At 73.6% G+C, this 86662-nt stretch carries 89 protein-coding genes and 4 tRNA genes; 59 read left to right on the plus strand and 34 right to left on the minus strand.

The window, feature by feature from the left end; translation table 11 throughout:
• Window positions 1–266: 266 nt before the first annotated feature.
• The 4 genes from VKV23_06320 to VKV23_06335 form a co-directional block, all read right to left on the minus strand.
• Complete coding sequence (locus VKV23_06320) at window positions 267–1667, minus strand: nicotinate phosphoribosyltransferase (protein ID HLI15650.1); 1401 nt, start codon at window positions 1665–1667, stop codon at window positions 267–269.
• A gap of 569 nt (window positions 1668–2236) precedes the next feature.
• The gene (locus VKV23_06325; GenBank protein ID HLI15651.1) at window positions 2237–2455 is read right to left on the minus strand and encodes a type II toxin-antitoxin system HicA family toxin; all 219 of its coding nucleotides are present in this window, start codon (window positions 2453–2455) and stop codon (window positions 2237–2239) included.
• Window positions 2452–2628 carry a type II toxin-antitoxin system HicB family antitoxin gene (locus tag VKV23_06330; protein ID HLI15652.1) on the minus strand — a complete coding sequence of 59 codons (177 nt, stop codon included), beginning with the start codon at window positions 2626–2628 and terminating at the stop codon, window positions 2452–2454. The genes VKV23_06325 and VKV23_06330 overlap by 4 nt, the downstream gene beginning before the upstream one ends.
• A gap of 96 nt (window positions 2629–2724) precedes the next feature.
• Window positions 2725–2800 (minus strand) — tRNA-Arg (locus VKV23_06335).
• 392 nt (window positions 2801–3192) lie between these two features.
• Here VKV23_06335 and VKV23_06340 point away from each other — a divergent pair.
• Together VKV23_06340 and VKV23_06345 are read left to right on the plus strand one after the other, a co-directional pair.
• Window positions 3193–3266 (plus strand) — tRNA-His (locus VKV23_06340).
• 60 nt (window positions 3267–3326) lie between these two features.
• Window positions 3327–3403, plus strand: a tRNA-Lys gene (locus VKV23_06345).
• A 684-nt stretch (window positions 3404–4087) separates the two neighbouring features.
• Here VKV23_06345 and VKV23_06350 read toward each other — a convergent pair.
• Complete coding sequence (locus tag VKV23_06350) at window positions 4088–4369, minus strand: DUF3039 domain-containing protein (GenBank protein ID HLI15653.1); 282 nt, start codon at window positions 4367–4369, stop codon at window positions 4088–4090.
• 81 nt (window positions 4370–4450) lie between these two features.
• Between VKV23_06350 and VKV23_06355 the strand changes: the two genes are divergently transcribed.
• Window positions 4451–4714: a hypothetical protein gene (locus VKV23_06355; GenBank protein ID HLI15654.1), complete on the plus strand. Its 264-nt coding sequence runs from the start codon at window positions 4451–4453 to the stop codon at window positions 4712–4714.
• Window positions 4715–4736: 22 nt separating this feature from the next.
• On the opposite strand, the gene VKV23_06360 is transcribed toward VKV23_06355, so the two are convergent.
• Window positions 4737–6581, minus strand: coding sequence for an ATP-dependent helicase (locus tag VKV23_06360; protein HLI15655.1), 1845 nt, complete (start codon window positions 6579–6581; stop codon window positions 4737–4739).
• Between the two features lie 67 nt (window positions 6582–6648).
• On the opposite strand from VKV23_06360, the gene VKV23_06365 reads away from it, so the two are divergent.
• The 7 genes from VKV23_06365 to VKV23_06395 all read left to right on the plus strand — a co-directional run bounded on the left by VKV23_06365 (window position 6649) and on the right by VKV23_06395 (window position 14336).
• Complete coding sequence (locus VKV23_06365) at window positions 6649–7416, plus strand: alpha/beta hydrolase (GenBank protein ID HLI15656.1); 768 nt, start codon at window positions 6649–6651, stop codon at window positions 7414–7416.
• The gene (locus VKV23_06370; GenBank protein ID HLI15657.1) at window positions 7413–9005 is read left to right on the plus strand and encodes a Mur ligase family protein; all 1593 of its coding nucleotides are present in this window, start codon (window positions 7413–7415) and stop codon (window positions 9003–9005) included. The genes VKV23_06365 and VKV23_06370 overlap by 4 nt, the downstream gene beginning before the upstream one ends.
• A 363-nt stretch (window positions 9006–9368) precedes the next feature.
• Entirely contained in the window at window positions 9369–10502 is a 1134-nt protein-coding gene (locus VKV23_06375) for a hypothetical protein (protein HLI15658.1), read from the plus strand.
• Between the two features lie 20 nt (window positions 10503–10522).
• Complete coding sequence (locus VKV23_06380) at window positions 10523–11167, plus strand: PH domain-containing protein (protein ID HLI15659.1); 645 nt, start codon at window positions 10523–10525, stop codon at window positions 11165–11167.
• Between the two features lie 9 nt (window positions 11168–11176).
• On the plus strand, window positions 11177–12460 hold the full coding sequence (rimO, locus tag VKV23_06385; GenBank protein ID HLI15660.1) for a 30S ribosomal protein S12 methylthiotransferase RimO: 1284 nt from the start codon (window positions 11177–11179) through the stop codon (window positions 12458–12460).
• Complete coding sequence (pgsA, locus tag VKV23_06390; protein HLI15661.1) at window positions 12457–13068, plus strand: CDP-diacylglycerol--glycerol-3-phosphate 3-phosphatidyltransferase; 612 nt, start codon at window positions 12457–12459, stop codon at window positions 13066–13068. The genes rimO and pgsA overlap by 4 nt, the downstream gene beginning before the upstream one ends.
• Window positions 13069–13076: 8 nt before the next feature.
• Window positions 13077–14336: a competence/damage-inducible protein A gene (locus tag VKV23_06395; GenBank protein ID HLI15662.1), complete on the plus strand. Its 1260-nt coding sequence runs from the start codon at window positions 13077–13079 to the stop codon at window positions 14334–14336.
• On the opposite strand, the gene VKV23_06400 is transcribed toward VKV23_06395, so the two are convergent.
• Together VKV23_06400 and VKV23_06405 are read right to left on the minus strand one after the other, a co-directional pair.
• Window positions 14311–14829 carry an O-acetyl-ADP-ribose deacetylase gene (locus tag VKV23_06400; protein HLI15663.1) on the minus strand — a complete coding sequence of 173 codons (519 nt, stop codon included), beginning with the start codon at window positions 14827–14829 and terminating at the stop codon, window positions 14311–14313. The two genes, VKV23_06395 and VKV23_06400, sit on opposite strands and share 26 nt — an antisense overlap.
• A gap of 71 nt (window positions 14830–14900) precedes the next feature.
• Window positions 14901–15212 (minus strand): hypothetical protein, encoded by a 312-nt coding sequence (locus VKV23_06405; protein ID HLI15664.1) that lies wholly within the window; start codon window positions 15210–15212, stop codon window positions 14901–14903.
• A gap of 210 nt (window positions 15213–15422) precedes the next feature.
• On the opposite strand from VKV23_06405, the gene recA reads away from it, so the two are divergent.
• Window positions 15423–16472: a recombinase RecA gene (recA, locus tag VKV23_06410; protein HLI15665.1), complete on the plus strand. Its 1050-nt coding sequence runs from the start codon at window positions 15423–15425 to the stop codon at window positions 16470–16472.
• Window positions 16473–16480: 8 nt separating this feature from the next.
• Here recA and VKV23_06415 read toward each other — a convergent pair whose 3' ends face one another.
• Complete coding sequence (locus VKV23_06415; GenBank protein HLI15666.1) at window positions 16481–17083, minus strand: DsbA family protein; 603 nt, start codon at window positions 17081–17083, stop codon at window positions 16481–16483.
• A gap of 49 nt (window positions 17084–17132) precedes the next feature.
• Between VKV23_06415 and VKV23_06420 the strand changes: the two genes are divergently transcribed.
• On the plus strand, window positions 17133–17720 hold the full coding sequence (locus VKV23_06420) for a GNAT family N-acetyltransferase (GenBank protein ID HLI15667.1): 588 nt from the start codon (window positions 17133–17135) through the stop codon (window positions 17718–17720).
• On the opposite strand, the gene VKV23_06425 is transcribed toward VKV23_06420, so the two are convergent.
• From VKV23_06425 to VKV23_06450, 6 genes are all read right to left on the minus strand, one after another.
• Window positions 17650–18672, minus strand: a complete 1023-nt coding sequence (locus VKV23_06425) for a LysR family transcriptional regulator (GenBank protein ID HLI15668.1) — start codon at window positions 18670–18672, stop codon at window positions 17650–17652. The two genes, VKV23_06420 and VKV23_06425, sit on opposite strands and share 71 nt — an antisense overlap.
• Before the next feature lie 211 nt (window positions 18673–18883).
• A complete protein-coding gene (locus tag VKV23_06430) occupies window positions 18884–19804 on the minus strand; it encodes a lysophospholipid acyltransferase family protein (GenBank protein ID HLI15669.1) in 921 nt (306 codons plus the stop codon).
• Window positions 19805–19806: 2 nt separating this feature from the next.
• A complete protein-coding gene (locus VKV23_06435; GenBank protein HLI15670.1) occupies window positions 19807–21396 on the minus strand; it encodes a lactate racemase domain-containing protein in 1590 nt (529 codons plus the stop codon).
• Window positions 21393–22658, minus strand: a complete 1266-nt coding sequence (locus tag VKV23_06440; GenBank protein ID HLI15671.1) for a zinc-binding dehydrogenase — start codon at window positions 22656–22658, stop codon at window positions 21393–21395. The genes VKV23_06435 and VKV23_06440 overlap by 4 nt, the downstream gene beginning before the upstream one ends.
• Window positions 22655–25039, minus strand: a complete 2385-nt coding sequence (locus VKV23_06445; protein HLI15672.1) for an HAD-IB family hydrolase — start codon at window positions 25037–25039, stop codon at window positions 22655–22657. The genes VKV23_06440 and VKV23_06445 overlap by 4 nt, the downstream gene beginning before the upstream one ends.
• 64 nt (window positions 25040–25103) lie before the next feature.
• Window positions 25104–25724, minus strand: a complete 621-nt coding sequence (locus tag VKV23_06450; protein ID HLI15673.1) for a hypothetical protein — start codon at window positions 25722–25724, stop codon at window positions 25104–25106.
• A 197-nt stretch (window positions 25725–25921) separates the two neighbouring features.
• Here VKV23_06450 and VKV23_06455 point away from each other — a divergent pair.
• Together VKV23_06455 and VKV23_06460 are read left to right on the plus strand one after the other, a co-directional pair.
• Window positions 25922–25995, plus strand: a tRNA-Val gene (locus VKV23_06455).
• A 51-nt stretch (window positions 25996–26046) separates the two neighbouring features.
• On the plus strand, window positions 26047–26352 hold the full coding sequence (locus VKV23_06460; GenBank protein ID HLI15674.1) for a muconolactone Delta-isomerase family protein: 306 nt from the start codon (window positions 26047–26049) through the stop codon (window positions 26350–26352).
• A 354-nt stretch (window positions 26353–26706) separates the two neighbouring features.
• Here VKV23_06460 and arfB read toward each other — a convergent pair whose 3' ends face one another.
• Complete coding sequence (arfB, locus tag VKV23_06465; GenBank protein ID HLI15675.1) at window positions 26707–27114, minus strand: alternative ribosome rescue aminoacyl-tRNA hydrolase ArfB; 408 nt, start codon at window positions 27112–27114, stop codon at window positions 26707–26709.
• A gap of 140 nt (window positions 27115–27254) precedes the next feature.
• Here arfB and VKV23_06470 point away from each other — a divergent pair, with 140 nt between their 5' ends.
• Window positions 27255–27896, plus strand: a complete 642-nt coding sequence (locus VKV23_06470; protein ID HLI15676.1) for a GtrA family protein — start codon at window positions 27255–27257, stop codon at window positions 27894–27896.
• 8 nt (window positions 27897–27904) lie between these two features.
• On the opposite strand, the gene VKV23_06475 is transcribed toward VKV23_06470, so the two are convergent.
• The 3 genes from VKV23_06475 to VKV23_06485 are packed head-to-tail and all read right to left on the minus strand — an operon-like array spanning window position 27905 to window position 29756.
• Window positions 27905–28552 (minus strand): zf-HC2 domain-containing protein, encoded by a 648-nt coding sequence (locus VKV23_06475; GenBank protein HLI15677.1) that lies wholly within the window; start codon window positions 28550–28552, stop codon window positions 27905–27907.
• 36 nt (window positions 28553–28588) lie between these two features.
• On the minus strand, window positions 28589–29176 hold the full coding sequence (locus VKV23_06480; GenBank protein ID HLI15678.1) for an RNA polymerase sigma factor: 588 nt from the start codon (window positions 29174–29176) through the stop codon (window positions 28589–28591).
• A 19-nt stretch (window positions 29177–29195) separates the two neighbouring features.
• On the minus strand, window positions 29196–29756 hold the full coding sequence (locus tag VKV23_06485; GenBank protein ID HLI15679.1) for a hypothetical protein: 561 nt from the start codon (window positions 29754–29756) through the stop codon (window positions 29196–29198).
• A gap of 107 nt (window positions 29757–29863) precedes the next feature.
• On the opposite strand from VKV23_06485, the gene VKV23_06490 reads away from it, so the two are divergent.
• The 17 genes from VKV23_06490 to serS all read left to right on the plus strand — a co-directional run bounded on the left by VKV23_06490 (window position 29864) and on the right by serS (window position 46519).
• Complete coding sequence (locus tag VKV23_06490; GenBank protein ID HLI15680.1) at window positions 29864–30328, plus strand: peroxiredoxin; 465 nt, start codon at window positions 29864–29866, stop codon at window positions 30326–30328.
• Between the two features lie 129 nt (window positions 30329–30457).
• The gene (cysS, locus tag VKV23_06495) at window positions 30458–31576 is read left to right on the plus strand and encodes a cysteine--tRNA ligase (protein HLI15681.1); all 1119 of its coding nucleotides are present in this window, start codon (window positions 30458–30460) and stop codon (window positions 31574–31576) included.
• Window positions 31577–31692: 116 nt separating this feature from the next.
• On the plus strand, window positions 31693–33675 hold the full coding sequence (thrS, locus tag VKV23_06500) for a threonine--tRNA ligase (GenBank protein ID HLI15682.1): 1983 nt from the start codon (window positions 31693–31695) through the stop codon (window positions 33673–33675).
• On the plus strand, window positions 33672–34190 hold the full coding sequence (locus VKV23_06505) for an HIT domain-containing protein (GenBank protein HLI15683.1): 519 nt from the start codon (window positions 33672–33674) through the stop codon (window positions 34188–34190). The genes thrS and VKV23_06505 overlap by 4 nt, the downstream gene beginning before the upstream one ends.
• Window positions 34178–34915, plus strand: coding sequence for a maleylpyruvate isomerase N-terminal domain-containing protein (locus VKV23_06510; GenBank protein HLI15684.1), 738 nt, complete (start codon window positions 34178–34180; stop codon window positions 34913–34915). Before VKV23_06505 ends, VKV23_06510 begins: the two co-directional genes overlap by 13 nt.
• A gap of 52 nt (window positions 34916–34967) precedes the next feature.
• Window positions 34968–35798, plus strand: a complete 831-nt coding sequence (locus VKV23_06515; protein HLI15685.1) for a CDP-alcohol phosphatidyltransferase family protein — start codon at window positions 34968–34970, stop codon at window positions 35796–35798.
• Between the two features lie 27 nt (window positions 35799–35825).
• Window positions 35826–36707, plus strand: a complete 882-nt coding sequence (locus VKV23_06520) for a phosphatidylinositol mannoside acyltransferase (protein HLI15686.1) — start codon at window positions 35826–35828, stop codon at window positions 36705–36707.
• An 8-nt stretch (window positions 36708–36715) separates the two neighbouring features.
• On the plus strand, window positions 36716–37795 hold the full coding sequence (locus VKV23_06525; GenBank protein ID HLI15687.1) for a glycosyltransferase family 4 protein: 1080 nt from the start codon (window positions 36716–36718) through the stop codon (window positions 37793–37795).
• 53 nt (window positions 37796–37848) lie between these two features.
• Window positions 37849–38682 (plus strand): M48 family metalloprotease, encoded by an 834-nt coding sequence (locus tag VKV23_06530; protein ID HLI15688.1) that lies wholly within the window; start codon window positions 37849–37851, stop codon window positions 38680–38682.
• 79 nt (window positions 38683–38761) lie between these two features.
• Window positions 38762–39511 carry a YebC/PmpR family DNA-binding transcriptional regulator gene (locus tag VKV23_06535; protein ID HLI15689.1) on the plus strand — a complete coding sequence of 250 codons (750 nt, stop codon included), beginning with the start codon at window positions 38762–38764 and terminating at the stop codon, window positions 39509–39511.
• Window positions 39512–39571: 60 nt separating this feature from the next.
• Window positions 39572–40063, plus strand: coding sequence for a crossover junction endodeoxyribonuclease RuvC (gene ruvC, locus VKV23_06540; protein HLI15690.1), 492 nt, complete (start codon window positions 39572–39574; stop codon window positions 40061–40063).
• Window positions 40060–40668: a Holliday junction branch migration protein RuvA gene (gene ruvA, locus VKV23_06545; protein ID HLI15691.1), complete on the plus strand. Its 609-nt coding sequence runs from the start codon at window positions 40060–40062 to the stop codon at window positions 40666–40668. Before ruvC ends, ruvA begins: the two co-directional genes overlap by 4 nt.
• Window positions 40665–41756, plus strand: coding sequence for a Holliday junction branch migration DNA helicase RuvB (gene ruvB / locus VKV23_06550; protein ID HLI15692.1), 1092 nt, complete (start codon window positions 40665–40667; stop codon window positions 41754–41756). Before ruvA ends, ruvB begins: the two co-directional genes overlap by 4 nt.
• A 76-nt stretch (window positions 41757–41832) precedes the next feature.
• Entirely contained in the window at window positions 41833–42303 is a 471-nt protein-coding gene (gene yajC / locus VKV23_06555) for a preprotein translocase subunit YajC (protein ID HLI15693.1), read from the plus strand.
• Window positions 42304–42357: 54 nt separating this feature from the next.
• Entirely contained in the window at window positions 42358–43815 is a 1458-nt protein-coding gene (secD, locus tag VKV23_06560) for a protein translocase subunit SecD (GenBank protein HLI15694.1), read from the plus strand.
• Window positions 43816–43913: 98 nt separating this feature from the next.
• Window positions 43914–45296 (plus strand): protein translocase subunit SecF, encoded by a 1383-nt coding sequence (secF, locus tag VKV23_06565; protein HLI15695.1) that lies wholly within the window; start codon window positions 43914–43916, stop codon window positions 45294–45296.
• Window positions 45296–46519 (plus strand): serine--tRNA ligase, encoded by a 1224-nt coding sequence (gene serS / locus VKV23_06570; GenBank protein HLI15696.1) that lies wholly within the window; start codon window positions 45296–45298, stop codon window positions 46517–46519. The genes secF and serS overlap by 1 nt, the downstream gene beginning before the upstream one ends.
• On the opposite strand, the gene thiD is transcribed toward serS, so the two are convergent.
• Genes thiD through thiO form a run of 4 tightly spaced genes read right to left on the minus strand, consistent with a single transcriptional unit; the run spans window position 46480 to window position 49476 of the window.
• Window positions 46480–47316: a bifunctional hydroxymethylpyrimidine kinase/phosphomethylpyrimidine kinase gene (gene thiD, locus VKV23_06575; protein ID HLI15697.1), complete on the minus strand. Its 837-nt coding sequence runs from the start codon at window positions 47314–47316 to the stop codon at window positions 46480–46482. The genes serS and thiD overlap by 40 nt on opposite strands.
• Window positions 47313–48131, minus strand: coding sequence for a thiazole synthase (locus VKV23_06580; GenBank protein ID HLI15698.1), 819 nt, complete (start codon window positions 48129–48131; stop codon window positions 47313–47315). Before VKV23_06580 ends, thiD begins: the two co-directional genes overlap by 4 nt.
• Entirely contained in the window at window positions 48128–48334 is a 207-nt protein-coding gene (gene thiS / locus VKV23_06585; protein HLI15699.1) for a sulfur carrier protein ThiS, read from the minus strand. Before thiS ends, VKV23_06580 begins: the two co-directional genes overlap by 4 nt.
• A complete protein-coding gene (thiO, locus tag VKV23_06590; GenBank protein HLI15700.1) occupies window positions 48334–49476 on the minus strand; it encodes a glycine oxidase ThiO in 1143 nt (380 codons plus the stop codon). Before thiO ends, thiS begins: the two co-directional genes overlap by 1 nt.
• A gap of 135 nt (window positions 49477–49611) precedes the next feature.
• Here thiO and gltB point away from each other — a divergent pair, with 135 nt between their 5' ends.
• The 4 genes from gltB to VKV23_06610 are packed head-to-tail and all read left to right on the plus strand — an operon-like array spanning window position 49612 to window position 56257.
• Entirely contained in the window at window positions 49612–54171 is a 4560-nt protein-coding gene (gltB, locus tag VKV23_06595; protein ID HLI15701.1) for a glutamate synthase large subunit, read from the plus strand.
• Window positions 54164–55669 (plus strand): glutamate synthase subunit beta, encoded by a 1506-nt coding sequence (locus tag VKV23_06600; GenBank protein ID HLI15702.1) that lies wholly within the window; start codon window positions 54164–54166, stop codon window positions 55667–55669. Before gltB ends, VKV23_06600 begins: the two co-directional genes overlap by 8 nt.
• A complete protein-coding gene (locus VKV23_06605) occupies window positions 55666–55863 on the plus strand; it encodes a hypothetical protein (GenBank protein HLI15703.1) in 198 nt (65 codons plus the stop codon). Before VKV23_06600 ends, VKV23_06605 begins: the two co-directional genes overlap by 4 nt.
• A gap of 43 nt (window positions 55864–55906) precedes the next feature.
• Window positions 55907–56257: a phosphomannose isomerase type II C-terminal cupin domain gene (locus tag VKV23_06610; GenBank protein ID HLI15704.1), complete on the plus strand. Its 351-nt coding sequence runs from the start codon at window positions 55907–55909 to the stop codon at window positions 56255–56257.
• Here VKV23_06610 and VKV23_06615 read toward each other — a convergent pair.
• The 7 genes from VKV23_06615 to VKV23_06645 all read right to left on the minus strand — a co-directional run bounded on the left by VKV23_06615 (window position 56242) and on the right by VKV23_06645 (window position 63882).
• Window positions 56242–57363 carry a TIGR00730 family Rossman fold protein gene (locus tag VKV23_06615; protein ID HLI15705.1) on the minus strand — a complete coding sequence of 374 codons (1122 nt, stop codon included), beginning with the start codon at window positions 57361–57363 and terminating at the stop codon, window positions 56242–56244. The two genes, VKV23_06610 and VKV23_06615, sit on opposite strands and share 16 nt — an antisense overlap.
• Entirely contained in the window at window positions 57360–58064 is a 705-nt protein-coding gene (locus VKV23_06620; GenBank protein HLI15706.1) for a 6-phosphogluconolactonase, read from the minus strand. Before VKV23_06620 ends, VKV23_06615 begins: the two co-directional genes overlap by 4 nt.
• Window positions 58061–59605: a glucose-6-phosphate dehydrogenase gene (gene zwf, locus VKV23_06625; GenBank protein ID HLI15707.1), complete on the minus strand. Its 1545-nt coding sequence runs from the start codon at window positions 59603–59605 to the stop codon at window positions 58061–58063. Before zwf ends, VKV23_06620 begins: the two co-directional genes overlap by 4 nt.
• Window positions 59602–60513 carry a decarboxylating 6-phosphogluconate dehydrogenase gene (gnd, locus tag VKV23_06630; GenBank protein HLI15708.1) on the minus strand — a complete coding sequence of 304 codons (912 nt, stop codon included), beginning with the start codon at window positions 60511–60513 and terminating at the stop codon, window positions 59602–59604. The genes zwf and gnd overlap by 4 nt, the downstream gene beginning before the upstream one ends.
• Window positions 60514–60528: 15 nt before the next feature.
• Entirely contained in the window at window positions 60529–61911 is a 1383-nt protein-coding gene (locus tag VKV23_06635) for a hypothetical protein (protein HLI15709.1), read from the minus strand.
• An 8-nt stretch (window positions 61912–61919) separates the two neighbouring features.
• Window positions 61920–63050, minus strand: a complete 1131-nt coding sequence (gene tal, locus VKV23_06640; protein ID HLI15710.1) for a transaldolase — start codon at window positions 63048–63050, stop codon at window positions 61920–61922.
• A 76-nt stretch (window positions 63051–63126) separates the two neighbouring features.
• Window positions 63127–63882 carry a fatty acid desaturase gene (locus tag VKV23_06645; GenBank protein HLI15711.1) on the minus strand — a complete coding sequence of 252 codons (756 nt, stop codon included), beginning with the start codon at window positions 63880–63882 and terminating at the stop codon, window positions 63127–63129.
• A gap of 123 nt (window positions 63883–64005) precedes the next feature.
• On the opposite strand from VKV23_06645, the gene VKV23_06650 reads away from it, so the two are divergent.
• The 4 genes from VKV23_06650 to VKV23_06665 are packed head-to-tail and all read left to right on the plus strand — an operon-like array spanning window position 64006 to window position 65777.
• Complete coding sequence (locus VKV23_06650; protein HLI15712.1) at window positions 64006–64344, plus strand: hypothetical protein; 339 nt, start codon at window positions 64006–64008, stop codon at window positions 64342–64344.
• 32 nt (window positions 64345–64376) lie between these two features.
• Window positions 64377–64622, plus strand: a complete 246-nt coding sequence (locus VKV23_06655; GenBank protein ID HLI15713.1) for a hypothetical protein — start codon at window positions 64377–64379, stop codon at window positions 64620–64622.
• A 4-nt stretch (window positions 64623–64626) separates the two neighbouring features.
• The gene (locus tag VKV23_06660) at window positions 64627–64896 is read left to right on the plus strand and encodes a hypothetical protein (protein HLI15714.1); all 270 of its coding nucleotides are present in this window, start codon (window positions 64627–64629) and stop codon (window positions 64894–64896) included.
• The gene (locus VKV23_06665) at window positions 64893–65777 is read left to right on the plus strand and encodes a tRNA (adenine-N1)-methyltransferase (protein HLI15715.1); all 885 of its coding nucleotides are present in this window, start codon (window positions 64893–64895) and stop codon (window positions 65775–65777) included. Before VKV23_06660 ends, VKV23_06665 begins: the two co-directional genes overlap by 4 nt.
• Here VKV23_06665 and VKV23_06670 read toward each other — a convergent pair.
• Window positions 65764–65997 (minus strand): ferredoxin, encoded by a 234-nt coding sequence (locus VKV23_06670; GenBank protein ID HLI15716.1) that lies wholly within the window; start codon window positions 65995–65997, stop codon window positions 65764–65766. The genes VKV23_06665 and VKV23_06670 overlap by 14 nt on opposite strands.
• 159 nt (window positions 65998–66156) lie before the next feature.
• On the opposite strand from VKV23_06670, the gene arc reads away from it, so the two are divergent.
• Genes arc through prcA form a run of 5 tightly spaced genes read left to right on the plus strand, consistent with a single transcriptional unit; the run spans window position 66157 to window position 71183 of the window.
• Window positions 66157–67899 carry a proteasome ATPase gene (gene arc / locus VKV23_06675; protein HLI15717.1) on the plus strand — a complete coding sequence of 581 codons (1743 nt, stop codon included), beginning with the start codon at window positions 66157–66159 and terminating at the stop codon, window positions 67897–67899.
• A 59-nt stretch (window positions 67900–67958) separates the two neighbouring features.
• Window positions 67959–69446, plus strand: a complete 1488-nt coding sequence (gene dop, locus VKV23_06680; protein HLI15718.1) for a depupylase/deamidase Dop — start codon at window positions 67959–67961, stop codon at window positions 69444–69446.
• A 9-nt stretch (window positions 69447–69455) separates the two neighbouring features.
• Entirely contained in the window at window positions 69456–69653 is a 198-nt protein-coding gene (locus VKV23_06685) for a ubiquitin-like protein Pup (GenBank protein HLI15719.1), read from the plus strand.
• Between the two features lie 37 nt (window positions 69654–69690).
• Window positions 69691–70509 (plus strand): proteasome subunit beta, encoded by an 819-nt coding sequence (gene prcB / locus VKV23_06690; protein ID HLI15720.1) that lies wholly within the window; start codon window positions 69691–69693, stop codon window positions 70507–70509.
• Window positions 70506–71183 carry a proteasome subunit alpha gene (gene prcA, locus VKV23_06695; GenBank protein HLI15721.1) on the plus strand — a complete coding sequence of 226 codons (678 nt, stop codon included), beginning with the start codon at window positions 70506–70508 and terminating at the stop codon, window positions 71181–71183. Before prcB ends, prcA begins: the two co-directional genes overlap by 4 nt.
• Here the strand turns inward: prcA and VKV23_06700 are convergent.
• Window positions 71161–71460, minus strand: coding sequence for a hypothetical protein (locus tag VKV23_06700; protein ID HLI15722.1), 300 nt, complete (start codon window positions 71458–71460; stop codon window positions 71161–71163). The two genes, prcA and VKV23_06700, sit on opposite strands and share 23 nt — an antisense overlap.
• 61 nt (window positions 71461–71521) lie before the next feature.
• Between VKV23_06700 and pafA the strand changes: the two genes are divergently transcribed.
• From pafA to lepB, 4 genes are all read left to right on the plus strand, one after another.
• On the plus strand, window positions 71522–72880 hold the full coding sequence (gene pafA / locus VKV23_06705; protein ID HLI15723.1) for a Pup--protein ligase: 1359 nt from the start codon (window positions 71522–71524) through the stop codon (window positions 72878–72880).
• 4 nt (window positions 72881–72884) lie between these two features.
• On the plus strand, window positions 72885–73808 hold the full coding sequence (locus VKV23_06710) for a WYL domain-containing protein (GenBank protein ID HLI15724.1): 924 nt from the start codon (window positions 72885–72887) through the stop codon (window positions 73806–73808).
• Window positions 73805–74746, plus strand: coding sequence for a WYL domain-containing protein (locus VKV23_06715; protein ID HLI15725.1), 942 nt, complete (start codon window positions 73805–73807; stop codon window positions 74744–74746). Before VKV23_06710 ends, VKV23_06715 begins: the two co-directional genes overlap by 4 nt.
• A gap of 186 nt (window positions 74747–74932) precedes the next feature.
• Window positions 74933–75427: a signal peptidase I gene (gene lepB / locus VKV23_06720; GenBank protein ID HLI15726.1), complete on the plus strand. Its 495-nt coding sequence runs from the start codon at window positions 74933–74935 to the stop codon at window positions 75425–75427.
• Here lepB and VKV23_06725 read toward each other — a convergent pair.
• Window positions 75424–76152 carry a glycerophosphodiester phosphodiesterase gene (locus VKV23_06725; GenBank protein HLI15727.1) on the minus strand — a complete coding sequence of 243 codons (729 nt, stop codon included), beginning with the start codon at window positions 76150–76152 and terminating at the stop codon, window positions 75424–75426. The two genes, lepB and VKV23_06725, sit on opposite strands and share 4 nt — an antisense overlap.
• Before the next feature lie 51 nt (window positions 76153–76203).
• Between VKV23_06725 and VKV23_06730 the strand changes: the two genes are divergently transcribed.
• The 10 genes from VKV23_06730 to VKV23_06775 all read left to right on the plus strand — a co-directional run bounded on the left by VKV23_06730 (window position 76204) and on the right by VKV23_06775 (window position 85421).
• On the plus strand, window positions 76204–76575 hold the full coding sequence (locus tag VKV23_06730) for a hypothetical protein (protein ID HLI15728.1): 372 nt from the start codon (window positions 76204–76206) through the stop codon (window positions 76573–76575).
• 173 nt (window positions 76576–76748) lie between these two features.
• Window positions 76749–77141, plus strand: coding sequence for a twin-arginine translocase TatA/TatE family subunit (locus VKV23_06735; GenBank protein HLI15729.1), 393 nt, complete (start codon window positions 76749–76751; stop codon window positions 77139–77141).
• An 88-nt stretch (window positions 77142–77229) separates the two neighbouring features.
• Window positions 77230–77949, plus strand: coding sequence for a twin-arginine translocase subunit TatC (gene tatC, locus VKV23_06740; protein HLI15730.1), 720 nt, complete (start codon window positions 77230–77232; stop codon window positions 77947–77949).
• Complete coding sequence (locus VKV23_06745) at window positions 77946–80582, plus strand: DEAD/DEAH box helicase (protein ID HLI15731.1); 2637 nt, start codon at window positions 77946–77948, stop codon at window positions 80580–80582. Before tatC ends, VKV23_06745 begins: the two co-directional genes overlap by 4 nt.
• 45 nt (window positions 80583–80627) lie before the next feature.
• A complete protein-coding gene (locus VKV23_06750) occupies window positions 80628–82286 on the plus strand; it encodes an FAD-dependent thymidylate synthase (protein HLI15732.1) in 1659 nt (552 codons plus the stop codon).
• A gap of 116 nt (window positions 82287–82402) precedes the next feature.
• On the plus strand, window positions 82403–83137 hold the full coding sequence (locus tag VKV23_06755) for a transglycosylase SLT domain-containing protein (protein ID HLI15733.1): 735 nt from the start codon (window positions 82403–82405) through the stop codon (window positions 83135–83137).
• A gap of 354 nt (window positions 83138–83491) precedes the next feature.
• Complete coding sequence (locus VKV23_06760; protein ID HLI15734.1) at window positions 83492–83974, plus strand: DUF4193 family protein; 483 nt, start codon at window positions 83492–83494, stop codon at window positions 83972–83974.
• A gap of 28 nt (window positions 83975–84002) precedes the next feature.
• The gene (locus VKV23_06765; protein HLI15735.1) at window positions 84003–84521 is read left to right on the plus strand and encodes a hypothetical protein; all 519 of its coding nucleotides are present in this window, start codon (window positions 84003–84005) and stop codon (window positions 84519–84521) included.
• Window positions 84522–84540: 19 nt separating this feature from the next.
• Complete coding sequence (locus VKV23_06770) at window positions 84541–85020, plus strand: GNAT family N-acetyltransferase (protein ID HLI15736.1); 480 nt, start codon at window positions 84541–84543, stop codon at window positions 85018–85020.
• 17 nt (window positions 85021–85037) lie between these two features.
• The gene (locus VKV23_06775; protein ID HLI15737.1) at window positions 85038–85421 is read left to right on the plus strand and encodes an NUDIX domain-containing protein; all 384 of its coding nucleotides are present in this window, start codon (window positions 85038–85040) and stop codon (window positions 85419–85421) included.
• Here VKV23_06775 and VKV23_06780 read toward each other — a convergent pair.
• Entirely contained in the window at window positions 85414–86115 is a 702-nt protein-coding gene (locus VKV23_06780) for a hypothetical protein (GenBank protein ID HLI15738.1), read from the minus strand. The two genes, VKV23_06775 and VKV23_06780, sit on opposite strands and share 8 nt — an antisense overlap.
• Between the last annotated feature and the right edge of the window lie 547 nt (window positions 86116–86662).

The following is an 86662-nucleotide window of genomic DNA, read 5'->3' on the forward strand; positions in this document are numbered from 1 at the left end:
CAACGCTACGCCACGAACCCAGGCAGATCAACGATTCCACCCCATGTCGTGTGTCTACAGCTTTCGGCGCCGCCCGCGCCGTTCGCCCAGCTCGGAGGGCCTATAGACCGGTCGACTTGCCTACGAGCTGCGGAACTCCGGATCGACGATCTTGGAACACCTCGCCGGCGGGTTGGCACGGTGAGGAGGAGGGAGCCACCAGCGCGGCGTGGTCTCGTGTAGTACGCCGGCGCGACCAGCCGGTCCGAGGTCACGAGGCTCGGCGCTCAGCTCGAGCGAGCCTCGCCGCCCTCAGCGCGCGCGATCGTCGGTTCGTGCGGCTCGTGCTCCGCGTCGAGCGTATGGACCAGCTCCTCGAGGCGGGTCGAGAGCGCCACGTGGTGCCGAGGTGGCTCGCGGAGGTCCTTGAGCTGTTCGGGGAGCTCGCGCCACTCGCGCTCGAAGTGAGACCGAGCCTGCGCGAGGTCATGCGCTCCCGCACCCACGCGGACGCCATCGTGCAGGACCGGAGCGAGCAGGGGTCGGACCCGGCCGGCCGGGGGAGGTTCGTCGGCAAGCGCGAGGGTGTCGCCGGACCAGTCCTCGGCGCGCCAGACCTGCTTCGGGCCGGGGTAGGTGACCTTGCCCGGTGACGTCTTGCGCACGGGCCTGCCGCGGAAGGCGACGAGCTTGTACGCGGTGTCCAGGACCGGAGCGTCGTCGGAGACGCCAAGCGCGGCGCCGACGCCGAAGCCGTCGATCGGGGCGTGAGCTTCGTGAACGAGCTCGTCGATCCGGTACTCGTCGAGTCCTCCGCTCGCGTAGATACGGACGCTGGCGAGACCCTCGTCATCGAGTCGTCGCCGTGCGTAACGGGCGAGCGTGGCCAGATCGCCTGAGTCGATCCGGATGCCTGCGACGTTGACTCCTCGCGCTCTGGCCTCAGCGGCCACGGCCACCGCTCGCTCTATGCCGAGCACCGGGTCGTAGGTGTCGACGAGGAGCACCGCCGCATCCGCGAGCGCTCGGACGAAGATGCGGAATGCCTCCATCTCGTCCGGATGCGCCTGCACGAACGAGTGCGCCATCGTGCCTGCGGCCTCGAGCCCGTAGCGGAGGGCACCGGCGACATTGCTGGTGGCGGGCAGGCCGACGAGCCTGCAGGACCGGGCGACGTGCATTCCGGCGTCGATGCCCTGAGTCCGGCGCAGGGCGAAGTCAGTAACGGCGCGGTCCCCAGCCGCGTGCCGAAGGCGGGCCGCCTTCGTGGCGAGGGTCGTCTGAAAGGTGATCTGGTTGAGCAGGAACGTCTCGGCGAGCTGGGCGGTGGCGATCGGCGCGTCGACCTCGAGAATCGGCTCCTGGGAGAAGACGATCGTTCCTTCCGGAACGGCGCGCACGGTTCCGTGGAAGCGCAGGTCGGCCAGCCAGTCGAGGAACTCGTCGCCAAAGATGCCGAGGCGGTCGATCGCCGCGAGCTCGGCCGGGCCGAAGTGGAGGTGCTCGAGCCAGTCGAGCGCGGCGTCGAGGCCAGCGGCGACGAGGTAGCCTCGGCTCGCAGGGAGGGCTCGTACGAAGAGGCTGAACGTCGCCGGTTCCCCGGCAATGCCCTCTCGCCGGTAGACGTCGGCCATCGTGAGCTCGTAGAGATCGACGAGCAGGGCCCGTGAGACCGCGTCGTCGGTCATGTCATCGGTGGGCGATCCCGCAGTGCATGGAGGCATCCTGCCGCGTCGCAGGGAGGGGGGCAAAGGAACGAGCGTGCCAGCTGTTGCGGCCGCTGCCTGGATGGGAGCGAGCCTCGATCCGCTCCGCAGCGGCCGGTGCCGGTACCGGGCGACACGGCTGCGCGGCTTCGCGCCGAGGCGGCGAGACGACTGTCTACCCGGGTCCCTCGAGTCTCACGTACGAGGATCGTCGAGCCTCGACTCCCATGTGCAGCCGCTGCGCTGCTGCAGGCTGGCCGACGCATCGTGGGTCGCCGCAACCCTCGAGGGCGCCACGCCGCACCACTCGGCTCGTGCGTGACTGCTGGCGCGGATGGCGTCCGCACCACACTGCGGCCAGGCCGGCCGCGCTGCGGAAGGAGGCACTGGGCGGCACCGCCGCGTCGGCTGTCGCGGGCAGCCGCGATCGCGGCCGCGGCGCCCCCGGCCTCCCAGAATACGAACTTCGGTCCGCTGGTGGAGGGGCCGGCCATCACCCTGGCCGGCCGGCACACCAAAGTGCGCCGTGAGGGCTTCGCCGAGTGAGGGCGTCAGAGGACGGCGAAGAACTCCGCTGGCGTGAGACCGGCCTGTCTGAGCACCGAGTGGAGGGTGCCGGTCGCACGCTCCCGATGCATCGGCACGATGACCGTTCGATCGCCGCCTCGGAGCTTGACGTGGCTGCCTCGCTGACTCACCTGCACGAAACCGGCCTTGGACAACGCCGCGATGACGTCGCCACCACCGACGACCGGCAGTGCCGGGCTCACGCGGACAGCTGGACCGTGGCGATGATCGGAGGTGCGACGACCTCGGGCATGGTCTCGTCCTCGATGTACAGCTCGAGCGCTTCCCGAAGATTGGCGAGAGCCTCGTCGACCGTGCGTCCCTGGCTGGCCACCTCGACCTCCAGGGCGCGCGCCGACGTACCACCCGTCTTCATGCGTGACCCCTGCCGTGAACTGCACGAGAACCACTCTACGGCGTAGTGGTTCGCGCCGTGGAAGGTCCGACCCGATGAAGACGCTGGTAGCGGATGTGGCGCCCCCGGCAGGATTCGAACCTGCGACCGACTGCTTAGAAGGCAGCTGCTCTCTCCGCTGAGCTACGGGGGCTGATGCAGCTACTCTGGCACGTTCTGCTCAAGGTTGGCAGCGGCCGGATCGCGCGCCGGGCTGCCTATCGCTGGTGGCTGACCAGGTCCGCGCAGCCTGCTGGGCGCAGCGTGTGACCTCGACCACTGATCGCGCGGTACGTTGCTCCGCCATCCGCAGGGCACGGCCGTATCGAGCGGCCACTCGTTCGGTCGACGCTCGGCAGCCGCCCCGTGCGCGCGAGGGTCTGCCGGGGGTCCCGAGTCCCTTCGGATCCTGCGCGTCGTGTGCCTGGCCTGGGGCTCCGGCCAGGGCGGTCTTGGCGCGCCGCGGCCTGTCGTGCGCGCTCGGGTGCGCCGCTCGCGCGGTGTGCCATGCTGGGAGCGCGTGAGGGGCTCGTGCCCTCCTGCGCGGTGGCCGTAGCTCAGCTGGTTAGAGCGCCAGGTTGTGGCCCTGGAGGTCGGGGGTTCAAGTCCCCTCGGTCACCCGAGCATCGCGCCGCTGGCCGATGACGGTGTCGGCGGCCAGACAGTAGGATGCCGCCCAAGCGCCTCTAGCTCAATTTGGCAGAGCAACGGACTCTTAATCCGCTGGTTCTGGGTTCGAGTCCCAGGGGGCGCACCACAACGACAGCGAACGCCGTCGCAACCCTGGCAGGAGCGGGGGCCGCTGGGCCGGTCGGCCCTGCCCTGGGGCGTGGGCTGTGGCCTGGTGCGCGGCCTCCGTCAGAGACGGGAGCGTCTCTCGAGCATCCGGAGGCCGGCGGACGACCCGTGGCAGACTCGAGCCCGGTCGGCCTTGGCGGCAACGCCGGGTGGCGGCGTGCGCGCGTGGCGGTGGTGGTCAAGCCTTCCGGATGGGACTCGCTCGGCCCAGCGCCGAAGCCGCCCGTCGCGTCACCGCTGCGTGGGGAGCAGGTGTGGCGAGCCTGGGTGGCACGCCACCGGAAGGACCTGCGAGTGCGCTTCGTCGAGTGGCACTCGCGCGTCTCGATCGGCGTCGGCCGGGTGGCCGGGACGATTCCCGTCCGCAGGCACCCGGGTGCGCAAGGACCACGTCGTGACCGTCGTGGTCGACGAGGAGGAGGAGATCGTGGCGCGAGGCGCGACGGGACCTGGCGCGCCGCCCGGAGGCGGGACGCCGCCGAGCGACAGGGCGCCCGCACGGGCAGCTGGTGGACCGACGCTCCCGTGAGCCCGCGTCGGCCAACGGAGGCGCGCCAATGGAGGCTCGAACGCCGAAGAGGCCTTCGGCGGCCCGCGCTGTTTCAGGGTTTGGCGCCGCTCGCCTCGACGGGCCGTCGGCCGGTCAGGTTGCAGGAACGCGCCAGCCGTAGCCTTCGGCGATCTCCCGGCAGGTCGGGCACAGGGGGTAGCGCTTCGGATCGTGCCTCGGCACCCAGACCTTGCCACAGAGCGCTCGGACGGCAGTGCCGTTCACGATGCCTTCCACGACCGTCGGGCCCGCCGGGATGAAGGCTCCCTCGTCCCGCTGGAAGCCCTCCAGGACGATGTGCGTCAGCCGCTCATGGTCCCCGTCGAGGTCCGGACTGGCCACTGACGAGAACGGCGTTGCCTGGACTTCCGTCACCGCACCTCCACCCGTTCGCATCGCCATTGTCGCGCGCGCGCCCGAGGTGACGTCGGCGCGCGCAGGCGCGAGACTGCGCCGGTGCTCTTCCTCGTCGTCGCCATCCTCGTGTCGGGGCTCGTGATCGGGGCGCTCGGACGGCTCGTCGTCCCTGGCCCGAACCCGATGGGCGTCGTCCAGACGATCCTCGTCGGCCTTGCCGGATCGCTCCTCGGCGGTCTCGTCGGCAGGCTCGTCTTTGGGCTGCGCTACCGCTACTCGTTCGGGCTCGCGCTCGTCCTGTCCGTGCTTGCCACGGCTCTCCTCGTCTACCTGCTCCAGCGACCGCGCAGGCGGGTCGGCTAGGCGAGCCGCATCGGGAGGTCTCCTACCGGTCGCCCGCCTCGCGAGGCGGCGCGCCGAGCGCCGCCCGGCTCGCGGCGAGCGCGCTGCGCACGACCTGTTCGGAGGGGTTCTCGCGGGCGAGCAGCTGCTCACGGGCCGCCTGCAGCTCCCGGAGCCAGGGCGAAGGCTCGCGCTCGAGGACACGCGATCCGACGGAGCGTGTCCGTGCCCAGGTGCACCGCAGCTCGTCCTCGGCACGGCTCAAGGCCACGTAGAGGAGGCGCCGCTCCTCGGCGACGGCGGTTGCGGTGGTCGCACGCGCGATCGGTACGAGGCCGGCCTCGAGCCCGGTCACGAACACGATCGGCCACTCGAGGCCCTTGGCGCGGTGGAAGGTGGTCACGTCGACGGCGTTCGTCGAGCTCGCGCTCGGCTCGGCGCGCAGCGTGCAGCGCAAGAAGGCCTGGAATCCGTCGGGGCCAGGGGTGGGGTCGAGGGCGAGGTAGTCGCTGGCCAGCCGGACGAGCAGGTCGAGGTCTGTCGCGCGCTCGCCGTCGGCGAGGTCGTAGCCGGTGACGGTGCCAGGTGCTTCGTCGGAGCGGGCAGCTGCGACGACGTCGTCGATCCATGCCGCCACGACCGCCGGTCCACCACTGTGGGGCAGCCAGCCCAAGGCTTCCACCACGGCCGGACGGCTCAGGAAGGCGGCGCCCGGGGCGCTACGCACCGGTATGCCGGCGGCCTGCAGGGCCTCGGCGAGCAGGACGAGCTGCGCATTGGTGCGTGCGAGGACCGCTACGTTGCGCCAGGTCTGGCCCGGCCCACACCGGCGGCGGATCGCTGTCGCGACGCTCGCGCCCTCGCTCGCGTCGGAGGGCAGGGCCGAGATCTCGGGCACGGGGCCGTCGGGCCGCAGGGCGGCCGTTGACGGCTCCCCCGCAGACGGCCCGCCACCGAGCACCGCACGTGCGAACGCGACGATCTGAGGGGTGGAGCGGTAGTTGGCCTCGAGACGGATCACGCGAGCAGCACGGAATCGCGTCGCGAACCCGGCCACTGCACTCGGATCCGCGCCGTTCCAGCCGTAGATGGACTGGCGCGGGTCGCCGACCGCGCACAGGTCCTGCCGTCCGCCGAGCCATGCCTCCAGCAGCGCGAGCTGGGCGGCGTTCGCGTCCTGCAGCTCGTCGACGAAGAAGTGCCGGAACTGCCAGCGCTGGAGCGCCGCCGCGTCCGCATCGCCGCCGATGAGCTCCGCGAGGCGAACGAGGAGGTCGTCGAAGTCGAGCAGGCGTCGCCGGCGCTTCTCCTGCTCGTAGCGGGCGAAGGTCTCGGCGACGACCTCGAGTGGTGCGAGGGGAGCGCGCTCGGCTGCTCTGGCGGCGGCGACGTACTCGTGGGGGCCGATCCGCCTGGCCTTCGACCACTCGATCTCGTGCGCGAGCGACGCCGTGAGTTCACGCGCCGCCGATGGCGGTCGAGATCGGTCGCGCCGAGGTGCGGGCCGGGTCGGGGCGAGCAGCTCGGCGAGGAGCTCGGTCCTGGAGGCGAGGACCCGTGGCGCAGCCTCGCCGCGCTCGAGCGCTCGCCGCCGGAGCTGGGCGAGCGCGACGGCGTGGAACGTCCCCGCGGTAATCGGCGCGCGCAGGCCCAGGCGAGCGAGTCGGTCCCGTAGCTCGGCGGCGGCCTTGCGCGTGAACGTGAGGGCGAGGACGTGCGCTGGCGCCGCATCGCCACGGGCGATACGCCAGGCGATCCGCCGGGTGAGCACGCGGGTCTTACCCGAACCGGCCCCAGCGAGCACGAGGAGAGGCGTGTCGGAGCAGGTGATCGCCTCCAGCTGGAGCGCGTCGCAGCCCGTGAGGAGGCGTGTCGACCACTCGTCCACGGTCGGAACCGTACTGCGCCGCCGTTTCCGGAGCTGATTCGGCGGGCGCGCGCGTTAGCGTCGGCGCGTGCTCAGCGCCTACGCCAAGGGCCGCGTCTTCGGCGAACGCCACGGCACGGGGACGCCCGGCGTCCTTGCCCTCCACGGCTGGGGTCGCTCGCACCGAGACTTCAGCGCGGTCCTGGGCCAGGTAGGGAGCGCCGGAGACCCCTTCGACGGCCGGGCGATCGACGCCCTCGCCGTCGACCTCCCGGGCTTCGGGGCGGCTCCGCCCCCTCCGGCCGTGTGGGGCACCGCCGACTACGCCGACTTCCTCCTACCCCTGCTCGACGAGATCGAGGGGCGCGTCGTCGTGTGCGGTCACTCCTTCGGCGGCCTCGTCGCCGCCCAGCTCGCCGCCCGCCACCCGGATCGGCTCAGCGGGCTAGTCCTCACCGGTGCTCCGCTGCTGCGTCCCGGTGGCCAGCGCCGTCGCCCACCGCTGCGGTACCGGGTGGTGCGCCGACTGGCCGAGCTCGGTCTTCTCGGCGAGGACCGGCTGGAGGCCTCCCGGCGTCGGCACGGCTCGCGCGACTATCGCGAGGCGACGGGGATCATGCGGCAGGTGCTCGTTCGCAGGCTCCAGGAGAGCTACGACGACCTGCTGGACCGCATCGACCTGCCGGTCGAGCTCGTGTGGGGCGACCGCGACACGGCGGCGCCCGTCAGTACCGCCTACGCGCTGGCATCCCGCCTGCGCCGGGCGCACCTCGTCGTCCTCGAGGGCGTCGGGCACCTCGTGCCGACGAGCGCTCCGGCGGCGCTGCGGGAGGCGATCGCACGGCTGACGACGTGAGCGTTCTCGCAGCCGTCGCGCTGGCCGCGGGGCTTGCCGCGACGGGGCTCGCCAGCGTGCGGTGGCTGCGCGTCGCGCAGCGGGAGCACTACCTCGCCGGTGCCGTCACCCGGTTCGCCAGTCGCTGGTGGCGGTGCGACGCGGCGCACGCCGTCGCGCTGCTCGCCGCGCTCGCGGGCGCGAGCGCAGCGGTGGTGACCCCAGGCGCGGGCCTCGTGAGCGCCGTCGTAGCGGCCTCCGGGCCGCGCGGGCTCACGCTGCGGGGACGGACCGGGAAGCTCGTCTGGACCGCCCGCCTGCGTCGGCTCGCCGCGGTCCTCGCGCTGCTCGTCTCGGCGGCGGTCGGTGGCGCCGGTGCCGTCGCCGGGCTCGGCGGGTCCGCAGCCGCGGCCGCGCTGTCCGCCATCCTCACGCCGACGCTCCTCGACGCCGCGCTCGCGATCGTCGCTCCCTACGAGGCGCGCGTCCTGCGGCGGTTCGTCTCGTCGGCCAGGCGCCGCCTGGAGCTCGTCCGGCCGACGATCGTCGGGATCACCGGCTCCTACGGGAAGACGACGACGAAGGGCTACGTCGCTCACCTCCTCGCCGGGCGCTACACGGTGGTCCGAAGCCCCCGCAGCTTCAACAACCAGGCCGGGCTCGCCCGAACCGTGAACGAGCTGCTGGTCCCGGGCACGGACGTGCTCGTCGCCGAGATGGGCGCCTACGGGCCGGGGGAGATCGCGGCGCTGTGCGAGTGGCTGCCGCCGAAGGTCGCGGTGATCACCGCCATCGGACCGGTGCACCTCGAGCGCTTCAAGAGCCTGCGGCGGACGCTCGCAGCCAAGGCCGAGATCACGACTCGGGCGGACACCGTCGTCGTGAACGTCGACGACGACCTCCTCGCGGAGCTGGCGCGCCAGCTCGAGGGGGAGGGGCGGCGCGTGCTGCGGTGCTCGGCCCGCGACGAGCAGGCCGACGTCTGCGTCCTCGTGACGGGTCCTTCCTGGTCGGTGCGCGTCGCTGGGTGCCAGTGCGCCGAGGTCGCCTTCCCCGGCGATCGCGAGCCAGGCAGCGCGACCAACGTCGCCTGCGCCGTCGGCGTCGCGCTCGCGCTCGGCGTCCCCCTGCAGGAGATCGCGCAGCGCCTGCCGAACCTGCCGGTGGCGGAGAGTCGCCTCCAGGTCGCCGGCGGCGGCGAGGGCCCCGTCGTGCTCGACGACACGTTCAACGCGAACCCGGCGGGCGCGGCGCTCGCGCTGCGACGCCTGACCGAGATCGGCCGGCGCCTCGGGGGGCGGATGGTCGTGGTGACGCCGGGGATGGTGGAGCTCGGGCCGATCCAGGCGCGCGAGAACGCGGCCTTCGCTCGATCGGCTGCCGCCGTGGCGACGGACCTCGTCATCGTCGGCGCGACGAACCGCAGGGCGCTGCTCGCTGGCGCGAGGAGCGCCCAGGCGGGACGCGGCGAGCGGGCGGACGGGCCGTCGGCCGCACCGGCCATCGTGACCGTGCCGAACCGCGAGGCCGCGGTCGCCTGGGTGCGCGCCGCGCTCACGGCGGGCGACGTGGTGCTCTACGAGAACGACCTCCCGGACCACTACCCGTAGGCCATCGCGGCCCCGGTGCGGCTCGCGACGTAGCATGCGAGCCGTGTCGCGGCCGGGGGAGTGGGACGGGCAGGGGCGCCGCGCTCCTGCACCGGCGGGGGGAGCTCCCGGCGGATGGCTTCCGTGGGCCGCGCGACGTGGTGGCGAGTGGAGGGCGTCGAACGTGACGGCCGTCTCGGCCGGGGGGAGGTCCTCGGGGCAGGCCGGCCACCGGGACGCCACCGAGCGCGTTCGGACCGTCAGGGCACGACGGCGGCGCTGGCTGGCCGCCGGCGTGCCGGAGCGGGCACGACGGTAGGCACGAGCGGGGAGGAGGACGGGGCGCGACGGCCGCGTGGCGGGCGGCGCGCTCGTGAGCGTGCGATGGACGGAACGCAGGCGATGCGGGTCGCGGTGCTCTTCGGAGGGCCCTCCCCCGAGCACGACGTGTCAATCCTCACCGGCCTCCAGGCTGCGCGGGCCCTCGTCCAGGTCCCTGGTGTCACCGAGCGGCGCACGCTGTACTGGGCGAAGACGGGCGCGTTCTACGAGGTGTCGGCCGACCTCGAGGCGGGCGCGTTCGCCGAGGGTGTCCCGACCGGTGCACGACCGCTGGACCTGCGCCTCGGGCCCGAGGGCGGCTTCTTCCGGCGGCGGGGCGGTCTGCTCGGGTCGAGCGGTCGCGTCGAGATCGACGCGGTCCTCGTCTGCTGCCACGGCGGTCCCGGGGAGGACGGAACGCTGCAGGGCGCGCTCGACCTCGCCGGTCTCGCCTACACCGGACCGAGCGCGGCGGGCGCGGCGCTCGGCATGGACAAGCTGGCGTCTGCCGCGCTGCTGCGGGCTGCGGGCCTCCCGACCCTGCCACGCCTCCTCGTGACCCCGAATTCGAAGGAGCCCGGGTTTGCCGGCCCCTACATCCTGAAGCCTCGCTACGGCGGGTCCTCCATCGGCATCGAGGTGGTGGCGGACTTCGGCACCGCGCTCGCTCGCCTCGAGGCGAGCGTGCACTTCCGCCGCGGGGCCGTTCTCGAGCCCTACCGGCCGGAGCTCTACGACCTCCAGGTGGCGGTGAGGACATGGCCCGCGCTCGAGCTGTCGGCCATCGAGCGTCCGCTCCGGCGGAGCGCGGGCGCGGAGATCCTCGGCTACGCGGACAAGTACGCCGGCGGCGAGGGGATGCTGCGCGCGCCGCGCGAGCTGCCTGCCCGGATCGCGTCGCAGCTCGCCGAGCGCGTGCGGGCGCTCGCGGGTGAGGCAGCCGCCGTGCTCGGCGCGCGCGGCGTGAGCCGGGTCGACTTCCTCTCCGACGGCGAGGAGCTCTTCGTGAACGAGATCAATACCATCCCAGGCTCGCTGTCCCGGCACCTGTTCATCGACCCCGAGGTGTCCTTCGGCGAGCTCCTGGCCGGCCTGCTCGCCGAGGCACGGGCCTGCCCCGCGGCAGCGCTCTCGTCGGCTGGCGCAGACGGGAGCGTGCTGCGCAGCGCGGGGAGCATCGCCGCGAAGCTCTCCTGAGCTCGAGCGCACGCCGCGCGGTGCCGGTCTCGCCGCACCAGCTCGCCGACGACGAGGACGTGCTCCTCGACGAGGGGCCGCACTGGGTCGCGCTCGTCGCACCGGTCTCGCTCGGTGTCGCGCTCGTCGCGGGCACCGTCGCCCTCGCGCTCGAGTGGCGCAGCGCGCCGTCGTGGGTGGCGCCCGCGCTCGCTGCCGTGGGCGTCGCGAGCGGCGGCTTCGTGGCGCTGCGCTACGGGCAGTGGCGGGCGACCCGCCTCGTCGTCACGACGCGCCGCGTCCTCTATCGCCGGGGCCTCGTGCGCCGATCGGGTCGTGCCGTCCCCCTCGAGCGGGTCGGCGACATCCGGTTCCGCCAGGGCGCGATCGAGCGGATCGTCGGGGCGGGCGAGCTCACCGTCGAGTCGGTCGCCGATCGCGAAGCGGAGCCGTTCTCGCACGTGCGCCGGCCCGAGCAGGTCCAGGAGCTGATCAACCTGGCCGCGGCTCGCGGCGCCGCGCAGCGGCGGCCGGGGGTGGGCGAGGTGACCGCCGCGCTCGACCTCCTCGTGGCGCTGCACCAACGCGGCATCCTCACGGCCGAGGAGCTCGCCGCGAAACGGGCGCAGCTCCTGGCGGGGCGGGATCGCAGGGGGCCCAGAGGCGGCAGCGGGCGCCCGCTGTAGGCTCGCGCCGTGGCCGTGCGGTACTGGATCGAGACCCTCGGCTGCCCGAAGAACCAGGTCGACTCCGACAAGCTGGCCGGCTCGCTCGACTCCCAGGGCTACCGGCCGGCCCGGGACGTGACCGCGGCCGACGTCGTCGTCGTAAACACCTGCGCGTTCATCGAGGCCGCCCGGGAGGAGTCGATCGAGACGATCCTCGCCGTGGCGTCCGCGAAGCGCCCCGGTGCCCGCCTGGTCGTGACCGGCTGCCTCGCCGCGCGCGCCGGGGCGCAGCTCGCCGACGCCCTGCCGGAGGTCGACCTCGTGCTCGACGTCGGCGTCCCCGTTCCCCTCGGTCCGAGGCCGCGCGCTCGCCGCGGCGTTGAGCGAGCCGGCTTCGACCTGCTCGAGCTGCCACGTCCGAGACCGCGCGCCCCGTGGGCGTACGTGAAGGTGGCCGAGGGCTGCGACCGCCGGTGCGGCTTCTGCGCCATCCCGTCCTTTCGCGGTCCGCAGCGGTCCCGCCCGCCCGAGGCGATCCTCGCCGAGGTGGAGCAGCTCGGCGTCCGAGAGGTGGTGCTCGTGGCCCAGGACCTCGCCTCCTACGGCCGGGACCGAGGGGCAGCGGGCGCGCTGCTCCCCCTCGTCGCCGAGGTCGCACGTCGCGTCGAGCGGGTCCGCCTCCTCTACCTCTACCCGGCCTCGGTGAGCGACGAGCTCATCGACGCGGTGGTGGCGACGGGCGTTCCGTACTTCGACCTCTCGCTGCAGCACGCCTCCCGGCGTCTGCTGCGTCGCATGCGGCGCTACGGGAGCGCCGAGCGCTTCCTCGAGCGGATCGCCGCGATCCGGCGTGCCGCGCCGGATGCGGCGCTGCGCTCGTCGTTCATCGTCGGCTACCCCGGCGAGACGGAGGAGGACCACGACGTGCTCCTCGAGTTCCTCGCAGCGGCCCAGCTCGACTGGGCCGGCTTCTTCCGCTTCTCTCCCGAGGAGGGAACCCTCGCCGCCACGCTCCCTGACCAGGTCCCCGAGGACGTGGCCCTCGAGCGCCTGCGCGAGTGCGGCGAGCTCCAGGACGCGATCACCACCGAGCGTCGCCAGAGGCTCGTGGGATCGACCTGCGAGGTGCTCGTCGACGCCCCCGGCATCGGTCGCAGCCACCGAGAGGCGCCCGAGATCGACGGTGTCGTGCGCCTGCCGCCGAGGCTTCGACGAGGCAGCCTGCACGAGGTCGCCATCGCGGCCGCCGAGGGCCCCGACCTCATCGCCACGGGGGCACGGCCACGGGGCCGAGGCGATGAGTGGCGATGAGTGAGGAGAGCGGCAAGGCCTTCGGGCCGAGCGCCATCGCGACGCCAGCGAACGCCCTCACGCTCGGCCGGCTCGTCGTGTCGCCGCTCTTCGCGCTGCTCGTGGGCGCGATCGGCTCGACCTCCTGGCTGCTGTGGGCGCTGTGGTGCGTGCTCGTGCTGTCCGACGGGCTCGACGGGTACGTGGCACGCTGGCACGGCACGACGCGCTCTGGCGCCTTCCTCGACCCGCTCGCCGACAAGTTCCTCGTGCTCGGGGCGCTCGCCGCGCTCGCCGTCGTCGGAACGTTCGCGTGGCTGCCGGTCGCGCTCATCGCGTTCCGCGAGGTCGCGATGAGCGCCTACCGCTTCCGCGCCGGCCGGCGTGGGGTGTCGGTGCCGGCGCGGCGGCTGGCGAAGGCGAAGACGGTCGTCCAGGACCTCGCGGTGGGCCTGGCGATCCTGCCGCCCCTCGGCACCGCGCATCCGAGCGCCGCTCGCACGACGCTGTGGGTGGCCGTCGCCCTCACCCTCGTGAGCGGGATCGAGTACGTCCTCGACGCCCGGCGACAGCTGCGGGGCGCCCGCCCCGGCACGGCACGGGTGCTCACCGGCGGCTCGCCGCGCTGAGGGTCGACGTGCGCGTCGAGATCGTGGCGGTCGGGTCGGAGCTGCTGCTCGGCCAGAGCGTCGACACGAACTCGACCGTCATTGCCGCGCACCTCGCCGAGGCGGGGATCGACTGCCAGTTCCAGGTGCGCGTCGGGGACAACGTCGAGCGCATCGCGATGGCCCTGCGCGCCGCGCTGGCGCGCGCCGACGCGGTCGTGGTCTGCGGTGGCCTCGGCCCCACGCAGGACGACGTGACGCGCGAGGCCATCGCGGCGGTGATGGGGGTGGAGCTGCGCGAGGACCGTGACGCCGCCGCCCTGGTCCGCGCGGCGTTCGCGCGGCGCGGCCGGGCCATGGCGGCGAGCAACCTCCGCCAGGCCCTCGTGCCCGTGGGCGCGTCCATCATCCCGCAGCGCCTCGGCACGGCGCCCGGCCTCGTCTGCCCCGTCGGCGACCGCGTCGTCTACGCGCTCCCCGGTGTGCCGCGGGAGCTCGAGGAGATGCTCGAGCGAGCGGTGCTCCCCGACCTCCGCCGCCGCGCCGGCTCGGCCGCGGTGATCTTGAGCAGGACCCTGCGCACGGCCGGGCTCGCGGAGTCCGTGCTCGCCGAGATCCTCGAGCCACGGTTCCGGGCGCTCGAGGCATCCGGGCCTGGCGCGGTGACGATCGCCTTCCTCGCGAGCGGCGTCGAGGGGATCAAGGTGCGCCTCACCGTGAAGGCGCCGAACCAGGTCGAAGCGGCGAGAGCGCTCGACGCCGAGGAGGAGGAGGTGCGTCGCCTCCTCGGCGACGCGGTCTTCGGCGTCGACGACGAGACGATGGAGGCCGCGGTCGGCAAGCTCCTGCGCGAAGGCGGGAGGATGCTCGCGCTCGCCGAGTCCTTCACCGGCGGGCTCATGGCGTCGCGGGTAGTGGCGCTCGCGGGTGCGAGCGAGTGGTTCGCCGGTGGCGTCGTGACCTACGCCAGCGAGGCGAAGCGACGGGTGCTCGAGATCGAGGTCGACGGCGTCGTCTCCGGCCGGACGGCGGCGGCGATGGCCGAGGCGGTCCGCTCGCTCTTCGGCGCGGATGTCGGGCTGGCCACGACCGGCGTCGCGGGGCCGGACCGTCTGGAGGGCCGGCTGCCGGGAACGGCGTTCGTCGGGATCGCCCTCGACGGGGAGCCCGCCGAGGCGCTCGAGCTGTCGCTCCCGGGGGATCGGGAGCAGGTGCGAGGGCTCGGGACCCTCAGCGCCTTCGATGCCCTGCGGCGACGCCTCCTCACCCGGGCGCGCCGGACAGCCTGACGGCGGCTTCGAGAACCCTCCGGGCTTCGTCGTCGAAGGCGACGAGGCGGGCGAGCCGAACGGCCGTCGGCGTCGTCCGCAGCGTCTGGACCGCGACCGCCGCCGCGGCGTCCGGCGGGTAGCCGTAGGCGCCGGTGGAGATCGCCGGGAAGGCGATGGAGGTCGCCCCGACCTCGTCGGCGAGCTGGAGGCAGCGTCGGTAGCAGGACGCGAGTAGCTCCGGCTCGCCGTGACGCCCGTCGCGGTAGACGGGGCCGACGGCGTGCGCGATGTAGCGCGCCGGGAGCCGGAAGCCCGGCGTCAGCTTCGCATCGCCCACCGCGCACCCACCGAGGGCGGCGCACGCGGCGCGCAGCTCGGCCCATCCCGCGGCACGGTGGATGGCCCCGTCCACGCCACCGCCGCCGGCGAGCCGCGGGTTCGCGGCGTTGACGACGACGTCGACGTGCTCGCGGGTGATGTCGCCGAGCACGACCTCGAGGCGCAGCGCCACGGGACCAGTCTCGCGCCGCCTCGCCGAGCGCGCGGCGGGCGCGCCCTCGCGGCGAGGGCGCCCGGCGGGGATCAGGTGAGGTGGGCCCTCAGGATCGCCTCGACCGCGTCGGGATCGTCAGGCGTGATGACCGGCGTGATCGTCCGCCCGACGTCGACGTAGAGCGCGGTGGACTTGGCCGGCCGGCGTGGGTCGAGGTTCCACCAGTGCACGAGGTCGCCCGAGCCCCAGATGCGCCAGCGGCCGGAGAGCCCGGTGAGCGGCCGCCTCGTGACGGCGCGGATCCTCCGGTAGGGGATCGTCTTGGCCGCACCCCAGAGGTAGTACCAGCGGATGGTGAGGGCCTGGTCGTCGCACGCGATGCGGCCGTCGTCGTAGAGCACCGCGCAAGTATCGCCGACCGGTCGAACGCGCGCGCTGGTCGCCAGGGTGGGGCGCAGCAGGGGTCGTGGGCATCCACCAACGAACAGGTGTTCGGAACTACAGTCACGTGAGTACCCGTGGCGGCGCGCGGGGAGGCGATACAGCCACTCCCTATCGTCTCGGGGCCAAGCGCAGGCTGCCGGTTGCCGGCTGGAGAGGGAGCGAGGGGAATGGAGCGAGACAAGGCGCTCGAGGCGGCGCTCGGCCAGATCGAGCGGCAGTTCGGCAAGGGCTCGGTCATGCGCATGGGCGAGCACCTCTCGATGGCGATCGAGTCGATCTCGACCGGGGCGATGTCGCTCGACCTCGCGCTCGGCGTGGGCGGCCTGCCGCGTGGCCGGATCGTCGAGGTGTACGGCCCCGAGTCCTCGGGGAAGTCGACCCTCGCCCTCCACGTGGTGGCGGAGGCGCAGCGGAACGGCGGCATCTGCGCCTACATCGACGCAGAGCACGCCATGGACCCGGTCTACGCGAAGGCCATCGGCGTCGACATCGACGAGCTGCTCATCTCCCAGCCGGACACCGGTGAGCAGGCGCTCGAGATCGCCGAGCTGCTGGTGCGCTCGGGCGCGATCGACGTCCTCGTGGTGGACTCGGTGGCCGCGCTGACGCCACGTGCCGAGATCGAAGGCGAGATGGGGGACAGCCACGTCGGCCTGCAGGCGAGGCTGATGTCCCAGGCGTTGCGCAAGCTGACCGCCGCGCTGTCGAAGTCGAAGACGATCGCGCTGTTCATCAACCAGCTCCGGGAGAAGATCGGCGTCGTCTACGGCTCGCCGGAGGTGACCCCGGGTGGCCGGGCCCTCAAGTTCTACGCCTCGGTGCGCCTCGAGATCCGCCGAGCCGAGCAGATCAAGGACGGCACCGAGGTCATCGGGAGCAGGACGCGGGTGAAGATCGTGAAGAACAAGTGCGCCCCGCCCTTCCGCCAGGCGGAGTTCGACATCATGTACGGCAAGGGGATCAGCCGCGAGGGCTCGATCCTCGACGTCGCCGTCGACCTCGGCATCGTGAAGAAGTCCGGCGCCTGGTACACGTACGAGGGTGAGCAGCTCGGGCAGGGACGCGAGAACGCGAAGCAGTTCCTGCGCGAGACCCCGGAGCTGATGGTCGACCTGGACCAGCGGATCCGCAGGGAGGTAGCCGACAAGCTCGGTATCGACGTCCCCCTCGGGGCCGGAATCGGTGACGACGAGCCGATCACCCTCGCCGAGGACTGATCCGATCCTCAGCGCGGGATCGAGGTGTGCTTGAACTCGTTGAGCTCGGTGTGTGACGTGAGCAGGTCGAGCACCCGATCGATCGTGGCGCGGGCCTCCTCCCCGCTGCGCGGACGGCTGAGCAGGCGGACGAACGCCGCCTGCTCGCCGGCGATGAAGGTCGGCACGCCGAAGACCGCGTGCGAGGCCACGAGGCCTCGGTGCTCCGTCGCGAGCAGGTCGTAGGGCCAACCCGCGTCGAGCTCCGCGAAGACGGCGTCAGCGTCCGCTCCCCCCTCCTTCAGCGCGGCGCGAGCCGTCTCCTCCTCGCGCAGGTCGCGGCCGTGCTCGTGGCGCGCCACGAAGAAGGCGGTGTGGACCGCGAGGAAACGGTCCGGAAAGCGCTCGCGCACGACGAGGGCCGCCGCCTGCGCCACGAGCTCGTTGCGCTTGCTCGGGTCGTCGAAGACGCTCAGGCCGCCTTCGGGGACGTGCACCTCGGGCAGGCTGAAGGCCCGGAAGGTGACCTCGTAGGGCGCTCCGGCCCGCATCGCGGCGACGACGTGCTCGCTGGCATTGCGCGCGAATGGGCAGCGGTAGTCGAATGCAACGGAGAACGAGCGAGTGGTCATGCAACGATCAACTCCGGCACCCGCCGAGAGATTCCCCGCGGCGTCCGGCGTGCGGCGGGCCCGTCCCGGCGACGTCGCGCCGATCGCCGCGTCCTTGGCCCGGGCGTTCGCGCACGACCCGGTCGCGTGCTACCTCTTCCCCGCCGCGGCGCGTCGCGAGGCCAGCCTGCGCCGATTCTTCGCGCTGCAGCTTCGGCACCACTACCTGCCCCGCGGCGAGGTCTTCACGACCGCCGAGCGAGACGCGGCCGCCCTGTGGATGCCGCCGAGCGCGGCGCCGCCGGACCTGGCCCGGCAGCTGGCCGACGTCCTCCTCCTCGCCCCCGTGCTGCGAGGGCGGCTGCTCGCTGCCCGCCAGCTGGCGCGGCTGCTGGCCGCGCACCACCCCGAAGCCCGTCACTACTACCTCGGGACGCTCGGGACCGACCCGCGCCGCCAGGGCGAAGGTCGTGGCTCGGCGCTGCTGCAGCCGGTGCTCGAGGCCTGCGATCGCTCGGGGACCGAGGCCTACCTCGAGTGCTCTCGTGCCGGAACCGTCCCCTTCTACGTCCGCCACGGCTTCCGCGTCACGGCGCAGGTGACGGCGCCGGCGGGCGGCCCGACGCTGTGGCTGATGGCACGCCGGCCACGGGCCTGAGCCCGACCGCGGGCGGCTCGTGCCGGGCGCGCCCGACCTCGGTTGGGATCGGTCGGACGCCGGGTGGGGTGCGGCCCGGGTCGAGGACGACCTCGGTCAGGATGTCGAGCACCGCGCGCACGGGCGCGCCGGGCATGCCGCGGCGGCGCTGGGCGAAGCCGACGAGGCGCGGGGCGAGGCCCTCCACGGGAACGAGCGTCCAGCGCTCGCGCAGGCCCGGTGTCATCGCGCCGGAGGGAAGGATCGAGAAGCCGGAGCCCTCGAAGGTGAGCGAGGCGATCAGCCGGAGGCTGTCCATCTCGGCTCGCGGTCGGAGGGTGACGCCGGCGGCGCGAGTGAGGGCGTCGAGGTCGTCCCGGTAGGCGCTGCCCCGCGTCGGCAGCAGCAGGGGCAGGCGAGCGAGGTCGGCGAGGCTGACTCGATCGGCCGCGGCGAGAGGGTGGTCGCTCGGCAGGACGAGGCCGAGGTCCTCCTCGAAGAGCGGCACCGTGCGCACCTCGGTACCCGAGGCGGGCAGGGCCAGCACGCCGATGTCGACCTGCCCGCTCGCCAGCTGGCTGTCGAGGCCGAGCGTCGTCGCCTCGATGAAGACGAGGTGGAGGTGAGGGTGGCGGAGAGGGACGAGGTCGAGCAGCCCGGGCACGAGCCAGCGAGCAGCGGTCCCGATGGCGCCGAGGCGCACGGTTCCGATGACCTCGTGGCTCAGGGCCGTGACGTCCGAGCTCATCGCGTCGAGCTCGCCGATCACGCGGCGCGCTCGCGCGACGACGAGCTCGCCCGCCTCGGTGAGCTCGCCGGTGGCGCGATCGACGAGCGAGGTTCCGAGCTCTACCTCGAGCTTCTTCACGTGCGTCGAGATGTTCGACTGGACCGTGGCGAGGGCGTCAGCGGCTGCAGAGAACGACCCGTGCTCCGCGATGGCGACGATGGCGTTCAGCTGCCGGAGGTCCATCGCTAAAGACGATAGCAAATATCTACCGAAACTGTTTGACTGATGGGCCACCAGGGCAGATACTGGTGTCAGACCGCAGGCGACATCGGATCCCCCCTCCGATACCTGGCGGGATGACAGGAAGGAGCCGGATCCCCCCTCCGGCTCCTTCTTCGCGTCTCGGACCGGAACCTAGCCGTCGCGGACCAGGGCGTGTCAAGCCGTGGCTCGATCACCAGGGCTTGGCCGACCCGCGGGGCTGTCTCGGCCGGTCGCGGCGCGCGCTCTCTGCGAGCGCCCAGGCGCGCCGCCACGCAGCGGCCTGCGGTCCGCGGAACGCCGGGGTCGTGCCGCGCGCGGCGCGCCGACGTGCCGACCACCAGTCGCTCTCGGCCTCGTCCGCCAGCGCCGCGACGGCCGCCTCGATGCGTGCCGCGAAGCGCCGGGCGTCCTCCTCACGGCCGCCTGGTGTCGGGGCGAGCGGCGAGAGCGGGGACCCGAAGCGGACCTCGACCGTTCCTGGACGCAGCGTGCCCCGGCCCTTGGGCAGGAGCGGTCGCACCCCCTTCAGGTGGATCGGGACGACGGGCACGCCGCAGCGCTTCGCGAGGTAGGCAGCGCCGCCGCGGAACTCCTGGCCCCAGCCGTCGGGGCTGCGACCTCCCTCCGGGAAGATGACGAGGCTCCAGCCCTCGCCGAGCAGCTCGGCGGCGAGGTCGGCGCTCCTGCGGTTCACCTTCGTGCGCTCCATCGGGATGGTCCCGAGCAGCAGCGGCCACAGGCGTGCCTTCCAGGCCCGGTCGAAGAAGTAGTCGGCGGCCGCTGCCACGACGGCGCGATGGCGGAAGCGGGCCGGGAGCGCGCTGAGCACGATCGCGGTGTCGAGGTGGCTCGTGTGGTTCGCGGCGAAGATGACCGGGGCGCGCAGCGCCGCGAGGTGCTCGCTGCCGAGGACCTTCGGTCGGGTCGCGAGGTAGGTGAGGGGACGGGTCACGTTGTCGAGGAGGAGCGCGCGAACGAACCGAGCTGGCGGGCGGCGGCTCCACGCGGTGTCGTAGTCGACGCCGAGGTCGCGGCGCACGGGCGGGCGGGGCACGGTGCCGGGCCACGGGGGCCGGCGCACCACCGCCTCGACGCGGGCGGGGACGCGCATGGTCACGTCACGTCGGCGAGGAAGAGCGGCGGCAGGTGCAGGTGGGTGATCGAGGGGTCGCGCCCGACGACGTCCTCCGCCATCTCGAGCGCGTCGGCGAGCGTGCTCGCGGGCTTGAAGCCCAGGCGGCGGACTGCCCGGCGGTCCCCGCCGACGACGATGACCTGCCCGAGGTGCTCGAGCGCGTGCGCGCACCAGTACCACATGTAGAAGGGGTGGACCCCGTGGTAGGCGTAGGACGTCCGGTACAGGTGGATGTACCACTCGTCGCGGGCGTAGGACTCCTCGAACTTCGACTCGATCTCGAGCGGATCGGTCGTCTCGGCTAGCACCTGCTCGAAGAAGTCGATGTAGCTCGGGTGGTGCACCGGGTGGAACGCCCACGGGGTCGGGTGCGACAGGATGGCCACCCCGCCCTCGCGCACGACGGGGCGGTTGCGGTAGAGGTTGAAGAAGTACCCGAGGCCGAGGCAGGCGACGAGGATCGGGTTCATGATCGAGTTGACGTTGTAGGGGCAGATGTAGGGGAGCCCCATAGTGACGACGTCGGTCTGGCCGCTGACGGGCACGAGCTGCTGGGCGTGGACGTTGGCGAGGGTCCGCTCGTGCACCGCCTCGACCTCGCCGGCCTGCACGGACGCGAGGGCGTGCGGGGCCCGGATCGCCTGGAAGATCTGACGGGCGAGCGCGGGAGGGGTCCGGTCGAGCGCCGCCTTCGTCGCGCTGAAGCCGGCACGGTCCACGAAGCGCCACTCCCACTCCCGTCGCTGGAGGAAGCCGAACTGCGCGGGGAACGTGTCGGTGTTGAGCGTCGTCTCGATCTGGAAGACGCGAACGCCGGCCTGCTTGATCAGACGGCCCATTCGCCAGTTCGAGTGGTGCAGCTCGGAACGGTGGAGGTCCATGAAGGAGCGGCTGTGCTGCATCGTCCGGACGTTGTGGTGGTGGCGCAGCGACCGGTAGCTGGCGAGCCCGGTGGCGACCGACTTGTGGCCGCCGTCCATCGCGACGAGGTTGATGTTGACGTACACGAGGAGGTCGCTCTCCGCGGCGCGCCGGTTGATCTCGACGTCCTCGCCCGCCTCGGTCGTGCCGAGGTGCACGAGGTTCGCCGGGTCCTCGGCGTCGTGCTGCAGGAGCAGGCCGTTCGGGGCGAACGCGTCGAAGATGCGGCTGCCGAGCGCGTGGCGGAGCTCGTCGTCGGTCATGCGCCGGTGCAGTGCGAGCGCGGCGATGAGGACGACGTCGTCGACGCCGGCCGCTGCCGCCTGGTCGAGGACCGCCTCGATGACGAGCTGGCGCACGTCCGGCGCCCGCATCGGGGGGAGCGGGAGCGAGACGTCGTCGAAGGCGATCGTGAGGCGCATCCCGGGGTGCAGGAGGGCGGACAGCGGGGGGGAGTCGCCGAGCGGGTGCTCGAGCGCCTCCCGGATCGCGGCGGCTGGGTCGCGCAGGGGGGCGACGGGCTCGGGCGGGTAGATGACCCGCGAGCCGACGGGGAGGCGCTCGAGGCGGAAGCCCTCCCCGTGCCAGAACAGCACGGGGGGCGTCGAGCGGTCGACCTCGAGGACGAACCCCGGCCTCGGGCTCACGTCCTGCCCTCTCCTTCCTCGGTGCCGATCGGGTCGGCGGTCGCGCTCCACCATCTCGTCGCCGCGTCGCGCCGCAGGTCGAACGCGACCTTCACCGCGCCGCGCCGACCGGCGTTCGCCGCGTGGCGAATGGCCTCCTCGTAGCGCTCAAGAGGGTAGCGGGCCGAGACGAGGCGGCCGAGGTCTGCCGCCTCGACGAGCTCGAGCGCGAGCTGGAAGGTGGGGCGCTCGTCGCCGGCCAGCTGCTCGGTGCCGTAGGCGTAGGTGCCCGAGAGCGTCACCTCGCGCTGCCACAGCGGCGCGAGGTCGACGTGCACCGACCCCGGCATGCCGACGAGGACGATGCGCCCCCCGGGCCGGACGACGGCGAGGCAGGCCGCGATCGACTCCGCGCTCGCCACGCAGTCGAGGACGACGTCCGCCCCGCCGGCGAGTCGCCGGACGCCACCGCTGCGACCGGCGAGGGCGAGGGAACCGGTGGACCGGCGGACCGCTCGGGCCAGCTCGCCGGGCTCGACGACGGCATCGGCGCCGAGCTGGTCGGCGAGCGAGCGCTGCACGGGGTGCTTGGCCACCGCGAGGAGGCTGGCGGGCAGGCTGAGCTGCCGGAGCGCTGCGACCGTGAGCAGGCCAAGCGTCCCCGCTCCGAGGACGACGACGTGCTCGCCCGGGGCGACGCGCGCGGCGAGCGCGGCGTGGATGGCACACGCGGTCGGCTCGACGAGCACGGCGTCCTCGTCGCTCAGGTGGTCCGGCACGAGGTGGAGCTGGCTCTCGTGGGCGACGAGCTCCTCGGACCACCCGCCCCCGGTGTCGGCGCAGTACCCGGTCTGCAGGCCCGGCCGCAGGTGGCCGAACGCGATCCGCTCGCAGCGGCCTCGTCGTCCCGCGGCGCAGGCGCGGCACGGCGGGTCGAGGCCGCGGACGACGCAGGACAGGACCGGCTCGAGGACGACGCGGCGGCCCGCGTCCGGACCGTCGAGGAGGTCGGCGACGACCTCGTGGCCGGGCACGAACGGGAAGCTGACGATCGGTTCGAAGTAGCGCGAGCTCGCGCCGTCGAGTGTCGTGAGGTCCGAGCCGCAGATGCCCGCGAGCCGTGGCCGCAGCCGCCGCCAGGAAGGTCCGAGCGGGCGCGGGGGGTCGACGTCGGCGAGCCGCAGCGGACCGATCCCGATGCCAGCTCCGGCGCCGGCGAGCGCAGCAGCGGCGCGTGCCGCGGCGAAGCGGTGGACGTGTCGTTCGACGAGGAGGGCCTTCATGCTCGTGCCGCTGGACCGAGCTGGGTGGCGCTCGGCGGCTCCGTGCGCGGCCCGGTGCGGCGCGTCGCGACCGCGAGCGGGCGCCACGGGCCCCCGGGGGCGCGTCCCCACCGCTCGATCGGCCAGCCGCGCCGTCGGGCGATCGCGGCGAGCTTCGGCTCGGGGTTCACCGCCACGGGGTGGCCCGCGGCCTCGAGCATCGGCAGGTCGCTCGTCGAGTCCGCGTACGCGACGGTCTCGGCGAGCGAGAGACCGAACGACGCCGACCAGCGCTCCATGAGCAGGGCTCGGGCCTCACCGGTCGGCGGCGTGGAGGCGAGCTCGCCGGTGAAGCGGCCGTCGCGCACCTCGAGGCGTGCGCAGACGATCTCGTCGAACAGCGGCGCGAGCGGCGCGACGACGAAGTCCAGGGCCCCGGTGATGAGCAGCGTCCTGTGGCCGAGCTGCCGGTGGGTGCGCAGGCGCTCGATCGCGCCCGGGAAGCACCGGAGCAGGAGGAGGTCGCTGAACAGCTCCCAGGCGTCGGCGCGCACGCGCGCCTCGGGCGCGCCCTCGTAGCGGCGGTAGAAGGCGCGCAGGAAGTCGGTGCGGTCGCGCCGGTCGACGGCGAGCAGTCTCGGGCCCTCGGCGATCAGCTGGGCGGCGAGCTGCGCGCGGCGCAGGAGGGGGAGGTGGCGCGTCGCGAGCCAGGCGTAGGACTCGACGACGTTGGAGGCCACGAGCGTCTGCTCGAGGTCGAACACGGCGCAGCGCGGCGCCTCGGTGAGGACCGATCGGCGCGCCCGCTCCTCCCGGCTCGGCGATCGTCGTGGCGCCGGCGAGGTGCGGACCCGAGCGTGCTCGACGACCGAGGGCAGGTGGACGTCGCGGACGTAGGACGGCCAATCGATGACCGCGGGGTCGAAGCAGAAGGCTTGCTGGTCGGCGTCGTCGAGCGAGCGGTAGAGGGCGAGGGCGTTGTCGATCCGAAAGCGTGCCTCGGTCTCGGTGTAGCTCCCGTAGAGCTCGACGTAGCCGAGCGCACGCTCGGCCAGCTCGCGGCGCTCCTCGAGGGACGAGGCGCGCTCGGCGAGCTCGCCGCGGATCGGCAGGACGTTCACGACGCGCTCGGCGCCGCGCAGCGCACTCACGGCTCGCTTGAGCTCGCCCTGCACCTTGCCGCGGCCGGGGAAGGACCACTTCGGTACGACGATCGGCTGGCCCCTGCCGTCGTAGAGCGGGTGCTCGGTGAACCACCGCTCGCACAGGTCGACGAGCGTCCCGTACCGGAGGGGGTTGCGCACGCCCGAGGCGATCTGGATGATCTCCGGTTCCCCCGGGCGCGGCCCGCGCGCGGCGACGGCGATGATTCCGGCCGCGACGAGGTCGACCGGGATGACGTCGATGACGCCCTCGGGGACACCCGGGAACTGGCGGAGCAGACCGCGGGCGTAGGAGATGATCACGGGCTCGGCCATCCGGAAGCCTCGGATCCAGCCCGGTCGGGGCTCGGCGAGGGCCGACTCCACGATCGACGGGCGCACGATGGTGACGGGGAGGTCCCCACGGCTCTCGCAGAGGGCGACCTCGCCGAGCGACTTCGTGAAGGCGTAGGCGTCCGGCCAGCCGAGCGCCTGGGCGCGGGCTCGGCCCAGCTCGACGAGGCGGTCGGCGACCCACGCCTCCCGCAGGCGCTCGGTGCGCTCGGCGAGGAGCGCCGTACCGGCGGCCCCGAGCTCGGCGCGCGCCTCGCGCCGGAAGCGTGCGAGGAGGGCAGGCGCCCTGCTCTCGGCGTCGGCGTCGGCCCGGGCGCGCCGGGCCGCGGCGACCTCGGCTCGCCACTCGGGCAGGGCCAGGTAGCGGCTCGCCTGCACGGGCTCCTCGGCTGCGTCGCCATGGTGCGCGCTGTTCACGTAGGCGGTGGACACCGCGACGAGGTGCGGGAGCGCCGAGCCGGCGCGTTCGGTCGTGAGGTCCAGGAGCGTCCTGGCGACGCGTGCCGGCCCGAGGAGGTTGACCTCGACGGCGCTGTCGAGCGGCGCGTCGAAGCTCACCGTGGCAGCGGAGTGGATGACGACGTCGCAGGCGGCGAGCTGGCGGCGACCGGCGTCGTCCAGGCCGAGGCCCTCGCTTGCGACGTCGCCGGCGACCGCGACCACCCGTCGCGTCACCTCGTCGTCGAATCGCTCGCCGAGCTCGGCGCGCAGGCGGTCGAAGCAGTCGTTCCGCAGGATCTCGCGACGGAGGCGCTCGGTCGCGTCGGCCCGGCGCCCCGGGCGGACGAGGAGGAGGAGCTGGCACCCGGGGACGGCGCGAAGGAGTCGCTCGACGAGGGCCGTCCCGAGGAAGCCCGTCGCACCGGTGATCGCGATGCGCCGCCCGGCGAGCCGATCAGCGATCACGGCACGCTGGCGGCGGGCGCCCAGGCGCCTCGGCGCGGGCCCGTCGCGTCGTTGCGCCCGGGCTTCACCGCTTCCTCGCCGCGGTCGGCCGGCGGCGGGGCGGCGTGTAGCGCTTCGAGGCCCTCGGCGGGCCCGCGGCTCGTGCCGGTCGGCGCGTCGCCGCTGCCGGCGCCGCCGCGCCCGCCTGCTGGCGCTGTCGCGCCATGACCCGCATGATGAGCCACCCGCCGTAGAGGAGGAACAGGATCCCGAGGGTGTTGCGCCCCGTGATCGCCTCCATGCCCGTCATGAAGCTGGCGAAGCCGAGCAGGGCACGGCGCCGGAGGAGGAGGCCGACGAGCATCAGCGCCGTCACGAGCGAGCCGGCGACGAGGAGGGTGTCGGCGTCGGCCCGGACCTGCGCCGAGGTGCTGCGGTGGTTCACGAGGTAGCCCGCGACGGTGAAGGCGATCGCGAGCGCGACCGCGCCGGCGCCGAGGAGGCGCTCGCGACGGTCGAGGCCGTTCACGATCTCCTTCTCGCCGGCGGGCCGCGGTGAGGCCGGCCGGGGCGAACGGGGTCCGGGGCGCTGGTGCCACAGCCCGGTGGCGAGGGTGCGCAGGCGAGGGCGCGAGCGCGCCGGCGCGCCTGCACCCGGCGACGAGCCGTCGCTCGCTGCGGGCGCACCTGCCCCGTGCTCGGTCACGCGCAAGAGGCTAGTGGCCGCTCGCGCGCCTCGGGCGAGCCCCGCCCTTCGGACGAGCGTCACCGGATCGGGCTCTCCTCCCCACCGGGCTTCGCGCGGTTGCGGCCGAGACCGCTCGATGGGAGACTGGCCTGGTCGCCGGCCGCGGCCCGACGCTCGCAGCGGGGTGAGCTCGGTGGGCGGCGTGGGCGTCGAGCGGGCGCTTGGCTCAGGTGGTTAGAGCGCAGCCTTCACACGGCTGAGGTCACAGGTTCGAGTCCTGTAGCGCCCACGGGAGCGACACGGCGCCGGGCGAGGGATCGGGAGGAGGGCGCGCACGACGGTGGAGTTCCTCGTGCACATCACCGTGAACTGGCCGCCCGACGGCGACGAGGACACGAAGGCGAGGCTCGTCGACGAGGAGGCGGCCCGCGCCAAGGTCCTCGCCGAGGCGGGCGTCATCGAACGCCTCTGGCGGATCCCCGGCCGCTGGGCGAACGTCGGGGTGTGGCGTGCCGACGACGCGACGCGGCTGCACGAGGCGATCTCGTCGCTCCCGCTCTACCCGTGGCTGTCGGTGCGGGTCGTGCCCCTCGCCCGGCACCCCTCGGACCCCGTCGCCTGGGGCGGGCGCGAGGCGGCCGGCTAGGCGCCGGCGCCGACTGGCGTCTCGCGCCGGGCGCTCGTCGCGACGAGGTCGCCCTTCGGCCGCCCCGGCGGGCGAGCGTCGGCGCAGCGGTCGTCGTGTCCCCGGACCTGGCACCGCCCGAGCCGCGACCGAATCCACGGCACAGGCGCCCACCCGCCTCGGACGACGGCGGGCGGGCCAGACCCTGCCGACCGGCGCGCGGCGCTCGATCCGCGGCGCGTCGCGAGTACCACCGTCGCCCTCGACCCCCTCGCGGTCAACGAGCCGAGCATCGTCGCCGCGGCGGTGCCGACCGCCGCGCGGCGCGTGGCGCCACGGTCGGCGCGAGGGCAGGGTCTCCGCGAGGCGGCGGCCTCATCCCGTCGGAGCCCCATCGAGGGCGGGTGGGCGCCTGGCGCGCTTCTTCGCCGCCTGGCGCCGCTTCGCGTCGAGGCGCCGCTCGGCAGCCGCAGCTGGGGGGACGGTCGGCCGTCGGGGGGCGTGCTCGCGCAGCGCGAGCGCCAGCCGCTGCGCGAGGCGCTCCCGCGCGAGCGCGCGGTTGCGCTGCTGGGAGCGCTGCGAGCTCACGACGACCCGGGCCACCGGTCCGAGCCGCTCGAGGAGCCTCGCCTTCTGGCGCGGCCCGAGGTGCCGGGAGGACGCGACATCGAAGCGGAGATCGACGCGGGTCCTCGTCCGGTTGGCGTGCTGGCCACCTGGTCCGCCGCTCGTGGAGAAGCGCCACTGCAGCTCCTCCGCCGGGATGGTCAGGCGCCGATTCACGCGGAGGTCTTCCTCGTGCGCCGCGGTGCGCTCGGACCTCGCGCCGGGCGCGTCGGGACCATCGACCTGGCGCCGAGTCCCTAACACTTCCATCGCAATCCTCACAGGATTCCATCAGAGTGACGCGTGAGGATGGCTTCGTGGCGCTCGCGATCTCCGAGGACGGCGACGACGTCGAAGATCGCGTCGCGCGCCGGCGCGCCGGGCCGGTGGTGTGGTCGCTGCCCTCGGTCGCGACCGTGCGCCGGGTGGCACGCTACTTCCTGACCTCCGTCGCCGCCCTCGCGATCAGCGAGATCACGCTCCTCGCGCTCGTCGACGCCCGCCTCCAGCCGACGGTAGCGGCCCTGCTCGCGAACCTGGCGGGCGCCCTCCCCTCCTACCTCCTGTCGCGCTACTGGATCTGGGCCGAGGCCGACCGCCGGCGGCCGCTGCGCCAGATCGTGCTCTACTGGGTGGTCTCGGTCGTGAGCATGGGGATCTCGAGCGTTGCGACCGGTGAGCTCGCCCGCCTCGCGCCGGCCAGCCGGCTCGCGCACCTCGTCGTCGTCGGGACGATCTTCCTCGGCGTGAGCTTCGTGCTGTGGGTGGCGAAGTACCTCGTCTACGAGGCGGCGATCTTCATCCGGCCAGCCCCCGCGCGCCGCAGGGTGGCCGCGGCCGAGAGCGAGGGCGCAAGGTGGCAGGCGGGCGGCGCCGCGCTCGAGGGTGGCGCAGGCCCGGCGCACGAGGACGCCATCGCCGTCGCTGCCTGGCAGGCCGGGCACCGGCGGCGATCGTAGGCGCGGGCTCAGCTCCCGAAGCGCGCGCTGGCGAGGACCTCGCCGTTGGCTGCGAGGAGCCGCGCCGAGGCCAGCGCGGCGACGGGCACGGGCAGCGGGGCGCTCCAGGCGCCGGCCCCGGCCGCGAGCCAGAACCGCCCGACGTCGATGGCGCGCCCGTCTCGGGTCGTGACCTCGCAGGTGACGTAACCGGCGGCGCGGAGGTTGGAGACGGCCACGAGCAGCGCCCCGGGCGCGGCGAGCGCCTCGCCGCGCCCCGAACCCGCGGCGCCGAACGCGGCGAGGCGGGCGCCCGGCGCGAGTCCCGGCGTGCTCGCGGCGCCGAGGAAGCGGCCGGCCGCCACGCCCCCGGCCGCGAGCGCGGCGGCGGCCACGGCGGCGAGGGCGGCGCGGCGCGCCGTGGGACGCCGGCGCGGGCGCGCGACGCCGAGGCGCTCGAAGACGCGGACCTCGAAGCCGACCGGGGGCTCGAGCTCGGGAGCGCCCTCGAGGACGCGGTCGGCGCTGCGGCTGAGCGCCTCGAGGGTGGTCGCGCACGCCCGGCAGTGCTCGACGTGCGCGAGCACCGCCGCGCGGGCGCGCCCGGTGAGCAGGCCGAGGGCGGCGAGCGCGAGGTCGTCCTCGATCTCCCGGCAACGCTCGCGCCCGTCAGCCATGGCACACCGCAGGTGGCCTCGTGCTCCTCGGCCGCCTCACGGCTCGTCGTCCTGGGCATCGAGGAGCGCGCGGAGCCTCGCGAGGGCGAGGCGGATCCGCGACTTCGCCGTGCCGAGCGGGATCTGCTCGAGCGCCGCCACCTCCGGAGCGCTGAGGCCGAGCCAGGCGGCGAGGACGAGCGCCCGGCGCTGGTCGCCCGGCAGCCCCGCGAGTGCGCTGCGCAGGCCGGCGAGGGTTTCGACGGCCGGGGGGTGGTCCTCGGCCGCCGGGGCGTGGGCGACGAGCGCGACGAGCTCGTCGGTTGCCGTGGGCGCGTCGTGGCGCGCACGGCGCCGGTCGAGGGCGAGGTTGCGGGTGATCGTGAGCACCCACGCGGACGCCGGCGCCCGGCGCGGGTCGTAGACCGCGGCGTGGCGCCAGGCGCGCACCATCGCCTCCTGCGCCACGTCCTCGGCGAGGTCGACGTCTCGCAGGATGCCGTAGGCGAGGCCGAAGACGCGCCGCTGGTAGCGGCGGACGAACTCGATCGTCGCGGCCTCGTCACCGGTGGCCATCCCCGCGAGGAGGGCCTCGTCGGAGAGGGACGCGGCCTTCGCACGCCCGCCGAGGGCGAGCGCACGCACGGTCGCGGGCGAGAGGCGCTCAGTACCCGTAGGCGCTCGAGGTCGTCGTGGTCGAGCGCGGGCGCTTCGGACGCGGCGCGGCCGTCGCTGCGTTGCCCGGGTGGACGACGGTCCAGAGGTGGGCGTAGCCCTGGCCTCGCGCCTGCCCGGGCTTCGTGTCGCCGGCGTAGCGGTACAGCGGGATGCCGTTGTAGGTGACCTGGAGGCGCCCGTCGCGGCGGATGGTCCCGAGTCCGCGCACCCCCCGGCCGACCGGCCTGGTCTCGCCCTTGGGGAGCAGCAGCGGCGGCCAGAGGCTCGCGCACGCCCCCGTGCAGCGGCTCGTGTCCCGGGCGTCTCGCAGGTAGTGGTAGAGGGTGAAGCCGCGCGCGTCGACGAGCACCGTGCCGAGCTTGCCACGGCGCGCGAGCGCTACGGTGACCGGCGCGCGAACCGACCGGTGCACGGGCGGCCTCCTCGTGCTCGCGGCGCTCGGCAGGGCGGGACCGAGGGCGACGAGGGCGCCGGCCGCCACGACGAGCGCGACGGGCGGGCGGTGCTGTCTCGTGGGCCGCAGGGTCGGGGTGGTCGTCGATGCCATGCAGGCCTCCTCGTGCCAGGGTGTCCCCAGTACTACGACGCAGGGGGCGCTCGGGATCATCGCCCGGTCAGACTGGCGCCGGCCGCGCGCCCCGGTAGGCTCCCGACGTGCGCACCGGCGAGGTGGTCCCCGCGTTCGAGCTCGCCGACCAGCACGGCAGGCTCCGGAGCCTCGACGAGCTCGTGCGGAAGGGTCCGGTCGTGCTCTTCTTCTACCTCGCGGCGCTGACGCCTGGCTGCACGGCCGAGGCCTGCCACTTCCGGGACCTGGTCGAGCGCTTCGGCGCCGTCGGCGCCGAGCCCGTCGGCATCAGCCCGGATCCCGTCGAGCGCCTTCGCCGCTTCGCCGAGGTGCACGGGATCCACTTCCCGCTGCTGTCGGACCCCGACGGCGCGGTCGCCGCAGCGCTCGGGGCGCGCCGGCCCATCGGCGTCGGGCCGCTGCGGACGAGGCGCATGACGTTCGTCATCGGCACGGACCGACGGGTCCTCGGCGTGATCCGATCCGAGCTGCGCACGGCGCTCCACGCCGATCGCGCCCTCGAGGTGCTCGGCGCGGCCGTGCGGCGCTGAGCTCGCCACGGTGGCGATCGGGTCGTGCGCCCTCCCCGGGTCCGCCGCCGGGGCGGATGTGGAAGGGTAGGGGTGTGCCCGTCGCCTGCGGATGTCTCCTAGCCTGCGGATGGTGAGGTCACCCCGGCGATGACCATGCGCCTGTACGACACGGCCCGGCGCGCGGTGGTGCCGTTCACCCCGGGGCCAGTCGTGACCATGTACACCTGCGGCATCACGCCGTACGACGCGGCGCACCTCGGCCACGCAGCGACCTACCTCGCGTACGACATCCTCCAGCGGCGGCTGCGCGACCTCGGGCACACGACGCGCTGCGTCCGCAACATCACCGACGTGGACGACGACATCCTGCGGAAGGCCCGGAGCCTCGGCGTGCACTACCTCGACCTGGCCGCCGAGCAGATCGGACGCTTCGACGAGCACATGCGCGCCCTCAAGCTGCTGCCGGCCTCGGCCGAGCCGCGGGCGACCTCGGCGATCGCGGACATCCTCAGCTTCGTCGGCAAGGTCCTCGACGCCGGCCACGCCTACCGGTCCGGCGGGTCGGTGTACTTCGACGTCTCCGCCTTCCCACGCTTCGGCCAGGTGAGTCACCTCACCCGGGACGAGATGCTGGCGCTCGCTGCGGAGCGGGGCGGCAACGTCGACGACCCCAACAAGGACGACCCGCTCGACTTCGTCCTCTGGCAGCCGTCGCTCCCCGACGAGCCGGCCTGGTCCTCGCGCTACGGGGACGGGCGTCCGGGGTGGCACATCGAGTGCTCGGCGCTCGCCATCCGGGAGCTCGGCACGACGATCGACCTGCACGGCGGGGGCGAGGACCTGATCTTCCCGCACCACGAGTGCGAGGCCGCCCAGTCGGAGGCTGCGACCGGGGCACGCTTCGTCCGGCACTGGATGCACGTCGGGATGGTGCGCCTCGACGGGGAGAAGATGTCGAAGTCGCTCGGGAACCTGGTGTTCGTCGGCGACCTCCTGAAGGAGCACGAGCCCGACGCGATCCGGCTCGCGCTCGTGAGCCAGCACTACCGCTCGTCGTGGGACTGGGACGAGCGGCTGCTGGTGGACGCGGCCCGGCGCCTCGCGGCCTGGCGCCGCGCCGGCCACGGGCACGGCGCGCTCGACGCGGTGCGCGACCGCCTCGACGACGACCTCGACGTGCCCGGGGCCATCGCCGCGATCGACGACGCAGTCGCCCGCGGCGACGGCGTCTCGGACGCCGCGGGGCTCCTCGGCATCGAGCTGTGAGACGAGCAGGCCGAGTCCCGGGGCAGCGGGTGGCCGGCCGGTAGGCTCTGGCGATCGACCGTCCGACGACCAGAGGAGCTGCGTCCGTGCCTCGAGACGATGCGGGAGCCGTATCCGTGCGGCTCCCCGACGGGTCTCGCCGCACCCTGCCAGCGGGAGCGACCGCCGCCGACCTCGCCACCTCGCTCGGGCCCGAGCTCGCCCGTGACGCCGTCGCCGCTGAGGTGGACGGGGAGCTCGTCGACCTCGGGCGTCCCCTCGTCGACGGGGCCCAGGTGCGCCTCGTCGTCGCCGGCAGCGAGGAGGGCCGGGAGGTGCTGCGCCACTCGACCGCGCACGTCCTCGCCCAGGCCGTCCTGCGGCTCTACCCGGGGGCCCGCTACGCGATCGGCCCGCCGATCGAGGACGGCTTCTACTACGACTTCGAGCTGCCCGGAGGGCGGCACTTCTCGGACGACGACCTGCCGCGCATCGAGGCGGAGATGCGCTCGATCATCGGGGAGGCCCAGCCGTTCGTGCGGGAGGAGCGGTCGATCGACGAGGGACTCGCCCTCTTCGCCGATCAGCCCTTCAAGCGGGAGATCATCGAGCAGGTCGCCGAAGCCGCCGGGCGCGTGGACCCCGAGCTCGCGCACGAGGTCGCGGCGGGGACGGTGACGACGTACCGGAACTCGGAGACCTTCGTCGACCTGTGCCGCGGACCGCACGTTCCCTCGACGGACCGACTCGGGCACTTCGCGCTCACGCGGGTGGCGGGTGCCTACTGGCGGGGCGACGAGCGCCGTCCCCAGCTGCAGCGGATCTACGGCACGGCCTTCGAGTCCGCCGAGGCGCTGGCGGAGCACCTGCGCCGGCTCGAGGAGGCGGAGCGGCGCGACCACCGTCGCCTCGGCGCCGAGCTCGACCTCTTCTCGTTCCCCGAGGAGATCGGCTCGGGCCTCGCCGTGTTCCACCCGAAGGGCGGCCTCGTCCGGCGCATCATGGAGGACTACGCGCGACAGCGCCACGTCGACGCGGGCTACGCCTTCGTCAACACGCCCCACGTGACGAAGTCGGACCTGTTCGAGACCTCCGGGCACCTCGAGTGGTTCGCCGAGGGGATCTTCCCGCCGATGGAGCTCGACGGGCAGCACCGGTACTACCTCAAGCCGATGAACTGCCCCTTCCACATCCTCATCTACGCGAGTCGGCAGCGCTCCTACCGGGAGCTGCCGCTCCGCCTCTTCGAGTTCGGGACGGTCTACCGCTACGAGAAGTCCGGGGTCGTGCACGGCCTCACCCGCGTGCGGGGCATGACGCAGGACGACGCGCACATCTTCTGCGCGCGCGCCGACCTCGCCGACGAGCTGCGCTCGCTGCTCGCCTTCGTCCTCGACGTGCTGCGCGACTTCGGCCTCGAGGACTTCCACCTCGAGCTGTCGACCCGCCCGCCGGACAAGGCGGTCGGGAGCCACGAGGAGTGGGAGGAGGCGACGGAGGCGCTGCGGGCGGCGGGCGAGGCGATGGGCCTCGAGCTCGTCCTCGACGAGGGCGGCGGCGCCTTCTACGGTCCGAAGATCTCCGTCCAGGCGCGCGACGCCATCGGGCGCAGCTGGCAGCTCTCCACGGTGCAGCTCGACTTCCAGCTGCCCCAGCGCTTCGACCTCGCCTACGTGGGCCCGGACAACGCCCGGCATCGCCCGGTGATGATCCACCGGGCGCTGTTCGGGTCGGTCGAACGCTTCTTCGCGGTCCTGCTCGAGCACTACGCGGGCGCCTTCCCGACGTGGCTCGCGCCGGTGCAGGCGCGCGTCCTGCCGGTGCGCGACGACCACGGTCCGTACGCGGCCGAGGTCGCGTCCGCGCTCGCCGCTGCAGGGTTGCGGGCAGAGGTGGACCCCGCGAGCGAACCCGTGGGGGCGCGGATCCGGCGCGGCCGGCTGGAGCGCCTGCCGTACCTCCTCGTCGTCGGCGACGACGACGTGGCCGGGAAGACCGTCGGGGTGAACGCCCGCGGCGCGGCCGCCCCCGAGCGGGACGTCCCACTCGCGACCTTCGTCGAGCGCCTCGCGGAGGAAGTCGCCGCGAAGTCCTCGCCCGAGGCGGTGAGACGCCGGTGACCCTCGAGCAGCTCTGGGCGGGCTGGCGCGCCGGCTACGTGGCGTCCGTCACGGCAGGGGAAGGCGCACGGGACGACGAGGGGCTGTCGCGCTGCGTCTTCTGCCGGATCATCGGCTCGGACGAGCCGGACTCGACGCGCCACGTCGTCTGCGAGCGCGCCGACGCGCTCGCGCTGCTGAACGCCTACCCCTACGCGAGCGGCCACCTGCTCGTGATGCCCCGCCGCCACGTCTCGGACCTTGCCGGGCTCGGGGAGGGCGAGGCCAGCGCGCTCTGGGCGCTCGTGCGCGACGCGCTCGAGGCGCTCGAGAAGGCGTACCACCCGGACGGCTACAACATCGGCGCCAACCTCGGGCGTGCGGCCGGCGCCGGGATCCCCGAGCACCTCCACTTCCACGTCGTCCCGCGCTGGCTCGGCGACACGAACTTCATGACGACGGTCGCCTCCGTACGGGTGATGCCCGAGGCGCTGTCGGAGAGCTGGTCGAAGCTGCGGGCCGCATGGCCGTCGTGAGGCTCCCCTTCGGCGGGTACCTCGGTGCGCTGCGCGCCGACCTCACCCGGATCGCGACCGCCGCGGCGGGCCGTCTCGACGCGCCGGTGCCGACGTGCCCCGGCTGGGACGTCGCCGAGCTGGCGCGCCACCTCGCCGCCGTCTACGGGCGCTGGCTCGTCCAGGTGGAGGCTGCCGACCCCTCGCGCCGGCACGAGGCACCGGCGCTCGGGGTCGGGGATCCCCTCGCGCTCCTCGAGGAACAGTCGGGTCGGCTGCTCGCGGCGCTCGAGGCAGCGGGGGAGGAGGCGCCCTGCTGGAACTGGACGGGGGAGGAGCCCACGACCGGCTGGCTCGCCCGGCGGCTGGCACACGAGACGTCCATCCACCGCGTCGACGCCGAGCTCGCAACGGGCCCGGTCAGCCCGATCGAGCGCTCCCTCGCGCTCGACGGGGTCGCCGAGCGGCTGGAGCTGCTCGCGGCACCGGGCTACGGCGACCGCCTCGCCCGAGACTCGCTCGGCGGGCGCCTGTGCCTCCAGTGCGCCGACGCCGAGGCGGCCTGGGTCGTGGAGGTCGATCGCCGTCGGCTCCGGTTCTCGGCTGGCAGCGGGCCGGCGGCGGCGACGGTCCGCGGACCGGCCTCGGCGCTCGATCGGTTCGTCTGGAACCGCCTCGGGCTCGAGGCGCTCGAGCTGCGCGGCGATCCGTCCGTCGCGGCCGCGTTCTCGTCGCTGCCTGGCTGAGACGGCGGCGATCGGTGCCAGAGCGAGCCTCGTCCTCTGGTAGCCTCGGGCGATGATCGACGGTCGGCGCGCCGGACGCGACGCCGAGCCGGGGGCGGCGAGGCGCCTCGCCACCCGGTTCTCGCTCGGTCCGCTGCTCGTGCGCCTCGGCGTGCCCGCCGACGCCGTCACGGTCCTCGGCGTCGTGCTCGCCGCGGGCAACGCCGTGCTGATCGGCCGGGGCGACTTCTACCCCGCGGTCGCCCTCGTCATCGTCGGCGGCCTCATGGACACCCTCGACGGCAGCGTCGCGAAGGCAGCCGGGACGGCCTCGAGCCGGGGCGCCTTCTTCGACTCGGTGGCGGACCGCGTCGCGGACGCGCTGCTGTTCGGAGCCGTCGCCTACTACCTCGTCGGCCACGGCGACCCGCGCCTCGCGCTCGTGCCGGTGGCGATCCTCGCCGTCAGCTCGATCATCTCCTACGAGCGCGCGAAGGCGGAGTCGCTCGGGCTGAGCGCGAGGGGCGGGCTGATGGAGCGTGCCGAGCGCCTGATCCTGCTCGGCATCGCGCTCTTCTTCCACGTCGTCCTGCTCCCGCTGCTGTGGGTGCTGCTCGGCCTGTCGTCGGCGACGGCCGCCGGGCGCTTCTGGCGGGTGTGGCGCCAGGCGAGCGGCCGACAGGTCGGCGAGCGTGCGCCGTGGCACGAGCACGGCCTCACCGTCTGGCGGGCGGCCCCGCGCCGGCCCGGCGGGCGCCGCGCCCGGCGCTCGCGCGAGCCGCTCGCGAGGAAGCTGCGGGGCGTGCTGGCGAGCGACTGGGAGCGCGTCGGCGAACGCCGCCGGGCGAACGGGCGGCAGCGCAGCGAGCGCGCGCTGCGTCGCCGGCTCGGCGAGCGCCACTGAGCGCGCCGAGCGCTCGCGCGACACCCGATGCGCCCGAGGACCGCGTTCCTCCTCTACCGGGGCTCGGCGGACGTGATCCGTGCACTGCCGGGCCCCGTCGCGGGCGCACTGGCCGACGCGGTCGGCGGCCTCGGCGCCCTCTCGCCGCGCCGGCGCGCCGTCGTCACGGAGAACCTCCGGCGCGTGCTCGGGCCGACGGCGCGGCCGTCGACGCTGCGTCGTACGGTGCGTCGGGCCTTCCGGGCCTACGGGCGCTACTGGGTGGACGCGGCCCGCCTGAGGAGCGACGCCACCCGCCTGCTCGCGGGCTTCGAGTACGAGGGCGCCGAGATCCTCGAGAAGGCCGCCGGCGAGCGTCGAGGCGTCATCCTCGCCCTGCCGCACGTCGGCTGCTGGGAGGTCGGCGGTGCCTGGTGTGCGCGCAACGGCTTCCCGCTCACGACCGTCGCCGAGCCGGCGAGCTCGAGGGAGCTGTTCGACTGGTTCGTGGCCGAGCGCGAGGCGATCGGGCTGCGCGTCCTGCTCCTCGACCGCGCCGCCGCGCCCGAGCTCCTCGCCACGCTGCGTCGCGGGCAGGTCGTCGCGCTCCTCGCCGACCGCGACGTCGCCGGTGACGGCGTCGAGGTCGAGTTCTTCGGGTCGACGACGCGCGTCCCTGGCGGTCCGGCCCTCCTCGCGCTGCGAACCGGCGCCCTGCTCGTGCCGACCGCCATCTACCACGGCCCGGGTGGGCGCCACCACGCCGTGCTCCGCCCGCCGCTCGAGGTCGCCCGCCGTGCGTCGCTGCGGGAGGACGTCGCGCGCCTGACCCAGGAGCTGACGCGCGAGCTCGAGGTGCTCATCGCTCGCCGTCCGGAGCAGTGGCACGTCTTCCAGCCGAACTGGCCGGGTGACCCACCCGCCGCCTAGCGATGCGCGTGGCCCTCGTCGCTCCCTACGACCTCGCCGTGCCGGGTGGGGTGCAGGCGCAGGTCCTCGGCCTCGCCCGCGCCCTCGTGGGCCTCGGGGCCGAGGCGGCCGTGCTCGCCCCGGGTACCCCCGGTCCCCGCTCGGCCGCCGGACTGCGTCTCGAAGGCGCGGGGCGCTCGCTGGCCCTGCCCGCCAACGGGTCCCGCGCCCCGGTCGCGCTCGGCCCGGGCGCGCTGGCGCGCACCCGGCGCTTCCTCGCCTCCTTCGACCCCGACGTCGTCCACGTCCACGAGCCCTTCGTGCCGGGCCCGGCGCTCGCGAGCCTGATCGTCGCGAGGGTTCCGGTCGTGGCCACCTTCCACCGGGCGGGTGCCGGCGCCGGGTACCGGCTCGCGGGGCTGGCGCTGCGACGTCTCCTGGGGCGCCTCGACGACGTGGTCGCCGTGTCCGAGGCGGCACGCGAGACGCTCCTCGCCGTCGTCGGCCCGGGCGCCGGGCGCTGCTCGATCGAGCCGAACGGAGTCGACCTCGAGCGCTTCGTGGCCGCCGTCCCCGCGGCACGGGCGGCCCCGGTGGTGTGCTTCGTGGGGCGCCACGAGCAGCGCAAGGGGCTCGCCGTCCTGCTCGAGGCGTTCGCGAGCCTCGAGATCGAGGCGCGCTGCTGGGTCGTCGGCACCGGCCCGCTCAGCGCGCCCCTGCGAGCCCGCTACGGGGCCGACCCCCGCGTCGAGTGGCTCGGCGTGCTCGGGGATGCCGAGCTCGCCAGCCACCTCGCCGCAGCCGACGTCCTCGCCGCGCCCTCGCTCGGCGGCGAGTCCTTCGGCGTCGTCCTCCTCGAGGCGATGGCGGCGGGGGCCGCGGTCGTCGCGAGCGACCTCCCCGGCTACCGAGACGCCGCGGGCGACGCCGCGTGCTACGTCCCGCCTGGGGACGCCCGCTGCCTCGCGGCGGCGCTTCGCAGCCTGCTCACCGACCGGTCCCGGCGCGAGCACCTCGTCGCGGCCGGGCACCGCCGGGTGGCGCCGCGGGGGTTCCCCGCACTGGCGCAGCGCTACCTCGCGCGCTACGAGGCGGCCCGGCGTCGCTGAGCGGGCTCCGGCGGGGAGGGCTCGTCGACCCCCGACCTCCTACACTCGGGGCGATGGCGCGTTCGACGGCGAGACCGAGCGCGGCGCGTGCGCCGCAGCCGGCGCGAGCGGCTCCGGCGCCGGGCCGGCGGGTGAGGCCCGCTCCGGCGCGCGCCGCGGCGCTCGCGCCGCTCGCGCTCGTCGCGCTCGGGGCGGCGTTCGCCGGTGCTGGCATCGTCGCGCCCGGCCTCGCGCTCGCGGCGGCGGGCGGCGTCATCGGCGTCGCGAACTGGTACCTCGGCGCGCCTGGGCGGCTCGCGGCCCGCCTCGGGGCCATCCCGGCCGACCCGCTGCGCCACGCCCGACTGCGCAACGTCGTCGAGGGGCTGTGTGTCGTCCTCGGGCTGCCCGTGCCGGCGCTGCGCGTCCTCGAAGACGCCTCACGCAACGCCATCGTGCTCGGTCCGAGCGCGAGGCGAGCGGTGCTCGTGTGCACGACGGGGCTGCTCGAGTCGGTGGACCGCATGGCGCTCGAGGGGCTCGTGGCACACGAGCTCGCCCACGTGAAGAGCGGGGACGTCGCCCGGGCCGCGGCGGCGACGATCAGCTGCGGCGTCCTCGCGGCGGTGCTGCCGTCCGCGGGACGCGTCGTCGCTCGCCTCGCGGGACCGGCGCGCGAGGCGCTCGCGGACCTCGACGCCGTGAGGGTGACGCGCTACCCACCCGGGCTGATCGCGGCGCTCGAGGCGGTGTCGAGCGCAGGGAGCGCGCGGCCGCGCCTGTCGCCGTCGCTCGCGCGCCTCACCGGAGCGCTGTGGTTCTCGCCGCTCGCCGAGTCCTTCGGGCCCCGGCCGCGGCCCGGTACGCTCGACGTGGACCTGCGGCTCGCCGCCCTGCGCGAGCTGTGAGCAGGCCGCGGCCCGTCGGCGCGGGCGCACGGTGCGGGCGTCGGGCGAGGCCGTCTCGGATGGACGAGGAGGGTGGAAGGTGTCCGGCCACTCGAAGTGGGCGACGACCAAGCACCAGAAGGGTGCCAAGGACCGGGCCCGGGGCAAGCTGTTCGCCAAGCTGATCCGCCAGGTGGAGGTGGCTGCTCGCGAGGGCGGCGGCGACCTCGCGGCGAACGCGACGCTGCGCACGATGTTCCAGAAGGCCCGCGACGCATCGGTCCCCCTCGAGACCATCGAGCGCGCCGTGAAGCGGGGGACGGGCGAGCTCGAGGGCGTGCGGTACGAGGCCGTCACCTACGAGGGGTACGCGCCCGAGGGGGTGGCGGTCATGGTGGAGTGCCTGACCGACAACCGCAACCGCACCGGGGCGGAGATCCGGTCGCTCTTCTCGCGCAACGGCGGCTCGATGGCCCAGCCGGGGGCCGTGTCGTGGCAGTTCCAGCGCCGCGGCATCGTCGTCGTGGCGCGCACGGCCGCCGAGGACGAGCTCATGGCGATCGCGATGGAGGCGGGAGCGGAGGACCTGCGCGACGACGGCGCGGCGTGGACCGTGCTCTGCGCGCCCCAGGACCTGCACGCCGTGCGCGAGGCCCTCGAGGCCGGTGGCCTCGCGGTCGAGAGCGCGGAGGTGTCGCTCGTCCCCACGACGCTCGTCGCGGTGAACGACCCGGCGGGCGCGCGTCGAGTCCTCCACCTGCTCGAGCTCCTCGACGAGCACGACGACGTGCAGAACGTCGTCTCCAACTTCGACATCCCCGACGCGGTGCTCGAGCAGGTGAGCGCCTGAGGCGGCCGCTGCCGCTGGGGATCCACCAGCCCGGCGGGGCTCCCGAGTAGCATCGAACGCGTGTTTGTCCTCGGCATCGACCCCGGTCTGTCGCGCTGCGGCTACGGCTGCGTCGCCGACGACGGCGGGCGCGAGCAGGTCGTCGCCGCGGGCGTGATCACGACCGAGCCTGCCGATCCGGTGCCGTCGCGCCTCGCGACGCTGCGGCGCGAGCTGGCCGAGCTCCTCGCCGAGCTGCGTCCCGCAGCCGTCGTCGTCGAGCGGGTGCTCTTCCAGACGAACGCGCGCACCGCCATGGCGGTCGGCCAGGCGAGCGGCGTGGCGCTCCTCAGCGCGGCGGAGGCCGGCTGCGGTGTCGCGGAGTACAGCGCGAACGAGGTGAAGCTGGCGGTCGCCGGCTACGGCGCCGCCCCCAAGGAGCAGGTCCAGGCGATGGTGGCGCGCCTTCTCGGCTTGGCGGCCGCGCCACGTCCGCCGGACGTCGCCGACGCCCTCGCGCTGGCGCTCTGCCACCTCGCGGCCGGCCGCGCGGGACGGGTCGCGAGGCCGTGATCGCGGCGCTGCGCGGGCGACTCGTCGCGCTCGAGCCGAGCGGGGAGAGCGCGGTGTCCCTCGTGCTCGACGTGAACGGCGTCGGCTACGCGGTCACGGTCGGCGCCCGGCAGGCGGCCGCGCTCGCGCCGGTCGGGCAGTGCGTGGAGCTCGCCGTGCACACGCACGTGCGCGAGGGCGCGATCGCGCTCTACGGCTTCGCCGACCACGCCGAGCGGCGGTGCTTCGAGGTCCTGCTCGGCGCCCACGGGGTCGGTCCTGCGCTCGCGCTCGCGATCCTGTCGGTGCACACGCCGGCGACGCTCGCGCGCGCCGTCGCCGAGGGGGACCTCGACGCCCTCACGCTCGTGCCGGGGGTGGGGAGGAAGACGGCGCAGCGCCTCGTCGTCGACCTCGCGAGCAGGATGGGGGCGGTGAGCGGCCGGGAGCCGGTGCCGGTGGGGCACGGGGGCGACGACGCGGCCCGTGCCGACGTGCGCGAGGCGCTCGCGGCGCTCGGCTACGCGCCCGACGAGGTGCGCGCCGCGCTGGCGAGCCTGCCGGAGGCGGGGACGACCGAGGAGCTCCTGCGGCGGGCGCTCGCCGCGCTCGCGCCGGCGCGATGAGCCCGCGGCGCGAGCTCGACCTGGACGGCTCCCGGGCCGTCGCGGCGGGCGCGAGCCCGGCCGAGGCGGCGCTCGAGGCGGGGCTCCGCCCGGCACGCCTGCGCGACTTCGTGGGCCAGGAGGCGCTGAAGGAGCACCTCGCCATCGTCCTCGAGGCGGCGCGCCGGCGGGAGCAGCCGGTCGACCACCTCCTGTTCGCCGGGCCGCCGGGGCTCGGCAAGACGACGCTCGCCGGCATCGTGGCGGGGGAGATGGGCGCGGGGCTGCGGGTCACCTCGGGGCCGGCCCTCCAGCGCGGCGGCGACCTCGCGGCGATCCTCACCGGCCTGCAGCCCGGTGACGTGCTCTTCATCGACGAGATCCACCGCCTCAACCGCGCGGTGGAGGAGGTCCTGTACCCGGCGATGGAGGACCGCCAGATCGACGTGGTCATCGGCAAGGGGCCGACCGCGCGTTCGGTCCGCCTGGACCTGCCGCCGTTCACGCTCGTCGGGGCGACGACGCGCACCGGGCTCGTCACCGGGCCGCTCCGGGACCGCTTCGGGTTCGTGGCGCGCCTCGAGCTGTACACGCCGGCGGAGCTCGAGGCGATCGTGCGGCGCACCGGGCGGCTCCTCGCGGTCGAGTGCTCGAGCGAGGGTGCCGCCGAGATCGCTCGGCGCTCGCGCGGGACCCCGCGCCTCGCCATCCGCCTGCTCCGGCGAGTGAGGGACTTCGTCGAGGTCCGCGGCGAGGGGATCATCACCTTGGAGGCGGCGCGGGAGGGGTGCGACCTGTTCGGGGTCGACGAGCTCGGCCTCGACCGGCTCGACCGGCGCCTCCTCGAGGCCCTGTGCGTCGGCTTCGGGGGCAGGCCGGTCGGTCTCACGACGCTCGCGATGCAGGTGGGCGAGGAGCCGGAGACGATCGAGGACGTCTACGAGCCGTACCTCGTGCAGGCGGGCCTCGTGATGCGCACGCCCCGTGGGCGCGTCGCGGCGCCCGCCGCCTACGCGCACCTCGGCCTCGAGCCGCCGCCGCCGGCCCGCCAGCGGGCCGAGCCGGGCGCGTCGCTCTTCGACGCCGACGTCCCCGCCGCGACGAGCTGAGCGGCGGCGTCGCGCGTCGCGGCGGCGAGGTCGCGGCTACAGTCGTCGGTTACTGTCCTCGAGAGACGGGTAACCCATGCATCTCCATTCCGCCGCCGTCCCGTCGGTGCTGCACGTGCTGGTCCTCGCCACGACGAAGAAGACCACCACGACGTCGGGCGCGTCCTCGCTCCTGTTCATCCTCGTCCTCCTCGCGCTCGGCGCCTACCTCTTCCTGCGCCCCCAGCGCAAGCGGATGCGCGCCCAGCAGCAGGCGCAGCAGGACGTCCGCGTCGGTGACGAGGTGATCACGGCGTCGGGCATCGTCGGGCGCGTCCAGGCGATGCGCGACGACCGGGTCGACATCGAGGTCGCGCCGGGCACGACGATCACCGTGGTGCGGCGCATGCTCGGCACCCGGGCGCCGAGCCAGAGCTTCGACGAGCCGCCTGGCCCCAACGGGTCGGCGCCGCCCGCCGAGGCCGGGTTGTCCGTCGGCCTGCGCGAGGAGGGATCGTCGTCGGCTGACGGCGGGGACGGCGCGGCGGCCTCGGGGGGCTCCAGCTAGGTGCGTCGCTCGCTCCTCGCGAGCGTGGTGGCGAGCACGCTCGCCTGCCTGGGGATGCTCGGCGCGGCCGTGGGCCTCGGCTGGTCGCCCCACCTCGGGCTCGACCTCGAGGGCGGGCTCTCGGTCGTCTTCCGTCCGGCGCGTGCGGTCTCGAACGCGACGCTCCAGACGGTGGTCAACATCATGTCCGAGCGCGTCAACGCGCTCGGCGTGTCGCAGCCGAACATCACGACCCAGGGCAAGGACGTCGTCGTCCAGCTCCCCGGCGTGAAGGACGCCTCGCAGATCCTCGCCGAGATCGGCACGACCGCGCAGCTCTTCTTCCGGCCGGTGCTGTGCGGGGCGCCGCCGTACTCGCCGCCGCGCGGCCCGCGCGGCACGCCGGCGAAGGTCGCCTACCGGGTCCCGCCGACCTGCTCGGCTCCCTACCGCTACACCTCGGCGTACTACGACACGGCGACGCAGAACTACAACATCCCGAGCCAGTACGCCGAGGACCCCTCCTACGCCGCCTACCCCTCGACGCCGCCGGGAAGCGATCAGCGCTACGAGCACGAGAACGTCATCTTCCCTACGAACGGGCAGGGCTTCGCTCGGCGCTACGTACTCGGGCCCGTGCTCGCCAAGGGCACGATCATCAAGAGCGCGTACCCCTCCCTCGACAGCCAGACGGGCCAGTGGGTCGTCGTCTTCAACCTCACGCCGCAGGGCAGCACGGTCTTCAACCGCATCGCCTCGACCTACTACCAGCAGCTCGTGGCGAACGACCTCGACGGCCGGATCATCTCCGCCCCGGTGATCCAGTCGACGAACTTCCCCGGCTCGGGCCAGATCTCGGGCAGCTTCACCCAGCAGAGCGCGACGACGCTCGCGCTGCAGCTGCAGTACGGGGCGCTGCCGGTCCAGCTCAACCGCCAGACGGTGACGACCGTGTCCCCGAGCCTCGGCAAGTCGTCGCTGCGCGCCGGCCTGCTCGCCGGTCTGCTCGGCCTGCTGCTCGTGATGGGCTACACGATCTTCTACTACCGGGCGCTCGGCATCGTCGTCGTGCTCGGCCTCCTGACGACGGCCGCGTTCCTCTACGGGTTCATCGCGCTGCTCTCCAACTCCTCCCTCGGCCTCACGCTCGACCTGTCCGGCGTGACCGGCCTCATCGTCTCGGTCGGGATCACCGTCGACTCCTACATCGTCTACTTCGAACGCCTGAAGGACGAGGTGCGCGCTGGCCGTTCGGTGCGAGCCTCGGTGGATCGCGGGTTCAAGAGCGCGTTCCGCACGATCCTGTCGGCCGACGCCGTCTCGTTCATCGGCGCGCTCGTGCTCTGGCTCCTGTCGGTCGGCGCGGTACGGGGCTTCGCCTTCATGCTCGGCCTGTCGACGCTGGTCGACGTCGCGACCGCCTACGCCTTCACCCGACCCCTCGTCATCCTCCTCGGACGGAACCGGCTGTTCACCTCGGCCCGCCACCTCGGCGTGGCCCGCGGCCTCGGGGCGCTCCCGGAGGCAGCGTGAGCTCCGGGCGTATCCGCCCTGGCTCCGCCGCGGCCCGGCGACAGGCGTCCGCCGAAGCGGCGACGGCTCCTCCGCCGGACGAGGCCGAGGCCCGCGAGGTGGCGTCGACCGAGACGGCGACCGCTCGTCCGCCGGTCGAGGCGGACGAGGCCGGGGCCCGCGAGGCGGCGGGCGCCGAGCCGGCGCTGCCGCACACGGCAGCGCCGGAGGCGCGCGATCGCCCGCCCGCTCAGCCGGAGGTGACCGGTGGCGCCGAGGCGCGCCGGTTCGGTCCCTTCGGCCGCCTCTACCACGGCCAGACGACCTTCCGGTTCGTGCGCCGCTGGCGGTGGTGGTTCGCCTTCTCCGCGCTGGTGATCCTCGCCGGCATCGGCTCGCTCGCCGGGCGGGGGCTCAACCTCGGCATCGAGTTCGTCGGCGGGACCGCCTGGACGGTGCAGTCTCGCACGCTCACGGTGTCGGCGACCCAGGCGGCGCTCGAGCCCCTCGGCCTCGGTGGCTCGACCGTCACGGTCCTCGGGTCGAACGCGACCGGCTCGCGCTCGGTGGAGGTGCAGGCGAAGCTGCCGAAGGGGCAGGGCTCGGCGCTGTCGAGCAGCCAGGCGAACCGCGTGTCTCGGGTGCTCGCCCGCCTCGCGCACACCTCGGTGGCGAACGTGAGCGTCGAGTCGGTCGGGCCCTCGTGGGGCGGCGAGATCACGCGCAAGGCGGTCACCGCGCTCATCGTCTTCTTCGTGCTCATCGCGCTCTACATCTCGATCTTCTTCGAGTGGCGCATGGCGCTGTCCGCGATCGTGGCCGTCGCGCACGACATCCTCGTCACGGTCGGGATCTACTCCCTGTCCGGCTTCGAGGTGACCCCCGACACCGTGGTCGCCTTCCTCACGATCCTCGGCTACTCGCTCTACGACACGATCGTCGTGTTCGACCGGGTGCGCGACAACGTGAAGGCGCTCGGCGGTTCGAACCGACTGAGCTTCACCGACCTCGTCGACCTGTCGATGAACCAGACGCTCGCCCGCTCGCTCAACACCTCGCTCGTCGCCATCCTCCCGATCCTCTCGGTGCTGCTCATCGGGGCGCAGCTGCTCGGTGCGAAGACGCTGCAGTACTTCGGCCTCGCCCTCCTCGTCGGCCTGGCGACGGGCGCCTACTCGTCGATCTTCATCGCCTCGCCGCTCACGGCGCTGCTCAAAGAGCGCGAGCAGCGCTGGCGCATCGTGCGGGAGCGCATCGCGCAGCGGGGCGGGGCGCCGTCGCGGCTGTCGCCGGCCGCCGTCGCGGCCGGGGTCCTCGGGGAGGGAAGCGCTCCTGGGCGTCGGCGGGTCGCGCCCGGCGGCACGGCGCCCGGCCGCATCCGCCCCGGCTCGGCGTCGGGCAACGGCGAGGAGGCCGCGGCGCTCGAGCCCACCTCCGCCCTGCGCTCACCCGGTCAGCGGCGCCCGCCCGCACGCGCCCGCCGTCGCGGAGGCCGGCGCTGATCGACCTCAGAGCGGCGCGACGCGACCCGGAGGCCTTCCGCGCCGCCCTCGCGCGCAAGGGCGCCGCCGCGGCCTTCGACGAGCTGCTGGCGGCGGACGCGCGCTGGCGCGAGGCGATGGCGCGCGCCGAGGCGCTCCGGCACGCGACGCGGCCGAAGGGTCGCCCGAGCGAGGCGGAGCAGCGCGCCCTGCGGGCCGCGAAGGAGGAGCTGCAGGCGCTCGAGGAAGAGCTCGCGCGCCACGCGAGGCGACGCAACGACCTCCTCGCCCGCGTCCCGAACCCGCCGGATCCGACCGTGCCCGATGGCGAGCGCGAGGAGGACGCGCTCGAGCTGCGCCGGGTCGGGGAGCCCCCGTCCTTCTCGTTCGCCGTGCGCGACCACCTCGAGCTCGGCGGCTTCGACACCGAGCGCGCCGCTCGGGTGTCCGGTGCTCGCTTCGCGTACCGCGTCGGTCCCGTCGCGCTCGTCGAGCTCGCGCTCTACCGCTTCGCGCTCGACCGCCTCGTCCAGGCGGGCTTCGTGCCGGTGCTCCCGCCGGTCCTCGTGCGCGAGGCGGCGATGTACGGCACGGGCTTCCTGCCGACCGAGGCGTCGAACCTCTACCGGGTCGAGGCGGACGATCTCTACCTCACGGGCACGTCGGAGGTCGCGCTCGCCGCCTACCACGCGGGTGAGGTCCTCGCCGAGGAGGACCTCCCGCTGCGCTACGCGGGCTACTCGACCTGCTTCCGGCGCGAGGCGGGCGCGGCCGGCCGCGACACCCGGGGGATCTTCCGGGTCCACCAGTTCGACAAGGTGGAGATGTTCGTCTTCACGACGCCCGAGCGCTCCCGCGAGGAGCACGAGGCCATCCTCGCCCTCGAGGAGTCGCTCGCCGGCGCGCTCGGCCTCGCCTACCGCGTCGTCGTCACCGCGGCCGGCGACCTCGGCCCCGCCGCGGCGAAGAAGTACGACCTCGAGGCGTGGATCCCGAGCCAGGGCCGCTACCGGGAGATCACCTCCTGCTCGAACACGACGGACTTCCAGGCTCGCCGCCTCGAGGTGCGCATGCGGCGCGGCGGCGGGCTCGTGCACCCGCACACCTTGAACGGCACGGCGATGACCGCCCGCTTCCTCGTCGCCCTGCTCGAGCAGCGCCAGGAGCCCGACGGAGCCGTCGAGCTCCCCGAGGTCCTCCTGCCCTACGGCGCGCCGGCGCGCCTCGAAGGACGCGCTCCCTGAGCGGCCGGCGGGTCGACGCCGTGGTCCACGGGACCGGGCCCGGCCCCGAGGCGCCAGGAGGCCGCAGCGGCGAGGGCCTGGGTGACGTAGCGCTTCGCCCCGGCGACGGCGTCGAGCGCGCCCTCGCCGAGCGCGAGGCGGGCAGCGATCGCGGCCGACAGGGTGCAGCCGGTGCCGTGCACGTTCGGCGTGTCGACGCGCCGCTCGGCGAGCTCGACGAGGTCGCGCCCGTCGAAGGCGACGTCGAGCGCCACGTCGCCGGGGAGGTGGCCGCCCTTCACGAGGGCGAGCCCGGCGCCGAGGTCGACGAGGCGGCGCGCCGCGTCGGCCATCGCCCGGCGGTCGCGCACTGGCCGCCCGAGGAGGGCCTCGGCCTCGGGCAGGTTCGGGGTGACGACGGCGGCGCGCGCGACGAGGCGACGGTAGGCGGGGGCGGGATCGCCCTCGAAGAGCGCGGCCCCGGAGGCGGCGACGAGCACGGGGTCGACGACGAGCGGGGGCAGCCGGCCCGCCTCGGCGCGTTCGACCAGGCGCTCGAGGATCTCGACCGTCGCGAGCATCCCCGTCTTCGCGGCTCGCACGGGGAGGTCGCCGAGGACGGCGTCGATCTGCGCCTCGACCTCGGCGGGGTCGAGCGCGACGACGCGGTGGACCGCGGTCGTGTCCTGGGCGGTCACGGCGGTGACGGCGAGCGCGCCGAACACGCGGTGCGCGGCGAAGGTGCGGAGGTCCGCGGCGATGCCCGCGCCGCCCCCCGAGTCCGTCCCGGCGATCGTGAGCGCGACGGGCGGCGTCACGGGTTCGGGCGGCCGAGGTCGGCGATCCCGGAGAACGAGCTCGACGCCTGCGCGTAGAAGCGGGGCGGGATCCGGCCCGCGGCCCTCGCCGCGGCGCCGGCCTCGACGGCCTTCGCGATGGCGCCCGCCATGCGCTCCGGGTCGCGCGCGCGCGTCACCGCGGACGCCACGAGCACGCCGTCGCAGCCGAGCTCCATGGCCAAGGCGGCGTCCGACGCGGTGCCGATCCCGGCGTCGAGGACGACCGGGACGCCCGCCTGCTCGGCGATCATGGCGATGGCGTGCGGGTTGCGGATCCCGAGGCCCGAGCCGATCGGCGCGCCGAGCGGCATCACGGCCGCGCAGCCGAGCTGCTCGAGACGGCGGGCCAGGATCGGGTCGTCGTTCGTGTACGGCAGGACGACGAACCCCTCCTCGACGAGCGTCTCGGCGGCGCGCAGCAGCTCGACGGCATCGGGGAGGAGGGACTCCTCGTCGCCGATCACCTCGAGCTTCACCCAGTTCGTGCCGAGGGCCTCGCGCCCGAGGCGCGCCGTCACGACGGCGTCGTGGGCGGTGAAGCAGCCGGCGGTGTTCGGCAGGACGCGCGCCCCGGTCGCGGCGATGCAGTCGAGCAGCGAGCCGGTCGCGCCGGGGTCGACGCGGCGCAGCGCGACGGTGACGAGCGCGCTGCCCGAGGCGGCGATCGCGCGGGCGAGGACGTCGAGGCTCGGCGCTCCGCCGGTCCCGAGGAGCAGGCGCGACCCGAGCGGCTCGCCCGCGATGACGAGCTTGTCCGCCCGCCGGCGGCTCGGCGGGGCCTCGGCCTCGCTCATCCGCCCGGCGCCGCCGTGACGACCTCGACTCGATCGCCGGGGCGCACGAGCGTGGTCGGCCACGCCGAGCGCGCGACGACCTCGCCGTTCACCGCCACCGCGCAGCCTCGGGTCGAGGGGGCGACGAGCCTGACCACGTCCTCGACGGTAGCGCCGGGGGCGAGGACTCGTTCCTCGCCGTTCACGAGGACGGCGCCGTCCATCACGCCGCGCCGGCCGCCGGCCGACGGAAGCGCCGGGGGTCGAGGGCGACGGCCCAGGGGGGGAGGTCGCCGTCGTCGAGCACCGTGCGCACGAGCGCCGCGGTCAAGGGCGCGAGGAGGATGCCGTTGCGGTAGTGGCCGGTGGCGATCACGAGGCCGTCGAGGCTCGCGGGGCCGACCAGGGGAGCGTTGTCGGGCGAGCCGGGCCGCAGCCCGGCGCTCGCCTCGACGAGCTCGACCTCGAGGAGGCCTGGCACGAGGCGCGTCGCGTCGCGCAGCAGCGTGTACGCGCCGCGCACGCTCGTCGCCAGGTCATCGCCCCGCTCCTCGGCGGTGGCGCCGACCACGAGGCGGCCGTCCCCGCGCTCGACGACGTAGACCGGGTGGCCCTTCGCGAGGCCCCGCACCGTGTGCCGCAGGAGGGGACCGCCGGGGTGGCGGAGGCGGAGGATCTCGCCCTTCACGGGGCGCACCGGCGGGCGGTCCGCGGCGGGGAGGCCGGCGAGGCCCGCGGAGTCGCAGCCGGCGGCGAGCACGACGGCGCCGGCCGCGAGCTCCCGCCCGCCGGCGACGACCCCGACCGCCCGGCCGGCGGCGGTGACGAGGGCCTCCGCGCGCGCGGCGACCGCCTCGACGCCCGCGCGGCGCGCCGCCTCGGCGAGACTGCCGAGCAGGCGCCGGTTGTCGACCTCGTGGTCGCCGGGGGCGAAGATGCCGCCACGCAGCCCGGGAGCGAGCATCGGCTCGCGCTCGCGGCACGCCGAGGGGGCGAGCCAGGTCGAGGGGAGCTCGAGGTGGCGGTGGAACTCGAGGAGCTCCTCGAGGGCGGCGCGGTCGGAGTCGTCGAGGGCGACGAGGAGCGTCCCGCAGGCCCGGTAGCCGACGGGCAGGCCGCTCGCGGCCTCGAGGCGCTCGGCGAAGGCGGGCCATCCCGCCGCGGCGCGCAGGTTCAGCGCGACGAGCTCCTCCTCACCCCACGCCGCCTCGGTGACCGGGGCGAGCATGCCCGCGGCGACGTAGGAGGCGCCGCGCGCCGGGCGGGCGTCGACGACGACCGCGCGCCGGCCGCTCGTCGCGCACTCGAGCGCGGCGGCCAGGCCGATCACGCCGGAGCCGACGACGACCACGTCGTAGCGGTCCACGGGTCACTCCTACGCCCTCGCAGGGGTCGCGCGCAACTGGCGGGCGCGCCGCAGGGCGCGTGTACACTGACGGCACCGGGCCAACGGCGTCCCGGTGGCGAAGCCGCAGGGCGCGGCACGACGACGAGGGACGCGATGGACGGGAGCTCCACCACCGGTCTGTACGACGCGCGCTTCGAGCACGACGCGTGCGGCGTGGCGTTCGTCGCCGACCTGCGACGGGGGCCGAGCCACCGCATCGTCGAGCTCGCGCTCGACGCGCTCGAGAACCTCGCGCACCGCGGCGCGTTCGGCGCCGATCCCGAGACGGGCGACGGCGCGGGGATCCTCCTGCAGCTCCCGCACCGCTTCTTCGCCGAGGTCGCCGGCGTGGACCTCCCCGAACCCGGGCGCTACGCGAGCGGGATCGCCTTCCTGCCGCGCGAGCCCGACGGTGCCGCGCGAGCGCGCGCCGCCATCGGCGAGCTCGCCAGCGAGGAGGGCCTGCGCGTCCTCGGCTGGCGGCCGGTCCCCGTCGAGCTCGACGTGGCCGGTCCTGGCGCGCGGCGCGTCGCGCCGAGCTTCTGGCAGGCCTTCGTCGCCCCGGACCCCGACGGCCCGCACGCGAAGGCCGCGGGCCTCGCGCTCGAGCGCCTGGCGTTCGTGCTGCGAAAGCGTGCCGAGCGCACCGTCGCCGGCTGCTACTTCCCCTCGCTGTCGACGAGGACCTTCGTCTACAAGGGGATGCTCGCGACCGAGCAGCTGCGCCGCTTCTTCCCGGACATCTCCGACCCTCGCGTCGAGAGCGCCCTCGCGCTCGTGCACTCGCGCTTCTCGACGAACACCTTCCCGTCCTGGCCGCTCGCGCACCCCTACCGGCTCATCGCCCACAACGGGGAGATCAACACGATCGGCGGCAACCGCAACTGGATGCGGGCGCGCGAGGCCCTGCTGCGGAGCCGCCTCATCCCCGGCGACCTCGAGCGGATCTGCCCGATCCTGACCCCGGGGGCGAGCGACTCGGCCTCCTTCGACGAGGCGCTCGAGCTCCTGCACCTCGGCGGGCGGTCGATCGCGCACGCGATCCTCATGATGATCCCCGAGGCGTGGGAGAACGACGCCGAGATGTCTCCGTCGCTGCGGGCCTTCTACGAGTACCACGGCTGCCTCATGGAGCCGTGGGACGGGCCGGCGGCGGTCGCCTTCACCGACGGCACCGTCATCGGCGCGCTGCTCGATCGCAACGGCCTGCGCCCGGCGCGCTACTGGGTCACCGACGACGGCCTCGTCGTGCTCGCGTCCGAGGTCGGCGTGCTCGACGTCGGGTCCGAGCACGTGGTCGCGAAGGGGCGCCTCCAGCCGGGGCGCATGTTCCTCGTGGACACCGCCGAAGGCCGCATCGTCGACGACGCGGAGGTCAAGGAGACCCTCGCGGCCGCCCACCCCTACGGCGAGTGGCTCGAGCGCGGCCTCGTGCGCCTCGCGGACCTGCCGCCACGGCGCGTCCTCGTGCCCCAGCACGGGTCGCTCGTCCCCCAGCAGCGCCTCTTCGGCTACAGCGCGGAGGACCTGCGCCTCATCCTCGCGCCGATGGCGATGAGCCGGGCCGAGCCGGTCGGCTCGATGGGCTCGGACACCCCCGTCGCGGTGCTCTCGGACCGCCCGCGCCTGCTGTTCGACTACTTCACCCAGCTGTTCGCCCAGGTGACGAACCCGCCGCTCGACGCCATTCGCGAGGAGCTCGTCACGTCGCTCGCGGGCACGATCGGGGCAGAGGGCAACCTGCTCGAGCCCGGGCCGGAGTCGTGCCGCCAGATCGTGCTCGAGCAGCCGGTCATCGACAACGACGCGCTCGCCAAGCTCCTCTACGTCAACGAGCACGGGGAGACGCCCGCCTTCCGCTCCTTCGTCGTCGACGGCCTCTTCGAGGTGGGCGGCGGCGGCGCCGCGCTCGAGGCCGCGCTCGAGCGGATCTGCGACGAGGTGCTCGCCGCCATCGAGGGCGGTGCGAACGTCGTCGTGCTGTCGGACCGGCACGCGAACGCCGAGCTCGCGCCGATCCCGTCGCTGCTGCTCACCTCGGCGGTGCACCACCACCTCGTGCGAGCCCGGGCGCGCACGCGCGCCGGCCTCGTCGTCGAGTCGGGCGACGCCCGGGAGGTGCACCACCTCGCGCTCCTGATCGGCTACGGCGCCGCGGCCGTCAACCCCTACCTCGCCATCGAGACGGTCGCCGACCTCGCGCGCCGGGGCGAGCTCGCCGGCGAGAGCGAGCGGCGCGCCGTGCAGCACTACCTCAAGGCGGCGAGCAAGGGGATCTTGAAGGTGATGTCGAAGATGGGCATCTCGACGATCGCCTCCTACACGGGCGCCCAGGTCTTCGAGGCGATCGGCCTCGACGAGGGGCTCGTCGAGCGGTACTTCACGGGGACGACGAGCCGCCTCGGCGGTATCGGCCTCGAGGAGATCGCGGCGGAGGTGGCCAGGCGCCACGCCCTGGCCTTCCACGCCTCGCCGGGACGTCTCGCGCACCGCGAGCTCGAGGTGGGCGGCGAGTACCAGTGGCGGCGCGAGGGCGAGTACCACCTCTTCAACCCGAGGACGGTCTTCAAGCTCCAGCACGCGACGCGCGCGAAGCGCTACGAGATCTTCAAGGAGTACACGCGCCTCGTCGACGACCAGTCCGAGCGCCTGGCGACGCTGCGCGGGCTGCTCCGGCTGCGGACCGGCCCGGACGCGCCGCGCCCGCCGGTGCCCCTCGAGGAGGTCGAGCCGGTCGAGTCGATCGTGCGGCGCTTCGCCACGGGCGCCATGTCCTACGGCTCGATCTCCGCCGAGGCGCACGAGACGCTCGCGATCGCGATGAACCGCCTCGGCGGCAAGTCGAACACGGGCGAGGGCGGCGAGGACCCGGCGCGCTACGTCCCCGACCCCAACGGCGACTCGCGGCGCAGCGCGATCAAGCAGGTGGCTTCCGGGCGCTTCGGCGTGACGAGCGAGTACCTCGTGAACGCGGACGACCTGCAGATCAAGATGGCCCAGGGGGCCAAGCCCGGCGAGGGGGGCCAGCTCCCGGGCCACAAGGTCTACCCGTGGATCGCCGCGACCCGCTACTCGACGCCGGGCGTCGGCCTCATCTCGCCGCCGCCGCACCACGACATCTACTCGATCGAGGACCTCGCCCAGCTGATCTACGACCTGAAGAACGCCAACCCCGCGGCGCGCGTCCACGTGAAGCTCGTCGCCGAGGTGGGGGTCGGGACCGTGGCGGCCGGCGTGGCGAAGGCGCACGCCGACGTCGTCCTCATCTCCGGCCACGACGGCGGGACGGGCGCGGCGCCCCTCACCTCCATCAAGCACGCCGGTGCCCCCTGGGAGCTCGGCCTCGCCGAGACGCAGCAGACCCTCGTGCGCAACGGGCTGCGGGACCGCATCGTCGTGCAGGTCGACGGCCAGATGAAGACCGGGCGCGACGTCGTCGTCGCGGCCCTGCTCGGCGCCGAGGAGTTCGGCTTCGCGACGGCCCCCCTCGTCGTGTCGGGCTGCGTCATGATGCGCGTCTGCCACCTCGACACCTGCCCGGTCGGCATCGCCACGCAGAACCCGGAGCTGCGCCGGCGCTTCACGGGGCGGCCGGAGTTCGTGGAGAACTTCTTCACCTTCATCGCCGAGGAGGTGCGCGAGCACCTCGCCGCGCTCGGCTTCCGCTCGCTCGAGGAGGCCGTCGGCCACGTCGAGTGCCTCGACGTGGCCCGGGCCCTCGACCACTACAAGGCGTCCGGCCTCGACCTCACGCCGCTGCTCGCCCCGGCCGAGTCGGTGCACGGCCCGTGCGCGCTCCACCGGGTCCGCCCCCAGGAGCACGGCCTTGAGCGCGCGCTCGACAACGAGCTCATCGCCGCGTCGCGCGAGGCCCTCGAGCGCGGCGCGCCGGTCGAGATCGAGCGCCCCGTGCGCAACGTGCACCGGACGATCGGGACGATGCTCGGCCACGAGGTGACGCGCCGGTACGGGGCGAAGGGGCTGCCGGACGGCACGATCCGCATCCGCCTCACCGGCTCGGCGGGCCAGAGCCTCGGCGCGTTCCTCCCGAGAGGGATCGAGATCACGCTCTTCGGCGACGCGAACGACTACGTGGCCAAGGGCCTCTCGGGCGGCCGGGTCGTCCTCCGCCCGCCCGTCGGCTCCCCCTTTGCCCCCGAGGAGAACATCATCGCGGGCAACGTCTGCGCCTACGGGGCGACGGCCGGCGAGCTGTTCGTCTCGGGCCGGGTGGGGGAGCGCTTCTGCGTGCGCAACTCCGGGGCGACGGCGGTCGTCGAGGGCGTCGGCGACCACGGCTGCGAGTACATGACGGGCGGCACCGTCGTCGTCCTCGGGCGCACGGGGCGGAACTTCGCGGCGGGGATGTCGGGCGGCATCGCCTACGTCTACGACCCCGACGGGGCGTTCCCGAGCCGGGTGAACCGGGAGATGGTCTTCCTCGAGCCGCTCGACGAGGAGGACGAAGAGGTCGTCTCCTCGCTCCTCCACGCGCACCTCGAGCGCACCGGCTCGCCGCTCGCCAGCCGCCTCGTCGCCGGCGGGCGGGAGGTGCTCGGTCGCTTCGTCAAGGTGATGCCGAAGGACTACCGCCGCGTCCTCGAGGCGACGAGCCTGGCGATCGAGCGGGGGATGTCCGTCGAGGACGCCATCATGGCGGCCGCCCATGGCTGACCCCCGCGGCTTCCTCAAGGTCGGGCGCGAGGGCCCCGAGCGGCGCCCGGTGGCCGAGCGGGTGCGCGACTGGCGCGAGGTCTACCGCCCGTTCCCGAAGGACAAGCTGCGCGCCCAGGCGTCGCGCTGCATGGACTGCGGGATCCCCTTCTGCCACGAGGGCTGCCCGCTCGGGAACCTCATCCCGGACTGGAACGACCTCACCTGGCGCGACCGCCTCGACGACGCGAGCGAGCGCCTGCACGCGACGAACAACTTCCCGGAGTTCACCGGACGGCTCTGCCCGGCACCCTGCGAGGCGGCCTGCGTCCTCGGCATCGCCTCGGACCCCGTCACGATCAAGCAGGTCGAGTACGAGCTCGCCGAGTGGGCCGCGGGCCGCGGCCTCGCACCGGTCGTCCCGAGCGCTCCGACCGGTCGCTCCGTCGCCGTCGTCGGCTCCGGCCCCGCCGGGCTCGCGGCCGCCCAGCAGCTCACCCGGGCGGGCCACCGCGTGGTGGTCTTCGAGCGCGCCGAGCGCATCGGCGGCCTCCTGCGCTACGGCGTCCCGGAGTTCAAGCTCGAGAAGGCGGTCATCGACCGGCGCCTCGCCCAGATGGTGGCGGAGGGCACCGAGCTGCGGGTGCGGACGGCGGTCGGCGAGGGGGCCCGCGGCGAGGTCCCCGGTGCCGCGGCGGCCGACGCCACCGTCGTGCCCGCCGAGCGCCTCGTCGAGTCCTTCGACGCGGTCGTGCTCGCCATCGGCGCGACGCGCCCGCGCGACCTCGCGGTCCCGGGGCGCCAGCTTCGTGGCGTGCACTTCGCCATGGAGTACCTGAAGGGGGCGAACCTCACCTGCGAGGGCACCCGCGAGACGCCGCCGATCAGCGCGGCGGGCCGCCACGTCGTCATCATCGGAGGCGGCGACACCGGCGCCGACTGTCTCGGCACGGTCCACCGCCAGGGCGCGGCGTCGGTGCACCAGCTCGAGATCCTCCCCGAGCCGCCGACGACCCGGCCGCCCGAGACCCCGTGGCCGACCTGGCCGGCGATCCTGCGCCTCGCCGCCGCCCACGAGGAGGGCGGCGAGCGGCTCTACTCGGTCGCCACCTCGGAGCTCGTCGACGACGGGACGGGGGCGGTCGGCGCGCTGCGGGCCGAGCGCGTCGAGCGCCAGGTCGTGGACGGCCGACCGGCGTTCGTGCCGGTTCCCGGCGGCGCGCTGGAGCTGCGAGCCGAGCTCGTCCTGCTCGCGCTCGGCTTCCTCGGTCCCGAGCGGACCGGGGTGGTGGCCGAGCTCGGCCTCGAGCTCGACGAGCGCGGCACCATCGCCGTCGACGGCTCGTTCATGACGAGCCGGCCGGGCGTGTTCGCCTGCGGTGACGCGGCGCGCGGCCAGAGCCTCGTCGTCTGGGCGATCGCCGAGGGCCGCTCGGCCGCGGCCGCGGTCGATCGCTACCTCACGGGATCGAGCGACCTCCCCGCGCCGCTGCGTCCGGGGGCGCGCGCGCTGGCATGAGCGAGGGCGAGCTCGCCGCGATCGTCGGCGAGCTGCGCGCGCTCAGCGAGCGCCTCGACGACGTCGCCCTCGACGCCCTGCGCCGTGCGGCCGAGGCCGGCGCGACGGCTCGGCCACCGCTCGAGCGGCGCGTCACCCGGGCGCGCCACGCCATCGAGCGCGCGATCGCGCTGCTCGGCGGCGAGGAGGCCTGAGGCGGTCCTCGCCTCAGCGGCCGCGTGCGGCCATGATGTCGACATGGACAAGCACGAGCACGACGAGCGGCCCTGGGGTTCCTACACCGTCCTCGACGACGCCCCCGACCACAAGGTGAAGCGCATCACCGTGCGGCCGGGCGAACGCCTCAGCTACCAGCGGCACGCGAGGCGCTCGGAGCACTGGTTCGTCGTTCGCGGGCGGGGCACGGTCACCCTCGACGGCGCCGAGCACGCCGTCGGGCCCGGCTCGGCGATCGACGTCCCGGCGGGCACCGCCCACCGCGTCGCCAACGGGGGGGAGGACGACCTCGTCTTCGTCGAGGTCCAGCACGGGGAGTACTTCGGCGAGGACGACATCGTGCGGCTCGAGGACGACTACGGCCGCGGCTGACGGCCGCCGCTGCCCGCCGCGCCGCCGGGCGGCTGCACGAGGGCGTTGAGGGCGTCGATGAGCTGGCGGAGCCGGCCGTGGTGGGCACGGTCGAACTCGAGGGCGATCCGCTCGAGCTCGAGGTGGTCGCCGTCCGCCCGCTCGGCCGGCAGCGGCGGCGTCCGCCAGATCCCCCGCGGCGAGCAGATGTCGGCGAACGCCTCGGACAGCATGGCGAGCTCCTCGTCGTCGGGGGCCTTGCGCAGGCGGATGACCATCACGCGCTCGACGAAGCGGCGCGAGTGGTAGTTGGCGTGGAACCCGGTCAGCTCGGCGATCGCCTCGTCGACGTCGTCGGTGATGCGGTAGAGGGCGCTGTCGAGCAGGTCCGCGAGGCCGCGGGCGTACACCTGGGTCTGGACGAAGGACTCCCACGCCTTCCAGTAGGAGTCGCCGGGGGGGTCCATGAGGACGATCGGCGCCGGCTCGGCCTTGCCGGTCTGGAGCAAGGTCAGCAGCTCGAAGCACTCGTCGAGGGTGCCGAAGCCGCCGGGGAGGACGAGGAAGCCGGTCGACTCCTTCATGAGCATCAGCTTGCGGGTGAAGAAGTACTTCATCTCGACGAGCTTCTCGTCGTCCGCGATCCACGAGTTCGGCTCGGACTCGAAGGGCAGGCGGATGTTGACGCCGATGGTCATGTGCCGCCCGGCCCCTTCGTTGCCCGCGGCCATGATGCCGGGGCCGGCGCCGGTGACGACCATCCAACCGGCCGCCGCCATCCGCCGGGCGAGCTCGCGCGCGAGCGTGTAGAGGCGGTCCGTCGGCGCGGCGCGCGCCGAGCCGAACAGGGTGACCTTCGGCACGTCCCGGTAGGGAGCGAACATCTTGAAGGCCTCGCTCATCTCGGCGAGCGCCGAGCGAGCGATCTTCAGGTCGAGGCGGTCCGCGTCGGCGTGGACGAGGTCGAGCGCGGCGAGGAGCAGCGAGCGCAGGACGTCGCGGTTGCGGCGCACACCCGTCGAGTCGAGGAGCGCCTCGACGAGCGCAGGCCGGTCGATCGGCGCCGCGACCTCCCGGCGGACGATCGGCTCGCCGCGCTCGCCGGGCGAGCTTCGTCGCTCGCTCACCGCCCCGCCGCCGTGTGCAGGCCGGCGGCCGCCTCGGCGCTCACGAGCCACACGACCCGGTGCGCGCTGACCCGCGCTGCGGGGAGGTCCTCGCCGCCAGCCACCGCCGCGAGCGCGGGCGCGCGCGAGGGCTCGATCACGGTGAAGACCACGAGTCCGCAGCGCGCGATCGCGCCGAGGGTGAGGCTGAGGCGCGAGAAGCGGTTCGTGCCGCTCGGGTCCTCGTTCGCCACGACGAGGCGTTCCGGCGGCGCGTCGAGGCCGGCCGAGCCCGGGAAGAGCGACGCGGTGTGTCCGTCGGGCCCGAGCCCGAGCTGGAGGAGGTCGGGTAGTCCGTGCGCGCGAAGGAGCGCCTCGTAGGCCGCGGGCCCGGCCTCGCACGACATCGGGTGGAACCCGGCCAGCTCGCCGACGTGGGCGCCGAGGGACCGACGGACGAGCTCGGCGTTGGCATCGGGGGACGTCGGCTCGACGCAGCGCTCGTCGGCGAAGTAGCACGCCACGCGCGACCAGGGGAGGGGCTCGCGGGCGAGGCGCTCGAAGCACGCCCGCCCCGACTGGCCGCCCGAGCAGCCGAGGCGGAACGGTCGGCCGTCCTCGCGCCTGGCGAGGACGGCCGCGCACTCCTCGCGCACGAGCCGGGCGAACGCGTCGGGCACGTCGTCCACGACGCGCCACTCGCCTCGGGCAGGGGTGCTCACGGGTTGCGCCAGTGACGGCCGGTCGACTCGATGAGGCGGTCGGCCTCGACGGGACCGTAGGTCCCCGCGACGTAGCGGGAGAGGGGGACGTCGTCGCCGGCGAAGGCCGCCTGGAGGGGGGCGACGATCTTCCAGGCCTGCTCGACCTCGTCGCTTCGGATGAAGAGCATCGGGTCGCCGGTCATCGCATCGAGGAGGAGGCGCTCGTAGGCGTCCTGGGGCGGGCCGGGGAAGGCGTCCTGGTAGGAGAAGGCCATCTCGACGCTTCGCACCTCGAAGCTCGGACCGGGCACCTTCGCGCCGAACGACAGGGTGACGCCCTCGTCGGGCTGGATCCGCAGCGTCAGCGCGTCCGGTCGCAGCCCCCGGGTGAGGCGGCCGGCGAACGCGAGGTGCGGCGGCCGCTGGAAGGTCATCGTCACCTGCGTCGCGCGCTTGCGGAGCCGCTTGCCCGTGCGCACGAAGATCGGGACGCCCGCCCAGCGCCAGTTCTCCACCGCGAGCTCCATCGCGACGTAGGTCTCGGTGCGCGAGGCGGGGTCGACCCCCTCCTCCTCCCGGTAGCCGGGCACGGGCTGGCCGTCGATCGAGCCGGCCACGTACTGCGCGCGCACGGCGCGCGTCGCCTCCTCCTCGGGGGAGGGAATGACGACGGCGCGCAGCAGCTTCACCTTCTCGTCGCGGATCGCGGCCGCATCCATGGTGGTCGGTGGCTCCATCAAGGTGAGCGACAGCACCTGCATGACGTGGTTCTGCACGATGTCGCGCAGTGCGCCGGCGCTCTCGTAGAAGGCGCCGCGGTGCTCGACGCCGAGCGACTCGGCGACCGTCACCTGGACGTGGTCGACGTAGCGACGGTTCCAGATCGGCTCGAAGATGGCGTTCGCGAAGCGGAGCGCGAGGACGTTCTGGACCGTCTCCTTGCCCATGTAGTGGTCGATCCGGAAGATCTGCTCCTCGTCGAAGTGCTCGTGGAGGGCGGCATCGAGTTCGCGGGCGCTCGCCAGGTCGAGGCCGAAGGGCTTCTCGACGACGAGGCGCGCGAAGCTGCCGCCGGGTCCCGGTCTGCTCGCGCCGTGGCGCGCCAGCCCGGCGGCGACGGCCGCGAACTGCGAGGGAACCGTGGCGAGGTAGTAGACGCGGTTGCCCGAGGTCCCCACCGACGCGTCGAGCTCGCCGAGCAGGGCGGCCAGGCGAGCGAAGGTGGCGTCGTCCCCGTAGTCGCCCTGCAGGTAGCGGAAGCGGTCGACGAGGTGGCGCCAGCGCGCGCCGTTCGGCTCCTCGGCCGCGTCGAGACATGCCTTGCGGAAGTCGTCGTCGCTCATCGGCGAGCGCGCCACGCCGACGACGCACAGGCGCGTCGGCAGCGCGTCGCGCTCGGCGAGCTTGGCGAGCGCCGGGAGGATCTTCCGATGGGCGAGGTCGCCGGAGGCGCCGAAGACGACGAGGACGAGCGGGTCCGGGCGACGTGCCGACGCAGGACCGCCCGGCCCGCCGGCGCGCGCGCCCTCCTCGCCCGCCACGGGCGCGTCCGCGGTCACTGGCCAGCCTCGCGACGGACGACGGCGTGCCCGCCGAACTGGTTGCGCAGCGCGGCGAGCAGACGCGCCCCGAACGAGTCGCGCTGGCGCGACTCGAAGCGCCGGTAGAGGGAGGCGGTGATGACCGGCGCCGGCACGCCGCGTGCGACCGCCTCCTCGACGGTCCAGCGTCCCTCGCCGGAGTCCTCGACGACGCCCTCGATCGACTCGAAGCCGGCGCCGGGGCGCAGCGCCGCCTCGGTGAGATCGAGGAGCCAGGAGCGTACGACCGAGCCGTAGCGCCAGATCGAGGCGATCTCGTGGAGGTCGAGGTCGAACTCGCTCGCCGCGGCCATGAGCTCGAAGCCCTCGGCGTAGGCCTGCATCAGGCCGTACTCGATCCCGTTGTGCACCATCTTCACGAAGTGGCCGGCGCCGACGGGACCGACGTGGGCGTAGCCGCCCTCGGGGGCGAGCGCGCGGAAGACGGGCTCGGCGAGGGCGACCGCCTCGTCGCTGCCGCCGACCATGAGGCAGTAGCCCTCCTCCAGGCCCCACACGCCGCCGGACGTGCCCGCGTCGACGAAGTGGATCGCGCGTGCCGAGAGCGTCGCGGCGTAGGCCGCGGCCGTCTTGTAGTTCGAGTTGCCGCCGTCCACGACGACGTCGCCCGCCTCGAGGAGGTCGGCGAGGGCTGCCACGGTGTCGTCGGTCGGTTGGCCGGCGGGCACCATCACCCAGACGAGGCGGGGCCGGGGGAGCCTGGCGGCGAGCTCGGCGAGGCTCGCGACGGTCGGCACCCCCTTCGCCTCGAGCGCCTGGCGCGCCGGGGCACCGAGGTCGTAGCCGAGCACGTCGTGGCCGTGGCCGACGAGGCGCAGCGACATGTTCGCACCCATCCGTCCGAGGCCGACCATCCCGACGTGCATCTGATCCCCTCCCGCTCAGGCGAGCTCGCCGGGGTCGCTCGCCGCGACGCGCAGCACCCGGCGCCCGTGGTGCACGAGGCTCTGGTAGTCGCCGATCGCCTGGGCGTCGATCAGGGTCGCGAAGTCGTAGGGGCGACCGGGGATCGGCACACGCTCGGCGTGTGCGCGCGCGACGACCTGGAGCGCGACGACGCTGTCCGGGCCACCCTTGTGGAGCTGACCCGTCGAGTGCAAGAAGCGCGGGCCGTAGCCCGCGGTCACCGCGAGGCCACCGTGGCGGTCCCGGATCGCCCGGCGTGCCGCCTCGAGGCGCTCCTCGCTGCCGTAGGGGAGGTACGCCTGGATGGCGACGTAGTCGCCAGGACGCAGTGTGGCAGCGAGGAAGTCCTCGACGTCGGCCACCTCGGCCGCCGGCGGCGGCTCGAGGGGGAGCTTCGCGAGCACGGCGCTCGTGTTGGCCTTGGACTCCGCGACGTTCGGCTCGTCGAAGGGGTCGATCCGGAGAACGTGCCCCGCGACGGCGGTCGCCACCTCGAAGCGGGCGAAGGCACCTCCGAGCTCGTGGGCCGCGTCGAAGCTGACGGGAAGGTGGAAGCGGTCGTCGCCGTCCTCGTCGTCGCTCGTGGGGACGGGCACGATGCCTCGGCCCTGCTTGCCCGTCGACTCGGCGATGAGCTGCTCGACCCACAGCCCGAACGGGCGCGCCCGCTCGTCGGTCCTTATCGTCGCCTTGTCGCGCCCCTCGAGTGCGGCGTCGGCCATCGCGAGGCCGAGCTCGACCGCCTCCAGGCGGTCGATGTCGAGGGCGCGACCGCACAGCTCGGCGACGTCGTAGCCGGCCAGTGCGGCCGGGACGAGGCCGAAGTAGCTGAGGACCGAGTAGCGACCCCCGATGTCGGGACGGTTGACGAAGATCCGGTTGACCCCGAGGGAGTCGGCTTCGCGGGCGAGGGGGGTCCCGGGGTCGGTGATGACCGCGTAGCGACGCAGGTCGCGAAGACGCTGGCGCGCCGCGGCGAAGAGGACCTCGGTCTCGAGGGTCGTCCCGGACTTCGAGGAGACGAGGACGAAGGCGTCCTCGATCGGCGTCGCGGCGACGGTGTCGGGATCGGTCGTGTCGCACACGACGATCCTCCGGCCGCGCCACTCCGCGAAGGCCTCGGCGAAGGCGCCGAGGACGGCGGGGCCGAGCGACGATCCGCCCATGCCGAGGAGGACGACCCGGTCCTGGTCGATCGTCTCCGCCCAGCGACGCAGCTCGCGAGCCTCGCGCTCCATCTCCCGGGCAACCTCGAGCCAGCCGAGCCGGTCGCGAGAGACGTTCCCCGGCGGCCAGAGGGTGGCGTCGTGCGCCTCGAGGCGTCGCAGCAGCTCTCGCGGGTCGCGTCCGGTCACCACGGGCGCTCTCAGCTCCGAGCGCCGAGGGCTGCGGCCTTCGCCCGGAGGTCGTCGAGGAGCCCGTCGAAGGACTTCGCGAAGGCGGCGACACCCTCCTGCTCGAGGAGGTCGGTGATCTCTCGCAGGTCGAGGCCGAGGGCACCGGCCTCGGCGAGGGCGGCGTGCGCCGCCGGGAGGTCCGTGTCCACCGTGCGCTCGACGGTCCCGTGGTCGAGGAAGGCCTCGAGGGTGGCGAGGGGCATCGTGTTCACCGTGTCGGGGCCGATGAGGCCGTCGACGTAGAGCAGGTCGGGGTAGGCGGGGTTCTTCGTCGAGGTCGACGCCCACAGCGGGCGCTGCACGCGCGCGCCCCGCCCTGCCAGGTCGGCGAAGGCCGGCGCGTCGAAGGCGTGTCGGAACAGCTCGTAGGCGGCGCGTGCCTGGGCGAGGGCGACGGTGCCCCGGAGCGCGTGAGCACGGCGCGCCGTCTCCTCGTCTGCGCTTGCGGCGACGGCCTCGAGCCGCCGGTCGACCTCGGTGTCGACCCGGCTCACGAAGAAGGAGGCGACCGAGGCGACGCGGCCCGGGTCGCCGCCCGCCGCGACGAGGCGCCGCAGGCCGGCGAGGTAGGCGTCGATCACGGCGTGGTAGCGCTCGAGGGAGAAGATCAGCGTCACGTTGGTGCTGCGCCCCTCGGCGATCATCTCCTCGATGGCCGGTATCCCCTCGGGCGTCGCCGGGATCTTGACGAGCAGGTTCGGCCGGCCGATGCGCTCGTGGAGCCGGCGCGCCGCCGCGATCGTGCCGGCGGTGTCGTGCGCCAGGTCCGGCGCCACCTCGACCGAGACGAAGCCGTCCGTGCCGCCCGAGGCGTCGTAGAGCGGGCGGAAGGCGTCGAGCGCCCCGACGACGTCCTCGATGACGAGCTCCCAGTAGACGTCCTCGACCGGCACGCCGGCGCGTACGAGCCGCTCGAACTGCTCGTCGTAGTCGCTGCCTCCCTCGATCGCCTTCGCCATGATCGTCGGGTTCGACGTGACCCCCCGGACGCCCTGGTCGATGAGTCGGGCGAGCTCGCCGCTCGTCAGGTAGCTGCGCTTCAGGTCGTCGATCCAGGCGCTCTGGCCGCAGCGCTCGTACAGATCGTGGAGCTTCGTCATCGCGGACCTCTCCCTCGCGTCATGCCGGGGACGAGCGTAGGGCGGCGCCGCCTCGCGGCGGTGTCGCCGGAGGGCCTCAGCGAGGCGCGGCGGCCCCGACGAGGCCCGACACGAGGCGGGGCTGCTCGAGGCGGACGCTCGCCGAGCGCAGCGCCACGAGCAGGCGGATCGCCCACCACCCGGGGTCGAGCTCCCCGCGCCGGTGCGCGAGGCGGGCGGTCGTCGGCGCGGCGTGGTGGTTGTTGTGGAGGCCCTCGCCCCCGGTGAGCCAGGCGAGCCACTGGTTGTTGCCCGCCGTGTTGTCGTAGGTCCTCTTGCCGCGCACGTGGCCGATGGCGTTGATCGCGGCGTTCAGCATGAGGTAGGCGACAGCGTGCACGCCGGCCGCGAGCAGCCCGTAGGCCCAGCCGAGGCTCAGGCACAGGACGGCGATGCCGATGCCGAGGCCGAGGAAGGCGTGGTCGAACAGGAACCGGTCGAGGCGGTCGCGGGGCACGTCTCGCGCGTACAGGCCCACGGTCTCGCCGTCGCGCGCCGCGCGCCGGTAGAGGACGGGGTTGCCGAGCTGCACCTTCCAGAATCCGAGGAGCACCGGGGAGTGCGGGTCCCCCTCGACGTCGGTGAAGGCGTGGTGGCGGCGGTGCACGGCCGCCCACTCGCGCGGCTTGATCCCGGTCGTCACCCAGATGACGAAGCGGAAGGCGAACCTCGCCCACGGGGCGAGCCGCAGGGCGCGGTGCGCCACGGTGCGGTGCAGGTAGACGGTCGTGGCGAAGAGCGCGACCTCGCACACGGCGCAACCGACGAGGACGGCGAGGAGGGCCTCGGGCACGCGGGCACGTTAGCAGGTCGACATCCGAGCGGCCGCGGTCGGCGCCTGCGCCGCCCGCGTCCGGGCACCGGGGTCGCCGTGCGTTGTAGCCTGCGGCCAGCCGTGCGGCGAGGGAGGAGGCAGATGGTGACGAGCGACGCCCGGGAGCTGCCCGCCGGGCGGGCGACGCTCGGCGACACGGTCCGGCTCGTCCGGCGCTACGTGCTCCAGGAGACCGTCGGGCCGCTGCGCCACCTCGGGCGCCTGGTGGGCCTCGGCGTCGCCGGAGCGCTGCTCGTCGCCGTCGCCGCGCTCTTCGCCCTCGTTGGCGTGCTGCGCCTCCTCCAGGGAGAGACGGGTTCGGCGTTCGCCGGGAGCTGGTCCTTCGCTCCCTACCTCCTCACCGGCGTCGTCGGCAGCCTGCTCATCGGCCTCGCCGTCGCGGCGACGCTGCGGGGCGCGCGCCGCCACGGCGAGCGCTAGGGGCGGCACCTGCGGAGGGAGGGCGACTGGCGATGACATCGATCCTCGTGGCGCTGCTGCGACCGGGCGCGCCGCCGGACGGCCGCGTCACGCTCTCGGACATCGAGGCACAGCTCCGCTCGCTCGGGGGCAGCGCGCGCGGCGTCGTCACTCGTTCCAGGGCGAACGCGCTCGGTGCGGCGGCGAGCGCGGCGCTGCTCGTCGTGGCGGCGGCGTACCTGCTCGGCCGGCGCCGGGGTCGCCGGCGGGCCAGCGTGCTCGAGATCCGGCGGGTCTGAGGGCGTGCTCGGCCTCGTCGACAGCCTGGCCCGCCGGGCCGCGCGCCGCGGCCTGCGGCGCGCGCTCGCCGAGGGGAGCGCAGCCTGGCTCGCCGTCGCCGTCGCCGCCTGGATCGTCCGGCTCCTCAGCCGGCAGGACCGGCCGAAGGTGGTGCGGGCCGAGATCCGCCTCGGGGAGCGGCTCCTCGTCTCCCACGTCCCGCCGCCCCCCACCCGGCGCGAGCGCCGGCGCGCTCGACGCGACCTGGACACAGGCGCCGACGCCACGCCGTGAGCGCCGGTGCGTCGCCGGGGGTCGCCCGGGGGCCGCTCGCCGCGGGGGAGCGTGTCCTCCTCCTCGACCGGAAGGGCCGCACCTACCTCGTCAGGCTCACCGTCGGTGGCGCGTTCCAGTCGCACGCCGGCGTCGTCTCCCACGACGAGGTGATCGGGCGCGAGGAGGGGTGCGAGGTGACCGCCCGCCGGCGTGCCGAGGCGCGGGGCGGCGCGTCGGGTCGCTTCGTCGTGCTGCGCCCGACGCTCTCGGATGTGGTGGTGAAGATGCCGCGCGGCGCGCAGGTCATCTACCCGAAGGACCTCGGGGCGATCGTGGTCGCCGCTGACCTCTTCCCCGGGGTGCGCGTCCTCGAGGCCGGCGTGGGCTCGGGGGCGCTCTCCCTCGCGGCGCTGCGGGCGGGCTGCGAGGTCGTTGGCTACGAGGTGCGCCCCGACTTCGCGGCGCGTGCTCGGGCGAACGTCGCTGACGTGCTCGGCGACGCCCCCTACCGGGTCGAGGAGCGCGACGTCTACGAGGGGATCGAAGAGCGGGATCTCGACCGGGTGCTGCTCGACCTGCCCGAGCCGTGGCGCGTCGTGGGTCACGCAGCTGCGGCGCTGCGACCAGGCGGGATCCTCTGCGCCTACCTGCCGACCATCAACCAGACAGCGGCGCTGCGGCTCGAGCTCGCCCGCGCGCCCTTCGTGCGAGCCGAGACCATCGAGGTCCTGCACCGAAGCTGGCACGTCGAGGGGCGCTCCGTTCGACCGGACCACCGCATGGTGGCCCACACGGGCTTCATCACGACGGCACGCCGAGCTCTCGACGAGGCGCCCGGGGGCGCGGAGGGTCCCGGTGACCAGGCGGCGCCTGCCGAGCGATGGCCTACTGCTCGATGAAGATGCACTCGCCGGGGCACTCCTCGGCCGCCTCGCTCACCGCGTCCTCGAGGCCCTCGGGCACGACGACCATCCCCTGGGCACCGCCGGGGTCGTTCATCACCTTGTCGCCGTCCTTCACGTAGGCGAGGCCGTCCTCCTGGAGGGTGAACACGCTCGGGCAGATCTCCTCGCAGAGACCGTCCCCCGTGCACAGATCCTGGTCGATCCAGACCTTCATCGATGACTCCTTGAGAGGGCGATAGCTACACGCTATCGGCTCGCGGCACCCCCCGTGGCGATCCGGGCCCCGGCCCGCTGGCTGGCTCGCAGACGGGCGCGCGCTTCGCCCCGCGACCGGTGTAGGGTCCGCGTCGAGGGGACGCCGAGCATCGAGGAGGTGCTCCCGACGATGGACGAGGAGACGAGAGAGGAGCTCCAGCGCCGCGTCGAGGCAGCCGAGGCCGAGATCGCGGAGCTCCGCCACCGGCTGCACGAGGCGCCCCAGCGGGTCCGGGTGCTCGAGGAGCGGCTCCTCGAGGTGAACGGGCAGCTCGCCCAGGCGCTCTCCCAGAACGAGAAGCTCACCTTCACGCTGCAGCAGTCGAAGGAGAACATCGCCGCGCTGCGCGAGGAGGTCGACAAGCTCACCCAGCCGCCGAACGCGTACGGCACGTTCCTGCAGGCCAACGAGGACGACACCGTCGACGTCTTCGCCTCGGGCCGCAAGATGCGGGTGAACGTGCACCCGAGCATCGACGTGTCCCGCCTTCGGCGCGGGCAGGAGGTGGTGCTCAACGAGTCGTTCAACGTGGTCCTCGTGCGGGACCTCGATCGCTCCGGCGAGGTCGTGACGATCTCCGAGATCCTCGACGACGGGCGACGGGCGCTCGTCGTCGGCCGGGGCGACGAGGAGCGGGTGGCCCAGCTCGCCGAGGACCTGGTCGGCACGAAGCTGCGCGCGGGCGACAGCGTGCTCATGGACCCGCGCAGCGAGCTCCTGCTCGAGAAGCTGCCCCGTCCGGAGATCGAGGAGGTCATCCTCGAGGAGGTCCCCGACATCACCTACGCGGACATCGGCGGTCTCGACCGGCAGATCGAGGCGATCATGGACGCGGTCGAGCTCCCGTTCCTGCACCGGGACCTGTTCGCCGAGCACCACCTCCCGGCCCCGAAGGGCGTCCTGCTCTACGGTCCGCCGGGTTGCGGCAAGACGCTCATCGCCAAGGCGGTCGCGAACTCGCTCGCGAAGAAGGTCGCCGAACGCACCAACAACCGGAACGCCCGCAGCTACTTCCTCAACATCAAGGGACCGGAGCTGCTGAACAAGTACGTGGGCGAGACCGAGCGTCAGATCCGGCTCGTCTTCCAGCGTGCCCGAGAGAAGGCGGAGGAGGGCGTCCCGGTCATCGTCTTCTTCGACGAGATGGACTCGCTGTTCCGCACGCGCGGGACGGGGATCAGCTCGGACATCGAGTCGACGATCGTGCCGCAGCTCCTCGCGGAGATCGACGGCGTCGAGGCGCTGCGCGACGTCATCGTCATCGGGGCCTCCAACCGCGAGGACCTCATCGACCCCGCGATCTTGCGGCCGGGACGGCTCGACGTGAAGATCAAGATCGAGCGGCCCGACGAGGCCGCCGCGCAGCAGATCTTCGCCCGCTACCTCACGGCCGACCTGCCGCTCGACGCGTCGGAGGTGGCCTCCCTCGGCGGCGGGGACCCGGCCAAGGCGGTCCAGGTGATGATCGAGCGCACGGTCCAGGAGATGTACCGGGCCGACGACGCCAACCGCTTCCTCGAGGTCACGTACCAGAACGGGGACAAGGAGGTCCTCTACTTCAAGGACTTCGCATCCGGGGCGATGATCGAGAACATCGTCCGTCGTGCGAAGAAGCTGGCCATCAAGCGGACGCTCGCTGGCAACGGGCGGGGGATCCGCCTCGAGGACCTGCTCGAGTCGATCAAGCAGGAGTACAAGGAGAACGAGGACCTTCCGAACACCACGAACCCCGACGACTGGGCCAAGATCTCCGGCAAGAAGGGTGAGCGGATCGTCTACGTGCGGACGATCTTCGACCACGGCGACAACAAGCCGAGCGGCCGGGCGATCGAGCGTGTCGGCACGGGCCAGTACCTCTAGCCCGCTCGCCGGCGCGGGCGCGGACCGACGCGGGCGACCGGTCCGGTAGGGTCGGCGCCATGGCGGTCGCGAAGGTCTGCGGGACCGAGACGGAGTACGGCGTCCTCGTGAGCGGCCCAGCCGTCGCGAACCCGACCCTCGCCTCGTCGCTGCTCATCAACTCGTACGTCGCCGAGCGCGACGGTCGCGTGGGCTGGGACTTCGAGGACGAGAGCCCTGGCCGGGACGCGCGGGGCTTCGTGCGGGACGGCGCGCTCGCCCCCGAGGTCGAGACGCACCTCGTCAACACGGTCCTGACGAACGGCGCGCGCTACTACGTCGACCACGCGCACCCCGAGTACTCCTCGCCCGAGTGCTCGAACCCGCTCGAGCTCGTCGTCCACGACCGGGCGGGCGAGGTCGTCCTCGAGCGCTCGATGGCTGCCGCGAACCGCCTCCTGCCGGCGGGGGAGGAGATCGTCGTCTACAAGAACAACTCGGACGGCAAGGGCAACTCCTACGGGTGCCACGAGAACTACCTGATGGACCGCGCGACGCCGTTCAGCCGCATCGCCCGCGAGCTCACCGCCCACCTCGTCACGCGCCAGGTCTACACGGGGTCCGGCAAGGTCGGGTGCGAGCTGGAGCACGGGGCGCGCGACGTCTTCGAGATCAGCCAGCGCGCCGACTTCTTCGAGGAGGAGATCGGGCTCGAGACGACGCTCAAGCGGCCGATCATCAACACCCGCGACGAGCCGCACGCCGACGCCCAGGCCTACCGCCGCCTGCACGTCATCACCGGGGACGCGAACCTCGCCGAGGTCGCGACGCTCCTCAAGGTGGGGGTAACGGCGATCGTCCTGGTCCTCATCGAGGAGGGCGCGCTCGCCGGGCGCGAGCTCGTGCTCGCGTCCCCGGTGTCGGCGATGCGCGCCGTCTCGCACGACCTCACCCTGCGTGCCCCGATCGAGCTCGTCGACGGGACGCGACTGACCGCCCTCGAGCTCCAGTGGGAGCTCTACGATCGGGCGCGCAAGCACGCGGCTGAGCGAGGCCTCGAGGCCGTCGGCCCGGAGCAGGTCGTCGCGCTCGTGCTCGAGCGGTGGGAGTCGGTCCTCGCGAGCCTGGAGTGCGCCCCGTCCCTCGTCAAGCACCAGCTCGACTGGGTCGCGAAGTACGAGCTGATCGATGCCTACTGCGCCCGCCACGGCTGCGGCCTCGGGGACGCGCGGGTGCGCGCCCTCGACCTGCAGTACCACGACCTGCGCCCGGCCCGCTCGCTGCAGCGCCGGCTGTCGATGGAGCGCCTCGTCGCCGAGGAGGACGTGCTGGCGGCCGTGAGCGACCCGCCGCGCACGACCCGGGCGTACTTCCGGGGCGAGTGCCTGAAGCGCTTCGCCTCGTCGATCGTGGCGGCGAACTGGGACTCGCTCGTGTTCGACCTGGGCGAGGACCCCCTGCGGCGGGTGCCGATGATGGAGCCGCTGCGGGGGACCGAGTCCCACGTCGCTACGCTCCTTAGGGAGTCGAAGAGCCCTGCCGAGCTGCTCCGGCGGCTCGGCGGGTAGGGGGTAGCGATGGCAGAACGGGAGCAGAAGCGACGCCCGACGAGGGATCGCTCGACACCCGAGGTCGAGGCGCCGACCCCGCAGGCGTCCGAGCGCGGGGAGAAGCTGAAGGCCGAGATCGACGAGCTGCTCGACGAGATCGACGAGGTCCTCGAGGACAACGCCGAGGAGTTCGTCCGCAACTACGTCCAGAAGGGCGGCGAGTAGGTCGGGGCACCGGTCGGGGAACTAGGGTTCCCCGACGATGAGCCTCTACATCTTCCCGCCGGGCGACGACCCCGGCCCGAGCTTCGTCGACCTGATCCGTCGCGTCCAGGGTGTCGAGGGCGTCCCCGGGGCGCCCGAGGCCTTCGGTGGGCGCCTGCTCGGGGACGTGCGCCACGGGACGACGATCGTGGCGTTGCGCTACGCCGACGGCGTGGTCGTCGCCGGCGACCGGCGCGCGACCGAGGGCCCGAGCATCGCCCATCGGGCCATCGAGAAGGTCTTCCCTGCAGACCGCTACTCCGCGGTGGCGATCGCCGGCGCCGCGGGGCCGGCCCTCGAGATGGTCCGCCTCTTCCAGACGCAGCTCGAGCACTACGAGAAGGTCGAGGGCTCCGCCCTCAGCCTGGAGGGCAAGGCGAACCAGCTCGCGCAGCTCGTGCGGGCGCACCTGCCGATGGCGATGCAGGGGCTCGCCGTCGTGCCGCTGTTCGCGGGATGGGACACGCGCCGTCGACAGGGCCGGATCTTCACCTACGACGTCACCGGCGGCCGCTACGAGGAGGCGGACTACCACGCGACCGGCTCGGGGGGCCGGGACGCGAAGACGACCGTGAAGCTCGGCTTTCGCGAGGGTCTGAGCAGGGACGAGGGCGTCGAGCTCGCGGTCGAGGCCCTCTTCCAGGCCGCCGACGAGGACGCGGCGACCGGCGGTCCGGACCCGGTGCGAGGCATCTACCCGATCGTCGCCGTCGTGGATGCCGACGGGTTCCAGGCCGTCGGCGACGAGGAGGTGGCGGCTCGCTTCGCTGCGGTGCTCGCGCGCCGTCCGGCGGTCGAGGGAGGTGACCGGCCATGACGATGCCCTACTACGTCGCGCCCGAGCAGGTCATGAAGGACCGCGCGGAGTATGCCCAGAAGGGCATCGCCCGAGGCCGTGCCCTCGTCGCGACCTCGTACGCGGGTGGCATCCTCATCGTCGCCGAGAACCCGTCGCGCACCTTGCACAAGATCAGCGAGATCTACGACCGCGTCGCGTTCGCCGGCGTCGGCAAGTACAACGAGTTCGACCAGCTGCGCGTCGCGGGCATCCGGCACGCGGACACGAAGGGCTACGCCTACTCGCGCGAGGACGTCGACGCCCGCTCCCTCGCGAACCTCTACGCCCAGTACCTCGGCCAGGTCTTCACGCACGAGATGAAGCCGCTCGAGGTCGAGATCCTCGTCGCCGAGCTCGCCCTGTCAGGCGAGCACCGGCTCTACCACATCGCGTACGACGGCACGGTCGTCGACGAGGAGCGCTTCACCGTGCTCGGCGGCGACGCCGACGTCATCGCGGCGCGCTTCGCCGAGCGCTACGTCGAGGGGTGGTCGCTCGAGGAGGCGGTGCGTGCCTGTCGGGAGTGCCTGGCGGGGCCGGATCGCACGCTCGGTCCCGGCGACCTCGAGGTCGGTGTTCTGAGCGCCGAGAACGGCCGGCGGGCGTTCCGCCGCCTCGAGGGGGAGACGCTCAGCGCCCTCCTCGCCGCCTGAGACGGCGCCAGCGCTTCCCGCGTGACCGGGACCGCCGCCGGGTCGGCCCGCGCCCGCCGAAGGCGGCGTCCACCGCGTCCGCGAGGAGGATCTGGCGTGCGAGGTCGGCGTCGTCCTGGCGGACGAGGACGTCCACCTCGCCGGGGAGCGGGTAGGGTCCCTCGGCGAGGCCGCGCAGCTCCACCGCGATCCCCTCGGCCGACAGACGTGCCGCGATGACGCGCCCCTGGAAGGACCCGGCCGCGGTGGTGACGCGCACGAGGGGGGCTCGTTCCATGGCGGGAGGATACTGCGGCCCGAGCGGCCCGCCGCGCCCGGACCGACACTAGGTTGGCCTCGTGGAGCGTCGGATCTTCGGCCTCGAGAACGAGTACGGCGTGACGTGCACGCTGCGCGGCCAGCGCCGGCTCTCGCCGGACGAGGTCGCCCGGTACCTCTTCCGGCGGGTGGTCTCCTGGGGACGCTCCTCGAACGTGTTCCTCGAGAACGGCGCCCGGCTCTACCTCGACGTCGGGAGCCACCCGGAGTACGCGACGCCCGAGTGCGACTCGATCGACGAGCTCGTCGCGCACGACAAGGCCGGCGAGCGGATCCTCGAGGGCCTCGTCGTGTCGGCCGAGGCGCGCCTGCGCGACGAGGGGATCCGCGGCGTCGTCTACCTGTTCAAGAACAACACCGACTCGGCGGGCAACTCCTACGGCTGCCACGAGAACTACCTGACCAGCCGCCGCGACGACTTCGCCCACTACGCCGAGGTGCTCATCCCGTTCCTCGTGTCCCGCCAGATCTACGCCGGCGCTGGCAAGGTGCTCCAGACCGCCCGGGGGGCGATGTACTGCATCAGCCAGCGCGCCGAGCACATCTGGGAGGGGGTGTCGTCGGCGACGACGCGCAGCAGGCCGATCATCAACACCCGCGACGAGCCGCACGCGGACGCCGAGCGTTACCGCCGGCTCCACGTCATCGTCGGGGACTCGAACATGAGCGAGTACGCCACCTTCTTGAAGGTGGGTGCCACGAGCATCCTGCTGCGCATGCTGGAGGACCCTGCGGTCGTGCTCAGGGACATGACCTTGGAGAACCCGATCCGGGCGATCAGGGAGATAAGCCACGACACCACCCTGCGCCGGCGGGTCCGCCTGGCCAACGGCAGGGAGGCCAGCGCCTTGGAGATCCAGTCCGAGTACTACGAGAGGGCGAGGCGCTACCAGGAGACCAAGGGGCTGTCCCCGCTCGAGGACCGGGCGTTGGACATGTGGGAGCACTGCCTGTCGGGGCTGGCCAAGGACCCTTGGTCGCTGGACCGCGAGTGCGACTGGGTGATCAAGCACCAACTGATCGAGCGCTACCGCGCCCGCCACCAGATGGCGCTCACCCATCCCAAGGTGGCGCTCATCGACCTGCAGTACCACGACGTGAGCCGCCAGCGGGGCCTCTTCTACAAGCTGCAGCGCGAGAACCTCGTCGACCGCACGTGCACCGACGAGGCGATCGAGACGGCGATGGACGAGCCTCCCCAGACGACGAGGGCGAAGCTGCGGGGAGAGTTCATCCGCCGGGCGAAGGAACGCCGGCGGGACTTCACCGTCGACTGGGTGCACCTCAAGCTCAACGACCAGGCGCAGCGCACGGTGCTCTGCAAGGATCCCTTCAAGTACCGCGACGAACGGGTCGAGAAGCTCATCGCCTCCCTGTAGGCCAGTGGACCGTCTCGAACGACTGGTGAACCTGGTGGCGGCGCTGATCGACACCCCCCGGCCGCTGACCAGGCGGGAGATCGCCGAACGCACCCCGGGCTACTCGGATGACCCGGCTGCGGCCCGCAGGAACTTCGAGCGGGACAAGGAGCTGCTTCGCCAGATGGGCTTCCCCGTGGTGGTGGAGGCGCCCAGCGGCGACCACTCGGAGGAGGTCGGCTACCGGATCCCCCGGGAGCAGTACGAGCTGCCCGACCCGGGGCTCGACGAGCGGGAGCTCGAAGCCCTCCGCCTGGCGGCGTCGGCGGTGCAGCTGGACTCCGAGTGGGGCGGCGACGCGGCCGTGGCCGCCCTCAGGAAGCTCGGGGGGGCTGTGGGTGCGGGCGAGCCGGGGGTGGCCGCCGCCCTGCCCGGCGACGAGCGGGCGGCGGTGGCGCTGGCCGCGGTGGGGGAGCGGCGCAGGGTCCGGTTCGTCTATCGCGGCGAGGAGCGCACCGTCGACCCCTGGCGCGTCTCTTTCCACCGGGGCCACTGGTACCTCGCCGGATTCGACCACGACCGCGCTGCCGAGCGGCTCTACCGCTTGGACCGGGTGGACGGCGAGCTTCGCCCGGACGGGCCGGGGGGCGCCTTCGAGCGCCCTCCGGCTGCCAAGGCCCGGCCCCCCATGCCGTGGCAGCTCGGCGACGGCGAGCCGGTCACGGCCGTACTGCTGGTAGACGCTGTCCAGGCCCGCTGGGCCCGCCAGGAGCTCGGCGACGCAGCGGAGGAGGAGGTCCGTCCCGACGGCTCGACCGTCTTTCGGGTCGAGGTGACCAACCGCGACGCCTTCCGCAGCTTCGTGCTGGGCTTCCTCGAGCACGCCGAGGTGCTCGGACCGCCCGACCTGCGCGCCGAGCTGGTCGCCTGGCTGGAGTCAGTGGCGTGAGCCGCCCTCCTGCCGACGCCCGGCTCGGGCGTCTCCTGGCGATCGTGCCGTGGATCGCCGCCCGCGACGGCCCGACGGTGGAGGAGGTGTGCAGACGTTTCAGAGTCGACGAGGACGAGCTGGTCGCCGACCTGAACTTGCTGTTCCTCTGCGGGGTGCACCCTTTCACCCCCGACGTCCTGGTAGACGTCACCTTCTCCGACGGCCGGGTGTGGATCGGGATGGCGGACTGGTTCCGCCGGCCGTTGCGCCTCACCCCCCAGGAGGCGCTGGCTCTCGTCAGCGCCGGCCACGCCTTCCTGTCCCTCCCCGGTGCCGACGCCTCCGGGGCCCTCGCCACCGCCTTGGAGAAGCTCGAGACGGTGCTCGGCATCGGGCCCGGTGAGGGCATCGACGTCGAGCTGGCCGGCGCGCCCCCCGCCGTCCTCGACGCCCTCCGCGAAGCGTGCCGGGATCGGCGCAAGGTACGGATCGGGTACTACTCCTACGGGCGCGACGGCCACAGCGAGCGGGTGGTGCAACCCTGGCAGGTGTTCAACGCCGGCGGTCAGTGGTACCTCTCGGCCTGGTGCGAGGAGGCCCGCGGCGAGCGGACCTTCCGCGTCGACCGCATCACCTCCCACGAGGTCACCTCGGACGGCTTCGACCCTCCGGCGCGCCCCGGCGGTACACCCGCCGCCTACAAGCCGGGTGAGGAAGACCCCGTGTGGGTGGTGGACCTCGACCCTCCGGCCTTCTGGGTGGCCGAGAGCTACCCGCACGACAGCGTCGAGGCGGCGCCCGGAGGTGGGCTCCGGGTGACCTTCAGATCGGGCGAGCCGGCCTGGGTGGAGCGCATCCTGCTGCGGGCGGGCCGCCACGCCCGGGTGGTGCAGGGCGACCCTTCCCTGGCCTCCGGGGCGGCCCGCAGGATCCTCGCGCGCTACCGGGTCCGCTGAGAGAACGGGGCCTTTGCCGCCCGGTGGGTGACGGCCGGGTGGCGCAGCGGACGGGTAGGGTACCCCGTCGTGTTCGAGCAGGGAGGACCGGCGGGAGCCCGTACCAGCCCTGCCAGCGGGGAGGGGGCACCGGCCCCCCGGCACGCCAGGAGAAGGGGCCCGGACCGGCGGGCTGTCCTCGAGTGGGTGGCGATCCTCGCCGCCGCGGTGCTGGCGGCGTTCCTGCTGCGCACCTACGTCGTCCAGCCCTACTACATACCGTCGGCGTCGATGTACCCGACCCTCAAGGTCGGCGACAAGGTGCTGGTCAACAAGCTCGCCTACGACTTCCACCCGGTTCACCGCGGCGACGTGATCGTGTTCCGGAAGCCGCCCGGCGAGTACAGCGCCAACATCACCGACCTGATCAAGCGGGTGATCGGCCTGCCCGGCGAGACGATCTCGGCTCACGGCGGCTCCGTGTACATAAACGGCCGGAAGCTCGCCGAGCCCTGGCTGCCACGCGGCGTGACGACCGGCGCCTTCGGACCGGTCCACATACCCAAAGGCGACTATTTCGTGATGGGGGACAACCGGGGAGACTCCGAGGATTCGCGCGCCATCGGCCCCATCTCCGGCAAGCTCATCGTCGGGCGGGCTTTCCTCATCGTCTGGCCACCGAGCCAGATAGGCACCCTCTAGGCGCGGGCAACAGCGGCCCTCGAGATGGCGGCCACCATCCGCTCCACATGGTCGCTGTAGACGGCGTCGACGCCGAAACCCAGCAGGCGGTCCAGCACCTCGGCGGTCTGGCCGTCCCACGCGAACGCCAGCACCCCCGCCGAACGCGCCTCCCTGACCAGATCGGCGTCCCACTGCGAGGCGTGCAGGTTGAGGGCGTCTATGCCGGCGGCCGCCAGTGCCGACACCCGGGCGGAGAGCCCTTCCTTCATCCAGTGCAGGTTGGACGACTCGACCAGGTGCACCTCGGGGGCGGCCCGCCGCCATGCGGCCATCGGCCGCCAGTCGTGGTAGCAAAGCCACAAGCGCCCGGCGGCGCCGTGGCGACGGGCCGTGTCGAGCACTGCCGGCAGCGCCGCGGCGTCCTTCACGTCGAGGGAAAGCTCGAACCCGGCGCCGCAGCGCTCGTAGAGCTCGGCGAGGGATGGGATGTGCGCCGGCAGCGAAGAGCGCTCCTGGGCGGAGATAGCCCGGTGGCGCCACGGCGGACCGGTCACCCCGTCGTGGTCGAGGACCACCACCCCGTCGGCGGTCAGCCAGGCGTCGCTCTCCAACCCGGAGGCGCCGAGCTCGAGAGCACGGGTGAAAGCGTCGATGGTGTTTTCCCGCCGCTCGGCGCGCGCCCCCCGGTGGGCGAAGCCGATGGGGAGCCTCGGGGGGATGGGCGTTGTCGTGTTTTTCCGCATTGTCTCCTGCTGTCGGGAGCGGGTCGCTCAAGGCCCGGAGCCGGCCGCCCGATGCACCATAATGTGAGCCGTACCCGCCGGAAGAGCACCGCCGCGATCGTGCGGGCCACCTGCCCCACCTGCGGCGACGTCGAGCTCGGGGTGGAGGACGTGCAGGTGCAGACCTGCGTGACCACCGCCCAGTCGACCTACTCGTTCCGTTGCCCCTTCTGCAGCTTCATCGTCAACAAGCAGGCCAGCGAGTCTGTGGTCGCCTCGCTCACCTCGGCGGGTTCGGCGCTGGTCGCCTGGACCTTGCCGGCCGAGCTGGCGGAGCCCAAGAGCGGACCGAGGATCACCCACGACGACATCCTCGAGTTCCACCTGGCGTTGGAGAGCGGCGGCTGGCGCTCCGAGTTGGACGCCCTCGCCGCGAGGGGCTAGAACCGCTTCCGTGCACCTTTCCGCCGCGTGGCTCGCGCCCCTGGGCGTCGGAGCGGCCGGCGCGGCGGCCCTCGCGGTCGCTGCGGCCAGGCTGCGCTCGGAGGTCGCCGCGCTGCAGAGATCGATGCGGCCCCTGCGGTTCAAGGAGCCGTCCCGCAAGTAGACTCGCGTGCGTGCTGGATCTGAGCCCCGAGAAGCTGTTCGTTCTCGGTGTGCTGGCGATGCTCGTCCTCGGGCCAGAGAGGCTTCCTTCCGCTGCCCGCACCCTCGGCCGGTGGCTGGGGCAGCTCAGGTCGATGTCCTCGTCTTTCCAGGAGGAGGTCCGCCAGGCTCTTCACGAACCGGAGGCGGCGATCAGCCAGGCGGTGGCCGAGCTGCGCCCCGCACAGATCCGCCGCAACGTCCGCCAAGCGGTCACGTCGACCCTCGCCCCGCCGGCGGCCCCTTCTGCGCCTGCAGCGCCGGAAGCCTCGGTCGTGCCGCTGGCGGCTCCCGGCGGGCCCACAGCGGGTCCTGGGATCCCCGCCGGGCCGGCCGGCCATCCTGACGACCCCGCTTTGAACTGAAGGCCCGGTGGCCCTTTTAGAAGACCCGATCGCCGGCGGAGGGGAAGCGTCCGGGCAGGCCGACGCGACGGCTCCCGAGCCGGGGACGATGACCCTCTACGAGCACCTCGCCGAGCTTCGCCGGCGCCTGGTGGTGGCGATCCTCGCCGTCGGGGTCGCCGCGGTGGTCGTGTGGTTCCTCTACAACTCGATCGTCCACTTCATGCTCCAGCCCTACCACGACTTCCTGGTCAGCCACCGGGCGAAGAACATCACCAACGGCCAGCTGGTCATAACCGGGCCGCTCGAGGGGTTCACGACCCGGCTCAAGGTCTCCGTCTACGGGGGAGCGGCGCTGGCGTCGCCGGTCGTGCTGTGGGAGCTGTGGAGGTTCATAACCCCGGCGCTCTACAAGAACGAGAAGCGCTACGTGCTGCCCTTCTTCGCCGCGGGCATGGTCCTCTTCGCCGGCGGGGTGGCCACCGCCGTGCTCGTGTTCCCAAAGGCGATCGACTGGCTGATCAGCGTCAGCGGCACCGGGATCGTCCCCCTCTTCTCCCCGTCCAGGTACTTCACCTTGTACATGGCCATGTGCCTGGTCTTCGGAGCGGTGTTCATGTACCCGCTGGTGCTGGTGTTCCTCGAGCTCGTCGAGGTGGTCCCCAGCTCCACTTGGAGGCGCTGGAGGCGCCCGGCGATCGTGGTGATCTGCATCGTGGCGGCGGTGATCACCCCTAGCAGCGACCCGTTCTCGTTCCTGGCGATGGCGGTGCCGATGCTGGTGCTCTACGAGGCGAGCATCGTGGTGGGCCGGCTGCTCAAGAAGTGAGCCGGGCCAGCTTCGTCGCCGGGCTCGGCTTCGACCTCGACGACTTCCAGGTCCGCGCCCTCGACGCCCTCGACGCCGGCGGCAGCGTAGTCGTGGCCGCGCCGACCGGGTCGGGGAAGACGGTCGTCGCCCAGTACGCCGTCGAGCGCGCCCTGCAGGCAGGGGGCAAGGCCTTCTACACCACGCCGTTGAAGGCCCTGTCCAACCAGAAGTACTCGGAGCTGGTCGCCCGTCACGGAGGCGCCTCTGTCGGCCTGCTCACCGGGGACAACTCGCTCAACCCGGGAGCCCCCGTGGTGGTCATGACCACCGAGGTCCTGCGCAACATGATCTACGCCTCCTCGGACGCCCTCGACCGCCTGCGCTACGTGATCCTCGACGAGGTCCACTACCTGCAGAACGCCTACCGGGGGCCGGTGTGGGAGGAGGTGATCATCCACGCCCCGCCGGGCGTGGACCTGGTCTGCCTGTCGGCTACGGTGTCCAACGCCGAGGAGCTCGCCGACTGGATAGCGACGGTGCGCGGCGCCACCGAGGCGGTGATCGAGGACCGCCGCCCCGTGGTGCTGCACGACTTGTACCTGCTCGGCGACAAGACCAGCGACGGCCTGCTCCTGTTGCCCACCCTGCTCGACGGCCGTCCCAACCCCGAGGCGGCGGCGCTCGACTCCAAGACGCTCCGCCACCCCGGGATGCGGGGCCGGCCCCGTGGACGGCTGTTCAGCCCCCGCCGGGTGGAGGTGGTCGACCTGCTCCACGAGCGGGCGATGCTGCCCGCCATCTACTTCATCTTCTCGCGCGCCGGCTGCGACGACGCCGTTGCGCAGTGCCTTCGCGAAGGCGGTCGCCTCACCACCGCCGAGGAGCGTCGCGAGACCCGGGCGATCGCCGAGCGCCACGTCGAGGCGCTGAGCGACGACGACCTGCGGGTCCTCGACTACCCGGCGTGGCTCGCCGGCCTGGAGGCGGGCTACGCCGCCCACCACGCCGGCCTGGTGCCGCCGTTCAAGGAGGCCGTCGAAGAGTGCTTCGCCGCCGGGTTGGTCAAGGTCGTCTTCGCCACCGAAACCCTCTCCCTGGGCATCAACATGCCGGCCCGGACAGTGGTGATCGAGAAGCTCACCAAGTACAGCGGCGAGCGTCACGAGTTCCTCACCCCGGGGGAGTACACCCAGCTGACGGGACGGGCGGGTCGGCGGGGGATCGACGACGTGGGCTACGCAGTGGTCCTGTGGTCGCCGTTCGTCCCTTTCGACCAGGTGGCGGCCCTGGCCGGCACCCGCACCTACGCCCTGACCAGCAGCTTCCGCCCCACCTACAACATGGCGGCCAACCTGGTGCGCCGCTACCCCCCCGACGTCGCCCACCACCTTCTCAACCTGTCCTTCGCCCAGTACCGGGCTGACAGCGACGTCGTGCGCCTCGAGACGCAGCTGCAACGCTCGACCGAGGCGCTCGCCGAGGCGCGCTCGGCGGCCCGCTGCGAGCTCGGCGACGTCGAGGAGTACCGCCGACTCGTCCGATCCGGGGAGCAGACCGCCCCGCGGGGCGCGTCGGCCGCCGCGCAGGTGTCCGCCGCGCTCGAGCGGATCCGCCCCGGAGACGTGCTGGCGCTGCCGGGGGCCCCCCGCTCGGGCAGGGTCGCCGTGCTGTCCACCGCCCGTCGGCGCGGAGGAGAGGTTCGCCTGCGGGGGGTGACCGCGGACCAGAAGCTGGTCTCGTTGAGCAGCCGGGACTTCGCCGCGCCGCCCGTGGCGTTGGCCCGGCTCGAGCTGCCCGCCCCCTACACGCCGAACAGCGAGTCCTTCCAGCGGCGAGTCGCCCGCTCCTTGCAGTCCGCCCGGCCCGGCAGCCCCCCGCCGGCGGCCGTCCCCGTCGGGACGCCTGGACCGGAGGGGACGTCCCTCACCGGACCGGACGACGCCGGCTCCGGCGGCGAGCATCCGGTGGCCTCCTGCCCCGACGCCAGGGCTCACCTGCGCGCCGCCGAGCGCGCAGAACGCCTCGCCCGCGACGTGGAGAGGCTCGAAAGGAGGGTCAAAGGCCGCCTCGAGTCGCTGGCCCGCCAGTTCGACCGGGTGCTGCGCGTGCTCGAAGCGTGGGGGTACGTGGACGGGTGGCGCCTGACCGAGGCCGGCGAGCGCCTCGCCCGTCTCTACCACGAGGCAGACCTTCTCGTCGCCGAGTCGCTCTCCCAAGGGTTCCTCGACGGGCTGAGCCCGCCGGAGATGGCAGCGGCGGTGTCGTTCTTCACCTTCGAGAGCCGCAGTCCCTCCCAACCCTCACCGTGGTTCCCGACGCCGCGAGTCAGGCGGCGCTGGTCTCAGGTTTCGCAGTTGGCAGCCGAGCTGAACGCCGCCGAGGACGACGCCGGGCTGCCTTTCACCCGTCCCCCGGACCCGGGCTTCGCCGGCCTGGCGTTCGCCTGGGCGTCGGGGGAGGAGCTGGCCGAGGTCATATCCGACGAGGAGATCTCCGGGGGAGACTTCGTCCGCAACGTGAAGCAGCTGGTGGACCTGCTGCGCCAGCTCGGCGACACCGCCCCCGAGCCGGCCACCGCGGGGGCTGCCCGCTCGGCCGCCGAAGCCCTGATGCGCGGCGTGGTGGCCGCGTCGTCGGCGCCGCCGGTTTGAACATCCCCCGTTCGCGCCGCGCCGCCCCGTAGTGTGTCCCCCGCCATGGGGAGTCCGGACACCGGCGTGTACGCCGTCGAGGAATGGACCGGCGAGGAGGCCGACGTCCTCCGCCGCTACTTCACCAATCTGAACGGCCCCGTCTTCGCCTTGGTCAACCTCCCAGAAGTGGTCAAAGGCGCTCTTTTCGCCCGCTACTCCCGTTCCAGCAAGAGCCTGCGCCGTCTGTTCCTCGACGAGTTCGTCGGGGATCTCGACATCAGCGGCGACGCCGGCGTCGACGCGACGGTGGGCTTGGCGAGAGCCGAGCAGCTCTACGACAAGGTCTTCTTCGAGTACGGCGACGATTCGGTCGCCCAGCTGGGCGGCGTCCACCTGGCGTGCGAGCAGGCATCGAACGTGCTCACCAAGGTGCTCGAGCGAGGCCGGCTCATGAGCTACATGGAGAAGTCGACCCGCTACGTCGCCTACGACACCCGCCTCCCCAACGGCCGCTACCGCTACTACCGCGACCCGGCGATCCTCGACTCGCCGCTCGGCGCCCGCTACGTGGGCGACATGGACCGCCTCTTCGACGCCTACCGGGACATGCTGCCGGTGGTCCAGGCTCTTTTCGCCGCCCGCCATCCGAAGCAGCCCGGCGACTCGGACTTCGCCTGGCGCCAGTCGGTGCGGGCGAAGGCCTTCGACACCCTGCGCGGCCTTCTCCCCGCAGCGGCGACGTCCAACCTGGGCATCTACGCCTCCGGCCAGGCTTACGAGGCGCTCCTGATCCGCATGAGGGCCCATCCTCTGCCCGAGGCGCGGCTCTACGCCCGCCTGATCCTCGACGAGCTGCGCAAGGTGATCCCCTCATGGGTCAAGCGCGTGGACGTCCCGGACCGAGGCGGGGCGCACACCGAGTACATCGAGTCCACCTCGGACTCGATGCGTCGGCTCGCCGGCGAGATGTTCGGCCCGCCCGAGACCGCCTCGCCCTCGCCGGCGGGCGAGCCGCAGGTGACGCTCGTCGACTGGGACCCCGCCGGCGAAGAGAAGATCGTGGCCGCGATGCTCTACCCCTACACCCACCTGCCCGAGTCGGCCCTCTTGGAGCGGGTCGCCCGGATGGGCACGGAGGACCGCCTCGACGTGATGCGGCGCTACGCCGGCGAGCGCGCCAACCGCCGCCACCGCCCCGGGCGGGCGCTGGAGCGCTGCTCCTACCGCTTCGACGTGGTGTCCGACTACGGGGCGTTCCGGGATCTGCAGAGGCACAGGCTGCTGACCGTCGAATGGCAGGACCTCACTCCTGCCCACGGCTACACGATGCCCGACGACCTGGGAGAGGCAGGCCTCGAGCCGGCCTACGCGGCAGCGATGGAGCGCTCCGCCAGCCTGTGGGAAGCCCTGTCGTGCTCCGGCTTCAGCCCTTCACAGGCCGCCTACGCCGTCGCCCTCGCCTACCGGATCCGGTATGTGATGCAGATGAACGCCCGCGAGGCGATGCACGTCGTCGAGCTTCGGACCACCCCGCAAGGCCATCCCGAGTACCGCCGGGTCTGCCAGCAGATGTGGCGCCTGATCGCCGGGCAGGCCGGGCATCGGGCGCTCGCCGCCATGATGAGCCACGCCGACCTCGACGACGACGCCGGGGAGGGCCTCGGCCGCCTCGAGGGGGAGCGGCGCGCCGAGACGCGCCGCACCGCTCGCAGCCTCCCGTAACAGTTGAGGTTGACGTTGAAAAAGGGGTTGCTGAGGTTGTTGTTGAGGTTGTAGCCTTTCGCCGAGTCGGGCGGAGGGATAGGACTCCTTGTTCTGCCATGCCCAGACAACCGCTGATGCCACGCCCCATCAGGCTCGCAGCCCTGAGCCTGCTCGTCGCGGTGCTGGCGGCCGCGGGCGTAGCCGACTATGGCACGGGCGGGGGCTACGTGGTGCAGCCCGGCGACTCGCTGTGGGCGATCGCCACCGAGCACGGCACCACCGTCGACGAGCTCGCCGCGGTCAACCACCTCGACCCCGCCGCCATCCTGCCCGTGGGGATCGTGCTCACCATCCCCGGGACCGGGGTCACCCCGCAGGCAGCGGCCCCGCCGACGGGATCGTCGTCCTGCAACGGCCTGTCCCCCGGGGGCGGTCCGACGGGGGTGCTGCCCTCCCTCCTGGCAGAGTCCCCGCAGCGCCTCTCCCTTCGCCCCTACTTCGAGGAATGGGCGTCCCACTACGGCGTGCCGGCGGCCATGGTCGAGGCCGTCGCCTGGCAGGAGTCGGGCTGGCAGCAGGGGATCGTCTCGGCCACCGGTGCCGTCGGGGTCGGCCAGATCGAGCCCGGTACGGCGTCGTTCATCTCCAACGTCCTCATCGGAGAGCCGCTCGACCCCTCCTCGGTCTCGGACAACATCCGCATGTCTGCCGCCTTCCTCGCCTACCTGTACCGCCTGGAGGGAGGCAGCGTCTGCGCGACGCTCGCCGCCTACTACGAGGGTCCGCTCAACCTGGCAGAGCGGGGCATGTTCGCGGACACCCAGGAGTACGTGGCCGACGTGGAGGCTCTGATCCCGCGCTTCGAGTGACGATGTTCTCCTCGTTGGGCCTTGACGGCGGCTTTTCTCTCGGCCACTCTAGGGACCGCAATCAGTGCCCCAGCCGGTGCACCGGCCGTGTGGGCGATGGTCAGGGTGGTCCGAGGGGAACCAAGTAGACAACGGCGCGCGTCGTCGCCCAACGGGCGACACCAGCGACCGGCACCAAAGGTTCCCCGCCACCCTGGCCGCGCAGCTCCTGGGTGGGAATAGCAGGCGCCGGCGCTTCGTTGAGCGAGGTCCGGGTAGCGACTTCGCGGTCTAGTATCCCGCGCCGATCACACCGGGCGGCGAGCCTTGGTCGGCAGAGCCACTTTTTTTCCCAACCCTGCAAGGACCCCCATGATGCCCAAGGACGACCTCGACGAGGACCTGCTCGACGAGAACGACGAGATGCCCGAAGACCTCGACGAGGAGGACCTCGGGGACCTCGACGACGAGGACGCCGTCCTCGAGGACCTCGAAGACGACGACGGCGACGACCTAGACCTCGAAGCCGACGAGGCGGAGGACGAGGAGGAGGACGTGGCCGCCGTCGCTTTGAAGGCCCGCGACGAGGAGGACGAAGAGGACGAGGACGAGGACGAGGACTCCGACGATGTGGAGGCCAGCCTCGACGTCATCTTGAAGGAGCGTCTCGTCGTGATGGAGGAGGACGAGGACGACGAGGACGACGAGGACGTCGTCGACACCGACGACCGCAGCGAGAGCCCCCTCCGCGTCCTTCCCAAGCAGCCCGGCGAGTTCGTCTGCCAGTCCTGCTTCCTCGTCAAGCACCCCAGCCAGCTGGCCGACCCCGCCGCGCAGCTCTGCCGAGACTGCGTGTAGGAACCCACCGAAAGCGAGGACCCTCACCGTGCCCCAACCGCGTTCGCCTCTCGATGCGGCGCTCGACCTGTTCGTCTACATGCCCGTCGGGCTCGCCGTCACCGCGGCCGAGGAGATCCCCAAGCTCGCCGCAAAAGGGCGCAGCCGGGTGGACACCCAGCTCAAGATGGCGCGGGTGGTGGGGGAGTTCGCGGTTTCCAGCGCCCGCCAGCAGCTCGAACGCCGTTTGACGGCTCCGCCCTCGCCCCGCCCGGCCGCCTCGTCGCCGCCGGCCCCGGCTCCCGCCGATGCCACCCCTTCCGCGCCGTCCCCGGGCCCCGCCGGTCAGTCGGTGTCGCCCAACGGGTCGCCGGCGCCCGCACGCCCAGCGCCGAGCGCGTCCTCCCTTGCCATCCCGGGCTACGACTCGCTGTCGGCCTCCCAGGTCGTCCAGCGCCTGGCCGGCCTCTCCGCCGAGGAGCTGGCCGCTGTGGCCGCCTACGAGCGGGCGCACCGGGCGCGAAGGACGATCCTCACCAGGGCCGCCCAGCTGCAGGGAACGGCCTGAGCGCCGGCGGGGCCCAACGGTGGAGAGCGCCCGGCCCGCCGCCCGGTCCGACGTCGAGCACCTGGTCCAACTCTGGCGCCAAGCGCTGACCGAGCTCGACGGCCACCGCGGCGGCGCCCTGCTGGCCGGCGGGCTCGCCCGGCCCGACCTGCGAAGCTGGCTGTCCGGCGCGCTGGCCGACCCCGAGCGCGCCCTGGTGGTCGGACTGATCGAAGGCACCCCGGTCGGGCTGGCCTCGGCTTTCGCCGAGCGCTCCGGCGGGGGCGGACTGGGTGTAGTCGACCTGATCTACGTCGATCCCGCCGCCCGCCAGGTGGGTGTCGGCGAGGCGATGCTCTCCCAGGTCCTCTCGTGGTGCGAACGCCTCGGCCTCGCAGGCCTGGACGCCCCCGCACTTCCTGGCAGTCGTTCTGCCAAATCATTCTTCGAGGACAACGGCTTCCAGGCGCGGCTGCTGGTCATGCACCGCCCGGTCCGCCCCCGAGGAGACGGCCTTTGACCTCGCCTGCTGTGTGCGTGGGAGCCGTGGCGACCTTCGACGCGCAGATCCTCATGGTGAGACGCGGCCACGGCCCGGCGGCGGGGGCGTGGTCGGTGCCGGGCGGGCGGGTGGAGCTGGGGGAGACGCTCGCCGAGGCGGTCGTGCGCGAGCTTCGGGAGGAGACGGGCCTGGCGGGGGTCTGCGAGGGTCTCGTGGGCTGGGTGGAGCGCATAGGGGCCGACGGGCACTACGTGATCTTCGACTTCGCCGTCACCATCGTCGACGACGCCGAACCCGTCGCCGGGGACGACGCCGCCGAGGCGCGCTGGGTTCCCCTGGCCGAGCTGTGCGACCTAGAGCTGGCGGACGGGCTGGCCGAGTTCCTCCACGACCACGGGATCCTGGAGGCGTTCAGCTAGCCCTGCCCGGCGCCCGCCGGCGGGCGGCGAGCGGCGGGGGAGGGGGAGGCAGGGAGACGCCGAGAAGCTGCGCCAAGGCTGGGATCGCCCCGGAGTAGCGGTGAGCCTCCCTCTTCAGCTCGGCGGGGGCCTCGGCGGGCAGGCCGGAGGGGACCACCGAGCTGCGCACCGGCGAGGCCGCAGCCGCTTCGAGCAGCTCCAGCCACTGTCGCGGGCCCGTCGACGCTGACATGGCGGTCCCGGCGGCCGCGGCGAGGCGGGAGGCGAGGTCCGCCTCCAGCCGGCTGGCCGGCTCCGGCGGGTTCGAGGAAAGGCGGAGAGCGCGCGCCACCCTTCCGTTGTCGAGATGGGCGGCGATGTCGGCGGCCCACGCCTGGCGCATCTTGGCGAGCCTGGCCTCGAGCCCCTCGCGGAGGGTCGCCGCCAGGGCGCGGGTCGGCTCGTCTCGGGCCAAGTCCGAGGCGGCGACCAGCGAGCGAAGGTCGCGGAGGGGCACGGCGTCGAGGTCGGCGGCGGCCGCCTCGGCCCTGTCACGCCACTCGGCTGCGCGCAGGCGGGGGAGCAGTCCCTCGGCCATGGCGATCAGCTCGTCGGCGCGCGGCGCGGGGCGTCCCTCGGCGAGGGCCTTCTCCCTCTCCAGGTGCAGCGCCGTCCGCACGGCGGGGATCCCGCCCCTCACCAGCTGCTCTGCCACGGGGCGCTGCTCGGGTGGCAACGACTCGAGGAACTCCTTGCGGTGTGCAGAGCCGGGGTTGAACCGCTTCGCCCGGCCGTGGCGGTCCCGCTCGGCCTGGCGGGGAGCATCCCGGCTTGGCTCGGCCTTGTGCGGCGGTCCTTCCTGGCGGGGCTCGGCCTCTCTGCGAGCGAGGCGGTGTCTGTCGCGATCAGCCCCCGACGTCCGGCGCGCTCCTCCCGGGCGGCGTGCTGTGCCGGCGAGCGACGGTTGCTCCGCTCCTGGTTCGCCGGGCGCGCCCGGGGCGGCCGGTTGGCCGGCGGCCCGGTCGGGGCGGCGCTCGCCGGGGTGCCCGCGGCGATCGTCGCGGTCGCGGCGCCGCTCGCCGGGGCGACGGGGCCCGGCGCGTCCAGCGAGCTGCGTCGTAACCCCGGGAGTGTCCCCGCGGCGCGGGCCGACGACCTCGATGCGCTGGGGCTCGGGCCGCTTGTCGGTCCTCGGCGCGGCGACCGAGACGATCGCGATCCCTTCGAGCTCGAAGTCCGCCTCCGCCCTCAAGACGTCGCCG

It is taken from the genome of Acidimicrobiales bacterium (assembly GCA_035294085.1).
Classification (GTDB): domain Bacteria; phylum Actinomycetota; class Acidimicrobiia; order Acidimicrobiales; family Bog-793; genus DATGLP01.

What these genes read in the sequence shown, in the direction of transcription:
- VKV23_06320 (HLI15650.1), bottom strand. Translation starts at nt 1,667, where the DNA reads ATGACCGACGACGCGGTCTCACGGGCCCTGCTCGTCGATCTCTACGAG.
- VKV23_06330 (HLI15652.1), bottom strand. Translation starts at nt 2,628, where the DNA reads ATGAAGACGGGTGGTACGTCGGCGCGCGCCCTGGAGGTCGAGGTGGCC.
- VKV23_06375 (HLI15658.1), top strand. Translation starts at nt 9,369, where the DNA reads ATGGACGGAACGCAGGCGATGCGGGTCGCGGTGCTCTTCGGAGGGCCC.
- pgsA (HLI15661.1), top strand. Translation starts at nt 12,457, where the DNA reads ATGAGTGAGGAGAGCGGCAAGGCCTTCGGGCCGAGCGCCATCGCGACG.
- recA (HLI15665.1), top strand. Translation starts at nt 15,423, where the DNA reads ATGGAGCGAGACAAGGCGCTCGAGGCGGCGCTCGGCCAGATCGAGCGG.
- VKV23_06415 (HLI15666.1), bottom strand. Translation starts at nt 17,083, where the DNA reads ATGACCACTCGCTCGTTCTCCGTTGCATTCGACTACCGCTGCCCATTC.
- VKV23_06425 (HLI15668.1), bottom strand. Translation starts at nt 18,672, where the DNA reads ATGGACCTCCGGCAGCTGAACGCCATCGTCGCCATCGCGGAGCACGGG.
- VKV23_06430 (HLI15669.1), bottom strand. Translation starts at nt 19,804, where the DNA reads ATGCGCGTCCCCGCCCGCGTCGAGGCGGTGGTGCGCCGGCCCCCGTGG.
- VKV23_06440 (HLI15671.1), bottom strand. Translation starts at nt 22,658, where the DNA reads ATGAAGGCCCTCCTCGTCGAACGACACGTCCACCGCTTCGCCGCGGCA.
- VKV23_06475 (HLI15677.1), bottom strand. Translation starts at nt 28,552, where the DNA reads ATGGCTGACGGGCGCGAGCGTTGCCGGGAGATCGAGGACGACCTCGCG.
- VKV23_06485 (HLI15679.1), bottom strand. Translation starts at nt 29,756, where the DNA reads ATGGCATCGACGACCACCCCGACCCTGCGGCCCACGAGACAGCACCGC.
- cysS (HLI15681.1), top strand. Translation starts at nt 30,458, where the DNA reads ATGACCATGCGCCTGTACGACACGGCCCGGCGCGCGGTGGTGCCGTTC.
- VKV23_06510 (HLI15684.1), top strand. Translation starts at nt 34,178, where the DNA reads ATGGCCGTCGTGAGGCTCCCCTTCGGCGGGTACCTCGGTGCGCTGCGC.
- VKV23_06515 (HLI15685.1), top strand. Translation starts at nt 34,968, where the DNA reads ATGATCGACGGTCGGCGCGCCGGACGCGACGCCGAGCCGGGGGCGGCG.
- VKV23_06520 (HLI15686.1), top strand. Translation starts at nt 35,826, where the DNA reads ATGCGCCCGAGGACCGCGTTCCTCCTCTACCGGGGCTCGGCGGACGTG.
- VKV23_06530 (HLI15688.1), top strand. Translation starts at nt 37,849, where the DNA reads ATGGCGCGTTCGACGGCGAGACCGAGCGCGGCGCGTGCGCCGCAGCCG.
- ruvB (HLI15692.1), top strand. Translation starts at nt 40,665, where the DNA reads ATGAGCCCGCGGCGCGAGCTCGACCTGGACGGCTCCCGGGCCGTCGCG.
- yajC (HLI15693.1), top strand. Translation starts at nt 41,833, where the DNA reads ATGCATCTCCATTCCGCCGCCGTCCCGTCGGTGCTGCACGTGCTGGTC.
- secD (HLI15694.1), top strand. Translation starts at nt 42,358, where the DNA reads ATGCTCGGCGCGGCCGTGGGCCTCGGCTGGTCGCCCCACCTCGGGCTC.
- VKV23_06580 (HLI15698.1), bottom strand. Translation starts at nt 48,131, where the DNA reads ATGAGCGAGGCCGAGGCCCCGCCGAGCCGCCGGCGGGCGGACAAGCTC.
- thiS (HLI15699.1), bottom strand. Translation starts at nt 48,334, where the DNA reads ATGGACGGCGCCGTCCTCGTGAACGGCGAGGAACGAGTCCTCGCCCCC.
- gltB (HLI15701.1), top strand. Translation starts at nt 49,612, where the DNA reads ATGGACGGGAGCTCCACCACCGGTCTGTACGACGCGCGCTTCGAGCAC.
- VKV23_06600 (HLI15702.1), top strand. Translation starts at nt 54,164, where the DNA reads ATGGCTGACCCCCGCGGCTTCCTCAAGGTCGGGCGCGAGGGCCCCGAG.
- VKV23_06605 (HLI15703.1), top strand. Translation starts at nt 55,666, where the DNA reads ATGAGCGAGGGCGAGCTCGCCGCGATCGTCGGCGAGCTGCGCGCGCTC.
- VKV23_06610 (HLI15704.1), top strand. Translation starts at nt 55,907, where the DNA reads ATGGACAAGCACGAGCACGACGAGCGGCCCTGGGGTTCCTACACCGTC.
- gnd (HLI15708.1), bottom strand. Translation starts at nt 60,513, where the DNA reads ATGCACGTCGGGATGGTCGGCCTCGGACGGATGGGTGCGAACATGTCG.
- tal (HLI15710.1), bottom strand. Translation starts at nt 63,050, where the DNA reads ATGACGAAGCTCCACGATCTGTACGAGCGCTGCGGCCAGAGCGCCTGG.
- VKV23_06650 (HLI15712.1), top strand. Translation starts at nt 64,006, where the DNA reads ATGGTGACGAGCGACGCCCGGGAGCTGCCCGCCGGGCGGGCGACGCTC.
- VKV23_06655 (HLI15713.1), top strand. Translation starts at nt 64,377, where the DNA reads ATGACATCGATCCTCGTGGCGCTGCTGCGACCGGGCGCGCCGCCGGAC.
- VKV23_06670 (HLI15716.1), bottom strand. Translation starts at nt 65,997, where the DNA reads ATGAAGGTCTGGATCGACCAGGATCTGTGCACGGGGGACGGTCTCTGC.
- dop (HLI15718.1), top strand. Translation starts at nt 67,959, where the DNA reads ATGGCGGTCGCGAAGGTCTGCGGGACCGAGACGGAGTACGGCGTCCTC.
- VKV23_06685 (HLI15719.1), top strand. Translation starts at nt 69,456, where the DNA reads ATGGCAGAACGGGAGCAGAAGCGACGCCCGACGAGGGATCGCTCGACA.
- prcB (HLI15720.1), top strand. Translation starts at nt 69,691, where the DNA reads ATGAGCCTCTACATCTTCCCGCCGGGCGACGACCCCGGCCCGAGCTTC.
- prcA (HLI15721.1), top strand. Translation starts at nt 70,506, where the DNA reads ATGACGATGCCCTACTACGTCGCGCCCGAGCAGGTCATGAAGGACCGC.
- VKV23_06700 (HLI15722.1), bottom strand. Translation starts at nt 71,460, where the DNA reads ATGGAACGAGCCCCCCTCGTGCGCGTCACCACCGCGGCCGGGTCCTTC.
- VKV23_06725 (HLI15727.1), bottom strand. Translation starts at nt 76,152, where the DNA reads ATGCGGAAAAACACGACAACGCCCATCCCCCCGAGGCTCCCCATCGGC.
- VKV23_06730 (HLI15728.1), top strand. Translation starts at nt 76,204, where the DNA reads ATGCACCATAATGTGAGCCGTACCCGCCGGAAGAGCACCGCCGCGATC.
- tatC (HLI15730.1), top strand. Translation starts at nt 77,230, where the DNA reads ATGACCCTCTACGAGCACCTCGCCGAGCTTCGCCGGCGCCTGGTGGTG.
- VKV23_06750 (HLI15732.1), top strand. Translation starts at nt 80,628, where the DNA reads ATGGGGAGTCCGGACACCGGCGTGTACGCCGTCGAGGAATGGACCGGC.
- VKV23_06755 (HLI15733.1), top strand. Translation starts at nt 82,403, where the DNA reads ATGCCACGCCCCATCAGGCTCGCAGCCCTGAGCCTGCTCGTCGCGGTG.
- VKV23_06760 (HLI15734.1), top strand. Translation starts at nt 83,492, where the DNA reads ATGCCCAAGGACGACCTCGACGAGGACCTGCTCGACGAGAACGACGAG.